Raw genomic sequence first — 112,895 nt, 5'->3', positions numbered from 1 at the left:
CTCCTCGCCTTCGGGTGAGGAGCCCGTCCGCTGCTCCTCGCGGTGCCACACGACCCGCTGGGGCAGCGGGATCTCGATGCCCTCGTGGTCGAACCGGGCCTTGATCCGCTGACGCAGCGCCCGGGCGACGCCCCACTGCTCCATCGGCGCCGTCTTGATCAGCACCCGCAGCGTGACCGATTCGGGGCCGAACACCTCGACGCCGGTGACCTCGGGCTCCTCGATGATCAGGTCGCTGAAGTCCTCGTCCTCCCACAGGTCGTGGGCGACCTCGCGCAGCACGCGCTGCGCCCGGACCAGGTCCTCGTGGTAGGCGACGTTGACGTCGACGACCGCGCGCGACCAGTTCTGGCTCATGTTGCCGACCCGCAGGATCGCGCCGTTCGGCACGTACCAGACGGTGCCGTTCAGGTCCCGCAGCCGGGTGACCCGGAGGCTGACGGCCTCGACGGTGCCGCTGGCCTCGCCGACGTCGACGACGTCGCCGACGCCGTACTGGTCCTCGAAGATCATGAAGACGCCGGACAGGAAGTCCTTGACCAGCGACTGCGCACCGAAGCCGAGGGCGATGCCGATGATGCCGGCGCTGGCGATGATCGGCGCGATGTCCACCCCCAGCTCGCTGAGGACCATCGTGCCGATCACCGCGACCAGCAGGCCGGTGATCACGCTCTTGAGCAGGTCGCCCATGGTCTTCGCGCGCTGGACCCGCCGGGTCTGCGTCGCGAGGTCGCGGGCCGTGGCCTGCTGAGCCGCCCGGCCGCGGATGCCGAACCGGCTCACCCGGTCCGGCAGCACGCCGTCCTCGGCGCGGGCCACCAGCCGGTCGACGAGCCGGTGCAGGATCCAGCGCACGATCAGGAGCAGGAGGAGCAGGGTGACGATCGTGAGCGGCCGGCCGATGAGGACGTCGGCGGCGTTCGCGAGCTTCTGGTTGTCGGTCGCCTCGAAGGTCCACCGACAGATGTCGTGGCCGGTGTCACAGGTGCTGTCGTCGAAGCGCAACATGGCCCCCATGTCTACCGCACCGGACAACCTCCCACGACCCTCCCGGCGGTGAGACGGAGCGTGATCCTCGATACGATCTGCACGTGACCACCAAGCTCGCGCACCTGGCCCGCCGTACGTCCGTCGTCCTGCTCGCAGGCGGCCTCGTCCTCGCGGCCGGGGGACCGGCCGGCGCCGACGTCCCCGAGGGCTGGGCCGAGCCGTACCACGTCGACCCGTGGCACGCCGTGCTCGTGCTCGTCGGCATCCCGCTGGCCCTGTTCCTCGTGATCACCGCGCTGGTCGTGATCCCGGGCATCGTCAAGGGCGAGCGGTTCACGCCGGGCGGCCAGGCGACCGCGGACCAGTGGTTCGGCGGGCCGCGGTCCGGCACCGCCGAGCTCCCCGCCCCGGACAACGATGAGTCGCAGGCGGGTGGCGCAAGTGGGCGTTGGTGAGTTCAACGCCGCCGAGCGGTTCCAGATCGACGAGGCGATCCGCAAGGCGGAGCTCGTCTCCCGCTTCGAGTTCAGCGTGTTCGTCGGCCGCGTGTCCGGCGAGCCCCGCGCGTTCGCGACCCAGCTGCACAACCGGCTGGTGGCCCCGCCGCGCAGCATCCTGATCATGCTCGACCCCGCCGCGCGGGCGCTCGAGATCGTCACCGGCGGCCTGGTCCGCCGCAACCTCACCGACCGCGAGGTCGAGCTGGTCGCCCTGCAGATGCAGAGCATGTTCGCGGAGGGCGACCTCGTCGGCGGCCTGCGCCGCGGCATCCAGGAGCTGGCCGACCACGCCCAGGCTCCCGAGACCCTGCACGCTGAGTCCTGACATACGACGAGTCGGCGCGGTCTCAGGCTGAGACTGCGCCGACTCGGCGTTTGATCAGCCCTGCGCGTCCTTCGCCTGCGCGGCGAGCGCGCGGGCGACGTCGGCGCGGCCCTCGCGGACGTACCGCTTCGCGGCCGGGTTGGCCGGGGAGGACTCGAGCCAGGCGTCGACCCGGTCGAGGAGCTCCTGGCTGGCCAGCTGCTTCGGGAACATGAACTCCAGCGCGGTCGAGGCGCGCTGCGTGCCCTTGTCCTCCCACAGCGTGTCCGCGGCGGCGAGGTACTTCTCGACGTACGGCGCGAGGACGTCGTCCTGGCCGTACTGCTGGAACGCGAGCACCACGCTGCGCTGGGTCTCGTTCGGGACGTCGTCGCGCACGATCGCGATCTCCCAGGCCTCGGCCTTGGCCTCGGCGGTCGGGCGCATCGCGCGCGCGGCGGCGGCGTGCTCCTGGCCGGAGATCGTGTTGTCGCGCTCCAGCTCCGCGGCGATCCGGTCCGCCTCGGCGCGGCCGTTGCGGGCCAGCGCGTTCAGCAGCGTCCAGCGCAGGTCGGTGTCGACCGCGAGCCCGTCGAACGACAGGGTGCCCTCGAGCAGCCGCTCCAGGTCGGTCAGCGCCGCGTCGCTGTGCGCGGCGCCGGCGTACGCCCGCGCGAACGTGAGCTGGTGGTCGCTGCCGGGCTCGGCGTTCTCGAGGAGCTTGCGCAGGCCCTGCTCCCAGGTGGCGCGCAGCGCGGCGCGGTTCGCCGGGGCGGAGTACTGCGTGACCGCGAGCGCCGCGTAGCCCGGGATCCGGGCGACGCCGAACGCGTCGGTCTCGCTGCCGATGCTGCTGAGCACCAGCGCCACGAAGTCGGTCGCGCTCATCTCGGCGTCGCGGGTCATGTCCCACGCCGCGCCCCAGCACAGCGCCCGGGCCAGCGAGTCGTCGAGCGTGGCGAGGCCACCCACGACGGTCGCGAGCGAACGCTCGTCGAGGCGGATCTTGGCGTAGGCCAGGTCGCCCTCGTTGAGCAGCAGCAGGTCCGGCTGCCGCTGGCCGACCAGCTCGGCGACATCCGTGAGCTCGCCACTGATGTCGGTCTCCAGGGAGGTACGCCGCACGAGCCGGCCGTCGACCTCGTCGTAGAGCCCGATGCCGAGCCGGTGCCGGCGCAGCGTCGGGTGGTCGGGGTGCGCGGTCTGCCGCACGCCGAAGGAGGCGTAGGTGCCGTCCTCGGCGAGCTCGAACTCCGGGGCGAGGGTGTTCACGCCCGCGGTCTGCAGCCACTCCTGCGCCCACGACTCGAGGTCGCGGCCCGATGACTTCTCCAGCGCGGCCAGCAGGTCCTTGAACTCGGTGTTGCCGAACTCGTGCTGCTGGAAGTAGGCGCGGACGCCGACCAGGAAGTTCTCGAGACCGACCCACGCCACCAGCTGCTTGAGCACCGAGGCGCCCTTGGCGTAGGTGATGCCGTCGAAGTTCACCTCGACCGCGCGCAGGTCGACGTTGTCGGCCGCGATCGGGTGGGTGCTGGGCAGCTGGTCCTGGCGGTACGCCCAGTTCTTGCGGGCGTTGGTGAAGCCGGTCCACGCCTCGGTGAACTCGGTGGCCTCGACCGCGGCGTGGTAGCACGCCCACTCGGCGAACGACTCGTTGAGCCAGAGGTCGTCCCACCACTTCATGGTCACCAGGTCGCCGAACCACATGTGCGCCATCTCGTGGAGGATGACCTCGGCGCGGAACTCGTAGAACGAGCGGTCCTGGCGGCTGCGCGGGAGGTACTCGTCGCGCAGCGTGACGGCGCCGGCGTTCTCCATCGCGCCCATGTTGTACTCCGGCACGTAGAGCTGGTCGTACTTGCCGAACGGGTAGGGGTACGCGAACGCCTCCTCGAAGAACTCGAAGCCCTGCCGGGTCAGCTTCACGAGCTCCTCGACGTCGAGGTGCTCGACCAGCGACTGCCGGCAGTAGTGGCCGAGCGGGATGTCGCCGTGCTTGCCGTGGTAGACGTCGAGCACCTCGTGGTACTCGCCCGCAACGATCGCGGTGACGTACGTCGACAGCGGCTTGGTCGGCGCGAAGGTCCACACCGCCGCGCCGCTCTGCCCATCGCTGGCAGTGGGCTCCGGGGTCGGCGTGGGGGAGTTCGAGACGACCTTCCAGCCCTCCGGCGCCGTCACCGTGAACTGGAACGGCGCCTTGAGGTCGGGCTGCTCGAAGGTGGTGAACACCCGGCGGGCGTCCGGCACCTCGAACTGCGAGTAGGTGTAGACGCGGTCGTCGGCGGGGTCGACGAACCGGTGCAGGCCCTCACCCGTGCGGGAGTAGGTGCAGTCCGCGCGCACGACGAGCTCGTTCTCGGCGGCCAGGCCGCTGAGCGCGATCCGGTTGTCGGCGTACGCCGTCGCCGGGTCGACCGGCTCGCCGTTCAGCGTGATCTCGTGGACCGTCGCGTCGACGAGGTCGGCGAACGTCTCGGCGCCGGGCTCGGTGCAGGTGAACCGGATCGTGGTGGTCGATCCGAAGGTCGTGCTCTGCGCGTCGGGAGCCGTCGTGAGGTCCAGGTCGATGGAGTACGACGTGACGTCCAGGAGCGCGGCGCGGGTGGCGGCCTCGTCCCGGGTGAGGTTGGTTCCAGGCATGCGAAGCATCCTGCCACTGGGCTCCACGCGCGCGAAAAGCGGAATACCCGCCATCATGTTCCGCGTGACCGACCCGGCCAGGCACGTCGTCCCGTTGCGCGAGGCGTTCCGGGCGTGGTTCCTGATCTCGTGGCAGACGTTCGGCGGCCCGGCCGGCCAGATCGCGGTGATGCACCGCGAACTCGTCGAGGAGCGTCGCTGGATCGGCGAACGCCGGTTCCTGCACGCGATGAGCTACTGCATGCTGCTGCCCGGCCCCGAGGCCCAGCAGCTCGCGGTGTACAGCGGCTGGCTGCTCAACGGCTGGCTCGGCGGCATCATCGCCGGGACCTTGTTCGTGCTCCCCGGCTTCATCACGATCCTCGCGCTCTCGTGGGTCTACGTAGCGCACGGTGACTCGACCCTGGTCACGGGCCTGCTGCTCGGGCTCGCCGCCGCGGTCATCCCGATCGTCGTGCAGGCCGTGCTCCGGGTGGGGTCGCGCGCGATCCGCAACCGGCTGCTGCTGGGTCTGGCGGTGGCCGCCTTCCTCGCGCTCGCCGTGCTCGCCGTCCCCTTCCCGCTCGTCGTGCTCGCCGCCGGCGGGGCGGGCTGGCTGATCGGTCGGCGCGCCCCGGAGCTGGTGCGGATCCCCGAGAAGCCGGCGGCCGCCGACGAGCTGCCGCCGCTGATCCCCGACGACGCCCTGCACGGGACGACCCGGTCGGGTCGCCGCTCGCTCGCGATCCTGGCCGTCGGGTTGGTGCTCTGGATGCTGCCGGTCGCGGCCGCGTACGCGCTCGCCGGCGGCCGGGCGACCGTCTTCACCGACCAGGGCCTCTTCTTCGGAGGCATGGCCCTGGTGACGTTCGGCGGCGCGTACGCCGTCCTCTCCTACGTCGCGCAGGCGGCCGTCGAGCACTACGGGTGGCTGACCGCGCAGGAGATGGTCCGCGGGCTCGCGCTCGCGGAGACCACGCCGGGGCCGCTGATCATGGTCGTGCAGTTCGTGGCGTTCCTCGGCGCGTTCCGCGACCCGGCCGGGCTCGACCCGTGGGCCGCGGCCGTGCTGGCCTCGCTCCTGGTCGTCTGGGTGACCTTCGTGCCCTGCTTCCTCTTCATCTTCCTCGGAGCGCCGTACGTCGAACGGCTGCGCGGCAACGAGGCGCTGTCCGCCGCGCTGACCGGCGTGACCGCCGCGGTCGTCGGCGTGATCGCCAACCTCGCGCTGTACTTCACCGTGCACACGCTGTTCGCCGACGCCGACCGGGCGGGGCAGGACCACCTCGGGCTGCTGGTGCCCGCGTGGTCCACGTTCCAGTGGCAGCCCGCGGTCCTTGCGCTGCTGGGCGCGCTGCTGATCTTCCGGCTGCGGTGGCCGGTGCTGCGCACGCTGGGCGTCTGCGGGCTGGCCGGCCTCGCGATCGCCGTACTCACCTGACGGGAATGCGGACCGCGGTCCGCATGGTTGTTCCTGGCATGACCAACGCTGACTTCTGGTTCGATCCCGCCTGCCCGTTCGCGTGGATCACCTCGCGCTGGATCCTCGAGGTCGAGAAGGTCCGCGACATCGAGGTCACCTGGCACATCATGAGCCTGGCCTACCTCAACCAGGACAAGGACATCTCGGAGGAGTACCGGGAGTTCCTCGCGACGGCGTGGCAGCCGGTCCGGGTGCTGATGGCCGCCGAGCAGAAGTACGGCAAGGAGGTGCTGCTCCCGCTGTACACGGCGATGGGCACGCGCATCCACCTCGAGAAGCAGGACAAGGACCGCGCCATGATCGAGGCGGCCCTCGAGGAGGCCGGCCTGGACACCGCGCTCGCGGACGCGATGGACGACCCGTCGTACGACGAGGCGATCGCGGCCTCCCACGAGCGCGGCATGAGCCAGGTCGGCAACGAGGTCGGCACGCCGACCATCGCGTTCGAGGGCCGGGCGTTCTTCGGTCCGGTCATCAGCAAGGCGCCGCGGGGCGACGAGGCCGGGAGGCTCTGGGACGCCTGCGTGACGCTCTCGGCCTACCCGCACTTCTACGAGCTCAAGCGCAGCCGCACCGAGCCGCTCGACTTCAGCTGACACCGCCCCGGCCGGTGGGGCCGTTGGTCCCTCGACGCCGCGCAGCGAGCCGCCTAGCGTGGTCGCATGACCCGAACGGAGTGGGGTGACGAGGTCCGGGTGCTCGCCCGGGCCGTCGACCAGACCGGAGACGTCCTCGACCACGTCCACCGCGACGCCCTCGAGCAGCCGACGCCGTGCGGCGAGTGGGACCTCGCGACGCTCGTCGACCACGTCGTCGACGGCCCGCGCCGCTTCCTCGCGATGATGCGGGGCGAGGAGGTCGACTGGTCGGCGCCGCCGCCGCACGTCGCGGAGGAGTGGGGGCCGGCGTTCCGCGTGGCCGGCGACGACCTCGTGCACGCGTGGCACGAGCAGTCCGGCGACGCCGCGGTGAGCGCCGACTGGCAGACCGCCGAGCTCGCCGTGCACACCTGGGACGTCGCCCGCACGATCGGGTATCCCCTCGACCGCCTGGACCCCGAGGTCGCCGAGCGCGGCCTCGCGTTCCTGCGGGAGAACCTCACGGAGGACCGCCGCGGTCCCGCTTTCGGTCCCGAGCGGGAGGCCCCCGAGGCAGCGGGTCCGTACGAGCGGATCGCGGCGTACTCCGGGCGCGCGATCGACTGAGCCCGGCCGCTGGAAACTCGGTGGCGGCCGCTCCCTAGGATTGGTCCATGAGCAAGGTCCCCCCGTCGAAGGTGCTCAGCGCCGTCGCCTGGCCGTACGCCAACGGCCCGCGCCACATCGGCCACGTGGCCGGTTTCGGCGTGCCCTCCGACGTCTTCAGCCGGTACATGCGGATGGCGGGCCACGACGTGCTCATGGTCTCGGGCTCCGACGAGCACGGGACGCCGATCCTGATCGCCGCCGACGAGGCCGGGATGACGCCCCAGGAGCTCGCGGACCAGAACCACCGGATCATCGCCGAGGACCTCGCGTCGCTCGGGCTGACCTACGACCTCTACACGCGGACCACCACGCGCAACCACCACGCGGTCGTGCAGGAGCTGTTCCTCGGGGTGTACGAGAACGGCTACTTCGTCGAGGAGACGACGTACGGCGCGATCTCGCCGTCCACCGGCCGCACCCTGCCGGACCGCTACATCGAGGGCACCTGCCCGATCTGCGGGTACGACGGCGCGCGGGGCGACCAGTGCGACAACTGCGGCAACCAGCTGGACCCGCACGATCTGATCAACCCGCGCTCGAAGATCAACGGCGAGACGCCGGAGTTCATCGAGACCCAGCACTTCTTCCTCGACCTGCCGGCGCTCGCCGACGCGCTCGCGGAGTGGCTGGACGAGCGTGAGGCCACCGGCCTGTGGCGGCCCAACGTGATCCGCTTCAGCCAGAACATCCTCAAGGAGATCCGGCCGCGGTCGATGACCCGCGACATCGACTGGGGCATCGCCGTGCCCCTCGAGGGCTGGCGCGACAACCCGACCAAGAAGCTCTACGTCTGGTTCGACGCCGTGATCGGCTACCTGTCGGCGTCCATCGAGTGGGCCCGCCGCTCTGCTGAATCCGGGGGAGGCGATCCGGACCGGTGGCGCGAGTGGTGGAACGACCCGGACGCCCTGTCCTACTACTTCATGGGCAAGGACAACATCACCTTCCACAGCCAGATCTGGCCGGCCGAGCTGCTGGCCTACTCGGGCAAGGGCGCGAAGGGCGGCACCCCGCGGCAGTACGGCGAGCTGAACCTGCCCACCGAGGTCGTGAGCAGCGAGTTCCTGACCATGGAGGGCCGCAAGTTCTCCTCGTCCAAGCGGGTGGTGATCTACGTCCGCGACCTGCTCAGCCGCTACCAGCCGGACGCGTTCCGCTACTTCGTCGCGGCGGCCGGCCCGGAGAACCAGGACTCCGACTTCACCTGGTCGGAGTTCGTGCGCCGCACCAACGACGAGCTGGTCGCCGGCTGGGGCAACCTGGTCAACCGCACGGCGAACCTGATCGCCAAGAACTTCGGCGAGATCCCCAAGGCCGGCGAGCTCACCCCCGAGGACGAGGCGCTGCTGGCCGGGGTCGAGACGACGTTCGACGTGGTGGGCGAGCTGATCGCCCGGCACCGCCAGAAGCAGGCCATCGGCGAGGCGATGCGCGCGGTCGCGGAGGTCAACAAGTACGTCTCCGACACCGAGCCCTGGAAGATCAAGGACGACCCCGACCGGCTCGGCACGATCCTGCACGTGGTCGCCCAGTGCGTCGCGGACCTCAACCTGATCCTGTCGCCGTTCCTGCCGTTCTCCGCCAACGAGGTCGACAAGGCCCTCGGCGGCGCCGGCGACGTGGCGCCGATGCCGCGGATCGAGGAGGTCGAGGACCTCGACGGCGGCGCGCCGTACCCGATCATCACCGGCGAGTACTCCGGCTTCCCCGCCTGGGAGCGCCGGCCGATCGTCCCGGGCACGCCCGTGGCCAAGCCGACGCCGATCTTCACCAAGCTCGACCCCGCGGTGGTCGACGAGGAGCTCGCGAGGCTCAGCCAGTGAGGACGCGTGGATGAGCGTCCGCTGGTCGCGCTGCTCGGCGAGGACCGCGGCCACCGCAGCCACCTCGAGCTCAACGCCCTCCGCCCCCGGCTCGACGTCGCCACGGAGTGGGTGCCGTCGGACTCCGGGTTCTCGATCGAGGAGTACGACGGTGTCTGGCTGGTCCCGGGCTCGCCGTACGCCGACGACGCGGCGGTGCTCCGCGCGCTGACCACGGTCCGCGAGCGGGGCATCCCGTTCCTCGGCTCGTGCGGCGGCCTGCAGTACGCCGTGCTGGAGTTCGTCCAGAGCGTTCTCGGGGCCGCGGCCACCCACGCGGAGTCGGACGGGGAGCGCGACGACAACGTCGTCGTACCCCTCGCCTGCAGCCTGTACGGCGAGGAGCGCCTGGTCACCCCCGTGGCCGGCACCCGGTTCGCCGGCTGGGTGCCAGAGCCGTTCGCCGGCATGCACTTCTGCAACTACGCGCCGTCCGCCGAGGTGGTCGCGCGGCTCGAGGCGGCCGGCGTGGTCGTCGGCGCGACGGCGGACGACGCCGGCGCCGAGGTCCTGGAGTTCCCCGACCACCCGTTCTACGTCGGCAGCATGTTCCAGCCGCACGTCGGCGCGCTCGCCGGGACGCCGGTCCACCCGCTGGTGCGTGCCTTCACCGATGCCGTGCGTGCGGGCCGGACGCCGTCCCCCGTCGACTGACACTCCCGAGTCGGCGCCAGTGCAGGCGACGGCACCGCCGAGTCGGCGCCAGTGCAGGCAGCGGCACCGCCGAGTCGGCGCCAGTGCAGGCAGCGGCACCGCCGAGTCGGCGCCAGTGCAGGCAGCGACACCGCCGAGTCGGCGCCAGTGCAGGCGCGGGACCTGCAGTAGCGCCGACTCGGCAGGCGTCGGACCTGCAGTAGCGCCGACTCGGCAGGCGTCGGACCTGCAGTAGCGCCGACTCGGCGGTCGTGGGACCTGCAGTAGCGCCGACTCGGCGGTCGTGGGACCTGCAGTAGCGCCGACTCGGCGGTCGCGGGACCTGCAGTAGCGCCGACTCGGCGGTCGCGGGACCTGCAGTAGCGCCGACTCGGCGGTCGCGGGACCTGCAGTAGCGCCGACTCGGCGGTTGCGGCAGGCTGCCGGACGTGCGTAAGGGAGAGCCCAGCCGGACCGCGTTCGGGGCCGCCGCGCTGCGCGCCGCCCACCAGGAGGCGGCGGAGCCGCGGATCTTCACCGACCCGCTGGCGCGGCGGATCCTCGGCGAGGCGGAGCTGCCGCACCAGACCTGGTCGCAGCCCCGGCTGCGGCTGTTCATCGCGGTGCGGCACCGGTTCGCCGAGGACTCGCTCGCGGCCGCGGTCGCGCGCGGCACCCGCCAGGTCGTGGTGCTCGGCGCCGGGCTGGACACCTTCGCCTACCGCAACCCCTTCGACGGCACCCACGTCTTCGAGGTCGACCACCCGGACACCGGCGCCTGGAAGCGCGAGCGGCTCGCCGAGGCCGGCATCGAGGTACCCGACAACGTCACGTACGTCGCCGTCGACTTCGAGCGCGACTCGCTCGCGGAGCGGCTGGCGGACGCCGGGTTCGACGCCGCGCAGCCGGCGTTCTTCCTGTGGCTGGGCGTCGTCCCCTACCTGACCGACGAGGCGGTCCGGGGCACGCTGGCCGTCATCGCGAGCGTGCCCGACGGCGAGGTCGTCCTCGACTACCTGAAGTCCGTCGAGCACGCCCCCGCGGAGGCGCACGCCGACCGGGCGACCCTCGAGGCGCACGTGGCCGAGGTCGGGGAGCCGCTGCAGCCCGGCCGCGACACCGCGACCGTGCACGCGATGCTGCGGGCGGCCGGCTTCGACGAGATCGAGGACATCGGGCGGCGGGAGATCCGCGAGCGCTACCTGGGTCTGCGGCCGGGCGAGGCCGACGGCGACGCGCACGTCGTGCGGGCCCGGGTCACCGGGGTCAGTCGTCCCTGACCCGGCCGCGCAGGGCCTTGGTCTCGCCGCGCTGGCGCTTCTCCTCCAGCCGCCGCCGCTGTGAGCCCCGCGTCGGCTTGGTCGGCCGGCGCGGCGGGGGAGGCGGGGCGAGCGCTTCCCGGACCCGGGCGGCCAGCCGCTCCCGCGCCGCGACCCGGTTGCGGTGCTGGGAGCGGTGCTCCGACGCGACGACCCGGACCGGCGAGCCGACCCGGCCGACCAGCCGCGCCCGCTGCTGCTCCGACAGCGCCGCCGAGGTCGCGACGTCGTACTCGAGCTCCACCCGGCTGTCGCTGGTGTTCACCGACTGCCCGCCCGGTCCGGGGGAGCGGGAGAACCGCTCCACCAGCTCGCTCGCGGGGATCACCAGGCCGTCGGGCAGCCCCGGCCCCGGCGGAACGCGCAGGTCGTCCACGAGCCGAGGATCTCACTCCAGGAAGCGGTCCGCGGTCACCGGGATCGACCGGACCCGCACGCCCGTGGCGTGGTACGTCGCGTTCGCGACCGCCGCCGCGGTGCCGACGATGCCGATCTCGCCGATGCCGCGGGACCCCATCGGGGTGAAGCGCTCGTCGGACTCGTCGAGCCACTCGGCCTGCACGTCGAGGGCGTCGGCGTGCGCCGCGACGTGGTACGTCGCCAGGTCCTGCGTGACCGGGTGGCCGAAGCGCGGGTCGCGCACGCCCTCCTCGAACAGCGCCGCGGACAGCCCCATCACCAGGCCGCCGACGAGCTGCGACCGCGCGGTCGCGGGGTTCACGATGCGGCCGACCGAGTAGACGCCGAGCAGCCGCGGCACCCGGATCTCGCCGGTCCACCGGTGCACCCGCGCCTCGGCGAAGACCGCGCCGAAGGAGTGGAAGGCGTACTTCTCCGCGTTCGGGTTCTCGGCCGCGGACGCGGTGGTCTCGGCGCCGGGGGAGGGTTCCGTCCCGTGGTCCGCGCGGAACCGCTGGGCGGCCGCGACGATCGCGCCGCCCCAGGAGCTGGTGCCCGACGAGCCACCGGCCACCGTGGCCGGGGGCAGGAGGCTGTCCGCGATCTCCAGGTCGATCGCGTCGGGGCCGGTGCCGAGGGCGTCGGCGGCGATCTGGGTCAGCACGGTCCGGGCGCCGGTGCCGATGTCGACGCTGCCGATCGCGACGGCGTACCGCCCCTCGCCGAGGAACCGCACCCGCGCCTGGTTGCCCGGCTGCACCATCGCGGGGTACGTCGCCGCCGCGACGCCGGTGCCGACCCACCACTCGCCGTCCTCCGTGGACCGCGGCGCCTCCGGCCGGTCCGCCCACCCGAACCGCTCCGCGCCGCGCCGCAGGCAGTCCACGAGCCGTCGGTCGTTGAACGGCTTGCCGGTCTCGGGGTCGGTCTCGGGCTCGTTGCGCACCCGCAGCTCGATCGGGTCGAGGCCGCAGGCGACCGCGAGCTCGTCCATCGCCACCTCGTGGGCGAACACCCCGGGCATCTCGCCGGGCGCGCGCATCCAGGACGGCACCGCGACGTCGAGCCGGGCCAGGCGGTGGCTGGTGCGCCGGTTCGGGGCGGCGTACAGCATCCGCGTCGGCGAGGCGGTCTGCTCCGCGAACTCGCGCACGGCCGATGTCTGCTCCTGGACCCGGTGCTCGATCGCGGTCAGCCGGCCGTCGGCGTCCGCGCCGAGCCGGAAGTGGGAGATCGTCGCCGTGCGGTAGCCGGTGAGCGTGAACATCTGCTGCCGGGTCACGGCGAGGCGCACCGGGCGCCCGTCGGTGACCTGGGCGGCCAGGGCCGCGGCCAGCACGTGGGCGTGGGCCTCGCCCTTGCTGCCGAACCCGCCGCCGACGTACGGCGCCCGCACCCGGATCTGGTCCTCCTCCACCCCGAGCATCGGCGCCAGCGTGGAGACGACGCCATGGACGCCCTGGGTCGAGTCGAACAGCGACAGCGCCGGCTCGCCGTCCTCGTCCCGCCACCACGCGGTGGTGGCGTGCGGCTCGAGCGGGTTGTTGTGCTCGTACGCGGTCCGGTAGGTCTGCTCGACGACCACCGCGGCGTCGGCCAGCGCCGCGTCGACGTCGCCCTCGTCGGTGTCGGTCTCGATCGCCGGGTTGACCTGGTCCGGCCGGTACGTCGCGTTGTCCTCGCGAAGCTCGGCCTCGAACGGCTCCTCGTCGTACCGGACCTCGACCAGCGCCGCGCCCTCGCGGGCGGCCTCGGAGGTCTCGGCGAGCACCAGCGCCACGACCTGCCCGTGGAAGTGGACGCGGTCGTCCTGGAGGATCGCCAGCTCGCCGTTGGACGTGTCGTCCAGGTGGGGGGCGTTGGTGTGGTCGAGGACCGACACGACGCCCGGGTGGGCGAGCGCCGGTCCGGCGTCGATCCCGGCGATCCGGCCCTTCGGCACCCGCGAGGTCACCAGCCAGGCGTGCAGCGGGTCGCCCACGTCGCCGACCTCGTGCTCGACGGCGTACGCCGCTCGACCGGTGACCTTCTCGACGCCGTCCACCCGCGGGTGCGGCGTCCCGATCGAGCGGATGTCGAGGGGAACGGTCTGCTGCTCGGTCATCGGGCCGCCTCCGCGAGGGTCGTGAGGGTGAGTGCGGTCAGGTTCCGCACCATCGGGACCTTGTACGCCGTCTGGTCGGTGGTCTGCGCCGCCTCGAGCTCGAGCTCGGCGGCGGCGCGGGCCGAGGCCTCGTCGAGCCGTTGGCCGACCAGCGCGGCCTCCGCCCGCCGGGCCCGCCAGGGCTTGTGGGCGACGCCGCCCCAGGCGATGCGCACGTCCTCGACCAGGCCGTCGCGCAGCTCCAGGGCCGCGGCGACCGACACCAGCGCGAAGGCGAACGACGCCCGGTCGCGGGCCTTGCGGTACGTCGAGTGCACGGCCACGGACTGCTCGGGCAGCTCGACCGCGGTGATCAGGTCGCCGTGCCGCAGCGTGGTGTCCCGCTCGGGCTGGTCGCCGGGCAGGCGGTGCAGCTCGTCGATCGCGATCCGGCGCTCGCCGTCCGGGCCGAGCACCACCACGGTGGCGTCGAGGGCGGTGAGCGCGACCGCGAGGTCGGACGGGTGGGTCGTCACGCAGGAGGGGCTTGCGCCGAGGATCGCGTTGTAGCGGCCGTACCCGTCGATCGCGGAGCAGCCGGTGCCCGGCTCACGCTTGTTGCACGGCGTGCTGAGGTCCTGGAAGTACACACACCGGGTCCGCTGGAGCAGGTTGCCACCGGTGGTGGCCTGGTTGCGGATCTGCCCCGACGCGCCGGCGAGGAGGGCCCGGGCCACGCCGGGGTAGCGGCTGCGCACGACGGGGTGGGCGGCCAGGTCGCTGTTGCGCACGTTGGCCCCGATCCGCAGGCCGCGGCCGTGCCCGTCGTCGTAGGGCTCGACGGCGTCCAGCGGCAGCCGCCGCACGTCGACGAGGACCTCCGGCGCGGCGATGCCGAGCTTCAGGTGGTCGACGAGGTTGGTGCCGCCGGCGAGGAACCGGGCGCCGGACCGGTCCGCCACGGCCGCGACGGCGTCCTCGGGGGTGGCGGGCCGGACGTACTCCGCGGCCCTCATCGGCCGGCCGCCTCGCGCACCGCGGCGAGGATGCCCGGGTACGCGCCGCACCGGCACAGGTTGCCGCTCATCCGCTCGCGGATCTCGTCGTCGTCGAGCTCGACCTCGGCCTCCAGGTCCTCGGTGACCAGGCTGGGGTGGCCCTGCTTCGCCTCGTCGAGCACGCCGACGCCCGAGCACACCTGGCCGGGCGTGCAGTAGCCGCACTGGAAGCCGTCGTGGTCGAGGAAGGCCTGCTGCACCGGGTGCAGCTCGGCGCTCGCCAGCCCGTCCGCGGTCACGACCTCGGCGCCGTCGTACGCGACGGCGAGCGCCAGGCAGGTCAGGTGGCGGCGGCCGTCGAGCAGCACGGTGCACGACCCGCACTGGCCGTGGTCGCAGCCCTTCTTCGGCGAGGTGACGCCGAGCCGCTCGCGCAGCGCGTCGAGCAGGGTCGTGCGGGTGTCGACCGTGACCGACCGTTCGGTCCCGTCGACGGTGAGGGTGATGTCGGCGTCCATGGCGCGGCAGTACCCAGCCGCGCGACGATCACCTCAACGATCACCTCAACGCTTGCGCCACTCGATCGCCGGGCAGGTGTCCATCACCATCGGGACCCCGGCGTCGACCGTCCTGCGGAACGCGTCCTCGTCGACCACGCCGAGCTGGAACCACACGCCGCGCGCGCCGGCCTCGACGGCCTGGTCGGCGAACTCGCCGGCCGACTCCGAGCGCCGGAAGACGTCGACGACGTCGACGGCGAACGGCACGTCCGCCAGGGTCGCGTACCCCTGCTCACCCAGCACCACCGGCGCGTCGGGGTGGATCGGCACGATCCGCTTCCCGCGTCGCTGCAGGAGCGACGCGATCTGGTACGCCGTACGCGTCGGGTCGCCGGAGAGCCCCACCACGGCCCAGGTCTCGCAGTCGTCGAGCATCATCTTGACCCACTCCGGGTCCTGCCAGTCGGCCATGGTCCGAGCCTAGGAGCCACCCTCAAGGCCCGATGCCTTCAGGTTTTCCGCAATCTTCCGGCGTTCGCCCACGGTCGTCCGGCGGACGGACTAGCGTTCGGAACGTATTGCTACCCCCTGGTAGCACCGTTCGAGTTGCTCGGGAGGGAGCACACTTCATGAAGCTTCGCAGCATCACCGCCCGCGCCGCCGGCGCAGGCGCCGTCACCGCCCTCATTGCCGGTGGGCTGGTGGCCGCCACCACCACCGCCGCGCACGCCGAGACCGGCACCTCGCAGTACAACTGCTCGGTCGCGGGCCAGACCCTTCCGGTCGTCGCCACCGTCACCTCGGACCTGCCCTCGAGCTCGTGGCAGACCCACGCCGCGGTGCCGGACCTCAGCCTCCCGATCAACGGCGCCTTCGTGGTCCCGCGGCCGGTGCTCGACGCGCTCGGCGCCCCTCCGTACAACGTGCACCAGATCGGCGTCGACTCGCCGGACTTCGGGCTGGAGATCGGCACCGCGAAGGTCCCGCTCGCGAACGTGTCGTCGCCGAAGGCCGACGTCCCCGCGACCGACAACATGACGCTGCCGTTCACGGCCGTGCTGCACGGGTTCAGCATGGACACCGACGCGGGCGACTACATGATCTCGATGCCGGGCTCGTTCACGGCGAACATCGCCACCGACTCGCTCGGCACCATCTCCAACGTCGTCTGCACGATCGCGGACCCGTCGACGGCCGGCATCGCGCCGTTCACCGTCACCCCGCAGAGCTCGAAGTTCAAGAGCGTCACGGGCCCGAAGTCGATCAAGAAGGGCCAGGTCGCGACGTACGTGGCGACCGTCGAGGGCTCCTCCCTCACCCCGACCGGCAAGGTCGTCGCCAAGGAGGGCTCGGCGAAGCTCGGCTCGGGCACCCTGAAGAACGGGAAGGCCACGATCGCGGTCAAGGGCCTCAAGCCCGGCAAGCACACGATCACCTTCAGCTACGCGGGTGACAAGAACACCGAGAAGCCGTTCCCGGCGACCGTCACCAAGACGCTGACCGTCAAGAAGTAGCGGCGCCGCTCAGCGGCACCGCAACATCGCCGACGCCCGGCCGGGTTTCTGCCCCGGCCGGGCGTTCGCGTTCCCCGGCGCGGGACCCGGGTTACCCGCAAGTAGAATCCGGGCATGAGCTCCGAGTACCCCCTCTTCGCCCTCTCCGAGGAGCACCAGGCCGTCCGCGAGGCCGTGCGCGCGGTCTGCGACGCCAAGGTCGCGCCGTTCGCCGCCGACGTCGACGAGCACGCCCGCTACCCCGAGGAGGCGGCCGCGGCGCTGCTGGCCGCGGACTTCCACGCCCCGCACGTGCCCGAGGAGTACGGCGGTGCCGGGGCGGACGCCCTGGCGACGGTGCTCGTCATCGAGGAGGTCGCCCGCGCGTGCGCCTCGTCGAGCCTGATCCCGGCGGTGAACAAGCTCGGCTCGCTGCCGGTGCAGATCGCCGGCTCCGAGGAGCTCAAGAAGCACTACCTCGGCAAGCTGGCCGCCGGCGAGGGCGGCTTCTCCTACTGCCTGTCCGAGCCGGACGCCGGGTCGGACGCGGTGGGCATGAAGACCCGTGCGGTCCGCGACGGCGACCACTGGGTGCTCAACGGCGTGAAGCGCTGGATCACCAACGCCGGGGTCTCGGAGTACTACACGGTGATGGCGGTGACCGACCCCGAGAAGCGGTCGCGCGGCATCTCGGCGTTCGTGGTGGAGAAGTCCGACGAGGGCGTGTCCTTCGGCGCCCCGGAGAAGAAGCTGGGCATCAAGGGCTCCCCGACGCGCGAGGTCTACCTGGACAACGTGCGCATCCCGGCCGACCGGATGATCGGCGCCGAGGGCACCGGCTTCGAGACCGCGATGAAGACCCTCGACCACACCCGGGTCACGATCGCCGCGCAGGCGGTCGGCATCGCCCAGGGCGCGCTGGACTACGCGCTGGGCTACGCCCAGGAGCGCAAGCAGTTCGGCAAGCCGATCGCGGACTTCCAGGGCCTGCAGTTCCTGCTCGCCGACATGGGCATGAAGATCGAGGCCGCCCGCCAGCTGACCTACGCCGCGGCCGGCAAGTCCGAGCGCGGCGACGCCGACCTCACGTTCTTCGGCGCCGCCGCGAAGTGCTTCGCCAGCGACGTGGCCATGGAGGTCACCACGAACGCGGTCCAGGTGCTCGGCGGCTACGGCTACACCCGCGACTACCCGGTCGAGCGGATGATGCGCGACGCCAAGATCACCCAGATCTACGAGGGCACCAACCAGGTCCAGCGCATCGTGATGGCCCGCCAGCTCCTCGCGGGCGTGCAGTCTCAGCTCTGAGGGGCTGACCGCCCGCTCCCGGAGCCTCGGACGGCCCTCACCTCAGCGCACCTGCTCGAGTTGGAAGGTCGAGACCTCGGCCCGCAGGCCGGCGGCCATCGACGCCAGCTCCCCGATGGCGGCCAGCGTCTGGTTGACGGCCTGGGTCGTGGTCTCGGCGGCCGCCGCGACCCCGGAGATGTTCGTGGCGATCTCGCCCGACCCGGTGGAGGCGTCGACGACGTTGCGGCTCATCTCGTTGGTGGTGGCGGTCTGCTCCTCGACCGCGGAGGCGATGGTGAGCTGGTAGTCGTTGATCGCGGTGATGATCGTGGCGATCTCGTTGATCGCCTCCACGGCGCCGCCGGTGTCGGCCTGGATCGCCTCGACCCGGCGGGCGATGTCGTCGGTGGCCCGCGCGGTCTCCTGGGCGAGCTCCTTGACCTCGTTGGCGACCACGGCGAAGCCCTTGCCGGCCTCGCCGGCGCGGGCGGCCTCGATCGTGGCGTTGAGCGCGAGCAGGTTGGTCTGCTCGGCGATCGAGGTGATCACCTTGACGACGTTGCCGATCTCGTTGCTGGAGAGGCCGAGCTTGGCGACGGTCTCGTTGGTGCTGTCCACCGTCGAGACGGCCTCGGAGGCGACCTTGGCCGCGTCGTTCGCGGACTGGGAGATCTCGCGGATGGAGGCGCCCATCTGCTCCGCGCCGGCCGCGACGGTCTGCACGTTGCGCGAGACCTCCTCGGCGGCACCGGACACCACCCCGGCCTGCACCGATGTCTCCTCGGCACCCGCCGCGATCTGCTGCGAGGCGGCCGAGAGCTCCTCCGAGGCGGCGGCGACCGCGTCCGCGGAGGCCGCGACCTTCGTGACGATGCCGGCCACCGACCGGCGAGCCTCGTCGTAGGTCCGGGCCATCTGGCCCACCTCGTCGTTGGAGGTGACCGGAGCGGTCGCGGTCAGGTCGCCGGCCGCGAAGGCGGTCAGGGCCCGCTGGACGGCCGCGATGCCGGCGACGATGCGGCGGGAGATGTACAGCGCGGCGGCGGCGACGGCCAGCGCGCCGAGGATGAGGACCACGATGACCAGGCGCTCGGCGGCTGCGGCGGACGCCTCCGCGCCGTCGGTGGCGCTCGCCGTGCGCTTCATCACGCTGTCGATCAGCTGGTTCGTCAGGTCGATGATCTTGAAGTAGATCCCGTAGCCCTGGTTGAGGATGAGCGCGTCACCCTGCTCGACCGAGGTCGGCGTGCCGACCAGGTACGCCTTGACCACCCGGGCGTCCACCTTGTCGAAGTCCTCCCACAGGCCCCGGATCTCCTCGAACGCGCGGGCCTCGCCGGCGGTCATCGCCTCCGTCGACATGCTGCCGAGCAGCTGCTTCAGCTTCTCGCAGTCGGCGAGGAAGCCGGCCCGGTTCGGGCTGTTCGGGTCCACCGCCTCGGCCGGGCTGAGCCGGCGCACGTCCCACGCGTAGGCGACCTGCCAGCCGCTGATGTCGGCGTTGTAGAAGTTGACCTCCTTGACGTCGGAGACCAGCTGCTGCAGGGCGTGCAGCTGCGTCGCCGTCGTCTTGGCCTCGCGGGCGTTGGACACGCCGATCACGCCGACGAGCAGCGCTGCGACGATGCCGACGGCGCCGACGATGAGGATCTTGCCGCGGACGCCGACGCGGGAACGAGCGGACGACGCAGGGGTGGGGGAGGGGGAGGCCATGCTCTGCGCATCGACCCGCGGCCCGCCGACCTGAGGGATCGCCGGAGCCGGCAGCCGGACCGGTGCTGACGCGTGTTGGTCACCGCCGGCGAGGAGCGTCTCGCGGCACGCTGGTCCCATGGGCCCCCTGCTCGTCCTCCTCTCGGCGACCTGCTTCGGCGCCATGGCCGTCTTAGGGAAGCTCGCGTACGAGGAGGGCGTCCCGCCCACGACGCTGGTCCTGCTTCGTTTCGTGATCGCCGCGCTGGTGCTGGGGGGCGCGGTGGCGGTCGCGGCCCGGATGGGTCGCCCGGCGCTGCCGGCCCGGCCGGGGGGCGAGCGGCGCCGGCTCGCGCTGACCGCGCTGGCCCTGGGCTGCGTCGGCTACGCCGCCCAGGCCAGCTTCTACTTCGCGGCGCTCGAGCGGATCGACGCGGCGCTCGTGGCGCTGGTGCTCTACACGTTCCCGGTCATGGTCACGGTGGCCTCGGTCCTGCTCGGCCGCGACCGGCTCACGCCGCCGCGCGTGGCGGCGCTCGTGGCTGCGACCTGCGGCACGGCGCTGGTGCTGGTCGGCGCCGGCGGGCTCGCCTTCCACGCCGCCGGCGTCGGCCTGGCGTTCGCCGCGGCGGTCACCTACACCGGTTACATCCTCGTCGGCGACAGCACCGTGCAGCGGGTGCCGCCGCTGACCCTGACCGCCCTGGTGATGACCGGCGCCGCGGTCACCCTCGCGGTCCGCGCGCTGCTCACCGGCGGCCTGGACGTGGACATCCGGCCGGTCGGCTGGCTGTGGATCGGCTGCATCGCCCTGGTGTCGACCGTGGTGGCGTCGACCGCGTTCTTCGCCGGGCTGCACCGCACCGGTCCGTCCACCGCCTCGATCCTGTCCACCTTCGAGCCGGTCGCGACCGTCGTCCTCGCGGCCGTGGTGCTCGGCGAGCGCCTCAGCCCCGTCCAGGCGGTCGGCGGCGCGCTCGTGCTCTCGTCGGTGCTCCTGGTCCAGCTGCGCCGACGGACGCCACTCCCGCCCGGCGACGCCCCGGGCGTGCCCACCGGCGCACGCCGCTGATCTCGCCGGTCGACGTGGTCAACTACCGTCGCGCCCATGGGAACGACCATCGAGATCCAGGCCCCGGACGGCACCGCGGAGGCGTACCTGACCGGCGAGGACGGCCGGCCCGGAGTGCTCTTCTACATCGACGCGATCGGGCTGCGCCCGCAGATCGAGCAGATGGCGGACCGGATCGCGTCGGTGGGGGTACGTCGTCCTCGCGCCGAACGTCTTCTACCGCGACGGCCGGGCCGCGGACCTGGCCCCGCAGGCGGACCTGCGCGAGCCCGGCGCCCGGGAGGCGTTCTTCGCCTCCGGCGTCCTTGACCGGGTCGCGGCGCTGACCCCGGACCGGTCCGGACCCGACGCCGAGGCGTGGGTCCGCGCCCTCGAGGAGCACGCGGGCGACGGCCCGATCGGCGTGACCGGCTACTGCATGGGCGCCCGGCTCGCCGTCCGCACCGGTGGCCAGCTCCCGGGCACGGTGGCCGCCGTCGGCGGCTTCCACGGCGGCGGCCTCGTCACCGACGCCGCCGACAGCCCGCACCTCGCGATCGCGGCGTCGACCGCGGAGTACGCCTTCGGGCACGCGGACCAGGACCGCTCCATGCCGCTCGAGCAGGTCGAGGCGCTCGAGCAGGCGCTCCAAGCGGCCGGCCGCCCGCACCTCAACGAGGTCTACGCGGGCGCCGCGCACGGCTACACGATGGCCGACACCTCGATGTACGACGAGGCCGCCGCCGAGCGGCACTTCGCCGTGCTCCAGGGGCTGCTCGCCCGCGCCCTGTGACCTCCGGCGACATGGGTCGCCCGGCTCCCGGGTACCGCCTCGGCATGCCTCAGAACCAGTGGAGCAAGAAGCGCGAACGGCAGTACGAGCACATCAAGGACGGCCTCGAGGACCGCGGTCGCAGCGAGGACGAGGCGGAGGAGATCGCCGCCCGCACCGTCAACAAGGAGCGGGCCCGCCACGGCGAGTCGAAGCAGAAGAGCCGCACCTCGACCGAGGACATCTCCTCGGGTCGCCGCGGCGGCCTCCGCTCGCACTCCGGATCCGGCGGGCGGACCCGCGACCAGCTCTACGAGGAGGCGAAGCGCAAGAACATCAAGGGGCGCTCCTCGATGACCAAGGCGGAGCTCGAGAAGGCCGTCGGTCGCTGACGATCCCCAGGGGGGCACCCCTTCGGGTGGTGCGGGTCCCGGGGCCCGCTGCGAGGGTCGAGGGTATGGAGGACCGGCGAGCGACCACCCTCCGCCTCTTCGAGGAGGCGGGCCGCGCCGCCGACGGCGAACGGCACGCCCTCGAGGACGAGATCATCCGGCTGAACATGGCCGTCGCCAGCGACTGCGCCCGGCGCTACCGGGGTCGCGGCATCGCCGCCGACGACCTCGAGCAGGTCGCCTACCTCGGGCTGGTGAAGGCCGTCCGGGGCTTCGACGCGGACCGCGGGCCCGACTTCCTCGCCTACGCCGTACCGACGATCCGCGGGGAGCTGCGCCGCCACTTCCGCGACCTCGGCTGGGCGCTGCGCCCGCCCCGGTCCATCCAGGAGCTCCAGACCCGGATCCTCGCGGTGGAGAGCGACCTGGCCCAGGAGCTGGGCCGCTCGCCGCGCCCCTCCGACCTGGCCCGCTACCTCGGGGTCGACCTCGAGCAGGTCCTCGACGCACTCGGCGCGAGCGGCTGCTTCACCCCCACCTCGCTGGACGCGCCGGCACCCGAGGGCGAGGACGCCCTCGGTGACCGGCTCGGCGCGCTCGACCCGGCGTTCGCGGACGCCGAGGCCCGGGTGACCCTGCACGCCGTCCTGCGCGGGCTCACCCCGCGCGAGCGCCGGATCCTCGAGTTGCGGTTCTTCGGCGGCTGCACCCAGGCCGAGATCGGCGCCGACATCGGCGTCACCCAGATGCAGGTCTCGCGGCTGCTGAACCGGATCCTCGGCCGCCTGCGCGAGCGGCTGCTGGACACGGGCTCTAGCCTGACGGCGTGACACCGGACTCACCGGAGGAGGTCGCCCGCGCGAGCGCCGCCGCCATGTGGGCGGGCGACCGCGCCAGCCGGGCCCTCGGCATGGCGCTCGACGCCGTCGGCCCGGGGACCGCGACCCTGCGGATGACCGTCCGCGACGACATGGTCAACGGCCACGACATCGGCCACGGCGGGCTGACGTTCGCGCTGGCGGACTCGGCCTTCGCGTTCGCCTGCAACTCCTACAACCGCCGCACGGTCGCCGCGGGCGCCGAGATCCGGTTCCGCCGGCCGACCCGGTGCGGCGACGTGCTGGTGGCGACCGCCGTCGAGCGGGAGCGCGACGGCCGGGACGGCACGTACGACGTGACCGTGACCGCCGGCGACGAGGTGGTCGCGACGTTCGTCGGCCGGTGCCGCGAGATCGGGGGCGCGTTCTGGTGAGCGACGTCCCGCCCCTGACCAGGCAGGAGCTCGAGAGGCTCCAGCTCGAGCGGCTGCGGACCACGCTGCGCGCGGCGTACGAGAACGTCCCGCACTACCGCCGGGCCTTCGACGAGGCCGGCGTGCGGCCCGACGACCTGACCGCGCTCACCGACCTCGCGCGGTTCCCGTTCACGACGAAGGCGGACCTGCGGGCGAACTACCCGTTCGGGATGTTCGCGGTGCCGCGTGAGCAGGTCGCGCGCCTGCACGCGAGCAGCGGGACCACCGGCAAGCCCACCGTCGTCGGCTACACGCAGCGCGACCTCGACACCTGGGCGGAGCTGATGGCCCGCTCGATCCGCGCCGCCGGCGGACGGCCCGGCGACGTCGTCCAGGTGTCCTACGGCTACGGCCTGTTCACCGGCGGTCTCGGGGCGCACTACGGCGCCGAGCGGCTCGGCTGCACGGTGGTCCCCGTCAGTGGCGGCATGACCGAGCGGCAGGTCCAGCTGATCGCGGACTTCGGCCCGCGGGTGATCATGGTGACCCCGTCGTACTTCCTCGCGATCCTCGACGAGATGGACCGCCAGGGGATCGACCCGCGGTCGACCGCCCTCGAGGTCGGCATCTTCGGCGCCGAGCCGTGGACCGACGAGCTGCGGCGAGCGGTGGAGGAGCGCTCCGGCGTCCGCGCGGTCGACATCTACGGCCTGTCCGAGGTGATGGGCCCCGGCGTCTCGCAGGAGTCCGGCGAGACCCAGGACGGGCTGCACGTGTGGGAGGACCACTTCCTCCCGGAGGTGGTCGACCCGGTGACGCTCGAGCCGGTGCCCGACGGCGAGCGCGGCGAGCTGGTGTTCACGTCGCTGACCAAGCAGGCGATGCCGGTGGTGCGCTACCGGACCCGCGACCTGACCCGACTGCTCCCCGGAACGGCGTACCCGGCGTTCCGGCGGATGGAGAAGGTCACCGGCCGCACCGACGACATGATGATCGTCCGCGGGGTCAACGTGTTCCCGAGCCAGGTCGAGGAGCAGATCCTCGCCGTCGAGGGGCTCGCGCCGCACTACCTGTGCGTGCTCACCCGGCCCGGCCACCTCGACGAGCTCACCGTGCAGGTGGAGGCCGTCGCCGAGCCCGACCCCGCCCTGGGCGCCCGCCTGGCCGAGCGCATCAAGCACCGGATCGGCGTCACGGCGCGGGTCGAGGTGCTGGCGCCGTACGCCCTGGAGCGCTCGCTGGGCAAGGCGAAGCGGATCAACGACCGCCGTCGGTGACCGGGCTGCGCACCGGGTGACGTTTGCGGGCCGGTGCGGTGGATACCGGTGGAGCACACCGTCGGCTCGTGCCCGCGAGCGCGGGGCTGCGGTGACCGGATGGGCTCGCTTCCTGGTGGTGCTCGATGTTGTCCTCGCGAAGGCACGGCCGCTACAGCCACGACGTCCTGGTCCACCACGACGACGCCACCCTGCTCCGGGCCACCCGGCTGTTCGTCGCGCGCGGTCTGAGCACCGGCGCGGACGTGCTGGTGCACGGCACGCGTGACCGGGTGGCGCTGGTGCGCGACCAGCTCGGCACGATCCCGGGGCTGAGGTACGGGTACGACGAGGAGATGTACCTGGCGCCGATGAGGACGCTGTTCGCCTACCAGGAGCTGCTCGCCGAGCGGTCCGGAGCGGCGGAGCTGTGGGTCACCGGCACGGTGCCGCTCGGCGAGACCCCGGCGGCTCGGGCGGCGTGGGCCCGCTACGAGTCGGTGGTGAACGAGGCGCTGAGCGGCTTCCCGTTCCGGGCGATGTGCACCTACGACGCCGGCGCCCTGCCCGCCGACGTGGTCGAGGCGGCCCGCGTCACCCATCCCACGATCGGGAACGGGCTCACCAGCGTGCCGAGCGAGGACCACCTGCCTCCGTTCGCCTTCCTCGCCGAGCCCGCCGCCCTGGCGCCGCAGCGACCGTCGACGCCCCCGGACCGGCTCACCGAGCTGGCCGGGATCGACGATCTCCGGGGGCTGCGCCGGGACCTGGCCGCGACCGGCCGGGCGGCGAGCGCCCTGCCCCTGGAGTCGGTGGACGAGCTGGTCCTGGCCGTGAGCGAGGTCGCTGCGAACGGCCTCGTGCACGGCGCGCCGCCGGTGGTGGTGGAGGTGTGGACCACCGTCGACGCGGTCGTCGTGCAGGTGACCGACTCCGGTCTCGGCGGGCTCGATCCGCTCACCGGGTACCGGTTCCCGGACCCGGCCGGGCCCGCCGGACTGTGGCAGGCCCGCCGGCTGGTCAGCGACCTGGTCATCGACACCGAGCCGGGTCTCGGCTGCCGGGTGCTGTTGGTCCAGTCCTGACTCGGCCGTCAGTAGACGTCGGGCAGCTCGGACGCGTGGCCGGTGAACTGCGGGTCGCGCTTCTCCCGGAACGCCGCCACGCCCTCCTTGCCGTCGCCGAGCGAGGTCCAGTACATCGCCAGCGAGTCGGACAGGTGCGCCTCGAGCGGCTCCGCGGCCGCGCTGTTGCGGTAGAGCAGCCGCTTGGCCAGCCCCAGCGCGACGGGGGAGCGGCCGGCCACGAACGACCGGGCCAGCTCCTGGGCCGCCGGGAGCAGCTCGTCCGGGTCGTGCACGCTGCGCACCAGCCGGCCGGCGAGCGCGGCGTCCGCGTCCAGGACGTCGGCGGAGTAGACCCACTCCAGCGCCTGCTGGATCCCCACGATGCGCGGCAGGAACCACGTGGACGCGGCCTCCGGCACGATGCCGAGGCGCCCGAAGACGAACCCGATCCGGGCCCTGGTCGACGCCAGCCGCAGGTCCATGGCGAGCGTCATCGTGGCGCCGATGCCGACCGCCGGCCCGTTGATCGCGGCGAGCACGGGCTTGGGCAGCGCGTGGATCGCCAGCGTGACCTTGCCGCCGGTGTCGCGGACGCCGTCGTCGTACGGCGCCTCGTCGTACGACGCCCGGAACTCCTCGACGCCCGGGCGCAGCGTCTCGTCGAGCCCGAAGACGTTGCCGTCGGCCGAGAGGTCCATGCCCGCGCAGAACGCCCGGCCCGCGCCGGTGACCACGACGGCCCGGACGTCGTCGTGCCGGGCGTCGGTGCGGAACACCTGCTCCAGCTCACGGGCCATGGTGAGGTCGAAGGCGTTGAGCTGGTCGGGGCGGTTCAGCGTGAGCGTCGCGACGCCGTGATCGTCGACCGCCCAGTCGAGGGTCTCGTAGGCCATCAGCGGGGTGTTCATCCGGTCACGCTCTTCGGCAGGCCGGTGGGGGTGCAGAGGCTCTTCGGGATGTCGCCGGTCTTGTCCTTCTCGATGTAGTCGAACATCTGCTTCGACCTGGCCTCGTCCCAGTGCACCGCGAGGTCGGAGATCGGCACCACGCAGCTGAGGCCGACGCTGGTCATCGCCATCGCCCACTTCGCGGCGGTGACCGGGCTCGCACCCTCGCCGAAGGCGAAGAAGTCGGGCATCGCCATGTTCAGGTTCCAGTAGCGGACCGGGTTGAGGAACGTCCACGGCGACATCACCTTGTCGCCGACGGCGGCGACCACCTCGCGCTGGTGCTTGACGCGGTCGATGTCGCCGATGTTGGAGGTGTGCCGCGACCGGGCGTAGCCGAGCGCCGTCGTGCCGTCGGCCTCCTGGCAGCCCTTCTGGATGTGCAGGCCGGCGAGCTTGTCGTCCATGGCCTGGGTCGGGCAGATGGTGATCCCGCCGACGGCGTCGACGACGCCGGCGAGGCCGCCGAGCCCGATCTCGACGTAGTCGTCGATCCGGATGCCGGTGTTCAGCTCGATGGTCTTGGTGAGCAGCTGGGCGCCGCCGTCGGCGCCCCCGCCGTTGGCGTACCCGTAGGCGTAGGCGGCGTTGATCTTGGTGGTGCCGTGGCCCGGGATCTCCACGAGCGAGTCGCGCGGGATCGACATCAGCAGGTTGGGGCCGTCGCCGGTGTGCAGCAGCATGATCGTGTCCGTGCGCTGACCCGAGGCGTCGCCCGTGTGGTACTGCTTGCGCTGCTCCTTGGTGAGGTCGCCGCGCGAGTCGCTGCCCACCATGAGGTACGTCGTCCCGGGCTGGTCGCCGGGGCGGTTGCCCGACGGCTCGAACGCGACCTTGTCCACCTTGGTCCAGGCGTAGACCGGCACGACCACCAGGAAGAGCACCCACGCCAGCAGCACCGCGAGCACGATGCGGACCCAGAACCTGGGGCCGCGCCGCGGGCGGCCTCCGGACGCGCCGGGGGTCGGTGCGACCGGCGGCGGGCTCGGCGGGGTCGGGCGCCGGCCCGGCTGGGCGGACCGCGACGGCGGCGGCGGTACGTCGGACGGGCGCGACATCGTGGGCATCACCCGGGTCTCGTCGGGCCGCGGCTCCTCGCCCGGGCGGGGGTTCTCGCCGTACAGCCAGTGGAAGTCAGGAGCCCCGTCCTCGGGTGCGCCATCCTGCCGAGGACGGTCGTTCATGTCGCTGACGCTACCGTGCAGTCATGACCGCCGAGGGGAACGGGGAGCTGCACGGGCTGCCGCCGTCGTACGCGCGGGTCTCGCTCGCCGTGGTCACCTCGGGGCGCGAGGCGAACCTGCTCGGGAACATCCACGGCGGCGAGATCATGAAGCTCGCCGACTCCACGGCGGGGGCCGTCGCGGCCCGGCACAGCGGCGGTCCGGCGGTCACCGCGGCCGTGGACGAGGTGGCGTTCCTGCAGCCGGTGCACGTGGGCGACATCGTCCGGACGTTCTCCCAGGTCAACTGGGCGGGCCGGTCGTCGATGGAGATCGGCGTGCGCGTCGAGGCGCAGCCGTGGAACGACCCGTCGACCACCTCGCTGCACGTCGCCTCGGCGTACTTCGTGTTCGTCGCGATCGACGGCGCGGGCCGGCCGCGCGCGATCCCCGGCGTGGTGCCCGAGTCGCCGGCCGAGGTCCGCCGACACCGCGAGGCGGAGATCCGGCGCGCGCACCGGCTGGCGCGGAAGGCCGAGATCGACTCCGCCCGGCGCACCGACTGAGATCTCCGGCGAGTCGCGCCCGCGTGTGACGGGTGTGACTGGTGATACTGGCGGTCCGAGCTTCACCGCGAGCCCGACCCCTTCCCCGTACCACCTGTCGCAGAGAGGCATCTCGATGCCACCCGTCTCTTCCCCCGGGTTGTCCGCGAGCGACCGCGCCGCGCGAGTGCGCTTCCGCAGGGCGATGGCCCTGATGCTGATGACGCTGGTGCTGCCCGGCTCGGCCCAGGTCGTGGCCGGCAACCGCCGGGTCGGCTGGATCGCGCTGCGCACCTGGTTCGCCGCGTGGATCGCGCTCCTCGGCACGGTGGTGGTGGTGTTCTTCTGGCACGGCGTCGGGATCCGGCTCGCGTTCGACACCGCCGCGCTCTTCTGGCTGCGGTGGGCGCTGATGCTGCTCGCCACCGGGTGGGCGCTGCTGTTCTTCGACGCCTGGCGCCTCGGCCAGCCGCTGACCCTCTCGCTGGGGCACCGCAGGGCGGCGGTCGGCGTGAACGGCGTCCTCGCCCTCTCGGTCGCGGCCGCGTTGCTGTTCGGCGCGCACCTGGCCGGCACCCAGCGCTCGCTCATCCTCGCGATGGCGGGCGACGGTGGCGACAGCGGCGCCCACGACGGCCGCTACAACGTGCTGCTGCTCGGCGGCGACTCGGGCGCGGGCCGCTGGGGCCTGCGCCCGGACTCGATGACGGTCGCCAGCATCGACGCCGAGACCGGCCGCACCGTGCTGATCTCGCTGCCGCGCAACATGCAGCACTTCCCGTTCGTCAAGGGCTCGGTCATGCACCAGCAGTTCCCGCACGGCTTCGACGCCGACTACCTCAACGGCGTCAGCACCTGGGCGGGCGACAACACCGAGCTGTTCCCGCACTCCGACAACCCGGGCGTGGACGCCACGATCATGGCGATCGAGGGCATCACCGGCCTGAAGATCAACTACTGGGCGATGGTGAACCTCGAGGGGTTCAAGGACCTCGTCGACGCCGTCGGCGGCGTGACCCTCAACGTCCGGCAGCCGATCCCGGTCGGGCTGCCCCAGGACCCGTTCTACCGGCACATCGACCCCGGCGTCCGCAAGCTCGACGGCTTCGAGACGCTCTGGTTCGCGCGCGCCCGCTACGACTCCGACGACTACTCGCGGATGGCGCGGCAGAAGTGCGTGATGAACGCGATGCTCCAGCAGATCAGCCCGCAGACCGCCGTGCGCAACTTCACGAGCATCGCGCAGGCCAGCTCGGCGATGGTCTCCACGAACATCCCGGCCGGCGAGTTCGCCCACTTCGCCGAGCTCGCGCTGAAGGCCCGCGGCCAGAAGGTCTCGACGCTGTCGCTGGTGCCGCCGATGATCAACACCGCCGACCCGGACATCAAGCTCGTCAAGCAGAAGGTCGCCGACGCGATCGCCAAGGCCGACGGCACCGCGCCGCCACCCGCCAAGGCGAAGAAGCACAAGAACGCGACCGTGACCGGCGGCTCGATCGGCTCGCTGAGCGACGGGTACGCCGCCAACGAGGCCGACGACCTCGACACCGCTTGCTAGCGAGGTCACCCCTAGGGTGGGCGCCGTGCGCGTCACGGCCGTGGTGGTCACCTTCAACCGGCTCGAGCTGCTCCAGCGGCTGCTCGAGCGGCTCGAGGGCGTGCCGGCGCTGACCGAGGTGCTCGTGGTCGACAACGCCTCGACCGACGGCACGGGGGAGTGGCTGGCCACGCTCGACGACCGCGACCCGGGCGCCGAGCACCCGACGGTCCGGGTCCTCGGCCGGACCCTGGTCGAGAACAGCGGGGGCGCGGGCGGCTTCCACGACGGGCTGGCGTGGGCGATGGAGCGCGGCGCCGACCTGGCCTGGCTGATGGACGACGACGGCCTGCCGGACCCGGACTGCCTCGACCTGCTGCTCGAGCAGACCGGGCTCGACTTCTGGGGGCCGCTCGTGGTCGACGAGGCGACCCCGGAGCGGCTGGTGTTCCCGATCCGGCTCCCCGGCAGCACCCGGACGGTCCACCGGATCGCCGACGTCGAGGCCGCCGCACGCGACGGGCGGATCGACGGCATCGTGATCCCGTTCAACGGGGTGCTGGTCACCCGGGAGCTGGTCGAGCGGATCGGGCTGCCGCGCGCCGAGTACTTCATCTGGGGCGACGACCACGAGTACCGGCTCCGCGCCGAGGCCGCCGGCGCCCGGATCGCCACCGTCGTCGGAGCGCAGGTCCGGCACCCGGCCGTGGGCGACCTGGGCACGCCGATGGCCTTCGGGCGCACGACGTACAACCACAGCCCCAGCGACCTCAAGCACTACTGCATGGCGCGCAACAACCTGTTGAACCTGCGCGAGTACAAGGGCTGGCCGCACGCCCTGGCCTTCGTCGCCAAGACGATGTGGTTCTACACGTTCACCAGGCCGTCACCCGCCCGGATCGCGCTGAGCCTCCGCGCCTGGTGGGCGGCCCTGCGCGGCGACTTCACCGGCCACCGGAGGTTCCTCGCGTGAGCCCCCTCGAGACGGTCGCGATCGTCGTCGTCACCTACAACCGGGCCGACCTCCTCGAGCGGATGCTGGCCGGCCTGGCCGCGCTTGAGCGGCTGCCCGAGGCGGTGATCGTCGTCGACAACGCGAGCACCGACCGGACCCCCGACGTGCTCGCGGCCGCGACCAACCCGGGCCTGCAGGTGCTGCGCGCCGAGGAGAACCTCGGGGGCGCCGGCGGGTTCCACCGCGGGGTGGGCGCGGCGTACGAGCAGGGCTTCGACCGGATCTGGCTGATGGACGACGACGTGGTCCCGGCGCCCGACTGCCTGACCGTGCTGCTGGCCCAGGACGAGCACTGCCTGATGGCGGTCCGCGAGGACTCCCGGGGCGCGCTGGTCGAGAAGTCCGCCGTCCGGTTCGACCTCGCCAACCCGCTCGCGATCCGGCCCAAGACCGCGATGGTGGAGACCGAGTACGGCCACCGGCACCTGATGCCGCACCGCGTGGAGCTGCACAACGTCGCGTTCGAGGGCTTCATGGTGCGCCGCTCGGTGATCGACGAGATCGGGCTGCCCGACCCGTCGTTCTTCATCTTCTACGACGACGTCGACTACGCCCTGCGCGCCCGCCGTGCCGGCCACCGGATCTGGGCGGTCCGGGACGCGGTGCTGGTGCGCCAGCTCGACTTCGACCAGCAGCACGACCTGAGCGGCTGGAAGGGCTACTACATGTACCGGAACCTGTTCGTCGTCCACCTCCGGTACGGCGAGAACCCGCTGGTCAGGGCCAAGCCGTGGCTGATCACCGCGGCGGTCGTGCTGCTCAGCCCGCTGCGCGGCGGCCGGGCCGAGGCGCGCAATGTGATCCGCGCCATGCGCGACGCGCGGGGAATGCGGGCCGTGCCCACCTGATCCGTAGACTGACGAATCGCGCCAACCCGAGGAGTGCCCGCTTGTCCACCCCTGACCTTGTCGTCGTCGGCTCCGGATTCTTCGGCCTCACCATCGCCGAGCGGTGTGCCACGGAGCTGGGACTGAACGTGCTCGTGCTCGAGCGTCGCCCGCACATCGGCGGCAACGCCTACAGCGAGTTCGACGAGGAGACCGGCATCGAGGTGCACGTCTACGGCACCCACCTGTTCCACACGTCGAACAAGAAGGTGTGGGACTACGTCAACCAGTTCACGGACTTCACCGGCTACCAGCACCGGGTCTTCGCGAAGTACCAGGGCCAGGTCTACTCCTTCCCGATGAACCTGGGCCTGATCAACCAGTTCTTCGGCCGCAGCCACACCCCCGACGAGGCGCGCGCGCTCATCGCCGAGCAGGCGAGCGAGATCGACACCCAGGACGCGAAGAACCTCGAGGAGAAGGCGATCAGCCTGATCGGCCGCCCGCTCTACGAGGCGTTCGTGAAGGGCTACACCGCCAAGCAGTGGCAGACCGACCCCAAGGAGCTGAGCCCGGACATCATCACCAGGCTCCCGGTCCGCTACAACTTCGACAACCGGTACTTCAACGACACCTACGAGGGCCTGCCGGTCGACGGCTACACCGCGTGGCTGGAGAAGATGGCGGCGCACCCCAACATCGAGGTGCGGCTGGACACCGACTTCTTCGACGTGGCGGACGAGTACAAGGGCACGGTCCCGATCGTCTACACCGGTCCGGTCGACGAGTACTTCGGCAACGCCGAGGGCCGCCTCTCGTGGCGGACGATCGACCTGGAGCGCGAGACGGTCGACGTCGACGACTACCAGGGCACCGGCGTCGTCAACGCCAACGACGAGGACGTCCCGTACACGCGTACGCTGGAGTTCAAGCACCTCCACCCGGAGCGGACCTACCTGCCCGGCAAGACGATCGTCGTGCACGAGTACTCCCGCTTCGCCGAGGAGGGCGACGAGCCCTACTACCCGATCAACACGGCCGAGGACCGCGAGAAGCTGCTGCGGTACCGCGAGCTCGCCAAGAAGGAGCCGATGGTGCTCTTCGGCGGCCGCCTCGGCACCTACAAGTACCTCGACATGCACATGGCGATCGGCTCCGCGCTCTCCATGTTCGAGAACAAGCTCCGGCCGCACTTCGCCGAGGGTGCGCCACTCACCAGCGGAGGTGTCGACGAATGAGCACCGCCACCCGCGTGCTCCAGCGCCAGATCTTCCCCACCGACCGGGACTTCGACGTCCTCCCTCTGTACGTCGACACCCAGCCCGCCGTGCTGGACGCCGACAAGTACGAGGTCGGCGCGAACCGCAACGCCCAGGAGATCAACAACGCCGCGATGCGGCAGGCGATCGGCGACGGTTCGACCATCCACCCCGACCAGATCGAGTCCCGCACCTCGCTGCGGGTCGCGTCGGGGGAGCGGCTGTCGTTCGGCACCTACTTCAACGCGTTCCCCGCCAGCTACTGGCGGCGCTGGACGATCGTCGACCAGGTCCGCCTCACCGTCACGCTGCGCGGCCGCGGCGCCACGGTCACCGTCTACAAGTCGATGGCCAACGGGCGTTCCCAGCGTGTCGACGCCGCGACCACCGAGTCGACGAACGACGAGACGTTCACCTTCGACCTGACGCTCAAGCCGTTCGTGGACGGCGGCTGGTACTGGTACAACGTCGTCGCCGGTGACGAGGACGTCGTCGTGGCGGCGGCCGAGTGGACCGCCGACGTGCCGGACGACCGCGTCGCCCCCGGCACCGTGGACATCGCGATCACGACGATGAACCGGCCCGACTTCTGCGCGAAGCTGCTCGGCCAGATCGGCGAGTACGCCGACCTCCAGCCCTACCTCGACACCGTCTACGTGATGGAGCAGGGCACCGACAAGGTCGTCGACTCGCCCGACTTCGCCAAGGCGCAGGGCGCCCTCGGTGACCGGCTGCGCGTCATCGAGCAGGGCAACCTCGGCGGCTCCGGCGGCTACGCCCGCGGCCAGCTGGAGTCGCTGCGCAAGGGCACCGCGACGTACACGATGATGATGGACGACGACGTCGTCTGCGAGCCCGAGGGCATCATCCGCTCGGTGACCTTCGCCGACCTCGCGCGCCGGCCGACGATCGTCGGTGGCCACATGTTCAGCCTGTTCGCCAAGTCCCGCCTGCACAGCTTCGGCGAGATCGTGCAGCCGTGGCGGTTCTGGTGGCAGTCGGCGCCCGGCGTGTTCAACGACTGGGACTTCGCGGCCCGCAACCTCCGGTCCTCGCGCTGGCTGCACCAGCGCGTCGACGTCGACTACACCGGCTGGTTCATGTGCCTGGTCCCGCGCGAGGTGATCGCGGAGATCGGCCTCTCCCTGCCGCTGTTCCTCAAGTGGGACGACTCCGAGTACGGGCTCCGGGCCAAGGCCGCCGGCTACCCGACCGTGACGCTGCCCGGTGCGGCCGTGTGGCACGTGCCGTGGACCGACAAGAACGACGGCGTCGACTGGCAGGCGTACTTCCACCAGCGCAACCGGTTCATCGCGGCGCTGCTGCACTCGCCCTACCCCAAGGGCGGCCGGATGATCCGGGAGAGCCGCAACCACCAGATCTCGCACCTGGTGTCCATGCAGTACTCCACGGCCGAGATCCGGCACCAGGCGCTGCTCGACGTGCTCGCCGGGCCGGACAAGCTGCACGAGATGCTCCCGACCCGGCTCGGCGAGATCAACGCGCTGCGCAAGCAGTACACCGACGCCCAGCTCGAGGTCGACCGGGACGCGTTCCCGCCGGTGCGGCGCAAGAAGCCGCCGCGCCGCGGCAAGGACGGCACCGAGGTGCCCGGGCGCCTCTCGCAGCTGCTCAGCGCGGGCCTCCAGCCGCTGCGCCAGCTCAAGCCGCCGCGCGAGCTCGCCCGCGAGCATCCCGAGGCGGAGATCCGCGCGATGGACGCCAAGTGGTACCGCCTCGCGTCGTACGACTCCGCGATCGTGTCGATGAACGACGGCACGTCCGCGGCGTTCTACCGGCGCGACCCGGAGAAGTTCCGCGAGCTGATGGCGAAGACCATCGAGATCCACGAGCGCCTCAAGCGCGAGTGGCCGCGGCTGGCCGAGGAGTACCGCGCCAGGCTCGGGCAGGTCACCTCGCCCGAGGCGTGGGACGAGACGTTCCGGCCGTGGACCGACCCGAACGCCGATGACTGACGTCGCCCACCCCACGGACCAGACGCCGGCGCGCCCGGTCCACCGCGTCGACGCCCCGCTCAGCCCGCCGTCGGCGTCGACCGGCCTCTTCGAGGTGTTCCGGCGGCGCTACCTGCTGCGGCTGCTGGTGCGCCGCGAGCTCAGCGCGCGGTACCAGGGGTCGGTGCTCGGCCTGCTCTGGTCCTACGTCAACCCGCTGACGCAGTTCTGCATCTACTACTTCGTCATGGGTGTGCTGTTCCAGCTGCACCAGGACGTGCCGAACTTCGCGATCCACATGTTCTGCGGGATCATCATCGTCCACTTCTTCAACGAGACCTTCAACGCCGGCACCCGCTCGATCATGCGGAACAAGGCGCTGGTCCAGAAGATGGCGCTGCCGCGCGAGATGTTCCCGGTCGCCTCGATGCTGGTCTCGGCGTACCACATGCTGCCGCAGTTCGTGATCCTCACCGTGATCTGCCTCTTCACCGGCTGGCGGCCCGAGCCGGTCAGCGTGGTGGCGCTGGTGCTCTCGCTGGCGATCATCATGACGCTCGGGACCGCGATGGCCCTGATGTTCAGCGCCGCCAACGTCTTCTTCCGCGACGTCTCCAACGTCGCGTCGATCATGACGAACTTCGTGCGGTTCGGCGTGCCGATGATCTACCCATACAGCCTGGTCGCCGAGCGCTTCCACGGGCACACCGAGTTCTACCTCGCCAACCCCATCGCCGAGGCCGTGCTGCTGATCCAGCGGGCGTTCTGGGTCGGCTCGACCGACGACCCGGCGGCGACGATCGCGGCGCACATGCCCGACCACCTCTTCACCCGCAGCGTCATCGCGCTGGGCCTCAGCCTCGTCGTGCTGGGCTTCGGCCAGCTGGTGTTCTCGCGGCTCGAGAACAAGATCCCGGAGCGCCTGTGATGGCCGGCCCCACCCCAGGCAGCGAGTCGATCGTCGTCGAGAACGCGACCAAGACCTTCACCCTGCGCTACCACCGCACGTTCAAGCAGATGACGGTGGCGGCCCTGCGCCGGCAGGCGATCAGCGACTCCTTCAAGGCCGTCGACGACGTGTCGTTCACCATCCAGCAGGGCGAGTCGATCGGCCTGATGGGCCTCAACGGCTCCGGCAAGAGCACGCTGCTCAAGCTGATCAACGGCATCATGCGGCCGGACAGCGGGCGGGTGCTCACCCGCGGCCGGATCTCCGGCCTGATCGCGACCGGCGCCGGGTTCCACCCGCAGCTCACCGGCCGCGAGAACGTCTACCTCAACGCCGCGGTGCTCGGCATGAGCGAGGCCGAGACCCGGCGCAAGTTCGACGACATCGTCGAGTTCGCGGATCTGGGCAAGTTCCTCGACTCCCCGGTCGGGCACTACTCCTCGGGCATGTTCGCCCGGCTCGGCTTCGCGGTGGCGATCCACGTCGACTCCGACATCTTCCTGGCCGACGAGGTGCTCGCGGTGGGGGACAAGCCGTTCAAGCAGAAGTGCCTGGAGAAGATGCAGGAGATCCGCGACGGCGGACGCACCCTCGTCTACGTCAGCCACGCCGCGGGCTCGGTGCGCAAGATGTGCGACCGGGTGATCGTCCTCGAGCAGGGCCGGCTGGCCTTCGACGGCGACGTCAACGAGGGCATCAAGTTCGTCAAGTACGACGACGACAACGAGAACGTCGAGGAGCTCAGCGCCGACGAGGAGCTCGGCGCGGACATCTGAGCTGCCCTGGACCGAGCTTGCTCGGGCCAGGAGGCTGCAGCCAGGTCGAGTAGGCGCGCGACCGAGGAACGAGGTCGCGACCGCCGTATCGAGACAGCGGTGACGTACGCGCGTCAATGACCGCCCTGGGACCGCACGCAAGGTCACCGGATCTCGATACGCGGGTCGCGAGCTCGTTCCTCGCTCGCGCCGCTACTCGATCTGGCGCCCGGTCATCTCCCGAGCAAGCTCGGGAGATGGGCGCGCAAATTACACGCATGAGATTTCTTGACAAATCTCGGATTCGTCGGCGTGTCGACTGGAAATTACACGTTTGTAGTTACTCAGTTTCCCTTCCGCACGCGTGGGGCGCGTGTGAAAGTTGGGCCTCGTGTGAACTTCCCCGCGCACATGAAGGACCCCCATGCCTCCCACCAAGAGCAGCTTCGTCACCGCGTGCCAGCAGGTCCTGGCGCTCGGTGTCGTCCTGGCCGCCCTGACCCCGGCGGCCAGCGTCGTGAGCCTCGACGTCGTCCGCGAGTCGCCCGACGGCAGCCCGTCCCCGGCGATCCAGGGCGACCTCGCGGCGTACACCCGCGCGGCCGAGAAGCCCGCCAAGGTCCCGACGCAGGTCGTGGACCCGACGGTCCAGGAGCACCAGCTGACGGCGCCGGCCGGCCAGCCCCGCGCGCGCCTCGACGTCGAGCGCGCCCCGCTGGCCCGCGGCAAGGCCGGCGCCCTGCCCGCCACCAGCGTCACCAGCCTCCCCGCCCCCGTGGTCGGGTACGGCGCGGTCGGCGTGACCTGGGCGCACGGCACCCGGGTGCCCGAGGGCGACATCGCCCTCCAGGTCCGCACCCGCACCGGCGACACCTGGTCGGACTGGATGGACCTGGCCTACGACGCCGAGCACGGCCCGGACCCCGGCACCGAGGAGGCACGGCACGCCCGCCCCGGCACCGACGCGCTGCTGGTCGGCGACGTCGACCAGGTCCAGGTCCAGGTGCAGACGAGCGAGAAGGCGCTGCCGGCCGACCTGCGGCTGGCGGTGGTCGACCCCGGCACGGCCGCGCACTCGGCGATGGAGAAGCCCGCCCTCGACACCACGTCCATGGACGGCACGCCGGGCGACGCCGTCCCGAACGCGACGACCAGCCTGGACACCGACCCGGGCGAGGGCACCGGCGGCTCGGACCGGATCGACCTGTCCGCCGCGGTCTTCACCCCGAAGCCGCAGATCTTCTCCCGCGCCCAGTGGGGCGCCGACGAGAGCATGCGCGACAAGAGCTCGCTGCACTACTTCGAGGTGCACGCCGGCTTCGTCCACCACACGGTGAACGCCAACGACTACACCCGCGCCGAGGTCCCCGCGATCCTGCGCAGCATCTACGCGTACCACACCCAGTCCCGCGGCTGGTCCGACATCGGCTACAACTTCCTCGTCGACCGGTTCGGGCGCATCTGGGAGGGGCGGTACGGCGGCATCGACCGCCCGGTGGTCGGCGCGCACACGCTGAACTACAACGACTACTCGTTCGCGATGTCCGCGATCGGCAACTACGACATCAAGCAGCCGTCGCAGGCGATGGTGGAGGCGTACGGCGCGCTGTTCGCGTGGAAGCTGTCGCTCCACGGCGTGGACGCCTCGTCGACCAAGCAGTGGGTCGGCTCCCGGTACTTCGAAGCCATCAACGGACACCGCGACGCCGCGTCCACGGCGTGCCCGGGCCGGTACCTCTACGCCAAGATCCCGAAGATCCGGAAGCTGGCGGCCGAGGCGCAGCGGGGCTGGTCCGGCCGTGAGCTCGAGTCCGACCTCGCGGGCTCGCCCCACCCCGACCTCATCGTCCGCCGCGCCAGCGACGGACAGGGCTTCATCATCCCGACCGGCGGTCTCACCGCGTTCGCGCCGGGCGTGCCCGCGGCGTCGGGCCTGTCGTCCGGCCAGCAGGTCGTGGCCACGCCGGACCTCACCGGCGACGGCATCGGCGACCTCGTGGTGGTGGCCGCCGACGGGACCGCCGAGGTGCGGCCGGGTGACGGCAAGGGCGCGTTCGGCGCCGCCGTCCGGACGACCAAGCAGCTGGCCGGGCACGACCTGGTCACCGCCGTCGGCGACCTCGACGGCGACGGCAACAACGACCTGGTCGCCCGCTGGCCCGACACCGGCCGGCTCGACGCCCTGTACGGCAGCGGCGACGGCCGGTTCCGGGTCAAGCACCTCGGCACGACGTGGGGCGGCTACGCCGCGCTGGTCGGTGCCGGCGACCTCACCGGCGACGGGCGCCCCGACGTCCTCGGGCGGAAGGCGGACGGCACCGTGTGGCTGCACCCCGGGGCGCGCAAGGGGTTCGGCAAGAAGACCCAGGTCGGCACCTGGGACCGCTGGTCGACGGTCACCGGCCTCGGCGACTTCGACGGCGACGGCGACCCCGACCTGTTCGCCCGCGACGCGAAGTCCAAGGCGGGATACGTGCTGCCCTCGAACGGCGACGGCACGTTCGGCCACCCCCTCGGCCCGATCGCACGGGTGACCGGCGTGGGCGCGCTCGTCGGCGCGGCGCAGCTGCTCGGGGACGGTACGCCGGACCTCGTGACGCGCTCCGGTGCCGGGCTGACGGTGTTCCCGAACAACGGCACCACGGAGGTCGGCGCGCCGATCGCGACCGGCATGGACCTGTCCAAGTCCAACCTGGTGCTCAACGCCGGCGACTGGGACCGCGACGGCTTCGGTGACGTGATCAACCGCAACGCCACGACCGGCGCGCTGTTCCTCCGCCGCGGGGACGGGACGGGCCACTTCGCCACGCCGGTGAAGATCGCCGCGAACTTCAAGGGCGTCGGCCTGCTCGCCGCCGTCGGCGACATGACCGGCGACGGCTACCCGGACCTGATGGGCCAGCCGGCGGGCGGCGCGATCCGGATCTATCCCGGCGCGGGCACCAAGGGACTGCTGCCCAGCTACGTCGCGCACGGCCGGATCGACGCGGGCCGTCAGGTCCCCGTGGGCCGGTGGAACGGCGACGGCGCGCCCGACTCCCTGTTCCGCAAGGGGGACAAGCTCACGCTCTACCCCGGCAACGGCCCCGGCGGGCTGACCACGGCCAAGCCGCTCGGCCTCAGCCTCGCGCCCTACGACTGGGTGATCGGGATCAGCGACGTCCAGCTGACCGGGCACGCCGACGTGGTCGTCCGCGAGAAGGCGACCGGCGACCTGTGGCTGCTCCAGGGCACCGCGAACGGCTTCACGACGCGCCGCTACCTCGCGGGCGGGATGGGGGTCTACGACCTGGCTGGTTGACCCGCGGTCAAGGGAAGCGGGCCGTGGCGCGCTCGGCGGCGTAGACCGCATCGAGACGCTCCGGTCCGGCGTGGGTGACCAGAACCAGCGAGCCGCTTCTGACGAGCGGCTCGGTGAAGGTGGCGAGTCCTGGTGGGGAAGCCGGGTTCGCCTCCGAGAGGAGACGGCCGCCGTCGGTGAGGAGGCTCCCGGCGGCGGCCGTTCTCCATGTCTCGCCCTGGCTGGCCCCGCCGTACGACGCTCCGGTGGCGGGGTCGTCGGCGGTCGGCGGGTCGAACGGGGTGAACGCGTCGGGCTGGGACCACACCTCCACGCCGACGTCGTGCACACCCGGGGGCAGCGGCTCCGCGAACCGGACGCCGAGCGGCAGCAGGGAGCAGGCCAGCACGGGCACCTCGTCGGCCAGGGGTGCCCAGTGCGCCAGGCCCGCCGGCCCGCAGACGACCGCGTCGGGGCGCTGCCCGTCGGGGGCGTCCTCGGGACCGGTGACGACCAGCCCGGCCGTCCAGGCCGCGCCGAGGAACACCGGCCCGAGCCAGTGCGGCGGCAGGTCGACCAACAGCTCCTGGCCGCGCTCGAGCTCGTGCTCCTCGACGAGCAGCGAGGCCGTCTTGGCGACCCAGTTGGCGTACGTCGTCACCGAGAGCTCGACCCGCTCTCCGGTGGCGTCGTCGTAGAAGGTGATCAGCGGACGCGAGGAGTCCCCGCGCAGCTGGCGCGCCAGCACGTCGGTGAAGGTGGTCACGGCCCTAGGCTCTCAGCATGTCCTCGATCGACCACTTCTGGGCTGTGGTCCCCGCCGGCGGCGCCGGGACCCGGCTGTGGCCGCTGTCCCGCCGGTCGGCGCCCAAGTTCCTGCACGACCTCACCGGCACCGGGCGCACGCTGCTGCAGGGGACCCTGGACCGGCTGGCGCCGCTGGCCGAGGACCGGTTCGTGGTCGTCACCGGGCGGGCACACCGTGACGCGGTGCTCAAGCAGCTGCCCGAGGTCGGGCCCGAGCGGGTGCTCGCCGAGCCGTCGCCCCGCGACTCGATGGCGGCGATCGGGCTGGCCGCCGCGGTCCTGGAGCGCGACGACCCGGACGCCGTGATGGGTTCGTTCCCGGCCGACCACGTCATCCGCGACCCCGACGTCTTCGCCGACTGCGTCCGGACCGCCGCCGAGGTGGCCCGCGACGACTGGCTGGTCACGCTCGGCATCGAGCCGGCGTTCCCGTCGTCCGCCTTCGGCTACGTCCACCTCGGCGACCCGCTCCCCGGGCACCCCGGGGCGCGCGCGGTGCTGGAGTTCGTCGAGAAGCCGTCGGTCCGGACGGCGACCGAGTACATCGCGACCGGCCGGTACCGCTGGAACGCCGGCATGTTCGTCGTCCGCCCGACCGTGCTGCTCGACCTGCTCGGCCGGTGGCACCCGGAGTTCGCCGCCGCGCTCCGCGCGATCGCGGCCGAGCCCGCTCGGCTCGACGAGCTGTGGACCGGCCTGCCCAAGATCGCGCTCGACCACGCGGTCGCCGAGCCCGCCGCCGACGCGGGCCGGGTCGTGAGCGTGCCGTCGGCGTTCCGCTGGGAGGACATCGGCGACTTCGACTCGCTGGCGGCGCTGCTCGCGGGCGACCCGCAGCCGACGGTCCTCGGTGACGAGGCGCTCGTCCAGGCCCTCGACGCCAGCGGCCTCGTCGTCCCCGCGTCGGGACGGGTGGTCGCGGTGGTCGGCCTCGAGGACGTCGTCGTCGTCGACACGCCCGACGCGCTGCTCGTGACGACCCGCGCCCGCGCGCAGGAGGTCAAGCAGGTGGTGGCGGAGCTGGCGGACCGAGGGCGCTCGGACCTGGTGTAGTCGCTTACCCGACTGGATTTCGAGACGCGTCGCACGTCCCGCTGACGCGGTCCGTGCCGACGCTCCTCAACCTGGCGCCTGGTCCTCTCCTCGAGCAAGCTCGAGGAGCGGGGCGCTCAAACCTGGCCCTGGGCCATCTCCCCGAGCAGGCTCGAGGAGATGAGGGCTCACATAGCGCCGGGCTCGGGGGAGTCGAAGTAGGGGTACTTCTTCATGAAGTCCTCGAGCGCCGCGCCGCTCGGGGCCGAGCAGTACTGGAACGCGCCGACCTGCTTGGTCGGGTCCGTCTCGCCGGTGCCGCCGGCGGACCAGTGCGTGAACGCGACGTGCTGGCCGTCGGGGAACTTCGCGCCGTTCTCGTCGGTCGACTCCCACGGCGCGGCGATGAACTTGTCGCGCATGTTGTCCGAGGATCCCGAGAACTTGTCGGCGATGGCCTGGATCTCGTCCATCGAGGTCTTGTCGCCGGCGATCGTGGAGTCGTACCAGAGGATCGTGTAGCCGTGCTCGAGGTTGTGCACCAGCGCCTCGAGGGCGGGACGCTCGGCCGCGGTGTAGAACTTCTTCGCGAACGGCGCGGGCGCGACGCCGGCCTCGTTCCAGTGGGCGCCGAAGGCGGGCGGGGCGTCCTTGTAGTCGACCGGGGTGTTGACCGGCACGTGGTTCTGGTTGCCGTCGGCCTTCTTGGTGGTGATGTCCTGGCAGGCCGAGGCGGGGGCGCCGATGTCCGCGAGCGCCTTGCTGCTGTACTTCCGGGCGTCGAGCTTGTCCTTGACGATCGGGACGATCGCGGCCGCGAGGATGCCGACCGCGATCACGACGCAGACGCCGACGATCGCATAGTTGCGCCGGCGGTCGACGCTCTTCTGCTTCTTGCGCATCTGCTCGATGACCGCCTGGCGGTCGGTCTTGGCGGACTTGGTGGTCTTGGCCACGGCTGCATTCCCTCTGGCTGTACAACGACGGGGTCGGACGACGACCCCGAAGTCTACGGGCGCACTGGTCGCAACCGGACATCGCTCGGCGAATCCGTGGCGACGTCCTCCCAGCCGTGGGCGAAGGCCAGGGCCTGCAGCGGCCGGACCAGGCCCCGCGGGACGGTGACCACGAGGCTGCCGCCGTCCCGGGCCGAGCGCGAGGCGACCAGGCCGAGGACGTCGCGGACGGCCGCCGCCAGCTCGGCCTCCTCGGCCGGCGCGCCGAAGGGCGCGCGGTCCGCGGGATCGCCCCGCAGGGCGCGGACGACCGCCTCGCGGGCGCCGTACCCGAAGAGGTCGCCGCCCTCGCTGCGGACCAGCGCCGCGGCGCCCGGACCGTCCTGGCCGGGCGGCAGCACCAGGTCGGCGCGGCCACGGACGACGGCGAACGGCCGGCCGGCGAGCTTGCCCTGCGCCAGGTCGGCCGCGCCGGCGATCTCGTCCGCGACCGCCGGCAGGGTGACCGCCAGCTCGTTGCCGTGCGCGTCGGTGCGGCCGGCGTACTCCTGCGCGACGACCAGGCCCGCGGCGCCGATCGCGATGTCGGTCTGGCCCTCCCGCCAGGCCCGGCCCGCCGTGTCGGTGACGACCACGGCGACGTTGCGGCCGGTGCGCGCGCGGACGCCGGCGCGGATCCCGCGCGCGGAGGCGTCGGGATCGAGCGGCAGCAGGGCGACCGAGCCGGCGGGGACGTTCGAGTTGTCGATGCCCGCGGCGGCCATGGTCAGGCCGAGCCGGTTGCGGACGATCGTGGTGCCTCCGCGGCGCGCCACCACGCGCACGGTCTCGCCCGGCAGCGCCTCGTCCCGGGTGCCGCCGACGACGCGACCCTCGGCCTTGCTGACGACCTTGCTGGTGACGACGAGGACGTCACCGTCGACCAGCTCGACGAGCGGCAGCACCAGGTCGACCAGGTCGGCGCCCGGCCGCACCTCGGGGACGCCCTCGGGCGCGAGGACCTCGATCCGGTTCACCGGGTGACCAGCTCGACGGCCGCCGCGGCCATCGCCGCGGTCGCGTCCACGTCGGTCATCATCAGCGGTACGGCGCGGCAGGGCAGCCCGGCGGCGACCACGCGGTCGACCTGGTCGACGTCGACCTCGTCGACCAGCCAGCCGTCGAGGACGCCGCCGCTCGACCGGCTCCCGTAGTGGAGACCGACGCCGGCGGCGCTGACCTCGACGTCGATCGCGTTCAGCATCTGCTCGGCCATGCCGCGCACGTGCGTGCCGCCGACGATGGGGGAGAGGCCGACGACCGGGGCCCTGGTCGCCGCCAGCGCCTCCCGGACCCGCGGCACCCCGAGGATGGTGCCGACCGACACGACCGGGTTCGACGGCGGCAGCACGACCAGGTCCGCGTCGGTGATGGCGTCGATGACCCCGGGCGCGGGGGCGGCGTCGTCGAGCCCGACGAACACGACGGCCTCGGCGGGGACCGCGGCCCGGAGGCGGACCCAGTACTCCTGGAAGTGCACGACGCGGCGACCGCTCGGCGTGGCGGGGTCCGCGACCGCGACGTGGGTCTCCACGCGGTCGTCGGTCATCGGCAGCAGCCGGACGCCGGGGCGCCACCGGGCGCAGAGGGCCTCGGTCACCTCGGACAGCCGGTAGCCGGCGTCGAGCATCTGCGTGCGCACCAGGTGGGTGGCGATGTCCCGGTCGCCCAGCCCGAACCAGGTCGGCTCCACGCCGTAGGCCGCGAGCTCCTCCTTGACGCTCCACGTCTCGTCGCGCCGGCCCCACCCGCGCTCGAGGTCGATCCCGTCGCCGAGCGTGTACATCACGGTGTCCAGGTCCGGGCAGACCTTGAGGCCGTGGATCCACAGGTCGTCGGCCGTGTTGGCGACGACGGTGACCGTCGCGTCGGGAGCGACGCCGGGCAGCAGGCCTCGCTCGATGCCGTGGAGGAGGCCCTGGAGGAACCGCGCTCCGCCCATCCCACCGGAGAGCACCGTGAGGTTCTGCATGCGGATACCTTGCCGCACGCGATTCCGCAGCGTTTTGCCGGTCTTCCGCCCTAGCACATGCGGGGTTGACTTTCGGGGTACGACAGGCATGTAATTCCCACAGTGTCGTTCACGATTCCCACGCGGTGATCCGGGCCCGTCATTCGGGGCCGCGCGGGGACCGGGGATGTGGGAGCAGTACCGGGTCGAAAGGGCAAAGCCGTGAGAGAACTATTTCTCCTCGACGGGGACGCCGAGGATGCAGGTTGGCAGGACCGTGCGCTGTGCGCACAGACCGACCCCGAGGCGTTCTTCCCCGAAAAGGGAGGGTCGACGCGGGAGGCCAAGAAGGTCTGCCTGACGTGCGAGGTGCGTGACGAGTGCCTCGAGTCCGCGCTGATGAACGACGAGCGCTTCGGCATCTGGGGTGGTCTCTCCGAGAGGGAGCGCCGCAAGCTGAAGAAGCGCGCCGTCTGACGGTCCTCGGACACGTCATCACGGTGGGGGTGCCCCGGGGGAGGGGCACCCCGCCGAGACCTCCCCACGACGTCCCCCCGCGACTCCCTCAGTCTCCGCTCAGGCCCCGGCGGTTAGGGTCTGGCCCGTGGTTTCCTCGGTCGCGGCGCTCCTCGTCTCCCATGACGGCGCCCGCTGGCTCCCGGCGGTCATCGAGGGCCTGACCTCCCAGTCCACGCCGGTCGACACGGTCGTCGCGATCGACACCGGCAGCCTGGACGACAGCGCCCAGCTCCTCGAGCGCGCGTTCGGCGACGTGGTCCGCACGCCGGTCTCCACCTCCTTCCCGGCGGCCGTCGCCCTCGGGCTCGAGCGGCTGCGCGAGCAGGGCGCCACCAGCGAATGGCTGTGGATCCTGCACGACGACGCGAACCCGGACCCCGGGGCGCTCGCGGCCCTGCTGGCCGCGGCCGCCGACGATCCCGCCGCCGACGTCCTCGGCCCGAAGCTGCGGGAGTGGCCGTCCCTGAAGCGCCTCCTCGAGCTCGGCGTCACGATCTCCGGCACCGGCCGGCGCGAGACGGGCCTGGAACGCGGCGAGTACGACCAGGGCCAGCACGACGAGGTGCGCGAGGTGCTCGCGGTCAACACCGCCGGCATGCTGGTGCGCCGCTCGGTGCTCGAGGAGCTCGGTGGGTTCGACGCCCAGCTGCCCATGTTCGGCAACGACATCGACTTCGGGTGGCGGGCCGCGGCCGCGGGACACCGGACGCTCGTCGTGCCGCAGGCCGTCGTGTTCCACGCCGAGGCCGCCCACCGGGGGGTGCGCCGCACCCCGCTGACCGGGCGGCACACGCACTACCAGGAACGGCGCGCCGCCCTGTTCACGCTGCTGGCCAACGCGAGCCGGCGGCGGCTGCCGTGGCTCGTGGTGCGGCTGTTCTTCGGCACGCTGCTGCGGATGCTCGGCTTCCTCGTCGTCCGCTCGGTCGGCGAGGCGCTGGACGACCTGGCGGCGCTGCTCAACATCTACGCGCACCCCGGGGAGATCCGGGCCGCGCGCCGGTCGCGCGCCCGGACGGCCGACGAGCACGTCCGGTCGCTGCTGGCCCCGTGGTGGCTGCCGTACCGGCACGGGCTGGACTTCCTCGGCGATCTCCTGACCGCGGCGACCAACCAGGCGCAGGACGTGGCCGAGCGGCGCCGGATCGCCGCGGCCGAGCACGCCCCGGCGAGCGCGGTCGTCCGGCCCCGCTCGGAGGAGGACGAGCTGCTCGAGGACTCCGGCTGGGTGGTCCGGTTCCTCACGAACCCCATCGCGCTCCTGATCACGCTGTTCGTCGTGGCGGCTCTGGTCGGTGCGCGCGGCGTCCTGGACTCCGTCGCCGGCGGTGGGCTCTCGCCGGCGCCCGTCGCCGTCTCCGACTGGTGGCACCTGTACGGCGAGACCTGGCACCCGCTCGGCACCGGTACGGCGGTGCCCGCGCCGGCGTACCTGCTGCCGCTGGCGCTGCTCGCCACCGTGCTGGGCGGCAGCCCCGGTGCGGCGATCTCCACCGTGCTGCTGTTCGCCGTCCCCTTCGGCCTGTGGGGTGCCTGGCGGTTCCTCCGGGTGGTCGGCCGCCTCGCGACGCCCACCGGTGCGCCGCGCTGGGTGCTGCTCTGGGGCGCGACGACGTGGGCGCTGGTGCCGGTCGCCTGCGGCGCCTGGGGCGACGGTCGCCTGGGCGTCGTCGTGGTGGCCGCGCTGCTGCCGTGGCTCGCGCACGCCGCCCTCGGCTTCGCCGACCCGGACGCCGACCGGCGGTGGCGCGCGGCCTGGCGGGCCGGGCTGCTGCTGGCCCTGGCCTCGGCGTTCGCGCCCGTGCTGTTCCTCTTCGCCCTGCTGCTCGGCCTGGTCGTGGTCGCGGCGGCGTTCCTCATCGTCCGCGGCGCGGGCCGGGACCGGTCGGTGTGGGGACCGCCCGCCGTCGCCGTGGGGCTGGTGCCGGTACTGCTCGCGCCGTGGTGGATCCCGGCGATCCAGCGGCACGCGGCCGAGGGTCTGCTGCTGGACATCGGGCGCCTCCCGGGGCCGGTCGTCGACGGTCTCGACCTGGCCAGCGGCCGGCTCGGCGATCTCGGTGCGCCGTGGTGGCTGGGTGCCGTGCTCGCCGTGCTGGCCCTGCTCGCGCTGCTGCCGCGGGCGACCCGGATCCCGGCGCTGGTCTGCTGGATCGTCGCGCTGGTCGCGGCGCTCCTCGGTGCGGTGCTGGCCCTGTTCTCGTTCGACCTCGCCGCCGCGAGCGTCCCGACCGGGCTCGGCGCCCTGGTCGTCGTCCTGCAGGGGGCGCTCCTCGTGGCCGCCGTGCTCGGCGCGGCCGGCGCGGCCCGGGAGCTGGCGTCGTGGCGGCGGGCGGTCGCGGCGGTCGTCGCCGTGGTCGCGGCCGCGGTGCCGCTCGCGGCGCTGGGCTGGTGGCTGGTCGGCTCCCACGACGCGATCGACGACGGCATCGACACCGACATCCCCGTGTACATGGTCCAGAGCTCGGAGCAGGGCCCGGAGCACGGCATCCTCGTGGTCCGCGGCAGCGTCGACGACGGCCTGACCTACACGGTCCGCCGCGGCGACGGGATGACGGTCGGTGAGGACGAGGTCCTCGCCCTCAGCGCCGAGGACCGCGACTTCTCCACCACGGTGCGCGAGCTGGTCTCGCGACCGACTCCCGCCGTGGTCGACGACCTCGGCGGCAACGGCATCGAGTACGTCGTCCTGCCGTCGCCCGCCGACGGCGACGTCGCCGCCACGCTGGACGCGGCGGCCGGTCTCGTCCAGGCCAGTGCCGCGGACCGGTCGACCCGCGCCTGGCAGGTGGACCGTCCGCTCGACGCGTCCGGTCTCGACGGCCCGACCTCGTGGCTCCGCGTCGTGCTGATCGTGGTCCAGGGCATCGCGATCCTGGTCGTCGTCGTCCTCTGCCTGCCGACCACGAACCGGAGGCGCACCGCATGAGCCACAGCGCACCCGGCGGCCGCCGGGCCACCTCGCGGCTGAACGTCACGACGATCCTCGCTCTCGTGCTGCCCGTGGCCTGCGCGGTCGCCCTGCTGCTCGTCCGGCCGGCGGACGGGCCGGCCGCGACGGCGGCGCCGACGCTGACCGCGCTGACCCGGTCCACGGTGGTGTGCCCGTCCGGGACGGGCGGAGCCCGGGTGGTGGGCGTGACCAGCGCGGCCGACCGCGTCGACGGATCGGTCCGAGTCGGGCTCGGCAAGGACCGGAAGGAGGTCCGGATCGCGTCGGGCGAGACGACCTCGGTCGACGCCGGCCCGGACCCGGTCGCCGTGTACGGCGAGGACGAGACCGCGCCCGGACTGGTCGCAACGCGGTTCGGCGCCGACGGCAAGGCCGCGGCCGCGTCCTGCCTGCCGCCGGCGCCGCACGCGTGGTTCACCGGGGTCGGCGCGGGCGCCGGCCACACCTCGGTCCTCGAGCTGACCAACCCCGACTCCGGCACCGCGGTCGCCGACGTGGTCGTCTACGGGCGCCGCGGCGTCGTCGACGCCCCGCGCCTGCGCGGCATCTCGGTCACCGGCGGCAGCAGCGTGCAGCTCGACCTCTCCTCGATCGTGCCGCGCCGCGACGAGCTGTCGCTGGAGGTCGTGTCGGCACGCGGCCGGATCGGTGCCACGGTGCTCGACCGCTACGACCCGCTCGGGCGTGGCGCACCGACGTCCGACTGGCTCCCGGCGCAGTCCGAGCCCGCGACCACGAACCTGCTGATGGGCCTGCCGTCCGGCGCGGACGCCCGCCGGGTGCTCGCGGTCGCCAACAGTGGTCCCGACGAGGTGCGCGCGACGGTCCAGGTCGTCTCGGAGCAGTCGGTGTTCACGCCGAAGGGCGTGCCCGACCTGCGCGTGCCGCCGCAGAGCACCGCGAAGCTCAACCTCAGCGGCCCGCTGGCGAAGATCGTCGCGAAGGGCGGTGTCACCGGGCTGCTGGTCACCGCGAACCAGCCGGTCACCGCGTCGCTGCGGTCGTACGCCGGCGGCGACCTCGCGCGCACCGTGCCCGGGCCGGCGCTCGACGGTGCCGCCACCGTGCTGCTGCCGCCGGGCGCGAAGGGCGCCGACCGCACCCTCCTGCTGGCCGGAGCGGCCGGAGCCGGCACCGTCGCGGTCGTCGCGCGGACCGCGGCCGGCGAGGAGCTGGCCAGCGAGAAGGTGGACGTCAGCGCGGACCGCGGCTTCACCGTCGACCTGCCCGCGAGGACGGAGCTGGTGACCGTGACGCCCACCGGCACGACCGTCCAGGGCGCCGTGCTGCTCGCCGACGAGGGCGCGACGATCCTGCCGCTGACGATGCCGGCGATGAACGGCCTGGTGCCGTCGGTGCGACCGGGCCTTCCCTAGGGCCTGGTCCGCCCGCTGACCGGGCCGCGGGTGAGCAGGTTGCCGACCTCGCGCGGGACCGTGCGCCGCCGGAGGACCGCCGTGTCTCCCGAGTCCGCGTGGACGAGCCCGTCGACGACCTCCTCGAGCACCTGGCGCGCCGTGCGCCGGGGCGCCCACTCCAGCTCTCGCGTCGCCCGGGAGACGTCCAGCGGCGGGGCGTTGCGGGCGAGGTCCACCCAGCCGGGGTCGACCTGTTGGAGTCGCAGCCGCCAGGAGGCCGCGGCCGCCGCACGCACCACGGGGAACGGGAGGGACACCCGTCGGGCGCCGAGCACCTCGGCGATCTCGTCCGCGTCCAGCGACCCGGCGGCGAGGTTGAACGCGCCCGCCGCGCGGCGGTCGACGGCGCGGGCGATCGCGTCCGCGACGTCCGCCGCGTGCACCATCGGGACCTGGACGACGTCCGGGAGCGGCAGCACCGGGGCCCAGCGCACCGCCCGTCCCGGCACGAGCAGCGGGACGCCGTACCGCAGCAGGCCGCTGGCCGCGCGGCGCTGGCCGATGATCCCGGGGCGCATCCGGGTGATCGTCAGCCGGTCCTCGAAGCGGTCCAGGATCCGCTCGGCCGCGACCTTGTGCCGGCTGTACGGCGACGACGGGACGCCCTCGGTCGGGTGGTCCTCGGTCACCGGCTGCCGGTCCGCGCGCGGGGAGTAGGCGCCCACCGACGACTGGTGCACGAGGTGCGGTACGCCGGCGCGCAGCGCCGCCCCCACCACCCGGCGGGTCCCGCCCACGCCGAGGGCGGCGAGGTAGCCGATCCGGTGCGACGGCTGGAACCCCCACGCGAGGTGGACCACGGCGTCGGCGCCCTGCACCGCCCGTTCCAGCTCCGGCAGCTGCGCGGGTTCGCTGAGGTCGACGCGGCGCCACTCGAGGCGGTCGTCCTCCGGCGGCCGCCGGACGATCCCCACCAGCTCGTGCCCGTCCTCGAGCAGCCGGTCGACCACCGCCGACCCGACGTTGCCGCTTGCTCCCGTGATCGCGATCCGCATGGGTGTCCCGGTGCCCGGGGCTCGCCCGCCGCATGCCGACATCTGGCGACACGTCGCGACGCGTCGCTTTCGGGTCGTGTGCCTCACGCCGCGCTATAGCGCGTTCTCAGGCACACGACCCGAAACCCGCGGCCAGGGAGCCGGGAAGCAGCCGCAACCACCCACCCACCGTCCCCGTTCGCTGCCATGTCGGTCGCAACCCCCAGCAACCCGCAGCCCACCGGCAGTCACGCGGCTTCCGGGGTCTCGACGAGCTCGACCAACGGCGCGGGAGCCGGGCCCGACCAGCCTTAGTCCGAGTCGTACCTCGGGTCCACCTGCTCGGCGTCGATGCCCAGCAGCTCGGCGACCTGCTCGACGACCACGGTGAGCACCATCGCCTCGAGGTCCTCGCGGGTCTCGCAGCGATGCTCGATCGGGCGTCGGAAGAGCACCAGTCGGGTCGGGGTCGTGCCGGACCCGCGCACCAGCGACGACAGCGGGACCGTGCCGGAGGACCAGTCGTCGGGGATCTGGGGGGTGTCCTCGACGGCGTACTCGACCAGGCCGAGCCGGTCCTGCCAGCGCGCGTCGATGTCGGTGACGATGCCGAGCGCGAGGTCGTCGAACCGCTCCCGGGCGGTGCGCAGCTCCGGCCGACCGGGGGTCCGGGGGAGGACGGCGGGCCCCCTCATGCCCCGGCCCCGCCGGTCTCGAGAACGCCGCTTCCCATCCACGCCGCGAGCCTAATCCGGACGGGCTCGAACGGGAGGTACCGTCTGCCGCGTGAGTCCTGCCCGCCGCTGTTCGCGCACCGCCTGCGGCCGCGTCGCGGTCTGCACGCTGACCTACGTCTACGCCGACCAGACGGCGGTCCTCGGGCCGCTCGCGACCTACGCCGAGCCGCACGCCTACGACCTCTGCGACGTGCACAGCGAACGGCTCAGCGCCCCGCGCGGCTGGGAGGTGCTGCGGCTGGCCGCGGACCCGGCCGCCCAGGGACCCTCCAGCGACGACCTGCTCGCGCTCGCCGACGCGGTCCGCGAGGCCGGCCGGCCGGCCCCGCCCCCGCGGGTGGCGCCCGCCGACGAGACCGGCCGGGAGACCACCCGCCGCGGCCACCTCCGGGTCCTCTCCACCGACTGACCGCACCCCACGGTCTCGACACGTCGCTCGCGGCTTCGTTCCTCAGCCGCGCGACTCGCTCGACCACCATCAGTGGGTCCACTCGCGCGTCCCCACTAGGCTCGCGGCCATGGCCGACACCCTCGACCCGGCGAACGTGCACGCGGTCTTCAAGGCGTACGACGTGCGCGGCCTCGTGCCCGACCAGGTCGACGAGGCGCTCGCGCGCGCCACCGGCACCGCGTTCGTCCGGGTGACGGGCGCCGCGACCGTCGTCGTCGGCCACGACATGCGCCCGAGCTCGCCGGGCATGGCGGGGGCGTTCGCGGAGGGGGCGAGCACCGCGGGCGCCGACGTCGTCATGATCGGCCTCGCGTCCACCGACCAGCTGTACTTCGCGTCCGGCCACTTCGGCCACCCGGGTGCGATGTTCACCGCGAGCCACAACCCGGCGCAGTACAACGGCATCAAGATGTGCCGCAGCCACGCGCAGCCGATCGGCATGGAGACCGGGCTCGCCGACATCCGCGACCTCGTGCTCGACCTCCCGAAGCCCACCGCGGTCCCCGGCGACATCTCCGAGCACGACGTCCTCGAGGCGTACGCCGCCCACCTGCTGGAGCTCGCGCCCGTCACGGGCCGCCGGCTGAGGGTCGTGGTCGACGCCGGCAACGGCATGGCCGGCCACACCGCGCCCGCGGTGTTCGAGCGGCTCGGCGACAGCGTCGAGCTGGTCCCGATGTACTTCGAGCTGGACGGCACGTTCCCGAACCACGAGGCGAACCCGATCGAGCCGGAGAACCTCCGCGACCTCCAGGCCCGCGTCGTCGCGGAGCGCGCCGACATCGGCCTGGCGTTCGACGGCGACGCCGACCGCTGCTTCCTCGTCGACGAGCGCGGCCGGCTGGTCTCACCCTCGACGCTCACCGCGCTCATCGCGACCCGCGAGCTCGCCAAGGAGCCCGGGGCGACCGTGATCCACAACCTGATCACCAGCCGCGCCGTGCCCGAGATCGTCACCGAGCTGGGCGGGACCCCGGTCCGCACCCGCGTCGGCCACTCCTACATCAAGGCGACGATGGCCGAGACCGGCGCGATCTTCGGCGGCGAGCACAGCGGCCACTTCTACTTCCGCGACTTCTGGCGCGCGGACTCCGGCATGCTCGCCGCGTTGCACGCCCTGGCCGCGCTCGCCGAGACCGACCGGCCGCTCTCCGCGCTGCTCGCCGAGTTCGAGCGCTACGTGCTCTCCGGCGAGATCAACAGCGAGGTCGCCGACCAGGCCGCGGTCATGGACGCCCTCGAGGCGTCGTACGCCGGCCGCGACGGCATCGCCACCGACTGGCTGGACGGCCTCACGGTCAGCCACGCCGACTGGAGCTTCAACGTCCGCCCGTCCAACACCGAGCCGCTGCTCCGCCTCAATGCCGAGGGCCGCGACGAGGAGACCATGGCCCGCGTCCGCGACGACGTGCTCGCCCAGATCAGGAGTGACCGATGAACCTCGACCCCGCGCTGCTGGAGATCATCGTCTGCCCGGCCTGCCGGTCCGACCTCGCGATCGAGGGGGAGGAGCTCGTGTGCACCGGGTGCGGGCTGGCCTACCCGGTCCGCGACGACATCCCCGTCCTGCTCGTCGACGAGGCCCGCAAGCCCGGCTGACCGGGGATCGCCATGGCCACCTGGTTCGACGAGTCCCGCCTCGACGACGACGCGGTGCTCCAGATCGGCGACGGGCCGCTGCGCCGGCTCGCCGAGACCGGCGCGCGGGTACGCCGTGACGCCGGCGACGCCCGCGAGGCCACCCTCGAGGCGGTACGCCGGGCCGAGGAGCTGGCCCGCCCGCGCGCGGTCGTCGCAGCCGGGCCGGACTCCCGGCTGCTCCGCGCCGTGCTCGAGCCCTGGTGCCCGGTGCCGTTCGTGGCGTGGCCCGGACCGGCCCTGCCCGGCTGGGCCGGCAGCCTGGACCTGGTCGTGGTGCTCGCGCCCGACGGCAGCGACACCGGCACCGCCTCGGCCGTCGCCGAGGCCGTGCGCCGCGGCTGCCAGGTCGTCGTCGCCTGCCCGCCGGGCTCGCTGGTCGCCGACCACGCCGCCGGGCGCTGGAGCACGATCCTGCCGACCACCACGCGCGACCCGCTGGCGACCGCGGTGATCGTGCTCGACTACCTGCACCGCGTGTCGCTCGGGCCCGAGGCCGACGCCGAGCAGGTCGCCGACGCCCTGGACCAGGTGGCGATCGAGTGCTCGCCGCACCGGGACCTCGCGGTGAACCCGGCCAAGATGACGGCGATCGCCCTCGCCGACGCCAACCCCCTGGTGTGGGGCGGCTCGGTGCTCGCCGCCCGCGCCGCGCGCCGGGTCGCGGAGTCGATCCGCCGCGCCAGCGGCCGCACGGCCCTGGCCGGCGACGCCGAGCACCTGCTGCCGGTCCTCGAGGCGACCCGCCCGCGCGACGTCTTCGACGACCCGTTCGCCGACCCCGGCGGCGACCTGCGCCCGATGCTGCTCGTGCTCGACGACGGTGCCCAGGACCCCGTCGTCCGCGAGCAGCGCGGCCGGCTCCAGGCGGCGGCCGCCGCCCGCGGCGTGCGCGTCGAGACGGTGACCACCGACGCCCCCAGCGAGGTGGCGAGATACGCGTCACTGCTGCTCAGCGGGACCTACGCCGCGGAGTACCTCCGGATCGGCCTGGTCGAGGACTGAACTCACCGGCGACCGGGTAGACCCGAAGGCGTGTCCGCCGCCCGAGACCCCTGGTTCGACAACGCCAAGATGGCGTTGGTGACCCTCGTCGTCGTCGGCCACTCCTGGGTGCTGCTCCCCGACAACGCGGTCACCGAGCACTTCTACGACTTCCTCTACGCCTGGCACGTGCCGGCGTTCGTGTTCGTCACCGGCTACCTGTCGCAGCGGTTCGCCTGGACCCGGCTGCGGATGTGGCAGCTGTTCCGCACGGTCGTCGTGCCGTACCTGCTGTTCGAGTCGGCGATCGCGCTGTTCCGGATCTACGTCGGCGGGGAGGAGCTCGCCGACCTGTTCCAGGACCCGCACTGGCCGATGTGGTACCTCTCGGCGCTCTTCTTCTGGCGGCTGCTCACGCCGCTCTTCAGGCCGATGCCCGCGGGGCTCGTGGTCGCCGTCGCGGTCAGCCTGATCGCCGGCATGTACGCCGGTGACACCCTCGACATCGCGCGCGTCCTCGGCCTGCTGCCGTTCTTCGTGATGGGGCTCAAGGCGACCCCGGAGCGGCTCGAGCTGCTGCGGAAGCGCCCCGCCCAGGTCGCCGCGGTCGCCGTGCTGGTCGGCATCTGGATCGCGACGACGTGGACCGACGGCTGGGCCAGCACCGAGTGGCTCTACTACCGGTCGCGGTACGACGAGATGGGGTACGCCGACGACCTCCACGCGCTGCTCACCCGGAGCCTGGTGCTCGCGGTCGGCTGCCTGGGCGCCTGGGCGTTCTTCGCGCTGGTGCCGCGGGTGCACGGCTGGTTCACCCGGATGGGCGCGTACACGCTGGTCGTGTACCTGTTCCACGGGTTCTTCGTGAAGGGCGCCGACTACGCCGGCTTCGACGACTGGGCCGACGGCCACGCCGTGCTGTCCTTCGGCATCACCACGGTCGCCGCGGTCGCGCTCGCACTGCTCCTCGCGTGGACCCCGCTCGCCGGGCGGCTCACCGAGCTGGTCGACCCGCTCGGCTACGCCGAGCGCCACGTCAAGCGCGCCGTGGACCTCGCCGCGGCCAAGGACCAGGTCCAGCCCGAGGTGCAGGCCGAGCTCGACCTGGCCACCGACCGGGAGTCCGCTTCCGCCCGATAGGGTCCGTCCCATGGCTGGTGGGCTCTTCGCGCTGCTCGACGACGTCGCGGCGCTGGCGCGGATGGCGGCCGCCTCGGTCGACGACGTGGGCGCGGCGGCGGGTCGCGCCGCCACCAAGGCGGCCGGTGTCGTCGTCGACGACACCGCGGTGACGCCGCAGTACGTCCATGGCGTCACCGCCGACCGCGAGCTGCCGATGATCCGCAAGATCACCGTCGGCTCGCTGCGCAACAAGCTGCTGATCATCCTCCCGGTGGCGCTGCTGCTCAGCCAGTTCCTGCCGGGCCTGCTCACGCCGATCCTGATGGTCGGCGGCTCCTACCTGTGCTTCGAGGGCGCTGAGAAGGTCTGGGGGCGGCTGCGCGGGCACGACCACCACGACCGGCCGGTCGCGGAGGACGGCGCCGACGCCGAGCGCGCCCTGGTGTCCGGCGCGATCCGCACCGACCTGATCCTCTCGGCGGAGATCATGGTGATCGCCCTCAACGAGGTCGCCGACGAGGCGTTCCTCAGCCGGCTCGTCATCCTGGTCGTGGTCGCCATCGCCATCACGGTCGCCGTGTACGGCGTGGTCGCGATCATCGTCAAGCTCGACGACATCGGCCTCGCCCTGACGCAGCGGACCTCGACGTTCGCCCGGACGGTCGGGCACGGCCTGGTCGTCGGCACCCCGCGGCTGCTCACGGTGATCTCGGTCGTCGGCGTGGCCGCGATGCTCTGGGTCGGCGGCCACATCGTGCTCAACGGCCTGCACGAGCTCGGCTGGGACCCGCTTTACGACCTGGTGCACCACGCCGAGGAGGCCGTGCACCACGGCGTCCAGGGCTGGCTGGTGAACACCGCGCTGTCGCTGCTGTTCGGGCTGCTGATCGGCCTGGTCCTGATCGCGCTCGTCGGCCTCGTCTCCAAGATGTTCCGCAGGAGTTCCGCGCACTGACGCCGACTCGGCGCTACTGCTGGCCGCTGAGGGGTCGAGTCGGCGCTACTGCTGGCCGCAGAGGGGTCGAGTCGGCGCTACTGCAGGCCGCCCGCCGGCATTGACGCCCACTCGGCGGTGGACGCGCTGGCATTGGCGCCGACTCGGCGGTGGACCCGTCTGCATTGGCGCCGACTCGGCGGTGGACCCGTCTGCATTGGCGCCGACTCGGCGGTGGACCCGCCTGTATTGGCGCCGACTCGGCGGTGGACCCGCCTGTATTGGCGCCGACTCGGCGGTGGACCCGCCTGCATTGGCGCCGACTCGGCGGTGGACCCGCCTGCATTGGCGCCGACTCGGCGGTGGACCCGTCTGCATTGGCGCCGACTCGGCGGTGGAGCGGCGACGATTCTGCGGATGGTCAGGCACCGTTCTACGCTCGGTGCCAGGCAGCTTCCGCCCCCTGGACCAGGAGCACGACATGGACTTCAAGGTCGCCGACCTCACCCTGGCCGACTTCGGCCGCACCGAGATCCAGCTCGCCGAGCACGAGATGCCCGGCCTGATGGCGATGCGGGAGCGCTACGGCGCCGAGAAGCCGCTCGCCGGGGCCCGGATCGCCGGCTCGCTGCACATGACGATCCAGACCGCCGTGCTCATCGAGACACTGGTCGAGCTGGGCGCCGAGGTCCGCTGGGCCTCCTGCAACATCTTCTCCACCCAGGACCACGCCGCCGCGGCCGTCGCCGTCGGCCCGAACGGCACCGTCGAGGACCCGCAGGGCGTCCCGGTGTTCGCGTGGAAGGGCGAGACCCTGGAGGAGTACTGGTGGTGCACCCGCCAGATCCTCGACTGGGGCGACGACCAGCCCAACATGATCCTCGACGACGGTGGCGACGCGACCCTGCTCGTCCACCTCGGCGTCCAGGCCGAGAAGACCGGCCAGGCGCCCGACCCGGCCAGCGCGACGAGCCACGAGCAGAAGGTCGTCTTCGACGTGCTCAACGAGCAGCTCGCCGCCAACGCGTCGTACTGGACCCCGAAGGCCAACGCCATCAAGGGGGTCACCGAGGAGACGACGACCGGCGTCCACCGGCTCTACGAGATGATGCGGGAGGGCTCGCTGCTCTTCCCGGCCATCAACGTCAACGACTCGGTCACCAAGTCGAAGTTCGACAACAAGTACGGCTGCCGGCACTCGCTCGTCGACGGCATCAACCGCGCCACCGACGTCCTCATCGGCGGCAAGGTCGCGGTCGTCTGCGGCTACGGCGACGTCGGCAAGGGCTGCGCGGAGTCGCTGCGCGGCCAGGGCGCCCGCGTCATCGTCACCGAGATCGACCCGATCTGCGCGCTGCAGGCCGCGATGGACGGCTACCAGGTCTCCACGCTGGACGACGTGCTCGACGTCGCCGACATCATCATCACCGCCACCGGCAACCGCGACGTCGTCACGGTCGAGCAGATGGCGAAGATGAAGCACCAGGCGATCGTGGGCAACATCGGCCACTTCGACAACGAGATCGACATGGCCGGCCTGGAGGGCTACCCGGGCATCGAGCGGAAGAACGTCAAGCCGCAGGTGGACAAGTGGACCTTCCCCGACGGCAAGGCGATCATCGTGCTGTCCGAGGGCCGGCTGATGAACCTGGGCAACGCCACCGGGCACCCGTCGTTCGTGATGTCGAACTCCTTCACCAACCAGGTCCTCGCGCAGGTGGAGCTCTTCACCAAGCCCGAGGAGTACCCGGTCGGCGTGTACGTGCTCCCCAAGCACCTCGACGAGGAGGTCGCCCGGCTGCACCTCGGCGCGCTCGGCGTGAAGCTGACGACGCTCACCGACTCGCAGGCGTCGTACCTCGGCATCGACCCGGCGGGCCCGTACAAGCCGGACCAGTACCGCTACTGAGGTCGACGCGCACCCGGCGCCGGCTTTCGGCTCACCGGGTCTCGAGACGCCGGTCGCGACCTCCTTCGTCGGTCGCGCGGCTCCTCGACCCTGCGCGTGTCTCCACGCCTTCGCAGGCTCAGGCGTGGCGCGCTAAGGCACTATGGACGACATGAGCGAGTCCGTCGGCGCCCCGTCCGGCCCTCCCGCCGATCCGGAGACCAAGGGCCGGATCCTGGTCGTCGACGACGACGCCTCCCTGGCGGAGATGCTCACGATCGTGCTGCGCCAGGAGGGCTTCGAGAGCCGGATGGTGACGCGCGGCGACAACGCGATCGAGGAGTTCCGCGACTACCGCCCGGACCTGGTCCTGCTCGACCTGATGCTGCCCGGCAAGGACGGCATCGACGTCTGCAAGGAGATCCGGGCGGAGTCCGGCGTGCCGATCGTGATGCTGACCGCCAAGGGCGACACCGTCGACGTGGTGGTCGGCCTGGAGTCGGGTGCCGACGACTACGTCGTCAAGCCGTTCAAGCCCAAGGAGCTGGTGGCGCGGATCCGTGCCCGGATCCGCCGGTTCGACGCCCCGACGCCCGAGACGCTCACGATCGGCGACCTCTCCATCGACGTCGCCGGGCACGCCGTGGCCCGCAACGGCTCGCCGATCAGCCTGACGCCGCTGGAGTTCGACCTGCTGGTGTGCCTGGCCCGCAAGCCCTGGCAGGTGTTCACCCGCGAGGTGCTGCTGGAGCAGGTGTGGGGCTACCGGCACGCCGCCGACACCCGGCTGGTCAACGTGCACGTGCAGCGCCTGCGCTCGAAGGTCGAGCACGACCCGGAGAGCCCCGAGATCGTGGTGACGGTCCGCGGCGTGGGGTACAAGGCCGGAACGTCGTAGGCCGGGCCTCGCCATGCTGCACGTGCGCTCCCCGGTCGGCTCCCATCGGCTCCCGGAGTCCCTCCGGCGGGGGCTGACCTTCTGGCGCCGGTCGATCCAGGCGCGCGTGGTGGCCAGCACCCTCGTCCTCGCCGCCGCCGTGATCAGCGTGGTCGGGTGGTTCCTGCTCCAGCAGACCCGGGAGGGGCTCCTGGACCACCGCGTCGAGGCGGTCGTCGCGGAGGCGAAGGACGAGACCACCGGCGCCCGCGAGCTCCTCGAGGCGTCCCGGCAGACCGGGAACGACGCGGTCCAGCAGCAGCAGGACCTGGCCGGCGTCCTCATCCCGCGCGGCCTGACCCGCGGCTTCTCGGTCGTGCTGGTCGGCCCGGCCGCGCCCGGCACCCGGATCGCCGACGGCGGCCTGAACAAGACCTCCGGCCTCGACACCTCCAGCGTCCCGCTCACGCTCGAGGAGCACTTCGACGACGAGTCGAGCACCGCCTGGACCTACACCACGATCCGGAGCTCCCACGAGGGCGTCACCACCGAGACCCCCGGGATCGTCGTCGGGTCGCAGGTCCGGCTGCCGGCCGACTCCGAGACGTACACGCTCTACTACCTCTTCCCGCTCGACGAGCAGGAGGAGACGCTGGCGCTGGTCACCCGGGCGTCGCTCGCCGCGGCCACGCTGCTGCTGGTCCTGGTCGCCGGGATGACCTGGCTGGTGACCCGCCAGGTCGTCACCCCGATCCGGATGGCCCGCCAGGTCGCCGAGCGGCTGGCGGCCGGCCAGCTCCAGGAGCGCCTCAAGGTCTCCGGCGAGGACGACCTCGCGCGCCTGGCCACGTCGTTCAACCAGATGGCCAGCAACCTGCAGCGCCAGATCCGCCAGCTCGAGGAGCTGAGCCGGGTGCAGCGCCGCTTCGTCTCCGACGTCTCCCACGAGCTCCGCACGCCGCTCACCACGGTCCGGATGGCCAGCGACGTGCTGCACGACGCGCGCGACGGGTTCGACCCCGCGACGGCCCGCGCGGCCGAGCTGCTGCAGACCGAGCTCGACCGGTTCGAGACGCTGCTCGCCGACCTGCTCGAGATCAGCCGCTTCGACGCCGGGGCGGCCGTGCTCGAGCTCGACGACGTGAACCTCGTCGACGTGGCGCGCCGCATCGTCGACGCGACCCGGCCGCTGGCCCAGCAGCGCGGCGTCCAGGTGGTCGTCGACGCCCCGGACCAGCCCTGCCTGGCCCAGGCCGACGTGCGTCGGGTCGAGCGGATCGTCCGCAACCTGGTGACGAACGCGATCGACCACGCCGCCGCCGACGGCCCCGACGGCATCGTCGTCCGCGTCGCCGGCGACGACCACGCGGCGGCGGTCGCCGTTCGCGACTACGGCGTCGGCCTCGCGCCGGGCGAGGCGTCGATGGTGTTCAACCGCTTCTGGCGGGCCGACCCGGCGCGGGCCCGCACCAGCGGCGGCACCGGCCTGGGACTCTCGATCGCCCTCGAGGACACGCACCTGCACGGCGGCTGGCTGCAAGCGTGGGGCCGCCCGGGGGAGGGCGCGCAGTTTCGGCTCACGCTGCCGCGCCGCGCCGGAGGCGTGCTGCGGCACAGCCCGCTGCCCCTGGTGCCGACCGACGTCTCGGAGCCGGTCTCGTGAGGCGCGCCGCCTCCCTGCTGGTCGTCCCGCTGCTGGCCGGGTTGCTGGCCGGGTTGCTGGCCGGCTGCGCGGGCATGCCCACCGACGGTCCCGTCGTGACGACCCGTGACCGGGGCAACTCGACCTCCCAGCAGGGTCCGTTCGACATCGAGCCGCTGCCGCCGCAGCCCGGCCAGTCCCGCACCGAGGTGGTCCGCGGATTCATCAACGCGATGCAGGCCTGGCCCTCGGACCTCGCCACCGCGAAGCAGTTCCTGACGACCGACGCGGCCGCGGCGTGGAACCCGCAGCAGGAGATGATCACCTACGACTCGCCCCCGACGCCCCGCGAGGTCGGCACCGACGTCGCGGTCACGTTGTCGGCAGCCAATCGCCTCGACGCGCGGGGCGCCTGGCAGGGCGCGGTGCCCCGCGGCCAGCGCACCCTGGAGCTGCCGATGACGCAGCTCGAGGACGGCGAGTGGCGGATCACCGCGGCGCCGGACGCGCTGGTCGTCCCACAGGAGTGGTTCAGCAGCCGGTACCGCCAGGTGTCGGTCTACTTCTTCGACCCGACCGCCTCGATCCTGGAGCCGGAGCCGGTGTTCGTCCCGGTGGGGGAGCAGCTCGCGACGACGTTGACCGAGGCGCTCCTCCAGGGCCCGGGGGCCGGCCTCCAGCGGGTCGCCCAGACCTTCATCCCGACCGGGCTCGACGTCGCGGTCGGGGTCGCCGTGTCCAACGACGGCGTCGCCGACGTGCTGCTCACCGGCGACCCGGGCCAGCTCTCGGCCGACACCATCGAGCTGATGATGGCCCAGTTCGCCTGGACCCTCCGGCAGGAGTCGAAGGTGCAGAGCGTCCGGGTCACGATCGGCGGCCAGCCCGTGCCACTGCCCGGCGGGGTGAGCTCCTACCGCGTGGACGGCGGCGCCGAGTACGACCCGGCCGGCTTCCAGTCGAGCCCGCTGCTCTACGGGATCAGCGACGGCCGGCTGGTGTCGGGCACGGCGGCCGCGCTCGGCCGCGTGGACGGCCCGTTCGGCGACCGGTCCTACGACCTCCGCTCGGCGGGCGTCGACCTCGCTGCGGACCGCGCGGCCGGCGTGACCGCCGACGGCACGACGGTGCTCGCGGCGCCGCTCGCCGACGCCGGGCCCGGCCAGGTGCGCACCGTCGCGACCGGGACCGACTTCCTGCGGCCCGCGTGGGACTTCTCCGACCGGATGTGGCTGGTCGACCGCAACGGCGACGCGGCGCGGGTCTTCCAGGTGGATCCGCACGGCGGCCGGGCGGCGCCGGTGCGCGTGCCCGGCCTGACCGGGGAGCGGGTCCGGATGTTCCTCGTCTCCCGCGACAGCACCCGGCTGGTCGCCGTGGTCCGGCGGGGCGGCGAGGACCTGCTGGTGGTGAGCCGGATCGAGCACAACGCCTCGGGCGACGTCGTCGGGGCGCTGCCGGCCCAGCGGATCGCCGTCGGCGACGCGGACCTGCCGATCCGCGCCGTCTCCTGGCGCACGCCCGCCAGCCTCGCCGTCCTGAACCCGCTGACACCGACGTTCGCCCAGGTCGCGCCGGCCTCGGTGGACGGCGCCCCGATCAACCCCGGCTTCCCGGCGACGGTCGACGGCCGGGTGCTCGCGCTGGCGGGATCGCCGGTGCCCGACGAGTCCATCTACGGCGTCACCCGCCGGGGCCTGATCGACGTGGGCGCCACCGACCACCCCACGGTCCCGTTCCAACAGCCCACCACGGCCGTCGTCTACGCCGGCTGATCCACAGCCCGCCGCCGCCCGGTTGAGCCGGAGGCGTCGCGGTGCTGCCATCGCTGCGTGCTCCTCGACGCCGCGCTCGACCTGCTGCTCGGCGGGTGCTGCGTCGGCTGCGAGCGACCCGGGCGGGCGCTGTGTGCCGCCTGCTCCGCCCAGCTGCCGCCCGTGGGCCGGCCGGCCTGGCCGACCCCGGCGCCGCCCGGCCTCGTGCCGCCCTGGGCGGCGGACGAGTACGCCGGCACCGTCCGGGCGATGGTGCTCGCCCACAAGGAGCGCGCGGTGCTCTCGCTGGGCGGGCCGCTGGCCCGGCTGCTCGCGTCGGCGGTGGTCGCGGCGGAGGTGCCCGGCCCGCTGGTGCTGGTGCCCGTGCCGTCGCGGCCGTCGACCGTGCGCGCCCGGGGGCACGACCCGACCCGCGCGATGACGGCCCGGGCCGCGCGGCTGGTCGGCGCGACCGCCGTACCCCTGCTGCGCACGCGGCCCGGGCTCGCCGACCAGGCGGGGCTGGACGCCGCCCAGCGGGCCGCGAACCTCGCGGGCTCCCTCCACTGCCCGTCGGCCGGCCTGCGGCGGCTCGCCCGGCGGCACCCCACCGCCCGGGTCGTCGTCTGCGACGACGTCCTCACCACCGGCGCCACGGCCCGGGAGGCCCAGCGGGCGCTCGAGTCCGTCGGCCTCCGGGTGGCCGCGGTGGCCGCGGTCGCCGTGACCCGGCGGAACTGGCCGAGGGCCGCCCTTTCGTCGTCACCGGGGACCGTCTAACGTCTGTGTATGGAGTCCGTCCGGGTCCGTGGTTGCGTCGTCGAAGCGCCCCGGCAAGCCCGGGCGCCACGTCGGCAAGCCGATGCCAGTCGCAGGCGAAACGGTCCACGTAAGGCGCGCTCCGGCGCGCCGATCACGGTGCGGCTTAGTGGTAAGTCCTGCCTCGTCCCGCCGTCACATGCGGCGGAGCGCGGGAGAAGGCCAGTAGTGGCAGAGAAGCTGCGGAAGCCTCAGCAGGCGGTTGTGGGGTCGAAGACCAGGTCGGCCGGACGGACTCCTCTGCGCGCCCTCGAGGGCGGCTGAACGCGAAACCAACTGTGCAACGGGAGGTTCACATGGAAGTTGTGGTCACCGGACGTCACTGCGAGCTCTCGGACAGGTTCCGCGAGCACGTGGAGGACAAGCTGACGAGGTTGGAGAAGCATGACCATCGCATCATCCGTGTGAACGTGGAGGTGGAGTGCGAGAAGAACCCGCGTCAGGCCGACCGAGCCGTCCGGCTCGAGCTGACCGCGCTTTCCAAGGGCCCGGTGATCCGCGCGGAGGCCTGCGCCGCCGACAAGATGGGTGCCCTCGACCTCGCGGTGGACAAGATGGCCGAGCAGATGCGCCGCGCCGCCGACCGGCGCCGCGTGCACCGCGGCCGCCGGACGCCCGTCTCGGTCGGCCAGGCCCTCGCCCCCACGGCCGACGAGGTCCTCGGTGACGTCGAGCCGGTGACCACCACCACCGAGCGCGAGGTCGGCCCGATCGACGTGACCGGCGACGGCCCGCTGGTCGTGCGCGAGAAGACCCACCCCGCGTCGCCGATGACGCTCGACCAGGCGCTGTACGAGATGGAGCTCGTCGGCCACGACTTCTACCTGTTCGTCGACAAGGAGAGCGAGCGCCCGTCGGTCGTCTACCGGCGCCGCGGCTACGACTACGGCGTGATCTCGCTGGACCTCGGCGGGAGCGACTGAGGTCGGTCCGGACCCGGTTCCGCAGGAGGGGTGGCCCGTTCGGGCCACCCCTCCTGCGCGTTTCACCACCCGCGTGGGAGCCGTAGGGCGCCTGATCGTGCCATGATTCCTCTCATGGCCGAGGAGACCGACGCTGAGCGGGAGCCCATCCGGGTGCTCGTGGTCGACGACCAGGAGCTGTTCCGGCGCGGTCTGACCATGCTGCTGGCGGTCGAGACCGGCATCGAGGTCGTCGGCGAGGCGGGCGACGGCGTGGAGGGCACCTCGCTGGCCGCCACCGCCGCCCCGGACGTCGTGCTCCTCGACATCCGGATGCCGAAGCGGTCCGGCATCGAGGCGTGCCTGGCGATCAAGGACGCCGTCCCGACCACGAAGATCATCATGCTCACCGTCTCCGACGAGGAGGCCGACCTCTACGAGGCGGTCAAGAGCGGCGCCTCCGGCTACCTGCTGAAGGACTCCTCGATCGAGGAGGTGGCCCAGGCGGTGCGCGTGGTCGCCGACGGGCAGTCGCTGATCAGCCCGTCGATGGCGGTCAAGCTGATCGACGAGTTCAAGCAGATGTCGCGGCCCGAGCGCGACCACGTCCCCGGCCTGCGGCTCACCGAGCGCGAGCTCGAGGTGCTGCGGCTCGTCGCCACGGGCATGAACAACCGCGAGATCGCCAAGGAGCTCTACATCTCCGAGAACACGGTCAAGAACCACGTGCGCAACATCCTCGAGAAGCTCCAGCTGCACTCGCGCATGGAAGCCGTGATGTATGCGGTGAAAGAGAAGTTGTTGGAGCTTCCGTAGTCGGCGGCGTCCTCTAGGGTCTCGCCCGTGCCCGAACGCCTCACGCTCGCCCAGGCCCGGCGCGTCGCGCTCGCCGCACAGGGGTTCCTGGACAAGCCGCACAGCACGCCCACGATGCGCACCCTCCAGCGCACCCTGGAGCGCACCGGGGTGCTGCAGGTCGACTCCGTCAACGTGCTCCAGCGCGCCCACTACATGCCGCTCTACTCGCGGATGGGCCCCTACGACGTCGAGCTGCTGCGCCGCGCCGCCGAGCGGCGGCCGCGCCGGCTGGTCGAGTACTGGGCGCACGTCCAGGCGCTGATGCCGGTCGAGCTGTGGCCGGTGATGCAGCACCGGATGGCGACGTACCGCGCCAAGCGCGGCAAGTGGGGGTTCGTGGCCGACGACCGCGAGCTCGAGCGCAACCTGCTCGCCGAGATCCGCGAGCGCGGCGCCTCGACCGCGCGGGACCTCGATGACGGCCTGCCGCGTGCGAAGGACAACTGGGGCTGGAACTGGTCCGAGACTCGCAAGACCCTCGACTACCTCTACCTGACCGGCGAGGTCGCGATCGCGGGCCGCAACGGCCGGTTCGAGATCCGCTACGACCTGCCCGAGCGGGTCCTCCCCGCCGACGTGCTCGACCGGCCGACACCGAGCCTCCCGGACGCGAACCGCGAGCTGGTACGCCGGGCGGCCCGCTCCCACGGCGTCGCCACCGTGCAGGACCTGCGCGACTACTACCGGATGCCGGTCGCCGACACCGCGACCGCCGTGGCCGAGCTGGTCGAGGCGGGCGAGCTGGTCCCGGTCACCGTGGCCGGGCGGCAGTGGTACCTCCACGCGGAGGCCCGGATCCCGCGCCGGGTCGGCGCCCGCGCGCTGCTCAGCCCGTTCGACCCGGTGGTGTGGGAGCGCGCCCGCACCGAGGCGCTGTTCGACTTCCGCTACCGGATCGAGATCTACGTGCCCGCCGACCAGCGGGTGCACGGCTACTACGTGCTGCCGTTCCTGCTGCGCGACCGGATCGTGGCCCGCGTCGACCTGAAGGCCGACCGCCAGTTCGACGCCGGCGCCGGCCGGCTCGTCGTCCGGGCGGCGTACGCCGAGCCCGGCGCCCCGGAGGACACCGCGGACGAGCTGGCGGCCGAGCTGCGGCGGCTCGCGGGCTGGCTCGGGCTCGCCTCGGTCACGATCGAGCCCCGTGGCGACCTGGCTCCGCGGTTAGGGCGGGCTTCTGCCGCTGGGTAGAGTGGCGCCGCCAACGATTTCAGGGAGTCCGACTCACGTGCCTGCCATTCTCGACAAGATCCTCCGCATCGGCGAAGGCAAGATCCTGCGCCAGCTCGAGGCCATCTCGCAGGCGGTCAACGCCATCGAGGACGACTTCGTCGCCATGAGCGACGCCGAGCTCCAGGGCATGACCGCCGAGTTCCGCGAGCGCCTGGCCAACGGCGAGACCCTCGACGACATCATGCCCGAGGCGTTCGCGACCGTCCGCGAGGCCGCCAAGCGGGTCATCGGCCAGCGGCACTTCGACGTCCAGGTGATGGGCGGCGCGGCGCTGCACCTCGGCAACATCGCCGAGATGAAGACCGGTGAGGGCAAGACCCTGGTGTCCACGCTGCCGGCGTACCTCAACGCCCTCGAGGGCAAGGGCGTCCACGTCGTCACCGTCAACGACTACCTGGCCAAGTTCCAGTCCGAGATGATGGGCCGCATCCACCACTTCCTCGGCCTGTCGGTCGGCGTGATCCTGCCGGACATGCGCCCCGACGAGCGCCGGGTGGCCTACGGCTGCGACATCACGTACGGCACCAACAACGAGCTCGGCTTCGACTACCTGCGCGACAACATGGCGGGCTCGATCGAGGAGTGCGTCCAGCGTGGGCACAACTACGCGATCGTGGACGAGGTCGACTCGATCCTCATCGACGAGGCGCGGACCCCGCTGATCATCAGCGGCCCGACGCAGGACGAGGTCAAGTGGTACGACGAGTTCGCGAAGATCGCCCGCAGCCTGGTCCGTGACGAGGACTACGAGGTCGACGAGAAGAAGCGCACGATCTCGATGCTCGAGCCCGGCATCACCAAGGTCGAGGACCACCTCGGGATCGACAACCTGTACGACTCGGTGAACACGCCGCTGATCTCGTTCATGCACAACTCCGTCAAGGCCAAGGAGCTGTTCCACAACGACAAGGAGTACGTCGTCATGGACGGCGAGGTGCTCATCGTCGACGAGCACACCGGCCGGATGCTGGCCGGGCGTCGCTACAACGACGGCCTGCACCAGGCGATCGAGGCCAAGGAGGGCGTGGAGGTCCGCGAGGAGTACCAGACCCTCGCGACGATCACGCTGCAGAACTACTTCCGCATGTACGACAAGCTGTCGGGCATGACCGGCACGGCCATGACCGAGGCCTCCGAGTTCGACAAGATCTACAGCCTCGGCGTCGTCCCGATCCCGACCAACAAGCCGATGGCCCGCATCGACCAGCCCGACCTCGTCTACCGGACCGAGGAGGCCAAGTACGACGCGGTGGTCCAGGACATCGCCGAGCGGCACGAGAAGGGTCAGCCGGTGCTGGTCGGCACCGTGTCGGTCGAGAAGTCCGAGCACCTGTCCACCAAGCTCCGGAAGCGCGGCATCCCGCACTCGGTGCTGAACGCGAAGGTGCACGCCGACGAGGCGAAGATCGTCGCGCTGGCCGGGCACAAGGGCGCGGTCACCGTCGCCACGAACATGGCCGGCCGAGGCACCGACATCATGCTCGGTGGCTCCGTGGAGTTCCTCGCCGACCTCGAGCTGCGCAAGAAGGGCCTCGAGCCCGCCGGCGAGACCCTGGCGGAGTACGAGGCCGAGTGGCCGGCCGCGCTCGAGCGGATCCGCGGCCAGGTCGCCAGCGAGCACGACGAGGTCCGCGAGCTCGGCGGCCTCTACGTCGTCGGCACCGAGCGGCACGAGTCGCGGCGCATCGACAACCAGCTGCGCGGTCGTTCCGGCCGTCAGGGCGACCCGGGCGAGTCCCGGTTCTACCTGTCGCTCCAGGACGAGCTGATGCGGCTGTTCAAGTCCGACTGGGTCGACCGCGTGCTCCAGGTGCTGAAGATCCCGGACGACGTCCCGATCGAGAACAAGCGCGTCACGAACGCGATCGCGAACGCGCAGGGCCAGGTCGAGTCGCAGAACTTCGAGTCCCGCAAGAACGTCCTCAAGTACGACGACGTGATGGACCGGCAGCGCAAGGTGATCTACGCGGAGCGCCGCGAGGTCCTCGAGGGCAAGGACCTGCGCGACCAGATCGACGGCTTCATCGCCGACACGATCGAGTCGTACGTCAGCGCCGCCACCGAGGACTTCCCGGAGCAGTGGGACCTCGACGCGCTGTGGACGGCGCTGCGGCAGATCTACCCGGTCGGCCACGAGTGGCGGACCCTCGAGCAGGAGGCCGGTGGCCGGGAGGGGCTCGACCGCGCCGACCTGATCGCGACGCTCCAGCAGGACGCGCGCGAGGCGTACGCCCGTCGCGAGGCCGAGATCGGCGAGCCCGTGATGCGCGAGCTCGAGCGGCGCGTCGTGCTGTCCGTGCTCGACCGGAAGTGGCGCGAGCACCTCTACGAGATGGACTACCTGCGCGAGGGCATCTACCTGCGGGCGTACTCGCAGCGCGACCCGCTGGTCGAGTACCAGCGCGAGGGCTTCGACATGTTCGCCTCGATGATGGAGGGCATCAAGGAGGAGTCGGTCGGCTTCCTGTTCAACCTCGAGGTCCAGGTCGAGGTCGAGGAGGAGATCGAGGAGGAGGAGGCGTTCGAGCCGATGCGGCAGACGCTGCCGTCGGCGGAGCAGCCGCAGATCCGGGCCAAGGGCCTCGACCGTCCCGGCCAGCCGCAGAACCTCTCCTACTCGGCCCCGACCGAGGCCGGCGACGCCGAGGTGCGCGGCGCGCCCGCGGCTGCGGCGGAGGACGAGTTCGCGGGCGTCGGCCGCAACGACAGGTGCCCCTGCGGCTCGGGCAAGAAGTTCAAGCAGTGCCACGGCCGCCCCGGCGGCCCGACGGGGCTCACCGCCCGCGTCAGCTGACGTCGTCGGTGGTTGAGGTGCGAAGGCGCTCTGGCGCCTGAGCCTCGAAACCACCACCGTCGAGTTCGGCGGCGACCCACCAGGGTCGCCGCCGAATCTCGTCTCACCGGGTTTCGACGCGCGGTCGCGGCCTCGCAGGCTCGGCCGCGCGCTTGCTCAACCTGCATGAACCCACGCGCCGCGTTCGCTGCGCTCACGCGCCGCTGCTCAGGCAAATTCCAGCGCGGTGCAGCGCCACTTGCCGTCGGTGGTCAGCACGAACCGGGCCGCGACCGCGCGGGAGCGGTCGCCGTACCGGACGTGCGCGCTGACCTCGACCCGGCTGCGGGTCAGGAAGCACGTGTGCACGCCGACGACCCGGGGCCGCACCGGCTGCACCCGGCCCTGACCGGCCTGGTGCCGGCCGGCGCGGGCGACCAGCTGGGCGCGGCGGTCGAGGTCTTCGAAGACCTCCCGCGAGCTCCAGCGCAGCAGCTGGCTGACCGGGCGGTCGCCGCCGACGATCTCGACGGCCGCCTGGACGTAGCGCCCGGCCCACTGCTCGAGCCCGCGCCGCAGCGGCGCCTCGATCGGCGTCACGTCGGCGACCGGGTGGTGCCCGTACGCCGCCTGCTCCGGCGGGTCGAACCGCGGCTGCAGGTCGAGTGCCAGCGTGCCCTGCACGCTGGCGACCGGGGCGGGTCCGGGGAGGGTGACGACGTCGGCCGAGTTCTCGCTCATCGGTTCTCCTGGGTGGTGACGGGCAGGCGGAGGCGCTGGGCCGGCCGGATCAGGTCGGGGTCGGCGCCGACGACGCTGCGGTTGAGTGCGTAGATCTCGGGCCAGCGGTCGCCGGCGCCGAGGTGCTCGTCGGCGATCGACCACAGCGACTCGCCGTCGTGGACCGTGACGACCGGGTGGCGCCGCGGGTGCGCCGGCCCGTGCGGCCGGTCGGGAAGCGGGAGCCCCGCGATCGCCGCGGCCACCACGGACGCCGCGGTCTGGGGCGGGTCCTGCCGTCCGGTCGTGGCTCCGGCCGGCGCGGCGAGCCCGGCGACGACGGCGACGCCACAGGCGGCCAGCAGCGCTCGGCGGACCGGCGCGGGCACGCCGCGGGCCCGCCGGTCGCCGCCGGCCAGGGCCTCGACGAGGACGACCGCGGTGACCAGCCACAGCCACGCCGCCGCGATCGCGCCCACGGCCGCGCACAGCCGCACCAGGGCGCCGTCCGGGCCGGGGGCCGGAGCCAGCGCGACCGGGGCGAGCCAGCCCACCAGGCCGGCCGCGGTCGTCGTGGCCGCGACCGCGATCGCCAGACAGCGGTGAACCGGAGCGTGCATCCCGAGAGCCAATCTATGCGTTTGCGTCCGTTTGCATCAGGCTGCGCTTCTTTACCTACGGAGTCAAGAGTTTCTCCACAGCCGTCGTAACCGCCCTCCTCGCCGGGCGTTGGCACGGCATGAGACGCGTCCTGGTCGCCGCCGTCGGGCTGGCGCTGCTGCCGTTCACCGTCGCCGCCCGGCCCGCGCAGGCGGCCGACCCGTGCGCCGCCTGGATGGACCCGCACGACTCCGCCGACCACCGCGCGGACGCGCTGGTCGCGGCGATGACCCAGGACCAGAAGCTCGGGATGCTGACGTTCAGCGACCCCCCGTGGTTCGCGTTCTACGGGACCGCCGGGCACGTGGACGGCATCCCCGAGCTCTGCGTGCCGGACCTGGTGCTCAGCGACGCCGGGTCCGGCGTGGCCGGCCTGCAGGTCGCCACGACGGTGTTCCCCTCCGGCGTCGCCCAGGCGTCGACGTGGGACCCGGCGCTCCAGCGGCGGCTCGGTCGCGCGATCGGCGAGGAGGCGTACGCCAAGGGCATCAACGTGCTGCTCGGGCCCGGGATGAACATCGCGCGGACGCCGTACAACGGCCGGAACTTCGAGTACTTCGGCGAGGACCCGCACCTCGCGGCCAGCACCGCGACCGCGTTCATCCGCGGCATCCAGGACAACCCGGTGCTCGCCAGCGCCAAGCACTACGCGTTCAACAACCAGGAGACCGACCGGATGACCGTCGACGTCCGGGTCGACGAGCGCACCCGCCGGGAGATCTACCTGCCGGCGTTCGAGGCTGCGGTGACGAAGGCGCACGTGGGTTCGGTGATGTGCTCGTACAACCGCGTCGGGGGCACGTACGCCTGCGAGAACCCGCGGCTGCTGACCGGGTACCTGCGCGACGACTGGGGCTTCGACGGCTTCGTCGAGTCCGACTGGGGTGCCACCCACTCGACCGGACCGGCCGCGATGGCCGGCCTGGACCTCGAGATGCACGCCTCCCCGCTGCCCCAGCGGTACTTCTCCGCCGACAACCTCCGGGCCGCGCTCGCCGACGGGTCGCTCACCCGGGCCCGGGTCGACGACATGGTCCGGAACGTGGTGCGCCCGATGTTCGCGCACGGGCTCTTCGACCACCCGGTCCAGCCCGGACCGGAGCCGTACCTCAGCGACGTCTCGACCCCCCACACCCGGCTCGCCCGCACCGTGGCGGCCGAGGGCACCGTGCTGCTGAAGAACCGCGACGGCCTGCTGCCGTTCCGCCGCGAGGGTGGCCGCACCATCGCGGTGATCGGCTGGGCCGCGAACCCCGTGGGCGCCACGAGCTCGACCTCGGGCGGCGGCTCCTCGCACGGGTCCGGCGTCGCCCGGCAGGTCTCCCCGCTCGAGGGCATCACGACGGCGGCGCGCGCCCACGGTGACCGCGTCGTGTACGTGGAGGGCTCGAACGCCGCCGACGCGCAGGCCGCCGCGGCGGCCGCCGACGAGGTGGTCGTGGTCGCGACCGACGGCTCCAGCGAGGGCAGCGACCGCCCGGACCTCGGCTTCCGGCCGGCGATGTGCGTGTCGGTGGGCTGCTCGAGTATCCCCCTGGACCAGGAGGGCATGATCGCGGCCGCGGCCGCCGCCAACCCGCACACGGTCGTCGTCCTCGACGTGGGCGGCCCGGTGCGGATGCCGTGGCTGGCCGACGCCGGCGCGGTGCTGGTGCCCTGGTACGGCGGCCTGCAGCACGGCAACGCGCTGGCCGACGTCCTGTACGGCGCCGCCGAGCCGGGCGGGCGGCTGCCGCAGACGTTCCCGCGGTCCGAGGCGCAGGCGTCGTTCGCCCCGAAGGCCTATCCCGGGGTCGACGGCCGGGAGACCTACGAGGAGGGCCTGCTCGTCGGCTACCGCGGCTACGACGCCCGCGGCGAGCGACCGCTGTTCCCCTTCGGCTTCGGGCTCGGCTACACGACCTTCGCGTTCCGCGACCTCGACGTCCGCCGGGACGGCGCCGGCGCCGAGGTGACGTTCACCGTGCGCAACACCGGCGACCGGGCGGGCGCGGCGGTGCCGCAGGTTTACGTGTCGTTCCCGCGGTCCGCGGGCGAGCCGCCGAAGCGGCTCGAGGGCTTCGACAAGCTCACGCTCGCGCCCGGGAAGAGCCGGCGCGTGACGATCCACCTGGACCGGCGGGCGTTCGCGTACTGGGATCGCGGCTGGACCGTCGACCCCGGGCGGTACCGCATCTCGGTCGGCTCGTCGTCGCGCGACCTGCCGCTCCGGACGCCGTTGACGCTGGGTTGACCGGCGGCTGGGCGGGGCAGGCTCCCGGCATGTCCTGGGAGGAGGACGTCTTCGCGCTCCTCGACGACCTCGAGCAGCAGGCGGAGGCCGCCTACGCCGCGGAGCGGGACGCGGAGCTGGCCGACCGCAGCCGGGCGGCGTACCGCGAGGTCACGCTGGCGTCCCGGCTGATGGCGTCCGCCGGCGAGGAGGTGCTCCTGGACGTCACCGGTGTCGGGCCGGTGGGCGGCGTGCTGGAGCGGGTCGGGGACGGCTGGTGCCTGGTCGCCGGCCCGGCCCAGGACTGGGTCGTGCACCTGGCCGCCGTCGGGAGCGTCGCGGGCGCGGTCGAGCGCTCGGTGCCCGAGGTCGCCTGGTCGCCGGTCGCCCGCCTCGGTCTGGGCTCGGCGCTGCGCCGGATCGCCGACGCGGGGGAGCGGTGCGTGCTCCACCTGGTCGACGGGTCGACGTACGACGGGACGCCACGGCGGATCGGCGCCGACTTCGTCGAGGTCGCGGTCGGCGAGGGTCGGCTCGTGCTCGTGACGTTCGCGTCGCTGGCGGCCGTGCAGTCGCGCGAGTAGTCCGCCGAGTCGGCGCCAGTGCAGACCGCTGAGGGGTCGAGTCGGCGCTACTGCAGACGGCGGGCCTGCATTCGCGCCGAGTCGACGGTCTGCGGGCCTGCATTCGCGCCGAGTCGACGGTCTGCGGGCCTGCATTCGCGCCGAGTCGGCGTCAGGTCGCGTCGGCGTCGTACGGCGGGACCTCGCCGTCGTTCAGCGGACGCAGGCCACGCCGCGCGGGGCGCACGGGCTCGTCGTCCTCGTCGTCCTCGAGCGCCTCGGCGATGTGCCGCTTGACGATCTCGCGCGGGTCGAGGTCGCGCAGCTCGAGGTCGGCGTACTCCGGACCGAGCTCGGCGCGCAGCTCGTCGCGCGCGTTGTTCGCCATCCGGCGGACCTGCTTGACGATCTGGGCCGCCTGGCGGGCCAGGTCGGGGAGGCGTTCGGGGCCGAAGACCAGGATGGCGACAAAGGCGATGACGGCCATCTCCGTCAGCCCGACTCCGAACACGGAGGAAACCTACAGCCTAGAACTTGCTGGTCGGCGTCAGTCCCAGCTGCATGCCGGCGAGGCCGCGGCCGCGGCCGGCGAGCTTCTCCGCGATCGCGGTCAGCACCCGGGCGCCCGGTGCGGTCGGGTCGGACTCGACGATCGGCTTGCCGGCGTCGCCACCCTCGCGCAGCGACGGGTCGATCGGCACCTGGCCGAGGACGGGTACGTCGTACCCGAAGCGGGCCGACAGGGTGCCGGCGACCCGCTCGCCGCCGCCGGAGCCGAAGATCTCGAGGCGGTGCTCGTCGGCCCCGCAGTGGGGGCACGGGAGGAAGCTCATGTTCTCGACGACGCCCACGACGCGCTGGTGCATCATCGACGCCATCGTGCCGGCGCGCTCGGCGACCTCGGCGGCCGCCTCCTGCGGCGTGGTCACGACGACCACCTCGGCCCCCGGCAGGTGCTGGCCGAGCGAGATCGCGACGTCGCCGGTGCCCGGCGGCAGGTCGAGCAGCAGCACGTCCAGCGAGCCCCAGTAGACGTCGGAGAGCATCTGCACGAGCGCCCGGTCGAGCATCGGGCCACGCCACGCCACGACCTGGTCACGGCGGGGCTTCAGCATGCCGATCGAGATCACCGAGACGCCGGACGGCGTGGGGACCGGCATGATCAGGTCCTCGACCTGGGTGGGCCGCTGGTCGGCGACGCCGAGCATGGCCGGGACCGAGTGCCCGTAGATGTCCGCGTCGACGACGCCGACCTTGAGGCCCTGCTTCGCCATGGCGAGGGCGAGGTTGACGGTCACCGAGGACTTGCCGACGCCGCCCTTGCCGCTGGCGATCGCGAACACCTTGGTCAGCGAGCCGGGCTGCGCGAACGGGATCTCCCGCTGCGCCTGCCCGCCGCGCAGCACCTCCTGCAGTCCGGCGCGCTGCTCGGCCGTCATCACGCCCAGGCTGAGGTCGACGCCGGTGATGCCGTCGACCGCGCCGACCGCGGCCGAGACGTCGCGGTTGATGGTGTCCTTCATCGGGCAGCCGGCCACGGTCAGCAGCACCGTCAGGTGCGCGACGCCGGCGTCGTCGATCTCGACGGACTCGACCATGCCGAGGTCGGTGATCGGACGCTTGATCTCGGGGTCGTTGACGGTCGCCAGTGCGGCGTTGACCCGCTCGAGAAGGGGGCTGCTCATGATCCCCGAGTCTACGGTGCGGCGTTCTCGGGTTCGTCGTCGGCCGGGTGACCCTGGACACGCTCCTCGGAGCGCTCGTCCAGCTCGGCCAGCAGGCTGCGGAGCTCGGACCGCAGGAAGTCGCGGGTCGCGACCTCGCCCACCGCCATCCGCAGCGACGCGACCTCGCGGGCGAGGAACTCCATGTCGGCGTGCGCGCGGGCGTCGGCCTGCCGGTCCTGCTCGGCCACCACCCGGTCGCGCGCCTCCTGCCGGTTCTGCGCGAGCAGGATCAGCGGGGCGGCGTACGACGCCTGGAGGCTGAGCATCAGGGTCAGGAAGATGAACGGGTAGTCGTCGAAGCGCAGGTGCGGGGGCGCGGCGAAGTTCCAGACCACCCAGAACACCACGAACAGCGTCATGTAGATGAGGAACTGCGCGGTCCCCATGAACCGGGCGAACTGCTCGGCGAAGACCCCGAAGGTGTCCGCGTTGTACGACGGCCGCCGGACCAGGGGCGGCCGGCGGAGGTCCTTCGGGGTGTCCAGCCGGGGGGTCCGGTCGCTCATCGGTCGACCTCCCGCCGGATCGCGCGGTCCCGCCAGCCCTCGGGCAGCATGTGGTCGAGCAGGTCGTCGACGGTCACCGCGCCGAGCAGGTGCCCGTTCTCGTCCACGACCGGGGCGGCCACCAGGTTGTACGTCGCCAGGTGGGCGGCGACCTCGTCGATCGTGGCCTCCGGGCGCAGCGACTCCATCGAGTCGTCGAGGGCGCCCGCGACCAGCGTCGAGGGGGGCTCGCGCAGCAGCCGCTGGATGTGCGCGACGCCCAGGAACCTGCCGGTGGGCGGCTCGAGCGGCTGCCGGCAGACGTAGACCAGCGCCGCCAGCGCCGGGGTCAGCTCCGGGTTGCGGACGTGCGCGAGCGCGTCGGCGATGGTGGCGTCCGGGCCCAGGATGACCGGCTCCGGCGTCATCATGCCGCCGGCGGTCTCCTCGGCGTACGACATCAGCCGCCGGACGTCCTCGGCCTCCTCGGGCTCCATCAGCTCCAGCAGCGCCTCCGCGGTCTCCGGCGGGAGGTCGGCGATCAGGTCCGCGGCGTCGTCCGGCGACATCTCCTCGAGGATGTCGGCCGCCCGCTCGTTGTCGAGGTGCTCGAGGATGTCGACCTGGTCCTCCTCGGGCAGCTCCTCGAGGACGTCGGCGAGCCGCTCGTCGTCGAGCGCGGCGACCACGGCCGACCGGCGCTCGAGCGGGAGGTCGTGGATCATGTTCGCGGCGTCGGCGGGCCGCATCTCGTTGAGCGCGGCGATCAGGTGGGTGGCGCCCTGGGACTCCTCGCGCGCGGTGAGTCCCTCGACGTCGCGCCACTCGACCACGTGCGTCTGCCCGCGCCGGCGCAGGCCCTTCGCGGGCTCCTGGATCGCGACCCGGCTCAGCACCCAGTCGCGGTTGCGGGCCTGCTCCATCGCCACGTCGTAGACGGTGCCGGTCACGCCGGTCATCGGCACCCGCACGGTGCGGTCCAGCATCTGGCCCATCACCAGCGTCTCGGTCGGGCGCTGCTCGAACCGGCGCATGTTGAGCAGGCCCGTGGTGTAGACGTGGCCGCTGTCGATGTTGGTCACCCGGGTCATCGGCACGAAGATCCGCCGGCGCCCGAAGACCTCGGCGACCAGCCCGAGCACGCGCGGCTGGTGGGTCTCCGACCGGACCGCCGCGACGAGGTCCCGCACCTTGCCGACCTGGTCGCCCTGGGGGTCGAAGATCGGCAGCCCGACGAGGCGGGCGACGTAGACGCGCGCGGGGCTGGTGCTCACGTCTCGTAACGCTACCGGCCGGGGCGGGTGGCACGATGTCACCGTGCCGCGCATCGTCCTCCATGTCGGACTGCCGAAGACCGGCACGACGTACCTGCAGGCGCTGCTGGCCGGGAACCGCGACCGGCTGCGCGAGAACGGCGTCCTGTACCCGTTCGTGCGGCCGGGCGCGATGTTCCACGGTGCGGTCGAGGTGCGCGGCAGCGCCGCGAAGTTCGGCCTCGCCGACGAGCAGGTCGCCGGCGCCTGGTCGGCGGTGTGCGAGCGGGCGCTGTCGTACGACGGCGTCGCGGTGATCAGCCACGAGGTGCTGGCCGGCGCGACCCCCGACCAGGTGCGCGCGGCGCTGGCACCGCTGGCCGGCGCCGAGGTGCACGTGCTCGTCACCGCCCGCGACCTCGGCCGGCAGGCGACCGCGCACTGGCAGGAGGAGGTCAAGCTCGGCGCGACCTGGCCGTTCGCCGAGTTCGAGCGGACGGAGCTGCGCGCCGACACCGGGCCCGACGCCGGCCCGGACGCCGGGGGCGTGCGGCCGCACTTCTGGCACGCCCAGGACTTCGCCGACTGCCTGCGCCGGTGGTCGGCCGGCGTCCCGCCCGAGCGGGTCCACCTGGTCGTCGGCCCGCCGCCGGGGGCCGGCCCCGAGGTGCTGTGGCAGCGCTTCGCCGAGGCCTGCGGCGTCGACCCGGGGATCCTCGACGCGTCGGCCGCCCCCGCCAACCCGTCCCTCGGCGCCGCCGAGGTCGCCCTGCTCCGCGCCGTCAACGCGGAGCTCGACGGCCGGATGGACCGCGCGACGTACCTGCGCGTCGTCAAGCGCGGGTACGCCGAGGGCGAGCTCGCCGCGCGTCCGGGCCCCCGCCCGCGCACGCCGTACCGGCTGGAGGAGCTGTTGCGCGCGGCGACCGACCGCTGGCTCGACGACGTCCGCGCCGCGGGTCTCAAGATCCACGGTGATCCTGCCGATCTCCTTCCTGTGGTCGCCGGCCCGGGGGAGCCCGGACCCGACGACGCGGAGCCGGCGGAGGATCCGGCCGCGGTGGCCCGGACCCTCCTGACGTTGGATTGAGCCCGGTGCGCCTCGGGTAGGCTCGACGCACCTGCGCACCACTCGTGAGGATCGGGAGAGGCATGACCAAGCACGTCGGTCCCCCCGACCCCGCCGAGACGACCGGCGCCGCGGTCGCGACCATCGCGGTCGTGGGCGTGCTGGGCGTCGTCATCGCCGTGCTCGCGATCTTCCGTCCGGGCGGCGCCCCCGACCCCGAGCCGAACCGGACTGCCGCGGACGTCGCGATCGTGACCCCGTCGTCCCCGAGCGAGCCGGCGCAGTCGGTCCGGGCGGGCCGGCGGGTGACGGCGGCGCCGACCGTGGAGCCGCAGGAGGTCGGCACGGTCGGCAAGGAGCTGCGCAAGAAGACCCAGAAGGTCGTCGCCCAGGAGCCCACGACCTTCCGCGTCGCCACCTTCAACGTGCTCGGCGCCTCGCACACCAAGCCGGGGGGCAACAAGAAGGGCTGGGCGCCGGCCGGCACCCGGATGGCGTGGGCGACGTCGATCGTGACGTCGTACGACGCCGACGTGATCGGGTTCCAGGAGTTCGAGAGCTCCCAGGTCAGCACGTTCCTCGCCCGCACCGGGGGCCGGTGGTCGGTCTACCCGGGCAACGCGGGCGATCCGCGCAACTCCATCGCCTGGCGCACCGACACGTGGGAGCTGGTCCAGGGCGCCACCGTGCCGATCCCGTACTTCCGCGGCCGGACCGTCGACATGCCCTACGTCCGCCTCCACAACCTGGCGTCGGGCCAGGACGTGTACTTCATCAACGTCCACAACCCGGCCAGCACCGGCCGCTGGGGCGACAACGAGCGCTGGCGGGACGCGGCGACCGCCCGCGAGATCGAGCTGATCAACCAGCTGCACGCGGAGAACTTCCCGGTCGTGCTCACCGGCGACTTCAACGAGCGCGACGAGATCTTCTGCAAGGTCACCGGATCGGGCGCGATGGTGTCGGCCAGCGGCGGGGTCGCCTCGGGCGGCACCTGCCTCCCGCCGCCGGGCATGGGCGTGGACTGGATCTTCGGCTCCAGCGTGATCCGCTTCAGCGACTACCTCAGCCAGCGCACCGGCCTGGTGCAGCGCGCCACCGACCACCCGTTCGTGGTGTCGACCGCCACCATCCCGCCGCTCGGCGCTCGCTGAGCGGGTCGTCCGCTTCTCGCGCGTGTATACGCCGCCCTCAGGCGGACGACCCGGGAACACACCCTGCCCGAACGGACAGGTTGTGACTGGCGGGACAGATGTGACAATGGGTGATCGTGAGCGCTCTCGGACCCCGTCTCGCCCTCCTGCTGGCCCTCCTCGCCGGCCTCCTCGCGCTGCCCGTGACGGCGGACGCCGGGAGCGCCGCCCCGCGGATCGGCAGCTACGTGCCACCCGCGGGACCGAACTTCAACAACCCGATCGGGACGCCGACCCAGCAGCGCAAGCTGCTCCAGCAGGTGATCCGCACCGTCAACAGCACGCCGCCCGGGGCGACGATCCGGATGGCGGTCTTCTCGTTCGGTGACGGGCCCACCGCGGACGCGCTGATCGCGGCCCACGACCGCGGGGTGGACGTGAAGATGGTGTTCGCGGGCGAGAACGTCTACCCGGCCATGGCGCGGCTGCGCGCCGCCCTGGGCACCGACACCGGCGCCGGGTCGTTCGTGCGGATCTGCGACAACAGCTGCCGCGGCGACCGGGGCCAGATGCACGCCAAGTACTTCTCCTTCAGCAAGGCCGGCGGGGCGAGGTGGATCACCATGGTCGGCTCGGTCAACCTCACCCAGCACAACGCGCAGGACCAGTGGAACGACCTCTACACCCGGGTCGAGGACCGGCCGTACTTCCGCGCCTACGGCCGCTGGTTCGGCCAGCTCAAGGCCGACCAGCCGGTGGCCAAGCAGTACCTCCACAAGTCGGTGGACGGCGCGGACATCCGGATGACGCCGGTCGACCTGACCGCGGAGACCGACCCCGTCCTGCTGGCGCTCGACAACGTGCAGTGCCGGGTGACGGTCGGCGACGAGGAGGTCCGCACCGGCGTCTACATCAGCACCCACGCCTGGAACGAGGAGCGCGGCAAGGCCATCGCCTGGAAGGTCGCGGCGCTGAGCGGCGACGGCTGCCACGTGCGGGTGTTCTTCGGCACCGGCATGGGCGCCGCGGTGAAGTCGATCCTGGAGAACCACGGCGTGCAGATGCGCAAGGGCCAGCACCAGGGCATCCGCACCCACCAGAAGGTGATGATCGTGTCCGGCGGGTACGACGGCGAGCCGTCGACCGTGCGCGCCTGGACGGGCTCGCAGAACTGGAGCACCCGGGCCACCCACCGCGACGACCTGATCGTCCGCGTCGACGACCAGACCGAGGCCGCGGCGTACGAGAAGCGCTTCCTCTGGATGTGGGACCACGGATAGCGGCTCCGCGGCGGGACACCGTTACGATCTCGCCCCATGACCAGACCGCCCCGCCGCGCCCGCGTGTCGTCGGTCTCGGTCACCGCGGAGGGCATCGCCGCCCGCTCGCGCCGTGAGGTCGTGCTCGACGTCGCGTTCGACGGCCGCCGGATCTACTCGTTCTGGCTGCACCGCGACGGCGCCCGCCAGCCCTCCGGCACCTGGCTGGTGCCGTGGCCGCAGGCGATCCGGCGGTTCCTGGACGGCACCACCCGGCTCACCCTGACCGTCCACGAGACCGGCCAGGTCGTGCACGACGCCGACGTGACGCTCGGCCGGGGGCAGGGCCGGATCGCGGTCGAGAACAAGGCCGGTCAGCCGCTCAGCCTCGACAAGTCGCTGCGGCTCGTGCAGACCTTCGACAACCGCAGCGAGGAGAACGTCCGCCCGCTGCTCGACGCGATCGACCACGTGCTGGCGGGCCTGAAGGACGCCGGCATCGACGCCTTCCTCGCCTACGGCACGCTGCTCGGGGCGGTGCGCAACGGCCGGCTGATCGGTCACGACAGCGACGCCGACCTCGGCTACGTCAGCAGGTACGAGCACCCCGTCGACGCGATCGGCGAGTCGTTCCGGGTGCAGCGCGCGCTGGTCGCCGCGGGGTACCGGATCACCCGCTACTCCGGGCTGGCGTTCAAGGTCGACGTGGTCGAGAGCGACGGCCACGTGCGCGGCCTGGACGTGTTCGGCGGGTTCATGCGCGACGGGTACCTGCACCTGATGGGCGAGATCCGGACGCCGTTCCGGCGCGAGTGGGTGACCCCGCTGGGCCGGGCCACGCTCGAGGGCCGCGAGTTCCCGGTGCCGGCCGACACGGACCGGTTCCTCACCGCGACGTACGGCAAGAACTGGCGGGTGCCCGACCCGGCGTTCCACTTCCCGACACCCGCGTCGACGCACCGGCGGTTCGACGGCTGGTTCCGCGGCATCCGCACCGGTCGGCCGCAGTGGGACCGCCACTACTCCAAGCGCCGGGTCCCGGGCGACGAGCCCTCGGAGCTGGCCCGGTTCGCGGCAGGGCGCGAGGACCCGGCGACCCCGGTCGTCGACCTCGCCTGCGGCACCGGCACCGACGTCCTCTGGTTCGCGCGGCAGGGCACGCCCGCGACCGGCGTCGACTTCGTGCGCCGCGGCTTCGAGGCGGCCGAGGAGCTCGCGGAGTCCGAGGGGCTGGCCGCCGGCTTCCTGACCTGCAACTTCCTCGAGCTCCGGTCCGTGGTCGCCACCGGCGGCCTGGTCGGGGTCGACCCCGGCCCCCGGGTCGTGCTCGCGCGCCACCTCGCCGACAACGTGGACCGCCGGGCCCGCAGGAACGCCTGGCGGGCCGCCCGGATGATGCTGCAGGACGGGGGCCGGCTGTACGTCGAGTTCCTCGCCCAGCGCGGCGACGGCGGGCTCGCCCGCCGGGAGCGGGCCCGGATCCGCAAGCCCGCGATGGTGGCCCGCGAGCTCCGCGCGGCGGGTGCCAGAATCGTCGAGCGGGAGACAGTGAAGATTCCGAGGGCCGGCCGCGGCGGCGGTTCGCCCACCAAGATCTGCCGGATGGTGGCGACATGGGAATGAAGGACCTGCGCGGACGGCTCACGGCGCGCGCGACCCACGACCTGCGCAAGCGGGTCACGGCCCTCGAGGCCGAGGTGCAGGAGTGCCGGCAGCTGAACCTGCGGCTGGCCGAGCTCACCGACCTGGTCACCGACCTGCTCGTCCCGCTCGCTCGCGGCGACGAGGCCGGCACGCGCGAGGCGCTGGCCAGGTACCAAGAGAGCATCTGACCTTCGTGGCCGAGCGGGTCTACCTCCACATCGGGCTGCCCAAGACCGGGACGACCTACCTGCAGGGCATCCTGTGGGAGAACCGGGACCAGGTGCTCCGCGACGGCGTGCTGCTCCCCGGGGAGGGGCACCGCGACCACCTCTGGGCCGCGCTCGACCTCCAGGGCCGCAAGAAGCTCGCGCGCCGCAGCCCGCGCGCCAAGGGGTCGTGGGGCCGGCTGCGCGACGAGCTGGCGGCGTACGACGGCACGGGGCTGATCACGCACGAGTTCTTCTGCGGCGCGTCGGCCGCGCAGGCGGCCCGGGCGGTGGCCGAGCTGGCGCCGGCCGAGGTGCACCTGGTGGTCACGGCCCGGCACACCGCGGGCATGCTGGCCGCCGGCTGGCAGGAGATGGTCAAGAACGGCGGCACCGAGGCGCTCGAGGAGATCCCGCACACGAAGGGCCCCGGCTCGGAGTTCAGCTGGCGGACCTGGGACCTGCACGGCGTCCTCAAGCGCTGGGCCGCCACCGTGCCCCCCGAGCGGGTGCACGTGCTGCCGATGCCCGGCAAGGGGGAGCCGCCGGACCGGCACTGGCGCAACTTCGCCGGCGTGGTCGGGCTGACCTCGGAGTACCGGCTGCCCGACCGTCCCGCGAACCAGTCGCTCGGGGCCGTGCAGGTCGAGCTGCTCCGCCGGGTCAACGCGCACCTGGCGGCGTTCCGCAGCCCGGGCGACCGGGGCCGGTGGATCCGCGGCTACCTCGCCGAGAAGCACCTGGTCGCGCAGGGCGGCGAGCGCTTCGGCCTCCCCGACGAGCTGGTCGAGGAGTGCCGGCGCCGCAGCGAGCGAGCGGTCCGGATGATCCGGCGCAAGGGCTTCGACGTGGTGGGCGACGTCGACTCCCTGCTCGTGCCCGACGACCTGCCGCCCCAGCGGGCGGTCTCGTCGGTGTCCGACGCCGAGCTCGTCGATGCCGCGGGCGACCTGGTCGCTGTTATGCTCGCCGACGTTCGTGAGTTGTCTGGGGGCACGACCCGACGTCGTGCGCGTCGTTCGGCAAGGACATCACCCACCGCCTGAGCGGCGCCGTCCGGGTGTGCCGGCGCGACGTCGCCCCCGACGCAGGAGAAGGGTTGCGGGTGTGGGTGTGAGGTCGAGGCTCCTCGTCGTCGCGGGGGCGATCGCGCTGGTCGCGCCGCTGGTGGCGGTCCCGGCCGCGACTGCCGGGGACGGCGGTGCGGCGAGCAGTGGCGCCAGCGGTACGTCGACGTCGCAGTCGGACGGCAAGAAGCCGTGGCTGCCGGCGACCGGCGGCTGGTTCAACGACCCGTGGGGCTCGCAGGAGGCGAAGTTCCGCATCGAGCGCCAGATCGTCGACGCGATCCGGCACGCGCGCAAGGGCTCCAAGATCCGGATCGCGGTGTACTCCTTCGACCGCACGAACGTCGCCAAGGCGCTGATCAACGCGCACGACCGTGGCGTGAGCGTGCAGGTCCTGCACAACGACCACCAGTACACGACCGCGATGAAGATGCTGAAGCACGCGCTCGGCACCAACCGCGCCAAGAGCAGCTGGGACTACACCTGCAAGACCGGCTGCCGCAGCGAGCAGGGCGTGCTGCACGACAAGATCTACCTCTTCGAGCACACCGGCGGCGCGAAGAACGTCGTGATGACCGGCTCGGCGAACCTCACCGGCAACGCCGCGATCCACCAGTTCAACGACCTGCTCGTCAAGTCCGAGGTGCCGAACCTCTACGACACCCTGCTGGGCCTCTTCTGGGAGCTGAAGAAGGACAAGACGGCCAAGCCGCTCTACGAGCACAAGGTGCTGCGCGACTACCAGCTCTGGGTGATGCCGCACCCGCGCACGACCGAGAAGAACGACCCGGTCATGCAGATCCTGCGCCCGGTGCAGTGCCAGGGCGCCGCCGGCGGGACGGGCACGGCCGGCCGCACCAAGATCCGGGTGTCGATGCACGCGTGGAACGGCAGCCGGGGCACCTACATCGCGCGCCGGCTGCGCAACCTGTACGCCCAGGGCTGCGACGTCAAGGTGCTGTGGGCGCTCGGTGGCACCACCATGAAGAACACGATCGGCATGAGCACGCCGCGCGGCACGGTGCCGCGGCACTCGGACAGCTACAACACCGACTGCGACGAGCTGCAGGAGGTCGACATGTACAGCCACCAGAAGTACCTGACGATCTCCGGGCACTACGGCGACGACCGCTCCGCGTCGTACGTCTTCACCGGCTCGAGCAACTGGACGCACTCCGGCATCAGCGGGGACGAGATGATCCTGCGCGCCAAGGGCCCCCACCTGGTCACGCAGTGGAACCGCAACTTCGACTTCATCTGGGACCACCGGTCCCGGCCCGTGGGCGACAGCCCGGGCCCGAGCTTCGACCCGCCGCCGCCGGTCTGCGACACCACCCCGACCGCCCGGGCGGCGCGCCCCACGACGACCCAGGACCTGGCGTTCTCGGGCCGCTACTGGGAGGGCGACTGACGCGTGGCCGAGCGCGTGGTCCTGCACGTCGGGACGATGAAGTCCGGCACGACGTTCCTGCAGAACGTCGTGTCGAACAACCGCGACGTGCTGCGCGAGCAGGGAATCTCCTTCGTCGGCCGCAAGTGGCGTGACCAGATCCGGGCCGCGCAGGACGTCATCGAGCACGGCGGCAAGGACCAGGACCCGATCGCGCCGGACGGCCCGTGGGGGCGCATCGTCCGCGAGATCGAGGAGTGGCCGGGCACGGCGCTGTTCTCCGTGGAGTTCCTCGGCGCCCGCAAGGTGCCGAAGATCGAGCAGATCGTGGCGTCGTTCGGTGACACCCCGCTCACTGTCGTGATCACCGCCCGGGACCTGGCCCGCCAGATCCCGAGCATGTGGCAGGAGTCCATCCAGAACGGCGGCCGGCTGACCTGGCCGGAGTTCCTCCAGGGGGTCCGCGAGGAGCGCCGGGGCAACCCGTTCTGGCGCCAGCAGGGCGTCGCGACGTGGGCGAAGCGCTGGTCGGGCGTGGTCGGCACCGAGAACGTCGTGGTCGTCACCGCGCCCCCGAAGGGTGCGCCCGGGACCCTGCTCTGGGAGCGGTACGCCGGCGTGGTGGGCATCGATCCCTCCTCGTGCTCGCTCGAGGTCGCCGCGAACCCGTCGCTCGGCCTGGCCTCGACCCTCGTGCTGCGCCAGCTGAACGAGGAGCTCGCGGACGACCCGCTGAAGCGCAGTGCCTACCACTCGCGGGTGAAGCGGGTCCTGGCCAAGCAGGGGATGGCCCGGCACCGGCGCGACGAGCCCACCCTGGGCCTCGACGAGCCCTGGGTCTACGCCCGGTCGGAGAAGGAGATCGCGGCGCTGCGCAAGATCGGCTGCCCCGTGGTCGGCGACCTGGCCGAGCTGACGTCGCACCCGGTCCCCGGCGTCCAGCCCTCCGACGTCCCCGTGGAGGAGCAGCTGCGCGCCGCCGTACGTGGCCTGTCTCACGCGGTGCGGGATCTCACATGGGACCGGGGCGGGAAGAAGAAGTAGGTTACCGATCGGTTACCTGTACCCCCCGAACGGAAGGACGCCGCCATGGGCCGCCTGTGCGAGACCGACGGACTGACCGAGGACCAGACCGAGATCCTCAAGGCGGTGCGCACCTTCGTGGAGGAGAAGATCCTCCCGGTCGCGACCGAGCTCGAGCACGCCGACGAGTACCCGCAGGAGATCGTCGACGGGCTCAAGGAGCTGGGCATCTTCGGGTTGATGATCCCCGAGGAGTACGACGGGCTGGGCGAGTCGCTGCTGACCTACGCGCTGTGCGTGGAGGAGATCGCGCGGGGCTGGATGAGCGTCTCGGGGGTGATCAACACGCACTTCATCGTGGCGTACATGATCATGCAGCACGGCACCGAGGAGCAGAAGAAGAAGTACCTGCCGGCGATGGCGGCCGGCGAGGTGCGGGGCGCGTTCTCGATGTCGGAGCCGGGCCTGGGCTCGGACGTCGCGGCGATCAAGACCAAGGCGGTCAAGGACGGGGACGACTACGTCATCGACGGCCAGAAGATGTGGCTGACCAACGGCGGGTCGTCGAACCTGATCGCGCTGCTGGTGCGCACCGACGAGGGCGCGGACTCGGTCTACAAGAACATGACGACGTTCCTGGTCGAGAAGGAGACCGGGTTCGGCGAGGTCGCGCCGGGGCTGACCATCCCGGGCAAGATCGACAAGATGGGCTACAAGGGCGTCGACACCACCGAGGCGGTCTTCGAGGGGCACCGGGTCTCGGCCGAGCAGGTCCTGGGCGGGGAGACCGGCAAGGGCTTCTACCAGATGATGGACGGGGTCGAGGTGGGCCGGGTGAACGTCGCCGCCCGCGCCTGCGGCATCGGCCTGCGGGCCTTCGAGCTGGCGATCGCCTACGCCCAGCAGCGCGAGACGTTCGGCAAGCCGATCGCCGACCACCAGGCGATCATGTTCCGGCTCGCGGAGATGGCGACCAAGGTCGAGGCCGCGCACGCGATGATGGTCCGGGCCGCCCGCCTCAAGGACAAGGGCGAGCGCAACGACGTCGAGGCCGGGATGGCCAAGATGCTGGCCGCGGAGTACTGCAACGAGGTCGTCCAGGACTCCTTCCGGATCCACGGCGGCTACGGGTACTCCAAGGAGTACGAGATCGAGCGGCTCTACCGCGAGGCGGCGTTCATGCTGATCGGCGAGGGCACCAGCGACATCCAGAAGATGATCATCGGCCGCAGCCTGCTCAAGGACTACAAGCTGAAGGGCTGACACCCGGCGTCGCGGATGGGGTCCGTGTGACGGAAGGGACGTTAGAGTACTCCTGACACCCAGGAGGACTCATGTTGTCGGACGCTCGCTCGCGCCAGCGCCTCGCCGTCGTCGCCGCCCTGCTGCTCGGGATGGTGCTCGGCGCCGGCGCCCTGCGCCTGTCCGGGATGGGCGGCTCCGGTGGCGCCGCCCAGCTGGCGGGGGAGGACTCCCTCCCCACCCAGTTCACGATCAGCTCGCTCAACGCGCTCGGCGCCGACCACACGGCGCCCGGCGGCAACAAGCACGGGTGGGCGCCCGGGGCGCAGCGGATGAAGTGGCTGACCCAGGTGATCAAGGCCGAGGGTGTCGAGGTGATCGGCCTCCAGGAGTTCCAGTACCCGCAGTACCAGGTCTGGGAGCAGGAGATGGGCACCACCTGGGACAGCTACCCGGCGCTCGCGTGGGGCAAGAAGGGGATGCGCAACTCGGTCGCCTGGCGGTCCGACCAGTTCTCCCTCGTCACGGGCAGCTGGATGAAGATCCCGTACTTCCACGGGACGATCCTGCGGATGCCGCTGGTCCTGCTCCAGAACCTGGCCACGGGCCAGCAGCTGTACGTCGCCTCGGTGCACAACCCGGCCAACGCGCGGGGCCCGGCCGCGAAGTGGCGCAAGCAGGCCACCGAGGTCGAGATGGCGACGGTCAACCGGCTGCGGGCCGACACGGGCCTGCCGGTCTACCTCACCGGCGACATGAACGAGCGCGACATCTACTACTGCCGGATGACCGCGGGCACCGACATGGTCGCCGCGAACGGCGGGGTCAACACCGGCAACGGCGGCCTGGGCGGCTGCGCGCCGACCCGGCCGACGTTCATCGACTGGATCTTCGGCTCGCCGGAGACGACGTTCACGAACTACCACGCCAACCGCGGGCCGAAGGTGCGCAGGTCGACCGACCACCCGATGATCGTCGCGGAGGCCGAGCTCCCGCCGGTCGCGACGCCGCCGTGCCCGACCGAGTCGCCGACGCCGACGACCACCGGGACGCCCACGCCCACGCCGACCACGTCCTCCCCGAGGCCGACCGGGTCACCGACGCCGAACGTGCCGTCGCCCTCGCCGTAGGACCGTGGCGCCCGGGCGCGGTCGCGTGCGATGGTGAGGCATGACCGACTCGCACTCGAACGACGACCTGAAGGCCAAGATGCGCGAGGCGCTGGATCGGAAGAACCAGAAGGAGAAGGGCGTCCACCAGGACGGTCCGGTGCGTGAGAAGGCGCACGGCTCCGAGGTGTCCGGCGGAGCCTCGCCGAAGGTGCACCGCCGGAAGGCAGGGGGAGGCGGTAGCTGACCGAGGGACGAGGTCAGTTCTGCCTCTGCCGCCTTGATGGTGGTCGAGCGAGCCGCGCGACCGAGCTCGCGAGGTCGCGACCGGCGTGTCGAGACCAGGCGGGCGGCGGCGGCTCGTGACTGTGGGGTAACCCACGGTGCGACCGCGCGTCCGGGCGGGCAGAGTGTGCCCATGCAGTTCGGACGCAGCTACGAGGAGTTCGAGGTCGGCGCGACCTACAAGCACTGGCCCGGCAAGACGGTGACGGAGTACGACGACCACCTGTTCTGCCTGCTCACCATGAACCACCACCCGCTGCACCTCGACGTGCACTACGCCGAGGAGACCACCCAGTTCGGCAAGAACGTCGTGGTCGGCAACTACGTCTACTCGATCCTCCTCGGCATGAGCGTCCCGGACATCTCCGGCAAGGCGATCGCCAACCTGGAGATCGAGTCGCTGCGCCACGTCGCCCCGACCTTCCACGGTGACACCCTCTACGGCGAGACCACCGTGCTCGACAAGTGGGAGAGCACCTCGAAGGACGACCGCGGCGTGGTCCACGTCGAGACGATCGGCTACAACCAGGACGGCAAGGTGGTCTGCATCTTCCGCCGCAAGGTCATGGTGCCGAAGCAGAACTACCTCGAGGCCCGCGGCGGCGAGCAGCCCGGCCGCCCGGTCCCGCAGCCGGACAAGAACTGGAGCGGCCCTGCCCCGAGCTAGCTTGTAACGCGGTGTTGCGACGTCTATGAACCCGTTGCAACGGGTTCATAGACGCTCTAACACCGCGTTACAAGCTGGCGAGCGTCCGGATGGGGGCGCAGAAGTCCGCTCCGCCGTTTGCCCGGATGACCGCCCGGGCAACGTTCCCGGGTGACCTCCACCGGCACGGCGGCCCCCGACACCGCACCCGACCGCGGCTTCTTCGGCCATCCCCGGCCCCTCGCCAACCTGTTCGGCGTGGAGATGTGGGAGCGCTTCAGCTTCTACGGCATGCAGGGGATCCTGCTGATCTACCTGTACTACTCCGCGGCCGAGGGCGGTCTCGGCATCTCCGAGGCCACCGCGACCCAGATCGTCGGAGCGTACGGCGGGGGCGTCTACCTCGCGACGATCGTCGGCGCCTGGCTCGCCGACCGGGTCCTGGGCCCGGAGCGCACCCTGTTCTACGCCGCGGTCGTGGTGATGCTCGGCCACGTCGCGCTGTCGACCCTCCCGGGCACCACCGGCGTCGCGGTCGGACTGGTCCTGGTCGCGCTGGGCAGCGGCGGCGTGAAGGCCAACGCCAGCTCGCTCGTCGGCTCGCTCTACGCCGAGGACGACGAGCGCCGCGACGGCGGGTTCTCGCTCTTCTACATGGGCATCAACCTCGGCGCGTTCGTCGGGCCGCTCCTCACCGGCCTGCTCCAGGAGAGCTGGGGCTTCCACTACGGCTTCGCGCTCGCCGCGGTCGGCATGGCCGCCGGCCTGGTGCAGTACTCGATCGGCCGGCGCCGGCTCCCAGAGGAGACCCGGGTCCCGCCGCACCCGCTCGAGCCCCGGGAGCGGGTCCGGTACGCCGCCGCTGCGGTCGCGGTCGTCGCCCTCGTCGCCGTACTGTGGCTGGCCGGCGTCATCACCGCGGACAACCTGTCCGACGTGGTCATCTGGGCCACCGCCGTCGCCGCGGTGGCCTACTTCGCCCTGCTGCTCGCCAGCCGTCAGGTCAGCGGCGTGGAGCGCAGCCGGGTGTGGTCGTTCGTGCCGCTCTTCGTCGCCAACGTGGTGTTCTGGTCGCTGTACCAGCAGCAGTTCACCGTGGTCACGATCTACTCCGACAAGCGGCTGGACCGGAGCCTCTTCGGCTGGGAGATGCCGGTGTCGTGGGTGCAGTCGATCAACCCGGTGTTCATCATCCTGCTCGCTCCGGTCTTCGCCGCGGCCTGGACCCGGCTCGGTCCGCGCCAGCCGTCCACGCCGGTCAAGTTCGCGATCGGCACGGTCCTCATGGGGCTGGCCTTCCTCATGTTCCTGCCGGTGCCGCCCGGCGAGCACGCCGCGCCGCTGATCGCGCTGGCCGTGATCCTGCTGGTGTTCACGCTCGCCGAGCTCTTCATCTCACCGGTGGGCCTGTCCCTGTCGACCAAGCTCGCACCGCAGCGGTTCACCACGCAGATGGTGGCGCTGTACTTCCTGTCCATCGCGCTCGGCACGGCGCTGTCCGGCAAGCTCGCCGGCTACTACGACTGGCACGACGAGCGGTCGTACTTCCTCGTGCTCGGGCTCGTCGCGATCGGCGTCGGCCTGCTGCTGCTGGCGGTCAGGAACCCGATCCGGAGGCTGATGGCCGCGGTGCACTGACCCGCGTCGGCAGGATGCGCGGCGCGAACGCGGGGGCGAGCGGCAGGATGCCGAGGACGAGCACCATCGGCACGGCGAAGCCGATGCGCAGCGAGTCCTTGCCGACCAGGCCCGTCAGCACCGAGCCGAGGAGCGCCCCGAGGTAGTTGAACTGGTTGAACCGGGCGATCACCGCGTCCACCCGCGCCTGGCGGACGGCGGGGGCGAAGCCCTCGCCGCCGGCGATCCGCGCGGCCGCGGAGAAGCTCAACGGAGCGACCACGGCGACGCCGGCGCCGAGGATCGAGAAGCCCAGCACCGCGACCTGCCAGGTGGGGGAGAAGACGACGATCGCCAGGGCACCCGCCCCGACGACCGCGCCGGCGCGCAGCACCGGCACCGGGCCGAACCGGGCCACGACCGCGTCGCCGGCCAGCCGCACCGTGCCGCTGGCCAGCAGGTAGCAGAGCGCCGGCAGCGCGACGTACCGCTCCGGCGTGGTGAACGTGTGGTCGACGAACAGCGGCCCCCACGTCTGCACGGCGGTGTCGACCATGTAGAAGAGCACCATCGCGGTGCCGACCAGCAGGATCGGGCGCCAGGGAACCGCGACGCGGGTGGCCAGCTCCGTGGGCCCGTGGTCGCGGGGGAGGAACGGCGCGCACGCGACGAGCAGCGGGATCACGCCGAGCGCCGCGCCGGCCTCGAGCGGGAGGTCGGACGTCACGAGCGTCACCGCCGCGCCGATCACGCCGCCCAGCGTCCAGGCGCCGTGGAAGGACGGCAGGATCGGCCGGCCGTACCGGTGCTCGATCGCGACCGCCTGCATGTTGGTGGACGCGTCGACCATCCCGAGGCCGAAGCCGTAGACCGCGAGCCCCAGCACGAAGACCGCCGCCGCCGGAGCCGTGCAGAGCACCGGAACCCCGACGGCGACCGTCACCAGGCCCACCCGCAGCAGCAGCGCGCTGTCCGTGCGCCTGGCGAGCCCCTCGGCGCTCACCGAGCCCACGCCCGCGAGCAGGATCATCATCAGCAGCAGCAGCGAGAGGGTGACGTCCGAGAGCCCCCAGCGGTCCTGGAAGTCCGGCAGCCGGGTCGTCAGGCTGAGCAGGATCACCCCCTGCGACAGGAAGCCCGCCGCCGTGGCGACGCGGGCCCGGGAGATGTCCATGCGCCGCATCGTGGCACGCGGTGGCACGGGTTCGGGCAAAACCGGTGTCGGATCCCCGGCCGTACGCCACGATTCCCGGAGCGCGTCAACCGGAGAGGTTAGAGATGGCGAGGACCGGCCAGCAGCTACGGCAGCGGACGGCGAAGGCGATGGCCCAGTCGCGGGCGACGCCCGCGGCTGCGCGGCCCGCGCGGGCACCGAGGTCGAGCCTCGGCGACCGGCTCCACTACCGCTTCGACAACAGCATGTCGCGCGGTACGCCGGCGCTGATCGCCTGGCTCACGCTCGTCACCCTGCTGCTGATCCTGCTCTTCTCGGTCGTCGTCACGGTGTTCGGGCTGTCCGACCAGCAGGGCGACTTCGGCGAGTCCATGTTCGGGAACCTGTTGCACGCGCTCGACCCGGGCACGATCGGCGGCGACACCGGCACCTGGCGCTTCAAGCTCACGATGCTTGCGCTCACCATCGCCGGCCTGTTCATCGTCAGCGCCCTGATCGGCGTGATCGCGGCCGGCATCGACACCAAGCTCGCGGACCTGCGCCGCGGCCGCTCCATCGTGCTGGAGAAGGACCACACGGTGATCCTCGGCTGGTCGGACTCGATCTTCACGATCGTCCGGGAGCTCACGATCGCGAACGAGAGCCGCCGCAAGCCGGTCATCGTGATCCTCGCCGACCGGGACAAGGTCGAGATGGAGGAGGACCTGCGGGCCAAGGTCGACGACTTCCGCGGCACCCGGGTCGTGTGCCGCAGCGGCTCGCCGATGGACATCGACGACCTCGAGCTGAGCAGCCACACCACCGCCCGGTCGGTGATCCTGCTGGCGCCCGAGGACTCCGACGACCCGGACAGCGAGGTCATCAAGACGCTGCTCGCGCTGACCCACTCGGGGCCGGACGGGCCACGGATCGTCGCCGAGATCCGCAATCCCACGAACCTCGAGGCCGCGCGCCTGGTAGGCGCCGACCGCACGGTGCTGCTCGACATCCGGGAGACCGTGGCCAAGCTCGTCGTGCAGACGTCGCGGCAGTCGGGGGCGGCGGCCGTCTACACCGAGCTGTTCGACTACGGCGGCGACGAGATCTACTTCCTCGAGGAGCACAGCCTCGCCGGCCGGACCTACGCCGAGGCCCAGCTGGCCTTCGAGAAGGCCACGCTCATCGGCGTGATCGACGACGGCGTACCGACGCTGAACCCGGCGCCGGACACCGTGATCGGCCGGCACACGCTGATCGTGGTGGCCGAGGACGACTCGGTGCTGAGCGGCGAGCCCGACTCGACGGTGCTGCCGGACCCGAGCCGGCTGGGCACCGGCACCGGTACCGGCGACCACCCGACGCGGGCGCTGCTGATCGGCTGGAACGAGCGGGCGCCGATCGTGCTGCGGGAGATGGACCACTACGCCCCGCCCGGATCCTCGCTCACGGTGCTGACGTCGTTCGACGTCCACGACGTGCCGCACCTGGTCAACCTCGAGGTCACGGTCGTGCCCGGGCTGACGACCGACCGGAGCACGCTCGAGGAGCACGTCGGGCCGGACCTCGACCAGGTCCTGGTGCTCTGCTACTCCGACGACCTGGCGCCGCAGGCGGCCGACGCACGGACGCTGGTCACGCTGCTGCACGTCCGCGACATCCTGTCCCGGTTCGACGCGGCGACGCCGGTGGTCAGCGAGATGCTCGACGACCGCAACCGGGTGCTCGCCCAGGTCGCGCACGTCGACGATGTCGTCGTCAGCGGCGAGATCGTCAGCCTGCTGGTCACCCAGCTCTCCGAGGACCACCGGCTCGAGGCGGTCTTCGACCAGCTGCTCGGCGACGAGGGCAGCGAGATCTACCTGCGCCCGGCGGAGTGGTACGTCGAGCCGGGCGCCGAGGTCAGCTACGCCACGATCATCGCGGGCGCCTCGCGCCGCAACGAGACCGCGATCGGCTACAAGTCCGAGGCGCTCGCCGAGGGGGAGGCGTCGTTCGGGGTCCGGGTGAACCCGGCCAAGTCCGAGACGTTCCACGTGCTGCCCGGCGACCGGGTCGTCGTGCTCGCCGACGACTGACCTGTTCCAATGGAGGCGTGAACGAGCTCTGGGTGGTCCGGCACGGCAAGACCGAGTGGAGCGCGAACGGTCGGCACACGTCGACGACCGACCTCCCGCTGCTCCCCGAGGGTGAGGAGGTCGCCCGCTCGCTCGCACCGCGACTGTCCGGGACGGACTTCGCGCTGGTGCTGACCAGCCCGATGCTGCGCGCCCGGCGGACCGCGGAGCTCGCCGGCTTCCCCGGGGCCGAGGTGGACGACGACCTCGTCGAGTGGGACTACGGCGACTACGAGGGCGTCACCACCCAGGAGATCCGCACGCGGGTGCCCGGGTGGACGATCTGGAACCAGCCGGTCCCCGGTGGTGAGACCGAGGCGCACGTCTGCGCCCGGCTCGACCGCGTGGTGGCCCGCGCCCAGGCCGCCGACGGCGACACCCTCGTGTTCGGGCACGGCCACGCCCTGCGCGCGCTCGCCGCTCGCTGGCTGCGGCGGCCGGTCCCCTTCGGTCAGCACCTGCGCCTCGACACCGCCACCCTCTCTGTCCTCGGCTGGGAGCACGAGGCGCCGGTGGTGCTGCGCTGGAACACGTGAGCGACCGCCTGATCACGGCACCTTCCGGTTCGTCGGGGCGCCGTTGGTCGAGCTCGTCGACATCCCGTCAGCCGGGTGACTGCCTGCGGGCTGCGGGTGGCCTGGGGTTGCGACCGACGGGCAACGAAGCGGGGACGGCGGCGGGTGCTTGCGGCTGCTTGCCGGCTCGTGGCTTCCGGTCCGCCGCTGTCGGGTCGTGTGCCTGAGAACGCGCCATAGCGCGGTCTGGGGCACACGACCCGGCCGCCAGCACGCGTGACCGCGACCGTCCGCGGCCCTGACTACGGTGTGCGCATGTACCTCGAGAACCTCGTCATCGACGCCCTCTACCCGCAGCGCCTGGGCCGGTTCTGGGAGGAGGCGCTCGGCACCGAGCGGCTGACCGACGTGCCGGAGGGCTTCGAGACGCGGCTCGACCTCGACGGTGGGTGGTACCTCGACCTGTGCTTCCAGCGCGTCCCCGAGCCGGCGTCGGAGCCGCCGCGGCTGCACGTGGACCTGCTCGGCGGCCCGGCGCAGGCCGACGTGGTCGAACGGCTGCTGGCGCTCGGCGCCCGGCACCTCGACATCGGCCAGGGCGACGCGCCCTGGGTGGTGCTCGCTGACCCGGAGGGCAACCCCTGCTGCGTCATGGAGCACCGCGAGGAGTACGCCGGCACCGGCCCGATCGCGGCCCTGCCCCTGGACTCGGCCGACCCGGACCGGGACGCGGAGTTCTGGGCGTGGCTGACCGGCTGGACCGACGTACCGGCCACCGCGCCGCGGGCGCTGCGCCACCCGTCGCGGACCGGGCCGCTCCTCGAGCTGTGCCCCGAGGCGCGGCCCAAGGGCGCGGCGAAGATCCGCTGGCACCTCGACGTCCGCCTCGAGGCGGGGGAGGACGCCGACGCCGTGGAGGCCGACGTCCTCGCCCGCGGCGGTCGCAGGGTCGACACCTCCGCCTGGGGCGACCTGCCGTGGCGCACCTACCTGGACCCGTCCGGCAACGAGTTCTGCGTGCTGTCGGTGCCGGGCGCGGAGCAGGCGTAGTGCGCGCCGCCGGCTGCTACCCCTGCGACCAGCAGGCGCGGACCGACCTGCCGCCGCGCGAGGACGTCGTGCACACCGAGCACTGGCGGGTGGCACACGCGTTCGACAGCAGCCTGCCCGGCTGGCTGGTGCTGCTCCCGACCCGGCACGTCCGGTCGTTCACCGACCTGGCTCCCGCGGCGGCCGACGAGCTCGGCGGGCTGGTCCGCCGGCTGAGCGTGGCCCTGGAGTCCGTGACCGGCTGCGTGAAGACCTACCTCATGCAGTTCTCGGAGGCGGAGGGGTTCTCGCACCTCCACCTGCACCTCGTCCCCCGGATGGCGGACCAGCCGGAGAGCGCGCGCGGACCGCGGGTGTTCGCCTACCTCGGGGCCGACGAGCAGCAGCGGGTGGCGGAGGCCGAGCGCGACGCCATCGCGCTCCGGCTCCGCGCTGCCTTACCGTAAGCCGCATGCTGCAGGCCAGCTGTGTCCGGTGCTCGGGCCCGGTGCCGTGCCCGGACCACGAGGGCTCCGCGCCGCTCTGGCGGCCGGAGGAGGCGACGTACGAGGCGTTCGCCGAGCACCTCGCGGCGACCCGCCAGTTCCCGACCTACCTGCCCTGGCCGATGGGGCCCGGCTGGAGCGTGACCGACTTCGCGGCGGTGGGGGACGGCGCGGAGCGGGCCCGGGCGACGCTGACCTGCGTGTCGGGCACCACCGAGCTCGACGGGCCGGTCGACGTGCTCGTCGTGGCCGAGGAGGCCGGGACCGGCCTGGGCGGGCGCTGCGCGGCGACCCGGTACGACGACCCGGGGGCGGAGATCGCCCTCCGGGTCCCGACCGCCCGGGTGCGGATCGGGAGCCAGCAGGTGAGCCTCTGGGACGTGTCGACGAGCACGGCGGACGGCGAGTTCGACCGCTCCGTCGTGGCCGGGGAGGCGGGCGGCCGCTGGCTGTGGATCGTGCTGCGCCCGGCGTCCGCGCTGCTGATGCTCCGCGACGACTGGATCCTGCGCGACGTGTCGCGCGTCGGCCCCGAGCTGGTCGAGGTGCCGTTCGGGGGGCCGCGGCCCGCCTGGTGACGGTCACTAGGGTGGACGGGTGCGCATCGACCTCCACACGCACTCGCGCGCCAGCGACGGCACCGACACGCCCGCGGGCCTGGTCCGCGCGGCCGTCGACGCCGGACTCGACGTCCTCGCGATCACCGACCACGACACGGCCGACGGGTGGGCCGAGGCGCGGCGGGCGGCGGAGGAGACCGGCCTGACCCTGGTGCCCGGCATGGAGATCAGCAGCCGCCACCGCGGCCGGGGCGTGCACCTGCTGGCCTACTGGCCCGACCCCGCCCACGCCCCGCTGACCGCAGAGCTGGACCGGGTCCTGGCCGGCCGGCAGGGCCGCGTGCCCGTCATGGTGGACCGGCTGCGGGCGCTCGGCATCGAGATCACCGAGGACGACGTGCGGCGCGCGGCCCAGGGCGCGGTCGCCTCGGGCCGGCCACACGTCGCCGACGCGCTGGTCACCCTCGGGGTGGTGCCCGACCGGACCGCCGCGTTCGACCGCTACCTCGGCTGGGGGAGGCCCGCCCACGTGGACCGGTACGCCGTCCCGCTGGAGCGGGCGCTCGCGCTGGTGCAGGAGGCGGGCGGGGTGTCCGTGGTCGCGCATCCCTGGGGTCGCGGCGGGCTCGGACACCCCGACGAGGCGACGTTCGCGGAGCTGAAGGACCTGGGCCTCACCGGCGTCGAGGTGGACCACCAGGACCACGACGCGGCCGCACGGGACCGGCTACGCGCGATCGCGCGGAACCTCGACCTGGTCGCCACCGGCTCCAGTGACTACCACGGCGACGGCAAGGCCGACCACGACCTGGGCTGCAACACCACGGCGCCGGACGAGTACGAGCGGCTCACTTCCGCCCGAGCGACTGGAACCGCTGGAGCACGCCGCCCGGGATGAGCCGGGCGGCGGTCGAGATCGCCTTGTACTGCGGGCTCGGGATCGAGAACACCTTGCCCTTGGCGTGGTCCCTGAGCGCGGTGCGCACCAGCTCGTCGGCATCGAGCCACATGAAGTCCGGCGCGGAGCCGCGGCCGACCTGCATCCGCTCGTGGAACTCGGTCTTCGTGAAGCCCGGGCACAGGCAGGTCACGGTGACGCCCTTCGCGGCGTACTCGCGGGCTGCCCACTCGGAGAAGCTGTTCACGTAGGCCTTGGCCGCCGAGTACGTCCCGCGCGGCAGGAACGCCGCCACGCTCGACACGTTGATGATCCCGCCGTGGCCCCGCTCGGACATCGGGCCCAGCGCGGCGTGGCTGAGCCGCATCACCGCGGTGACGAGGACGTCGAGCATCGCCTGCTCCTCGTCGACGGTGTTGTCCAGGAACCGCTTCTTCAGGCCGAAGCCCGCGTTGTTCACGAGCAGGTCGACCGGGCGCGCGGGGTCGGCCAGCCGGGCCTCGACGGTGGCCAGCTCCGCACGGTCGACGAGGTCGGCGGGCAGCACCTCCACGGCGACGCCGTACGCCGAGCGCAGCTCCTCGGCCTCGGCCTCGAGCCGGGCGCGGTCGCGGGCCACCAGGACCAGGTCGTAGCCCTGCTCGGCGAGCTGGTGGGCGAAGGAGCGGCCGATGCCCGCGGTGGGGCCGGTGACGAGCGCGACAGACATGTGCGCAGTCAAACAGGTCGGTGCACGATCTCCGCAAGCCGGTCGGGCATGATGGGCCCCGATGACCACCACGCTCGCGATCGCGAACCAGAAGGGCGGGGTCGCCAAGACGACCACCGTCGCCTCGCTGGGTGCCGCGCTCGCGGAGCTCGGCCACTCGGTGCTGCTGGTCGACCTCGACCCGCAGGCGTGCCTGACGTTCTCGCTCGGCATCGACCCCGAGGACCTGGAGCTCTCGGTCCACCACGTGCTCACCAAGGGCCTGGACCCGACCGAGGTGCTGATCGAGACCGACGACGGCGTCGACCTGGTGCCCGCGACGATCGAGCTGGCCCGCGCGGAGGCCGAGCTGCTGACCCGCACCGGCCGCGAGCACGTCCTGAGGTCGATGATCGAGGCGCTCGAGGAGGCCGAGGTCGACTACGACTGGATCCTGCTCGACTGCCCGCCGTCGCTCGGCGTGCTGACCGTCGCCGCGCTGACCGCCGCCGACGGCGTGCTGGTCCCGCTCCAGTGCGAGACGCTCTCGCACCGCGGGGTCGGCCAGCTGCTCGACACCGTGCACGACGTCCGCCGGTTCACCAACCGCGGCCTCGAGGTCTGGGGCGTCCTGCCGACCCTGTACGACGGGCGCACCAACCACGCCCGCACGGTGCTCGAGACGATCTCGGAGACCTACGACCTCGAGGTCGTCGAGCCGCCGATCCCCAAGACGATCAAGTTCGCCGAGGCGCCGGCCGCGGGCCGGTCGATCCTCGCGACCAGCCGCAGCAGCAAGGGCGCGCAGGCCTACCGGGAGGTGGCCGGGAACCTCGTCGCGCGCTCCCAGCGGCCGAAGGTCAAGAAGGGCAAGCGGTGAGCAGGCACCGGGGCACCCCGGTCCGGCCGCGCTACGGCCGGATGGCCGCCCTCGGCTCGTCGCTGGCGGTCACCACGATCGCGGTGCTCGGTGGCACCGGCGTGCTGCCGTCGTCCGGCGACGGCCCGCCCGCGGTCGCGGCCTCGGTCGCCGACAGCAGCCCGGACCCGACGCCGACGAGCGACCCCACGCCGACGGCGAGCGGGTCCCGGGTCAGCGCGGAGACCGACGACGCCCCGGCGCGGGAGGCCGCCCTCCCGACCGGCACGGGCACGGGGAAGCGGATCGTGTTCGACCAGAGCGAGCAGCGCGTCTGGCTGGTCGGCAGGGGCCGGCACGTCGACCGCACCTACCTGGTCTCGGGCAGCGTCACCGACAACCTCGACCCCGGCACCTACTCGGTCTACTCGCGCTCCGAGCAGGCCTGGGGGATCGACGACTCCGGCACCATGAAGTGGTTCGTGCGGTTCACGCAGGGCGACACCGGCGCCGCGATCGGCTTCCACGACATCCCGGTCGACAACGGCGCGCCGGTCCAGACCAAGGCCCAGCTCGGTACGCCGCAGTCGCACGGCTGCATCCGCCAGAAAGAGAGCGACGCGAAGGCCCTGTGGGCCTTCGCGCCGATCGGCACGACCGTCGTCGTGGTCGCGTAGTCCTCCCCGGAGCTCCTACTCGCTCGCCGGAGCCGGCTTGCTGCCGCCCGACGACCGGCGGCGACGCCGACGGTTGCGGCTGCCGCTGGAGCCCTCGGTCTCCGGAGCCGGGCTCTCGCCGCCCTCGCCGCCGGCGAGAGTCTCGCCGCTGCGGGTCCGGGTGCGCGTCCGGTTGCGGTTCCGGTCGCGGGGCGCGCGCTCCTCGCGCGCCTCGGCGGGCGCGGCGTCGACGATCCGGCCCTTGGTGCCCGGCGCGATGCCCTGCTCGTGGAACAGGTGCTCGGAGGTGGAGTAGGTCTCGACCGGCTCGTCGAACGGCAGGTCGAGGGTCTTGTTGATCATCTTCCAGCGGTGCAGGTCCGCCCAGTCGACGAACGTGATCGCGGTGCCCGTCGCGCCGGCGCGGCCGGTGCGGCCGATCCGGTGGACGTAGGTCTTGTCGTCCTCGGGACAACTGTAGTTGATCACGTGCGAGACGCCGGCCACGTCGATGCCACGGGCGGCCACGTCGGTGGCGACCAGCACGCGGAGCTTGTCCTCGCGGAACCTCGTCAGCGCCTTCTCGCGGGCCACCTGGGCCATGTCGCCGTGCAGCGCGCTGGCCTTGAAGCCACGCTCGGCCAGGTCGTCGGCGACCCGCTGCGCCTGGCGCTTGGTGCGCGTGAACACGATGAACTTGTCGGCGTCCTCGGCCTGGAGCAGCCGGCCGATGATCTCGGGCTTGTCCAGGTCGTGCACCTGGTAGATGAACTGCGCGGTGGCGGGCACGGTGGCGTTCTCGTACGACGACTCCGCGCGGATGTTCATCGGGTGCCGCATGTGCATCCGGGCCAGCGCGACGATCGCCGACGGCATCGTGGCCGAGAACAGCATCGTCTGGCGGGTCTCGGGGGTCATCCGCAGCAGCTTCTCGACGTCGGGCAGGAAGCCCAGGTCGAGCATCTCGTCGGCCTCGTCCAGCACGAGCGCGTGCACGTGGGACAGGTCGAGGGCGCGACGGTTGGACAGGTCGATGAGGCGGCCCGGGGTGCCGACGACGATGTCGACGCCCGCCTTCAGCGCGTCGAGCTGCGGCTCGTAGCCGACCCCGCCGTAGACGGTGAGGACGCGCAGGCCGCGGTCGGCGCTGGCCAGCGCGAGGTCGTTGGAGACCTGGAGCGCGAGCTCGCGGGTCGGGGCGACGATCAGCGCCTGCGGCTTGCCCTGGGGCAGCTCGGCATAGTCGGGGTCCTTGGGGGCGACGCTGCGCTGGAGGACCGGGATGCCGAACGCCAGCGTCTTGCCGGTGCCGGTGCGGGCCTGGCCGATCAGGTCGGTGCCGAGGAGGGCGACCGAGAGGGTCATCTCCTGGATCGCGAAGGGGGTGGTGATGCCGGCGCGCTCGAGCGCGTCACAAATCTCGGGGAGCACCCCGAGCTCTCGGAACGTGGTCAGGGTTCTGTCTCTTTCGTGAGTCAACTACCGTCGGTTTGCGGCGGACTCATCCACGAGATCTGGGAGCGGTCTGCCGCGCACATACGCGGGTGCGCCCGGAGGTGGGCGCGACCTCTAACGCCTGCAGTCTATCGGTAGGGTGCGCACGTGACCGCATCCACGCCCGTCGCCTTCGAGGATCCGCAGTACCGCGAGGCGATCGTGGATCTGCTGGGCGCCATCGCGTACGGCGAGATCTCCGCCTTCGAGCGGCTCGCCGAGGACGCCAAGCTGGCGCCCACGCTCGAGGACAAGGTGGCGATCGCGTCGATGGCGACCGCGGAGTTCGCGCACGTCGCCCGGCTCCGGGAGCGGCTCACCGAGCTCGGTGCGGACCCGTTCGCGGCGATGGCGCCGTTCCAGGAGCCGATCGACCGGTTCCACGAGTACACCGCCCCCGGCGACTGGTTCGAGGGGCTGATCAAGGCGTACGTCGGCGACGGGCTCGCCAACGACTTCTACCGCGAGATCGCGGCGTACCTCGACGCGGACACCCGCGAGCTCGTGCTCGCCTCGCTGGAGGACTCCGGCCACGCGGCCTTCGCGGTCGACCGGGTGCGGTCGGCGATCGCCGCGGACCCGCGGCTCGGCGGCCGGCTCGCGCTGTGGGGCCGCCGGCTGATGGGGGAGGCGCTCACCCAGGCGCAGCGGGTGATCGTCGACCGCGAGCCGCTCTCCGCGCTGCTCGCGGGCGGCGTCGACCGGCCCGGGATCGACCTGGCCGCGATCGGCCGGATGTTCACCCGGATCACCGAGCGGCACACCGAGCGGATGGCCGAGCTCGGGCTGGACAGCTAGTCACCGTCGGCGGGCACGTCACCGGGTCTCGACACGCCGGTCGCGGCTTCGTTCCTCAGCCGCGCGGCTCGCTCGACCACCATCAGCGGATCCGCTGGCGCGTCTCCGCTAGGACCGGAAGCCGACCTGGCCCAGCGTCCCGTGGCCGATCTCGACGTAGGCGAGCTTGTCGACCGGGACCACGACCTTACGGCCCCTGTTGTCGGCCAGCGACAGCACACCGCCGGCCGCAAGGGCCTCGGCGACCTGCTTCTCGATCGCGTCCGACGTCTCGTCGGTGTCGATGTGCAGTTCGCGCGCGGCGTTCTGGACGCCGATCTTGACCTCCACGAGGTCCTCCTTCTTGCGTTGGTCTGTCAGTGCTCGTCGGTGCGGGGGTACCCGCGGATGCCGCGCCACGCGAGGCCGGCCACCAGGCCGGCGGCGTCGGACTTGCTGATCGCGCCGGGGTCCGACAGCCAGAACCGGGCGCTCACCTGGGCCATTCCCACCAGCGACACCGCGAGCAGGCGGGAGGCGTCGTCGGGCAGGCCGGTGTCGTCGTGGATGACGTGGGCGATGGTCGCGGCGCACTCGGTCGTGACCCGGTCGACCTGCTCGCGCACCGCGGGCTCGTTGGTCAGGTCGGACTCGAACACCAGCCGGAACGCGCCGGAGTCGCCGGCGACGTACTCGTAGAAGACGTCCATGGTCGCCGCGACCCGGTGCTTGTTGTCCTGGGTGGACTCCAGCGCCGCGCGGGTGTTCTCGATGATCGTGTCGCACGACTGCTCGAGCAGCGCGAGGTAGAGGTCCAGCTTGCCCGGGAAGTGCTGGTACAGCACCGGCTTGGACACGCCCGCGCGCTCGGCGATGTCGTCCATGGCCGCCGCGTGGTAGCCCTGGGCCACGAACACCTCGAGCGCGGACTCCATCAGCTGCGCACGACGCTCGCGCCGCGGCATGCGGGCGCCGCGCGGTCGCGCCGCGGGTACGTCGTACTGCTCTGCCGTCACGCGCCGAACACTACCCGGGACGCGCAGCGGACCGGGTGACGGTGGTCGAGCGAGCCGCGCGACCGAGGAACGAGGTCGCGAGCGGCGTGTCGAGACGGGCGAGCGGTCACACCCGTCCGGATGACGGGACGCGGCGATCCGCGCCCGGAGGCGCGGGGAACATGGCGGGAACGAAGCTTGTTGGGAGGAGCGAACCCCCCAACGTGATCGAGGAGTACGCCGTGTCCTTTCCCGCGCTCGTGGAGCCCGCGGACGAGCTGACCATCGACGAGGTCCGCCGCTACAGCCGGCACCTGATCATCCCGGACGTCGGGATGACGGGTCAGAAGCGCCTGAAGAACGCCAAGGTGCTGGTCATCGGCGCCGGCGGTCTCGGCAGCCCGGCGCTGCTCTACCTGGCCGCGGCCGGCGTGCACACGCTGGGCATCGCGGAGTTCGACGAGGTCGACGAGTCGAACCTCCAGCGCCAGATCATCCACGGCCAGTCCGACATCGGTAAGTCGAAGGCGCAGTCGGCGAAGGAGTCGATCGCGGAGACGAACCCGTACGTCGACGTGATCGTCCACGAGACGCGCCTCGACAACGACAACGTCATGGAGATCTTCCGTGGCTACGACCTGATCGTCGACGGCACCGACAACTTCGCCACGCGCTACATGGTCAACGACGCGGCGTACTTCCTGGGCATCCCGTACGTCTGGGGCTCGATCTACCGCTTCGACGGCCAGGCGTCCGTGTTCGCGCCCACGATGGCCGACGACGCGCCCTGCTACCGCTGCCTGTACCCGGAGCCCCCGCCGCCGGGCATGGTCCCCAGCTGCGCCGAGGGCGGCGTGCTGGGCGTGCTCTGCGCGTCGATCGGCTCCATCCAGGTCAACGAGGCCATCAAGCTGCTCACCGGCATCGGCGAGCCGCTGATCGGCAAGCTGATGATCTACGACGCCCTCGAGATGGAGTACCGCAAGCTGCGCGTCCGCAAGGACCCGAACTGCGCGTTGTGCGGGGAGAACCCGACGGTCACCGGCCTCATCGACTACGAGACGTTCTGCGGCGCGATCTCCGACGACGCCGCCGAGGCCGCCGCCGGCTCGACGATCTCGGTCACCCAGCTCGAGCACATGCTCAAGGAGCGCTCTGAGGGCACCCGCGACTTCGTGCTCGTCGACGTGCGCGAGCCCAACGAGTTCGAGATCAACCGGATCCCCGGCTCGGTGCTCATCCCCAAGGGCGACTTCCTCAACGGCTCCGCGCTGGAGAAGCTGCCGAGCGACAAGCAGATCGTCATGCACTGCAAGAGCGGTGTCCGGTCGGCGGAGACGCTCGCGATCGTGAAGGGCGCCGGGTACGCCGACGCCGTGCACGTCGGCGGTGGCGTGGTCGCCTGGGTCAACCAGATCGACCCCTCGCAGCCGTCGTACTGAGCCGCATCTCTGCGCAATTGCGCGCTCAGCCTGCCTTACCCGCCGGTAACGCAAGGCTGGGCGCGCAATTGCGCTGGACGCCTCACCCCGGGCCGGTCCAGTCCACCCTTTCGGGTGGGCACGGTGACTGCTCGTCCGTAACTCCAGCGGGTCGAGGCTCGTTGGCCCCCCGTCAGAGTTGACGGTTGCCGGGACCTGCCCGGCACCCCTATCGGGAGGGTCCACCACCTCATGCGCTTCTCCGCCAAGCACGCCGCGGCCGCGGCCGCGGTGCTCAGCAGCGGCGTCCTCGCCGCCGCCTTCTCCACCGCCGCCCCCGCGTCCGCCGCCCCGACCTGGGCGCCGGCCGACACGGCCCAGATCCACCCCGGCACGATGATGTACACCGACGGCGCCCAGTGCACCGCGAACTTCGTGTACACCGACAGCGCCGGCGTCGTGTACGTCGGGTACGCCGCGCACTGCGCCGGCACCGGCGCGGCGACCGACACCAACGGCTGCAACACCCAGTCGCTGCCGCTCGGCACCAAGGTCACCTTCAACGAGGGCGGCAGCCTGGTCAGCGACGGCACCCAGGTCGGCACGGGCACCTTGGCGTACTCCTCCTGGGACGCGATGAAGAAGGCCGGCGAGACCGACCCGAACACCTGCGCCTACAACGACCTGGCGCTGGTCAAGGTCGACGCCGCCGACGTGGCCAAGGTGAACCCGAGCGTCCCGTTCTGGGGCGGCCCGACCGGCATCGACACCGACGGCACCGCCGCGGGCGACCGCGTCTACACCTACGGCAACTCCAGCCTGCGCGCCGGCCTCGAGCCGCTGTCGCCGCACACCGGGGTCAGCCTGGGTGACGACCCGGCGGACGGCGGCTGGTCGCACCCGCTGTACACGGTCACCCCGGGCATCCCCGGTGACTCCGGCTCCGGCTTCCTGAGCGCGGACGGCTCGGCGATCGGCGTCCTGTCGACCCTCGGCCTCCTGCCGCTGCCCGCGTCGAACAACATCGGCGACCTCGCCAAGGAGCTCGCGTACGCGAACTCGCACGGCATGTCCGGCGTCACCCTGGTGAACGGCACCGAGCCGTTCTCGCCCATCCTCTGAAACAGCCTCTGAGCCTGCCTCCGAGGGAGCTCCCCGACGGCCCCGTCCCGCTGGGACGGGGCCGCCGGCCATTTCAAGTAGTTTGCGGTGCATGAGCGGGCGGCGGGCAGGCGCAACGGCGGTCGCGGCCGTCGTCGCGACGGCCCTGCTGGTCGTCGTGCTCGCCGCGTGGGCCGCCTCCATCGGTCCCAGCGACGTGTTGACCGGGCCGGGCCCCTCCCCGGCCGGCACGCCGAGCACCGACCGGCTCGAGTCCCGGGACGCCGGCGAGCTGACGCCGAGCGCCGAGGGGGAGCGCCAGGACCCGCCGGGCTGGGTGCGGACCGCCGCGTTCCTGGTCGACGTCGCGCTCGCGGCGCTGGCGGTCTACCTGCTCCTCCGGTACGTCGGCAGACCGCTGCTGTCCTGGCGCGTCCGCCGGCGGCGGCGCGGCGACCGGGGCGGGCGCGGTGAGGGCGGCGACGACCCCGACTTCGAGGTGCTCCAGCCCGCGGACGCCGTCGCGCAGGAGATGCTGAGGGACGCCGGGGCCCAGCGCGACGAGCTCGCCACGGCCGGCACCCCGCGCAACGCCGTGGTGGCGTGCTGGCACCGGTTCGAGACCCAAGCGGCCGCGGCCGGGGTGGCCCGGCACCCGTGGGAGACCTCCTCGGAGTACACGATGCGGGTGCTCGACCTGGTCGACGCACACCAGCCTGCGGTGTCCCGGCTGGGCCGGCTCTACCGCGAGGCGCGGTTCTCCGACCACGAGCTGACCGAGGCGCACCGCCAGGAGGCGCTGGACGCCCTGGACGCCATCCACCGCACGATCGGCATCCCGGCATGATGCCCTCGCCCCCGAGCCGCCGCTGGTGGCGCCGCGCCGGCGCCGGCGTGCTCACGTTCGCGGTGCTCGAGGTGGTCCTCGTGCTCGCGGACACCGGCCCCGACGCCGTCCGCCTCGCGCTGCTCGTCGCCACCTGCGTCGGCGTGCTCGGGCTGGTGCTGGACACCCTGTCCGAGGGCGGCCCGAGCTGGACCGTCGAGGTCGAGCGGCCGTCCGTGCGGGAGGGCGGCGACCCGCGGCTGGCCCGCTACGTGAACCTGATCGAGGCCCACCTCGCGGCGCGCAGCGCCGACGGCGCCCTGCGGGACCGGCTCGCGACGCTGACCGACCAGGTGCTCCGGCAGCGGTACGGCGTGCACCGCGCCGACCCGCGCGGCGAGGCGCTGGTCGGCCCCGACCTCGCCGCGGTGCTCGACGGACCCGTGCGCCGGCTCTCGCCGGCCGACATCGACCGCTGCCTGACCAGGATCGAGGAGCTGTGACCGACCAGATGTCCCCCCAGCTGTCCACCCAGGAGGCCGCCGCGCTCGCCGGTCGCGTGATCGACGAGGTCGAGAAGGCCGTCGTCGGCAAGCGCGACGCGCTCCTGCAGGTGCTCGCCGCGGTGCTCGCCAAGGGGCACGTGCTGCTCGAGGACTTCCCGGGCCTCGGCAAGACGCTGGCCGCGCGGTCCTTCGCCCGGGCGCTCGGCATCGAGTTCACCCGCGCGCAGTTCACCCCCGACCTGCTGCCGGCCGACCTCACCGGCTCGTTCGTCTACGACCAGCGCCGCGGCGAGTTCGAGTTCCGGCGCGGCCCGCTGTTCACCGGCCTGCTGCTGGCCGACGAGGTCAACCGGACCCCGCCCAAGACCCAGGCCGCGCTGCTCGAGGCGATGCAGGAGCGCCAGGTCACCGTCGAGGGGGAGACCTTCGCCCTGGCCGCGCCGTTCCACGTCCTCGCGACCGCGAACCCGATCGAGTACGAGGGCACCTTCCCGCTGCCCGAGGCGCAGCTCGACCGGTTCCTCCTGCGGGTCAGCTTCGGCTACCCGTCGGCCCGCGAGGAGTACGACGTGCTCGCCCGCCGGATGACGCGGCGCCGGGAGGAGGTCGAGCTGGACGCGGTGACCGACGGCGCCGGGCTGCTGGCGATGCAGGAGGCGGTCGAGACCGTCACCGTCGACGAGAGCGTCGGCCGGTACTGCGTGGACCTCGCGGTTGCCACCCGCAACCACCCCGACGTGCTCACGGGTGCGTCCCCGCGCGGCTCGCTCGGGCTGGTGCTCGCCGCACGGGCGTTCGCGCTGCTGCGCGGCCGCGACTACGTCGTGCCGGAGGACGTGAAGGCGATCGCCCGCTCGGTGCTGGCGCACCGGATCACGGTGAAGCCCGACCTCTGGATGACCGACGTCAGCGGTCGGTCGGTGGTCGACGCCGTCCTCCAGCAGGTCCCGACCCCCTCGACGCTCGCCCGGCCATGACCGGCTGGCGCCCCACCTCCGCGCTCGGCCGGGCGCTGGTGCTCGGTGCCGTCGGCGTCGCGCTGGCGCTGGTGGCCGGCGACCCCGCCGTGGTCGTCCTCGCCGCGCCGTTCGTGGTGCTCGCCGCGGTGATGCTCGTGCACCGGCCGACCCGGGAGCCGCGGATCGACGCGCGCCTCGACCACGTGGCGCTCCAGGAGGGGCTCGGCACCACGTCCCGCCTCACGCTCGACGGAGCGGAGGACGCCGAGTACGTCACCCGCGCGGCCGGCCGGCCGCCGTACGTCGCCCAGCGCCCGCACGACGGCCGGGTGGGCGGCCTGGTCGCGCACGGCGTCCCGGCGATCGAGATCAGCCCGCGGCGCTGGGGCCGTCGGATGCTGGGGGAGGAGAACGTCGCGCTCTACACGCGGTGGGCGGGCTTCCGGTTCGGCCCGGTCGTCCGCGGCGGCCAGCCGGTCCGGGTGCTGCCGACGACCGCGCCGTACGACTCGCGCGCGGAGGTGCCGCAGCCGCTCGGCCTGGTCGGCCGGAACCGCTCCCGGCGCACCGGCAGCGGCACCGAGCTGGCCGGCATCCGGCCGTTCCTCGCCGGCGACCGGCTGCGCCGGATCAACTGGCGGGTCTCGCTGCGCACCGGCAACCTGCACGTCGTCACCACCCGCGCCGAGGAGGACACCGGGGTGCTGCTGGTCGTCGACGCGCTCGCCGACCACGGCGTCTCCGGCGGGGTCGGCGGCGCCGCGAGCAGCATGGACCTCACGGTCCGCGCCGCCGCCGCGATCGCCGAGCACCACGTCCGCGCCGGCGACCGGGTCGCGCTCCGTGTCGTGGGCCGTGGCCGTGAGCAGGTCGGGTACGGCGCGGGCGCCCGGCACCTGCGCCGCATCCAGGACCGGCTCGCCGCCGTGCGGGTCGGCGAGGCCGGGGAGGGCACGCTGCACCTCGGCGTGACCGGCGGCGCGGTGGTGGTCGTGCTGTCGCCGATGCTCGCGGAGTCGATCGGCACCGTCGCCGCGAGCCTCACCAAGCGCGGCGTCGCGGTGCTCGTCGTCGACACGCTGCCGCCGGACGCGGAGCCGGCGGTCGCCGAGGGCGCCGACCCGGCGCTCGCGGCGCTGGCCTGGCGGATGCGCCGGGTCGAGCGCTCCGTGGTGCTGGACCGGCTCGCCGCGCTCGGCTGCCCGGTGGTCGCCTGGCGCGGGCCCGGCACCCTCGACGACGTCATGCACCGGCTGGCGCGGCGCGCCCAGGTGCCCCGGGTGGTGACCAGATGAACCACCCCACGAAGTTCTTCTCCTCCGCTTCGCTCCCCCGAACAACTCCGCGGGGACCCCGATGATCCTGCGCGCGACGGTGTTCGTGGGCCTGCTGGTCGCCCTGCTGATGACCGGGCCGGCCGGGCACTGGCCGCCCTGGTGGCTGGTGCTCGCGTTCGCCGGCCTGGCCGCGGTCGCCGCGGCCGTGCCGGACTCGCCGGTCGTGGCCGGCGCCGGGCTGCTGGTGCTGGTGTGGTGGTCCGTCTCGCTCGGCGACGGCGTCCCGGCCTCGGTGCTGGTCGCCGCGGTCGCCCTGGTCGCCGCCCACGTGGCGGCGCTGCTGGCGTCGTACGGCCCGCGGGAGATGCCGGTCGACCGCGCGACCGTGCTGCTGTGGGCGCGCCGGGCCGGGCTGGTGCTGCTCACCGTCCCGGGCGCCTGGCTCGCCGCCCGGGCGCTGCGCGGCGAGCCGGAGCAGCCCGGCATCTGGGTGCTCGGCGTCGCCGTCGCGTGCGTCGCGACGATCGCCGGCACCGCCGCCATCGAGGTCCGGAGGACGGAGTGAGTCTCGACCACGAGGAGTACGTCGAGCGGGTGCTGCAGTGCGTCGAGTCGATCCCGCGCGGCCGGGTGTCGACGTACGGCGCGATCGCCGAGGTCGTCGGTGCGCTGCTCGGCGGAGGTGGGCCGCGGCTGGTCGGCTCGACCATGGCGCAGCACGGCGGCGGGGTCACCTGGTGGCGGGTCGTCCGCGCCGACGGGTCGCTGCCGCCGAGCCACCTCGAGGAGGCCCGGTGGCACTACCTCGAGGAGGGCACCCCGCTGCGGCCGAACGGCAGCGTCGACATCAGGAAGGCGTTCTGGCGGCCGCCAGCGCTGCGAGCCGACTGAGCGCCTGCGGGAAGATCTCCGCCGGCGGCGTGACCAGCCCGGCGCCGACCTGGCCGACGCCCGCGACCTTGCCGGCCATGCCGGTGTTGATCTGCGGCAGGATCCCGGTCCGGCACACCTTGCTCACGTCGATGCCGGTCGGGGTGCCCTGGAACTCCAGGACCGGGACCGACCAGCGCGGGTTCTCGCCGAGGGTGATCTCATGCATCCGGCGGGTGGTCGCCAGCGCGTCCGGCACCGAGCCGCCGACGAACCGCACGATGGCCGGGGCGGTCGCCATCGCGAAGCCGCCGATGCCGGCGGTCTCGGTGATCGCGCTGTCGCCGATGTCGGGGTTGGCGTCGTCCGGCCCGTAGTCGCCGAGGAACAGCCCGTCCGCGAGCTGGGCGGGCCCGGTGAACCACTCGTCGCCGGTGCCGGCCACCTGGATCCCGAAGTCGGTGCCGTTGCGGGCCATGGCCACGACCATCGTCGAGCCCTCGATGCCGCGCGCGGCGTCCAGCGCCAGCTTGCAGGCGGGCATCGCGAGGTTGAGGAAGAAGTGGTCGTTGCCGCCGATGAACCGCAGCGCCTCGGCCACGTCGGCGCCGTCGAACCCGGCCTCCTCACTGCAGAGGACCATCGCGGGGGACAGGTCGCGGAGCAGCATCAGCGTGCCCGCGCGGTTGCGGTTGTGCGCCTCGTCGCCCATCTGCAGCATCTGGGTGAGGATGCCGGTCACGTCGACCGGCCCGGCTCCACCATCGATGCGGGACCGCACGGCGGCCCGCAGCAGCGGGCCGAGCACGTCGCCCATCCAGCGCAGGCGGGTGAGCACCTCGGGGGCGTACGCGCCGTACCGGAGCACCTTGCCGAGGCCCTCGTTGAGCGAGCAGTAGGTGCGCCGTCCGGTTGCCTGGTCCTCGAGCACGAACATCCACATGCTCGGCGTGACCACGCCGGCCATCGGGCCGACGGCGGAGCGGTGGTGGCACGGCTCGAGGCTGACGCCCGTGCCGGACTCGAACAGCGGTACGGCGGCCTCGGGGTCGTCGACCAGTCCCTCGAGGGCCGCGCCACCCATGAGCGCGCCGCGCAGCGGGCCGGAGGTGCGCTCCCACGCGATCGGCGGGCCGGCGTGCAGGAACTCGCCGCGCTGGAGGCCGAGCACCTCGGACGCCGGCGCCACGTCGACCAGCGTCGCGGTGACGTCGAGCATCGCCGCGAGAGCGCGCTCGTTCGCCGTCCGGCGGAGCGGGTCGGCCGCGACCGCGGCGAGGTCGGCCTCGGTGCCCTCCATCGGCGGGCGCCAGTCGACCCGGGTGACCGGGACCGCCTGGTCCTCGACGGCCTCGGCGAACAGGTCGGCCCCGACGTTGACGACAGCAGCAGGGGTGCTCATGCGCGTCCTCCGCTCAGCTCGATCGCGCGGCGGGTGGCGCCGGCGTTGGACAGGTGCACCTCGGCGCCCGCGTCGGCCAGGGCCCGCACCTGGCGGGCCAGCCCCTGCGGGTCGGCGTCGGTGCCGACGACGGCCACGACGACCGGCTTCCCGATCCCGGCGAGCGCCGGGGCCAGGGAGGCGGCGGGGTCGGGCTCGGCACCGTGCCCCAGGACGACGTCCAGCAGCAGCACCCCGGTCGCCGGGTCGGCCGCGGCCCGGGCGAGGTGCTCGAGGCGGATGGACGGGTCGATCATCGGGTGGGCGCGGCCGGCGGTGTACTCGTCGTCGCCGAAGTCGACGAAGGTGTGGCCGCCGCCGGTGCCCGCGAGCAGCTCCGTGATCAGCCGGGCCTCGCTCGCGAGGGTGCCGCCCGCGAACGGGCCCCGGATGGCCCCGGCGTTCGGCGCGGCCGACCCGGTGACCGGCCACGCCGGCACCTCCCGGCCGAGCCGGCGCAGCACCGCCTCGGTGGCCGCGGTGAGGTCGGGCTGCCCGGGCCCGAGCAGCGCGTACTCCACGGGAGTGGCCAGCGTGCCGGCGTACTCGCGGATCTCGGCGGCGACGTCGTCGGCCGGGGGCTTGGAGATCAGCACGATCAGCTCGACCGCGGGGTCCTCGTCGAGGCGGCGCATCGCCTCCCGGGTCGCGAGCCCGCGGACCTCGGCGGACAGGTCGCGCCCGCCGACCCCGAGCGCCGAGGAGACGCCGACGCCGGCGTGGTCGAGCAGCGCGAGGACCTGCTGGCAGCCGGTGCCGGACGCGGCGACGATGCCGACCGGGCCGGGGGAGACGACGTTCGCGAAGCCCAGCCCGAGGCCGCCGACGACCGCGGTGCCGCAGTCCGGGCCCATGACCAGCAGCCGCTGCTCGGCGGCCGCCCGCTTGAGCGCGACCTCCTGGTCCAGCGGCACGTTGTCGCTGAACACCATGACGTCGTGGCCCGCCTCGAGCGCGTCCATCGCCTCGACGAACGCGCTCGGGCCGGGGACCGACACGAGCGCGATGGCGTCGGAGGTACGCCGGAACGCGCTGCCGGTCGTGCGCGGCGGCGCCTGCTCCGACGGCCCGGTCTCGCGGCGGTTCGCGTCGCGCAGCGCCTGGTCCACGCCGGCGAGCGCCGTCGCCAGCGCGCCGGCGTCCTCGAGCCGGAGCGCGACCACCAGGTCGTTCGGCGTGGCCTCGGCGGGGACGTCGAAGCCCATGCCGGTCAGCACCTCGATGTTCAGGGGCGTCGCCATCGCGACCTGGGCGGCGACGACGCCGTCGAGCCCCTGCACGGTCCGGGAGACCTGCAGCAGCGTGACGGAGTCGGCGTAGGCGCCGGGCCGGAGCTCGACGTGGGTGGTCATGCGGCACTCCTCAGGTGGTCGAGCGCGAAGCGGCCGCCCTGGAGGAGGCCGCGTCCGGAGCTGTGGCCGACGGCCGCCAGGGCGGCGGTCCGGGTGGGGTCGGCGGGCGCGGCCAGCCACGTGGTGAACTCGGGGATCGCCTCGCCGTGCATGGCGCAGTCCAGCAGCGTCGCGGACAGCAGCGTGGTCCGGTCCAGCCGGGCGCGGACCGCGGCGTCCACGTCGGGGGTGGCGACACCGAGCGCGCGGTGGGCGGCGAACCAGCCGCACAGCACGTCGTCGTCGTACGGCGTGAGCCCGTCGCCGTGCCCGACCATCCGGTCGACGTCGCCGGGCGGGGGAGCGGGCGCGGTCGCGCCGGTCGCCCGGCGCGGGACGGACACGTCGACCACCCGGCCGATGCGCAGCGGCTCGCCGTCGAGGTGGAGCTCGCCGCCCCGCAGGGCGGCGCTGGTGACGTCGAACGCCTCGACGTCGGCGCGGAGCGCGCACGGCACCGCGACCGCCCGGCGGCCCACGACCCCGACGACCCGGCCCGCCACCTCGACGTACACGGCGTCCCGGCCGCGGTGCACGACCGGCACCGGCCCGTCCGGGGCGCCGCGCAGGTGCGCCCGCACGCGGGGCGGCGCACTCACGGGGATCACCACGCCGACGCTAGCGGGGCGGGTTACCGTTTGCCGATGTGAGGTTGTGCCAACGGGCCGGGCAGGGGAGTGCAGAAGTTGATAACGGGTGACCGCGAGGAGCTGGCGAGCGCGGCGCTGGCGCGCGTCGACGCGCTGCACACCGCGCTGACGCGGATCGTGCTCGAGGGCGGGAACCTCGACGGCATCGCGGCCGAGGTCGCGAGCGTGCTCGACGCGGGCGTGGCCTTCACCTCGACCGACGGCCGCGAGCGGGCC

At 72.7% G+C, this 112,895-nt stretch carries 109 protein-coding genes (1 of these 109 cut by a window edge); 79 read left to right on the top strand and 30 right to left on the bottom strand.

What is annotated here, in order from left to right:
* A protein-coding gene (locus ABD086_RS05190; RefSeq protein WP_343906277.1) for a mechanosensitive ion channel family protein crosses the window boundary here: on the bottom strand, positions 1–1,008 show its 5' portion. The gene continues 15 nt to the left of window position 1, outside the view; only the first 1,008 of its 1,023 coding nucleotides appear in the window; the start codon lies at positions 1,006–1,008; its stop codon lies off the left edge, out of view.
* Between the two features lie 83 nt (positions 1,009–1,091).
* Here ABD086_RS05190 and ABD086_RS05185 point away from each other — a divergent pair, with 83 nt between their 5' ends.
* Positions 1,092–1,445, top strand: coding sequence for a hypothetical protein (locus tag ABD086_RS05185; protein ID WP_343906275.1), 354 nt, complete (start codon positions 1,092–1,094; stop codon positions 1,443–1,445).
* On the top strand, positions 1,432–1,815 hold the full coding sequence (locus tag ABD086_RS05180) for a DUF5130 family protein (protein WP_343906273.1): 384 nt from the start codon (positions 1,432–1,434) through the stop codon (positions 1,813–1,815). Before ABD086_RS05185 ends, ABD086_RS05180 begins: the two co-directional genes overlap by 14 nt.
* Before the next feature lie 54 nt (positions 1,816–1,869).
* Here the strand turns inward: ABD086_RS05180 and pepN are convergent, their stop codons facing one another.
* Positions 1,870–4,440: an aminopeptidase N gene (gene pepN / locus ABD086_RS05175; RefSeq protein ID WP_343906271.1), complete on the bottom strand. Its 2,571-nt coding sequence runs from the start codon at positions 4,438–4,440 to the stop codon at positions 1,870–1,872.
* Between the two features lie 64 nt (positions 4,441–4,504).
* Here pepN and chrA point away from each other — a divergent pair, with 64 nt between their 5' ends.
* From chrA to ABD086_RS05145, 6 genes are all read left to right on the top strand, one after another.
* A complete protein-coding gene (chrA, locus tag ABD086_RS05170) occupies positions 4,505–5,860 on the top strand; it encodes a chromate efflux transporter (RefSeq protein ID WP_343906269.1) in 1,356 nt (451 codons plus the stop codon).
* A 38-nt stretch (positions 5,861–5,898) separates the two neighbouring features.
* Positions 5,899–6,498 carry a mycothiol-dependent nitroreductase Rv2466c family protein gene (locus ABD086_RS05165; protein ID WP_343906268.1) on the top strand — a complete coding sequence of 200 codons (600 nt, stop codon included), beginning with the start codon at positions 5,899–5,901 and terminating at the stop codon, positions 6,496–6,498.
* 66 nt (positions 6,499–6,564) lie between these two features.
* Positions 6,565–7,107: a TIGR03086 family metal-binding protein gene (locus ABD086_RS05160; RefSeq protein ID WP_343906266.1), complete on the top strand. Its 543-nt coding sequence runs from the start codon at positions 6,565–6,567 to the stop codon at positions 7,105–7,107.
* Between the two features lie 47 nt (positions 7,108–7,154).
* Entirely contained in the window at positions 7,155–8,972 is a 1,818-nt protein-coding gene (metG, locus tag ABD086_RS05155) for a methionine--tRNA ligase (RefSeq protein ID WP_343906264.1), read from the top strand.
* Between the two features lie 6 nt (positions 8,973–8,978).
* Positions 8,979–9,665, top strand: a complete 687-nt coding sequence (locus tag ABD086_RS05150; protein WP_343906263.1) for a glutamine amidotransferase-related protein — start codon at positions 8,979–8,981, stop codon at positions 9,663–9,665.
* Between the two features lie 428 nt (positions 9,666–10,093).
* Complete coding sequence (locus ABD086_RS05145; protein ID WP_343906261.1) at positions 10,094–10,924, top strand: class I SAM-dependent methyltransferase; 831 nt, start codon at positions 10,094–10,096, stop codon at positions 10,922–10,924.
* On the opposite strand, the gene arfB is transcribed toward ABD086_RS05145, so the two are convergent.
* Genes arfB through ABD086_RS05120 form a run of 5 tightly spaced genes read right to left on the bottom strand, consistent with a single transcriptional unit; the run spans position 10,911 to position 15,414 of the window.
* A complete protein-coding gene (gene arfB / locus ABD086_RS05140; protein ID WP_343906259.1) occupies positions 10,911–11,339 on the bottom strand; it encodes an alternative ribosome rescue aminoacyl-tRNA hydrolase ArfB in 429 nt (142 codons plus the stop codon). The two genes, ABD086_RS05145 and arfB, sit on opposite strands and share 14 nt — an antisense overlap.
* 12 nt (positions 11,340–11,351) lie before the next feature.
* The gene (locus ABD086_RS05135) at positions 11,352–13,466 is read right to left on the bottom strand and encodes a xanthine dehydrogenase family protein molybdopterin-binding subunit (RefSeq protein WP_343906258.1); all 2,115 of its coding nucleotides are present in this window, start codon (positions 13,464–13,466) and stop codon (positions 11,352–11,354) included.
* Positions 13,463–14,461, bottom strand: a complete 999-nt coding sequence (locus ABD086_RS05130; RefSeq protein WP_343906256.1) for an FAD binding domain-containing protein — start codon at positions 14,459–14,461, stop codon at positions 13,463–13,465. The genes ABD086_RS05135 and ABD086_RS05130 overlap by 4 nt, the downstream gene beginning before the upstream one ends.
* Positions 14,458–14,961 (bottom strand): 2Fe-2S iron-sulfur cluster-binding protein, encoded by a 504-nt coding sequence (locus ABD086_RS05125; protein ID WP_343906254.1) that lies wholly within the window; start codon positions 14,959–14,961, stop codon positions 14,458–14,460. Before ABD086_RS05125 ends, ABD086_RS05130 begins: the two co-directional genes overlap by 4 nt.
* 45 nt (positions 14,962–15,006) lie before the next feature.
* Positions 15,007–15,414 (bottom strand): CoA-binding protein, encoded by a 408-nt coding sequence (locus tag ABD086_RS05120; protein WP_343906253.1) that lies wholly within the window; start codon positions 15,412–15,414, stop codon positions 15,007–15,009.
* A gap of 158 nt (positions 15,415–15,572) precedes the next feature.
* On the opposite strand from ABD086_RS05120, the gene ABD086_RS05115 reads away from it, so the two are divergent.
* The gene (locus tag ABD086_RS05115) at positions 15,573–16,457 is read left to right on the top strand and encodes an Ig-like domain-containing protein (RefSeq protein ID WP_343906252.1); all 885 of its coding nucleotides are present in this window, start codon (positions 15,573–15,575) and stop codon (positions 16,455–16,457) included.
* Between the two features lie 114 nt (positions 16,458–16,571).
* A complete protein-coding gene (locus ABD086_RS05110; protein ID WP_343906251.1) occupies positions 16,572–17,744 on the top strand; it encodes an acyl-CoA dehydrogenase family protein in 1,173 nt (390 codons plus the stop codon).
* Between the two features lie 42 nt (positions 17,745–17,786).
* Here the strand turns inward: ABD086_RS05110 and ABD086_RS05105 are convergent, their stop codons facing one another.
* Positions 17,787–19,439 (bottom strand): methyl-accepting chemotaxis protein, encoded by a 1,653-nt coding sequence (locus ABD086_RS05105; protein WP_343906250.1) that lies wholly within the window; start codon positions 19,437–19,439, stop codon positions 17,787–17,789.
* 118 nt (positions 19,440–19,557) lie between these two features.
* On the opposite strand from ABD086_RS05105, the gene ABD086_RS05100 reads away from it, so the two are divergent.
* From ABD086_RS05100 to ABD086_RS05065, 8 genes are all read left to right on the top strand, one after another.
* A complete protein-coding gene (locus ABD086_RS05100) occupies positions 19,558–20,490 on the top strand; it encodes a DMT family transporter (protein ID WP_343906248.1) in 933 nt (310 codons plus the stop codon).
* 36 nt (positions 20,491–20,526) lie between these two features.
* Positions 20,527–20,799 carry a dienelactone hydrolase family protein gene (locus ABD086_RS05095; protein ID WP_343906247.1) on the top strand — a complete coding sequence of 91 codons (273 nt, stop codon included), beginning with the start codon at positions 20,527–20,529 and terminating at the stop codon, positions 20,797–20,799.
* The gene (locus ABD086_RS05090) at positions 20,732–21,262 is read left to right on the top strand and encodes a dienelactone hydrolase family protein (RefSeq protein ID WP_343906452.1); all 531 of its coding nucleotides are present in this window, start codon (positions 20,732–20,734) and stop codon (positions 21,260–21,262) included. Before ABD086_RS05095 ends, ABD086_RS05090 begins: the two co-directional genes overlap by 68 nt.
* 44 nt (positions 21,263–21,306) lie before the next feature.
* Positions 21,307–21,633: a plasmid stabilization protein gene (locus ABD086_RS05085; RefSeq protein ID WP_343906246.1), complete on the top strand. Its 327-nt coding sequence runs from the start codon at positions 21,307–21,309 to the stop codon at positions 21,631–21,633.
* A 65-nt stretch (positions 21,634–21,698) separates the two neighbouring features.
* A complete protein-coding gene (locus tag ABD086_RS05080) occupies positions 21,699–22,463 on the top strand; it encodes a sigma-70 family RNA polymerase sigma factor (protein ID WP_343906245.1) in 765 nt (254 codons plus the stop codon).
* Entirely contained in the window at positions 22,460–22,885 is a 426-nt protein-coding gene (gene paaI, locus ABD086_RS05075) for a hydroxyphenylacetyl-CoA thioesterase PaaI (RefSeq protein ID WP_343906244.1), read from the top strand. Before ABD086_RS05080 ends, paaI begins: the two co-directional genes overlap by 4 nt.
* Positions 22,882–24,144, top strand: coding sequence for a phenylacetate--CoA ligase PaaK (gene paaK / locus ABD086_RS05070; protein ID WP_343906243.1), 1,263 nt, complete (start codon positions 22,882–22,884; stop codon positions 24,142–24,144). Before paaI ends, paaK begins: the two co-directional genes overlap by 4 nt.
* Positions 24,145–24,269: 125 nt before the next feature.
* Positions 24,270–25,208, top strand: a complete 939-nt coding sequence (locus ABD086_RS05065) for an MEDS domain-containing protein (protein WP_343906241.1) — start codon at positions 24,270–24,272, stop codon at positions 25,206–25,208.
* 8 nt (positions 25,209–25,216) lie between these two features.
* Here the strand turns inward: ABD086_RS05065 and ABD086_RS05060 are convergent, their stop codons facing one another.
* On the bottom strand, positions 25,217–26,098 hold the full coding sequence (locus tag ABD086_RS05060) for a crotonase/enoyl-CoA hydratase family protein (RefSeq protein WP_343906239.1): 882 nt from the start codon (positions 26,096–26,098) through the stop codon (positions 25,217–25,219).
* A complete protein-coding gene (locus ABD086_RS05055) occupies positions 26,095–27,321 on the bottom strand; it encodes an LCP family glycopolymer transferase (RefSeq protein WP_343906237.1) in 1,227 nt (408 codons plus the stop codon). Before ABD086_RS05055 ends, ABD086_RS05060 begins: the two co-directional genes overlap by 4 nt.
* Before the next feature lie 23 nt (positions 27,322–27,344).
* Between ABD086_RS05055 and ABD086_RS05050 the strand changes: the two genes are divergently transcribed.
* The 9 genes from ABD086_RS05050 to ABD086_RS05010 all read left to right on the top strand — a co-directional run bounded on the left by ABD086_RS05050 (position 27,345) and on the right by ABD086_RS05010 (position 39,443).
* Positions 27,345–27,866: an acyl-CoA thioesterase gene (locus tag ABD086_RS05050; protein ID WP_343906235.1), complete on the top strand. Its 522-nt coding sequence runs from the start codon at positions 27,345–27,347 to the stop codon at positions 27,864–27,866.
* 184 nt (positions 27,867–28,050) lie between these two features.
* Positions 28,051–29,403, top strand: a complete 1,353-nt coding sequence (locus ABD086_RS05045) for an LCP family protein (RefSeq protein ID WP_343906233.1) — start codon at positions 28,051–28,053, stop codon at positions 29,401–29,403.
* 25 nt (positions 29,404–29,428) lie between these two features.
* The gene (locus ABD086_RS05040) at positions 29,429–30,355 is read left to right on the top strand and encodes a glycosyltransferase (RefSeq protein WP_343906231.1); all 927 of its coding nucleotides are present in this window, start codon (positions 29,429–29,431) and stop codon (positions 30,353–30,355) included.
* Complete coding sequence (locus ABD086_RS05035) at positions 30,352–31,245, top strand: glycosyltransferase family 2 protein (RefSeq protein WP_343906229.1); 894 nt, start codon at positions 30,352–30,354, stop codon at positions 31,243–31,245. Before ABD086_RS05040 ends, ABD086_RS05035 begins: the two co-directional genes overlap by 4 nt.
* A 41-nt stretch (positions 31,246–31,286) precedes the next feature.
* A complete protein-coding gene (gene glf / locus ABD086_RS05030; protein ID WP_343906227.1) occupies positions 31,287–32,462 on the top strand; it encodes a UDP-galactopyranose mutase in 1,176 nt (391 codons plus the stop codon).
* Positions 32,459–34,459 carry a glycosyltransferase gene (locus tag ABD086_RS05025; RefSeq protein WP_343906226.1) on the top strand — a complete coding sequence of 667 codons (2,001 nt, stop codon included), beginning with the start codon at positions 32,459–32,461 and terminating at the stop codon, positions 34,457–34,459. Before glf ends, ABD086_RS05025 begins: the two co-directional genes overlap by 4 nt.
* Complete coding sequence (locus ABD086_RS05020; RefSeq protein ID WP_343906224.1) at positions 34,452–35,366, top strand: ABC transporter permease; 915 nt, start codon at positions 34,452–34,454, stop codon at positions 35,364–35,366. Before ABD086_RS05025 ends, ABD086_RS05020 begins: the two co-directional genes overlap by 8 nt.
* Entirely contained in the window at positions 35,366–36,163 is a 798-nt protein-coding gene (locus ABD086_RS05015; protein WP_343906222.1) for an ABC transporter ATP-binding protein, read from the top strand. Before ABD086_RS05020 ends, ABD086_RS05015 begins: the two co-directional genes overlap by 1 nt.
* Before the next feature lie 403 nt (positions 36,164–36,566).
* Complete coding sequence (locus tag ABD086_RS05010) at positions 36,567–39,443, top strand: FG-GAP-like repeat-containing protein (protein WP_343906220.1); 2,877 nt, start codon at positions 36,567–36,569, stop codon at positions 39,441–39,443.
* Positions 39,444–39,450: 7 nt separating this feature from the next.
* On the opposite strand, the gene ABD086_RS05005 is transcribed toward ABD086_RS05010, so the two are convergent.
* Complete coding sequence (locus tag ABD086_RS05005; protein ID WP_343906218.1) at positions 39,451–40,188, bottom strand: TIGR03089 family protein; 738 nt, start codon at positions 40,186–40,188, stop codon at positions 39,451–39,453.
* A gap of 17 nt (positions 40,189–40,205) precedes the next feature.
* Between ABD086_RS05005 and ABD086_RS05000 the strand changes: the two genes are divergently transcribed.
* The gene (locus tag ABD086_RS05000; protein WP_343906216.1) at positions 40,206–41,282 is read left to right on the top strand and encodes a mannose-1-phosphate guanylyltransferase; all 1,077 of its coding nucleotides are present in this window, start codon (positions 40,206–40,208) and stop codon (positions 41,280–41,282) included.
* Between the two features lie 167 nt (positions 41,283–41,449).
* On the opposite strand, the gene ABD086_RS04995 is transcribed toward ABD086_RS05000, so the two are convergent.
* From ABD086_RS04995 to cofD, 3 genes are read right to left on the bottom strand one after another with little or no spacing between them, the layout of a single operon-like run.
* Positions 41,450–42,217: a DUF3105 domain-containing protein gene (locus tag ABD086_RS04995; RefSeq protein ID WP_343906214.1), complete on the bottom strand. Its 768-nt coding sequence runs from the start codon at positions 42,215–42,217 to the stop codon at positions 41,450–41,452.
* 53 nt (positions 42,218–42,270) lie between these two features.
* Positions 42,271–43,233, bottom strand: a complete 963-nt coding sequence (locus ABD086_RS04990; protein ID WP_343906212.1) for a coenzyme F420-0:L-glutamate ligase — start codon at positions 43,231–43,233, stop codon at positions 42,271–42,273.
* On the bottom strand, positions 43,230–44,228 hold the full coding sequence (gene cofD / locus ABD086_RS04985; RefSeq protein WP_343906210.1) for a 2-phospho-L-lactate transferase: 999 nt from the start codon (positions 44,226–44,228) through the stop codon (positions 43,230–43,232). The genes ABD086_RS04990 and cofD overlap by 4 nt, the downstream gene beginning before the upstream one ends.
* Before the next feature lie 201 nt (positions 44,229–44,429).
* On the opposite strand from cofD, the gene ABD086_RS04980 reads away from it, so the two are divergent.
* The 3 genes from ABD086_RS04980 to ABD086_RS04970 all read left to right on the top strand — a co-directional run bounded on the left by ABD086_RS04980 (position 44,430) and on the right by ABD086_RS04970 (position 49,055).
* Positions 44,430–44,684: a WhiB family transcriptional regulator gene (locus ABD086_RS04980; protein WP_343906208.1), complete on the top strand. Its 255-nt coding sequence runs from the start codon at positions 44,430–44,432 to the stop codon at positions 44,682–44,684.
* Positions 44,685–44,811: 127 nt separating this feature from the next.
* Positions 44,812–47,655 (top strand): glycosyltransferase, encoded by a 2,844-nt coding sequence (locus ABD086_RS04975; protein WP_343906206.1) that lies wholly within the window; start codon positions 44,812–44,814, stop codon positions 47,653–47,655.
* On the top strand, positions 47,652–49,055 hold the full coding sequence (locus ABD086_RS04970; RefSeq protein ID WP_343906204.1) for a DUF5719 family protein: 1,404 nt from the start codon (positions 47,652–47,654) through the stop codon (positions 49,053–49,055). The genes ABD086_RS04975 and ABD086_RS04970 overlap by 4 nt, the downstream gene beginning before the upstream one ends.
* On the opposite strand, the gene ABD086_RS04965 is transcribed toward ABD086_RS04970, so the two are convergent.
* Together ABD086_RS04965 and ABD086_RS04960 are read right to left on the bottom strand one after the other, a co-directional pair.
* A complete protein-coding gene (locus ABD086_RS04965; protein ID WP_343906202.1) occupies positions 49,052–50,092 on the bottom strand; it encodes an NAD-dependent epimerase/dehydratase family protein in 1,041 nt (346 codons plus the stop codon). The two genes, ABD086_RS04970 and ABD086_RS04965, sit on opposite strands and share 4 nt — an antisense overlap.
* Positions 50,093–50,382: 290 nt before the next feature.
* On the bottom strand, positions 50,383–50,766 hold the full coding sequence (locus ABD086_RS04960; RefSeq protein WP_343906201.1) for a metallopeptidase family protein: 384 nt from the start codon (positions 50,764–50,766) through the stop codon (positions 50,383–50,385).
* A 91-nt stretch (positions 50,767–50,857) separates the two neighbouring features.
* On the opposite strand from ABD086_RS04960, the gene ABD086_RS04955 reads away from it, so the two are divergent.
* From ABD086_RS04955 to secA, 15 genes are all read left to right on the top strand, one after another.
* A complete protein-coding gene (locus ABD086_RS04955) occupies positions 50,858–51,217 on the top strand; it encodes a DUF3499 domain-containing protein (RefSeq protein WP_343906199.1) in 360 nt (119 codons plus the stop codon).
* Between the two features lie 109 nt (positions 51,218–51,326).
* The gene (locus tag ABD086_RS04950; RefSeq protein ID WP_343906197.1) at positions 51,327–52,697 is read left to right on the top strand and encodes a phosphomannomutase/phosphoglucomutase; all 1,371 of its coding nucleotides are present in this window, start codon (positions 51,327–51,329) and stop codon (positions 52,695–52,697) included.
* Positions 52,694–52,858: a Trm112 family protein gene (locus ABD086_RS04945; RefSeq protein WP_343906196.1), complete on the top strand. Its 165-nt coding sequence runs from the start codon at positions 52,694–52,696 to the stop codon at positions 52,856–52,858. Before ABD086_RS04950 ends, ABD086_RS04945 begins: the two co-directional genes overlap by 4 nt.
* A 12-nt stretch (positions 52,859–52,870) precedes the next feature.
* Positions 52,871–53,902 carry an SIS domain-containing protein gene (locus ABD086_RS04940; protein WP_343906194.1) on the top strand — a complete coding sequence of 344 codons (1,032 nt, stop codon included), beginning with the start codon at positions 52,871–52,873 and terminating at the stop codon, positions 53,900–53,902.
* A 30-nt stretch (positions 53,903–53,932) separates the two neighbouring features.
* Positions 53,933–55,021, top strand: a complete 1,089-nt coding sequence (locus ABD086_RS04935) for an acyltransferase family protein (RefSeq protein ID WP_343906192.1) — start codon at positions 53,933–53,935, stop codon at positions 55,019–55,021.
* Between the two features lie 10 nt (positions 55,022–55,031).
* On the top strand, positions 55,032–55,958 hold the full coding sequence (locus ABD086_RS04930) for a DUF808 domain-containing protein (RefSeq protein WP_343906190.1): 927 nt from the start codon (positions 55,032–55,034) through the stop codon (positions 55,956–55,958).
* Between the two features lie 460 nt (positions 55,959–56,418).
* Entirely contained in the window at positions 56,419–57,846 is a 1,428-nt protein-coding gene (gene ahcY / locus ABD086_RS04925) for an adenosylhomocysteinase (RefSeq protein ID WP_343906188.1), read from the top strand.
* Positions 57,847–57,988: 142 nt separating this feature from the next.
* Entirely contained in the window at positions 57,989–58,723 is a 735-nt protein-coding gene (mtrA, locus tag ABD086_RS04920; protein WP_425571536.1) for an MtrAB system response regulator MtrA, read from the top strand.
* A gap of 13 nt (positions 58,724–58,736) precedes the next feature.
* Entirely contained in the window at positions 58,737–60,365 is a 1,629-nt protein-coding gene (mtrB, locus tag ABD086_RS04915; protein ID WP_425571535.1) for an MtrAB system histidine kinase MtrB, read from the top strand.
* Entirely contained in the window at positions 60,362–62,119 is a 1,758-nt protein-coding gene (locus ABD086_RS04910) for an LpqB family beta-propeller domain-containing protein (protein WP_343906182.1), read from the top strand. The genes mtrB and ABD086_RS04910 overlap by 4 nt, the downstream gene beginning before the upstream one ends.
* 57 nt (positions 62,120–62,176) lie before the next feature.
* Positions 62,177–62,878 (top strand): ComF family protein, encoded by a 702-nt coding sequence (locus tag ABD086_RS04905; protein ID WP_343906180.1) that lies wholly within the window; start codon positions 62,177–62,179, stop codon positions 62,876–62,878.
* 335 nt (positions 62,879–63,213) lie between these two features.
* Entirely contained in the window at positions 63,214–63,840 is a 627-nt protein-coding gene (hpf, locus tag ABD086_RS04900) for a ribosome hibernation-promoting factor, HPF/YfiA family (protein ID WP_343906178.1), read from the top strand.
* 114 nt (positions 63,841–63,954) lie between these two features.
* A complete protein-coding gene (locus ABD086_RS04895) occupies positions 63,955–64,635 on the top strand; it encodes a response regulator (RefSeq protein ID WP_343906176.1) in 681 nt (226 codons plus the stop codon).
* Positions 64,636–64,662: 27 nt separating this feature from the next.
* Entirely contained in the window at positions 64,663–65,868 is a 1,206-nt protein-coding gene (locus tag ABD086_RS04890) for a winged helix-turn-helix domain-containing protein (RefSeq protein WP_343906174.1), read from the top strand.
* 37 nt (positions 65,869–65,905) lie between these two features.
* Positions 65,906–68,704, top strand: a complete 2,799-nt coding sequence (gene secA / locus ABD086_RS04885) for a preprotein translocase subunit SecA (protein ID WP_343906172.1) — start codon at positions 65,906–65,908, stop codon at positions 68,702–68,704.
* 207 nt (positions 68,705–68,911) lie between these two features.
* Here secA and ABD086_RS04880 read toward each other — a convergent pair whose 3' ends face one another.
* Both ABD086_RS04880 and ABD086_RS04875 read right to left on the bottom strand, forming a co-directional pair.
* On the bottom strand, positions 68,912–69,424 hold the full coding sequence (locus ABD086_RS04880) for an Rv3235 family protein (RefSeq protein WP_343906170.1): 513 nt from the start codon (positions 69,422–69,424) through the stop codon (positions 68,912–68,914).
* Positions 69,421–70,023, bottom strand: a complete 603-nt coding sequence (locus ABD086_RS04875) for a LysM peptidoglycan-binding domain-containing protein (protein WP_343906168.1) — start codon at positions 70,021–70,023, stop codon at positions 69,421–69,423. The genes ABD086_RS04880 and ABD086_RS04875 overlap by 4 nt, the downstream gene beginning before the upstream one ends.
* Positions 70,024–70,142: 119 nt before the next feature.
* Between ABD086_RS04875 and ABD086_RS04870 the strand changes: the two genes are divergently transcribed.
* Complete coding sequence (locus tag ABD086_RS04870; protein WP_343906166.1) at positions 70,143–72,296, top strand: glycoside hydrolase family 3 C-terminal domain-containing protein; 2,154 nt, start codon at positions 70,143–70,145, stop codon at positions 72,294–72,296.
* A gap of 29 nt (positions 72,297–72,325) precedes the next feature.
* Positions 72,326–72,859: a hypothetical protein gene (locus ABD086_RS04865; protein WP_343906164.1), complete on the top strand. Its 534-nt coding sequence runs from the start codon at positions 72,326–72,328 to the stop codon at positions 72,857–72,859.
* 151 nt (positions 72,860–73,010) lie between these two features.
* Here ABD086_RS04865 and ABD086_RS04860 read toward each other — a convergent pair whose 3' ends face one another.
* The 4 genes from ABD086_RS04860 to ABD086_RS04845 are packed head-to-tail and all read right to left on the bottom strand — an operon-like array spanning position 73,011 to position 76,324.
* Positions 73,011–73,349, bottom strand: coding sequence for a sec-independent translocase (locus ABD086_RS04860; RefSeq protein ID WP_343906162.1), 339 nt, complete (start codon positions 73,347–73,349; stop codon positions 73,011–73,013).
* A gap of 16 nt (positions 73,350–73,365) precedes the next feature.
* On the bottom strand, positions 73,366–74,523 hold the full coding sequence (locus tag ABD086_RS04855; protein ID WP_343906160.1) for an Mrp/NBP35 family ATP-binding protein: 1,158 nt from the start codon (positions 74,521–74,523) through the stop codon (positions 73,366–73,368).
* Between the two features lie 11 nt (positions 74,524–74,534).
* A complete protein-coding gene (locus ABD086_RS04850) occupies positions 74,535–75,071 on the bottom strand; it encodes a DUF1003 domain-containing protein (RefSeq protein ID WP_343906158.1) in 537 nt (178 codons plus the stop codon).
* Positions 75,068–76,324: a magnesium transporter MgtE N-terminal domain-containing protein gene (locus ABD086_RS04845; RefSeq protein WP_343906156.1), complete on the bottom strand. Its 1,257-nt coding sequence runs from the start codon at positions 76,322–76,324 to the stop codon at positions 75,068–75,070. Before ABD086_RS04845 ends, ABD086_RS04850 begins: the two co-directional genes overlap by 4 nt.
* 43 nt (positions 76,325–76,367) lie before the next feature.
* Here ABD086_RS04845 and ABD086_RS04840 point away from each other — a divergent pair, with 43 nt between their 5' ends.
* The 13 genes from ABD086_RS04840 to ABD086_RS04780 all read left to right on the top strand — a co-directional run bounded on the left by ABD086_RS04840 (position 76,368) and on the right by ABD086_RS04780 (position 90,014).
* Positions 76,368–77,393 (top strand): hypothetical protein, encoded by a 1,026-nt coding sequence (locus tag ABD086_RS04840; protein ID WP_343906154.1) that lies wholly within the window; start codon positions 76,368–76,370, stop codon positions 77,391–77,393.
* 62 nt (positions 77,394–77,455) lie between these two features.
* Entirely contained in the window at positions 77,456–78,526 is a 1,071-nt protein-coding gene (locus ABD086_RS04835; protein WP_343906152.1) for an endonuclease/exonuclease/phosphatase family protein, read from the top strand.
* Between the two features lie 116 nt (positions 78,527–78,642).
* Complete coding sequence (locus tag ABD086_RS04830) at positions 78,643–79,785, top strand: phospholipase D-like domain-containing protein (protein ID WP_343906150.1); 1,143 nt, start codon at positions 78,643–78,645, stop codon at positions 79,783–79,785.
* Positions 79,786–79,821: 36 nt separating this feature from the next.
* Positions 79,822–81,387 carry a LicD family protein gene (locus ABD086_RS04825; protein WP_343906149.1) on the top strand — a complete coding sequence of 522 codons (1,566 nt, stop codon included), beginning with the start codon at positions 79,822–79,824 and terminating at the stop codon, positions 81,385–81,387.
* The gene (locus tag ABD086_RS04820; protein WP_343906147.1) at positions 81,378–81,596 is read left to right on the top strand and encodes a DUF6752 domain-containing protein; all 219 of its coding nucleotides are present in this window, start codon (positions 81,378–81,380) and stop codon (positions 81,594–81,596) included. Before ABD086_RS04825 ends, ABD086_RS04820 begins: the two co-directional genes overlap by 10 nt.
* A gap of 5 nt (positions 81,597–81,601) precedes the next feature.
* Positions 81,602–82,660 carry a hypothetical protein gene (locus ABD086_RS04815; RefSeq protein WP_343906145.1) on the top strand — a complete coding sequence of 353 codons (1,059 nt, stop codon included), beginning with the start codon at positions 81,602–81,604 and terminating at the stop codon, positions 82,658–82,660.
* 67 nt (positions 82,661–82,727) lie between these two features.
* Entirely contained in the window at positions 82,728–84,092 is a 1,365-nt protein-coding gene (locus ABD086_RS04810; RefSeq protein ID WP_343906143.1) for a phospholipase D-like domain-containing protein, read from the top strand.
* A 3-nt stretch (positions 84,093–84,095) separates the two neighbouring features.
* Positions 84,096–85,115 (top strand): hypothetical protein, encoded by a 1,020-nt coding sequence (locus ABD086_RS04805; protein WP_343906141.1) that lies wholly within the window; start codon positions 84,096–84,098, stop codon positions 85,113–85,115.
* A 45-nt stretch (positions 85,116–85,160) separates the two neighbouring features.
* A complete protein-coding gene (locus ABD086_RS04800; RefSeq protein ID WP_343906139.1) occupies positions 85,161–86,357 on the top strand; it encodes an acyl-CoA dehydrogenase family protein in 1,197 nt (398 codons plus the stop codon).
* 71 nt (positions 86,358–86,428) lie between these two features.
* Entirely contained in the window at positions 86,429–87,466 is a 1,038-nt protein-coding gene (locus tag ABD086_RS04795) for an endonuclease/exonuclease/phosphatase family protein (protein WP_343906137.1), read from the top strand.
* A 40-nt stretch (positions 87,467–87,506) separates the two neighbouring features.
* The gene (locus tag ABD086_RS04790) at positions 87,507–87,692 is read left to right on the top strand and encodes a DUF5302 domain-containing protein (RefSeq protein ID WP_343906135.1); all 186 of its coding nucleotides are present in this window, start codon (positions 87,507–87,509) and stop codon (positions 87,690–87,692) included.
* Between the two features lie 171 nt (positions 87,693–87,863).
* The gene (locus ABD086_RS04785; protein WP_343906133.1) at positions 87,864–88,397 is read left to right on the top strand and encodes a MaoC family dehydratase; all 534 of its coding nucleotides are present in this window, start codon (positions 87,864–87,866) and stop codon (positions 88,395–88,397) included.
* A gap of 150 nt (positions 88,398–88,547) precedes the next feature.
* The gene (locus ABD086_RS04780) at positions 88,548–90,014 is read left to right on the top strand and encodes a peptide MFS transporter (RefSeq protein WP_343906132.1); all 1,467 of its coding nucleotides are present in this window, start codon (positions 88,548–88,550) and stop codon (positions 90,012–90,014) included.
* On the opposite strand, the gene ABD086_RS04775 is transcribed toward ABD086_RS04780, so the two are convergent.
* On the bottom strand, positions 89,974–91,167 hold the full coding sequence (locus ABD086_RS04775; RefSeq protein WP_343906131.1) for an MFS transporter: 1,194 nt from the start codon (positions 91,165–91,167) through the stop codon (positions 89,974–89,976). The genes ABD086_RS04780 and ABD086_RS04775 overlap by 41 nt on opposite strands.
* Positions 91,168–91,271: 104 nt before the next feature.
* On the opposite strand from ABD086_RS04775, the gene ABD086_RS04770 reads away from it, so the two are divergent.
* The 6 genes from ABD086_RS04770 to ABD086_RS04745 all read left to right on the top strand — a co-directional run bounded on the left by ABD086_RS04770 (position 91,272) and on the right by ABD086_RS04745 (position 96,768).
* Positions 91,272–93,221 carry a CASTOR/POLLUX-related putative ion channel gene (locus ABD086_RS04770; RefSeq protein WP_343906130.1) on the top strand — a complete coding sequence of 650 codons (1,950 nt, stop codon included), beginning with the start codon at positions 91,272–91,274 and terminating at the stop codon, positions 93,219–93,221.
* A 17-nt stretch (positions 93,222–93,238) separates the two neighbouring features.
* Positions 93,239–93,796 (top strand): histidine phosphatase family protein, encoded by a 558-nt coding sequence (locus tag ABD086_RS04765; protein ID WP_343906129.1) that lies wholly within the window; start codon positions 93,239–93,241, stop codon positions 93,794–93,796.
* Positions 93,797–94,090: 294 nt separating this feature from the next.
* Positions 94,091–94,825, top strand: coding sequence for a VOC family protein (locus ABD086_RS04760; RefSeq protein WP_343906128.1), 735 nt, complete (start codon positions 94,091–94,093; stop codon positions 94,823–94,825).
* Positions 94,825–95,271 (top strand): HIT family protein, encoded by a 447-nt coding sequence (locus ABD086_RS04755; RefSeq protein WP_343906127.1) that lies wholly within the window; start codon positions 94,825–94,827, stop codon positions 95,269–95,271. The genes ABD086_RS04760 and ABD086_RS04755 overlap by 1 nt, the downstream gene beginning before the upstream one ends.
* 5 nt (positions 95,272–95,276) lie before the next feature.
* Positions 95,277–95,888, top strand: a complete 612-nt coding sequence (locus ABD086_RS04750; RefSeq protein WP_343906126.1) for a DUF6758 family protein — start codon at positions 95,277–95,279, stop codon at positions 95,886–95,888.
* 19 nt (positions 95,889–95,907) lie between these two features.
* Complete coding sequence (locus ABD086_RS04745) at positions 95,908–96,768, top strand: PHP domain-containing protein (RefSeq protein ID WP_343906125.1); 861 nt, start codon at positions 95,908–95,910, stop codon at positions 96,766–96,768.
* Here ABD086_RS04745 and ABD086_RS04740 read toward each other — a convergent pair.
* On the bottom strand, positions 96,719–97,477 hold the full coding sequence (locus ABD086_RS04740) for an SDR family NAD(P)-dependent oxidoreductase (RefSeq protein WP_343906124.1): 759 nt from the start codon (positions 97,475–97,477) through the stop codon (positions 96,719–96,721). The genes ABD086_RS04745 and ABD086_RS04740 overlap by 50 nt on opposite strands.
* A gap of 61 nt (positions 97,478–97,538) precedes the next feature.
* Between ABD086_RS04740 and ABD086_RS04735 the strand changes: the two genes are divergently transcribed.
* Positions 97,539–98,336 (top strand): ParA family protein, encoded by a 798-nt coding sequence (locus ABD086_RS04735; protein WP_343906122.1) that lies wholly within the window; start codon positions 97,539–97,541, stop codon positions 98,334–98,336.
* A complete protein-coding gene (locus ABD086_RS04730; RefSeq protein WP_343906121.1) occupies positions 98,333–98,992 on the top strand; it encodes a L,D-transpeptidase in 660 nt (219 codons plus the stop codon). Before ABD086_RS04735 ends, ABD086_RS04730 begins: the two co-directional genes overlap by 4 nt.
* A 15-nt stretch (positions 98,993–99,007) precedes the next feature.
* On the opposite strand, the gene ABD086_RS04725 is transcribed toward ABD086_RS04730, so the two are convergent.
* Entirely contained in the window at positions 99,008–100,402 is a 1,395-nt protein-coding gene (locus ABD086_RS04725; RefSeq protein WP_425571534.1) for a DEAD/DEAH box helicase, read from the bottom strand.
* Positions 100,403–100,573: 171 nt separating this feature from the next.
* Here ABD086_RS04725 and ABD086_RS04720 point away from each other — a divergent pair, with 171 nt between their 5' ends.
* A complete protein-coding gene (locus ABD086_RS04720; protein ID WP_343906117.1) occupies positions 100,574–101,263 on the top strand; it encodes a ferritin-like fold-containing protein in 690 nt (229 codons plus the stop codon).
* A 108-nt stretch (positions 101,264–101,371) separates the two neighbouring features.
* On the opposite strand, the gene ABD086_RS04715 is transcribed toward ABD086_RS04720, so the two are convergent.
* Together ABD086_RS04715 and ABD086_RS04710 are read right to left on the bottom strand one after the other, a co-directional pair.
* Positions 101,372–101,593 carry a DUF3107 domain-containing protein gene (locus ABD086_RS04715; protein WP_343906115.1) on the bottom strand — a complete coding sequence of 74 codons (222 nt, stop codon included), beginning with the start codon at positions 101,591–101,593 and terminating at the stop codon, positions 101,372–101,374.
* Between the two features lie 26 nt (positions 101,594–101,619).
* On the bottom strand, positions 101,620–102,207 hold the full coding sequence (locus ABD086_RS04710) for a TetR/AcrR family transcriptional regulator (protein WP_343906450.1): 588 nt from the start codon (positions 102,205–102,207) through the stop codon (positions 101,620–101,622).
* 272 nt (positions 102,208–102,479) lie between these two features.
* Here ABD086_RS04710 and moeZ point away from each other — a divergent pair, with 272 nt between their 5' ends.
* The 8 genes from moeZ to ABD086_RS04670 all read left to right on the top strand — a co-directional run bounded on the left by moeZ (position 102,480) and on the right by ABD086_RS04670 (position 109,218).
* A complete protein-coding gene (moeZ, locus tag ABD086_RS04705; RefSeq protein WP_343906113.1) occupies positions 102,480–103,679 on the top strand; it encodes an adenylyltransferase/sulfurtransferase MoeZ in 1,200 nt (399 codons plus the stop codon).
* A 231-nt stretch (positions 103,680–103,910) separates the two neighbouring features.
* Positions 103,911–104,780: a hypothetical protein gene (locus ABD086_RS04700; RefSeq protein WP_343906111.1), complete on the top strand. Its 870-nt coding sequence runs from the start codon at positions 103,911–103,913 to the stop codon at positions 104,778–104,780.
* Between the two features lie 91 nt (positions 104,781–104,871).
* Positions 104,872–105,606: a DUF4129 domain-containing protein gene (locus ABD086_RS04695; protein ID WP_343906110.1), complete on the top strand. Its 735-nt coding sequence runs from the start codon at positions 104,872–104,874 to the stop codon at positions 105,604–105,606.
* A complete protein-coding gene (locus ABD086_RS04690) occupies positions 105,606–106,088 on the top strand; it encodes a hypothetical protein (RefSeq protein WP_343906108.1) in 483 nt (160 codons plus the stop codon). Before ABD086_RS04695 ends, ABD086_RS04690 begins: the two co-directional genes overlap by 1 nt.
* Positions 106,089–106,096: 8 nt before the next feature.
* Positions 106,097–107,068: an AAA family ATPase gene (locus tag ABD086_RS04685; RefSeq protein ID WP_425571550.1), complete on the top strand. Its 972-nt coding sequence runs from the start codon at positions 106,097–106,099 to the stop codon at positions 107,066–107,068.
* The gene (locus tag ABD086_RS04680) at positions 107,065–108,345 is read left to right on the top strand and encodes a DUF58 domain-containing protein (protein WP_343906104.1); all 1,281 of its coding nucleotides are present in this window, start codon (positions 107,065–107,067) and stop codon (positions 108,343–108,345) included. Before ABD086_RS04685 ends, ABD086_RS04680 begins: the two co-directional genes overlap by 4 nt.
* 61 nt (positions 108,346–108,406) lie before the next feature.
* Entirely contained in the window at positions 108,407–108,892 is a 486-nt protein-coding gene (locus tag ABD086_RS04675) for a hypothetical protein (protein WP_343906102.1), read from the top strand.
* Positions 108,889–109,218 (top strand): MGMT family protein, encoded by a 330-nt coding sequence (locus ABD086_RS04670; RefSeq protein ID WP_343906101.1) that lies wholly within the window; start codon positions 108,889–108,891, stop codon positions 109,216–109,218. Before ABD086_RS04675 ends, ABD086_RS04670 begins: the two co-directional genes overlap by 4 nt.
* Here the strand turns inward: ABD086_RS04670 and ABD086_RS04665 are convergent.
* Genes ABD086_RS04665 through ABD086_RS04655 form a run of 3 tightly spaced genes read right to left on the bottom strand, consistent with a single transcriptional unit; the run spans position 109,175 to position 112,637 of the window.
* Positions 109,175–110,599 (bottom strand): YlbE family protein, encoded by a 1,425-nt coding sequence (locus ABD086_RS04665; RefSeq protein ID WP_343906099.1) that lies wholly within the window; start codon positions 110,597–110,599, stop codon positions 109,175–109,177. The two genes, ABD086_RS04670 and ABD086_RS04665, sit on opposite strands and share 44 nt — an antisense overlap.
* Positions 110,596–111,990 (bottom strand): AllF/FdrA family protein, encoded by a 1,395-nt coding sequence (locus ABD086_RS04660; RefSeq protein WP_343906097.1) that lies wholly within the window; start codon positions 111,988–111,990, stop codon positions 110,596–110,598. Before ABD086_RS04660 ends, ABD086_RS04665 begins: the two co-directional genes overlap by 4 nt.
* Positions 111,987–112,637, bottom strand: a complete 651-nt coding sequence (locus ABD086_RS04655) for an oxamate carbamoyltransferase subunit AllH family protein (protein WP_343906095.1) — start codon at positions 112,635–112,637, stop codon at positions 111,987–111,989. The genes ABD086_RS04660 and ABD086_RS04655 overlap by 4 nt, the downstream gene beginning before the upstream one ends.
* A 69-nt stretch (positions 112,638–112,706) precedes the next feature.
* Here ABD086_RS04655 and ABD086_RS04650 point away from each other — a divergent pair.
* Positions 112,707–112,895, top strand: a 189-nt coding sequence (locus ABD086_RS04650; protein ID WP_343906093.1) for a hypothetical protein, incomplete at its 3' end; no start/stop codon positions are given.

This window comes from Nocardioides aquiterrae, from assembly GCF_039526625.1.
GTDB lineage: Bacteria > Actinomycetota > Actinomycetes > Propionibacteriales > Nocardioidaceae > Nocardioides > Nocardioides aquiterrae.
Note: the sequence above shows the minus strand (reverse complement) of the source record. Positions and strands in the feature narration are given on the sequence as shown.

Excerpts from the sequence above, each read along its gene's own strand:
- pepN (WP_343906271.1), bottom strand. The coding sequence starts at position 4,440 with ATGCCTGGAACCAACCTCACCCGGGACGAGGCCGCCACCCGCGCCGCG.
- ABD086_RS05165 (WP_343906268.1), top strand. The coding sequence starts at position 5,899 with ATGACCAACGCTGACTTCTGGTTCGATCCCGCCTGCCCGTTCGCGTGG.
- ABD086_RS05160 (WP_343906266.1), top strand. The coding sequence starts at position 6,565 with ATGACCCGAACGGAGTGGGGTGACGAGGTCCGGGTGCTCGCCCGGGCC.
- metG (WP_343906264.1), top strand. The coding sequence starts at position 7,155 with ATGAGCAAGGTCCCCCCGTCGAAGGTGCTCAGCGCCGTCGCCTGGCCG.
- ABD086_RS05135 (WP_343906258.1), bottom strand. The coding sequence starts at position 13,466 with ATGACCGAGCAGCAGACCGTTCCCCTCGACATCCGCTCGATCGGGACG.
- ABD086_RS05130 (WP_343906256.1), bottom strand. The coding sequence starts at position 14,461 with ATGAGGGCCGCGGAGTACGTCCGGCCCGCCACCCCCGAGGACGCCGTC.
- ABD086_RS05125 (WP_343906254.1), bottom strand. The coding sequence starts at position 14,961 with ATGGACGCCGACATCACCCTCACCGTCGACGGGACCGAACGGTCGGTC.
- ABD086_RS05120 (WP_343906253.1), bottom strand. The coding sequence starts at position 15,414 with ATGGCCGACTGGCAGGACCCGGAGTGGGTCAAGATGATGCTCGACGAC.
- ABD086_RS05115 (WP_343906252.1), top strand. The coding sequence starts at position 15,573 with ATGAAGCTTCGCAGCATCACCGCCCGCGCCGCCGGCGCAGGCGCCGTC.
- ABD086_RS05110 (WP_343906251.1), top strand. The coding sequence starts at position 16,572 with ATGAGCTCCGAGTACCCCCTCTTCGCCCTCTCCGAGGAGCACCAGGCC.
- ABD086_RS05105 (WP_343906250.1), bottom strand. The coding sequence starts at position 19,439 with ATGGCCTCCCCCTCCCCCACCCCTGCGTCGTCCGCTCGTTCCCGCGTC.
- ABD086_RS05100 (WP_343906248.1), top strand. The coding sequence starts at position 19,558 with ATGGGCCCCCTGCTCGTCCTCCTCTCGGCGACCTGCTTCGGCGCCATG.
- ABD086_RS05095 (WP_343906247.1), top strand. The coding sequence starts at position 20,527 with ATGGGAACGACCATCGAGATCCAGGCCCCGGACGGCACCGCGGAGGCG.
- ABD086_RS05085 (WP_343906246.1), top strand. The coding sequence starts at position 21,307 with ATGCCTCAGAACCAGTGGAGCAAGAAGCGCGAACGGCAGTACGAGCAC.
- ABD086_RS05080 (WP_343906245.1), top strand. The coding sequence starts at position 21,699 with ATGGAGGACCGGCGAGCGACCACCCTCCGCCTCTTCGAGGAGGCGGGC.
- ABD086_RS05065 (WP_343906241.1), top strand. The coding sequence starts at position 24,270 with ATGTTGTCCTCGCGAAGGCACGGCCGCTACAGCCACGACGTCCTGGTC.
- ABD086_RS05060 (WP_343906239.1), bottom strand. The coding sequence starts at position 26,098 with ATGAACACCCCGCTGATGGCCTACGAGACCCTCGACTGGGCGGTCGAC.
- ABD086_RS05055 (WP_343906237.1), bottom strand. The coding sequence starts at position 27,321 with ATGAACGACCGTCCTCGGCAGGATGGCGCACCCGAGGACGGGGCTCCT.
- ABD086_RS05050 (WP_343906235.1), top strand. The coding sequence starts at position 27,345 with ATGACCGCCGAGGGGAACGGGGAGCTGCACGGGCTGCCGCCGTCGTAC.
- ABD086_RS05045 (WP_343906233.1), top strand. The coding sequence starts at position 28,051 with ATGGCCCTGATGCTGATGACGCTGGTGCTGCCCGGCTCGGCCCAGGTC.
- ABD086_RS05025 (WP_343906226.1), top strand. The coding sequence starts at position 32,459 with ATGAGCACCGCCACCCGCGTGCTCCAGCGCCAGATCTTCCCCACCGAC.
- ABD086_RS05020 (WP_343906224.1), top strand. The coding sequence starts at position 34,452 with ATGACTGACGTCGCCCACCCCACGGACCAGACGCCGGCGCGCCCGGTC.
- ABD086_RS05015 (WP_343906222.1), top strand. The coding sequence starts at position 35,366 with ATGGCCGGCCCCACCCCAGGCAGCGAGTCGATCGTCGTCGAGAACGCG.
- ABD086_RS05010 (WP_343906220.1), top strand. The coding sequence starts at position 36,567 with ATGCCTCCCACCAAGAGCAGCTTCGTCACCGCGTGCCAGCAGGTCCTG.
- ABD086_RS05000 (WP_343906216.1), top strand. The coding sequence starts at position 40,206 with ATGTCCTCGATCGACCACTTCTGGGCTGTGGTCCCCGCCGGCGGCGCC.
- cofD (WP_343906210.1), bottom strand. The coding sequence starts at position 44,228 with ATGCAGAACCTCACGGTGCTCTCCGGTGGGATGGGCGGAGCGCGGTTC.
- ABD086_RS04970 (WP_343906204.1), top strand. The coding sequence starts at position 47,652 with ATGAGCCACAGCGCACCCGGCGGCCGCCGGGCCACCTCGCGGCTGAAC.
- ABD086_RS04965 (WP_343906202.1), bottom strand. The coding sequence starts at position 50,092 with ATGCGGATCGCGATCACGGGAGCAAGCGGCAACGTCGGGTCGGCGGTG.
- ABD086_RS04960 (WP_343906201.1), bottom strand. The coding sequence starts at position 50,766 with ATGAGGGGGCCCGCCGTCCTCCCCCGGACCCCCGGTCGGCCGGAGCTG.
- ABD086_RS04950 (WP_343906197.1), top strand. The coding sequence starts at position 51,327 with ATGGCCGACACCCTCGACCCGGCGAACGTGCACGCGGTCTTCAAGGCG.
- ABD086_RS04945 (WP_343906196.1), top strand. The coding sequence starts at position 52,694 with ATGAACCTCGACCCCGCGCTGCTGGAGATCATCGTCTGCCCGGCCTGC.
- ABD086_RS04940 (WP_343906194.1), top strand. The coding sequence starts at position 52,871 with ATGGCCACCTGGTTCGACGAGTCCCGCCTCGACGACGACGCGGTGCTC.
- ABD086_RS04930 (WP_343906190.1), top strand. The coding sequence starts at position 55,032 with ATGGCTGGTGGGCTCTTCGCGCTGCTCGACGACGTCGCGGCGCTGGCG.
- ahcY (WP_343906188.1), top strand. The coding sequence starts at position 56,419 with ATGGACTTCAAGGTCGCCGACCTCACCCTGGCCGACTTCGGCCGCACC.
- mtrA (WP_425571536.1), top strand. The coding sequence starts at position 57,989 with ATGGACGACATGAGCGAGTCCGTCGGCGCCCCGTCCGGCCCTCCCGCC.
- mtrB (WP_425571535.1), top strand. The coding sequence starts at position 58,737 with ATGCTGCACGTGCGCTCCCCGGTCGGCTCCCATCGGCTCCCGGAGTCC.
- hpf (WP_343906178.1), top strand. The coding sequence starts at position 63,214 with ATGGAAGTTGTGGTCACCGGACGTCACTGCGAGCTCTCGGACAGGTTC.
- ABD086_RS04895 (WP_343906176.1), top strand. The coding sequence starts at position 63,955 with ATGGCCGAGGAGACCGACGCTGAGCGGGAGCCCATCCGGGTGCTCGTG.
- ABD086_RS04880 (WP_343906170.1), bottom strand. The coding sequence starts at position 69,424 with ATGAGCGAGAACTCGGCCGACGTCGTCACCCTCCCCGGACCCGCCCCG.
- ABD086_RS04875 (WP_343906168.1), bottom strand. The coding sequence starts at position 70,023 with ATGCACGCTCCGGTTCACCGCTGTCTGGCGATCGCGGTCGCGGCCACG.
- ABD086_RS04870 (WP_343906166.1), top strand. The coding sequence starts at position 70,143 with ATGAGACGCGTCCTGGTCGCCGCCGTCGGGCTGGCGCTGCTGCCGTTC.
- ABD086_RS04865 (WP_343906164.1), top strand. The coding sequence starts at position 72,326 with ATGTCCTGGGAGGAGGACGTCTTCGCGCTCCTCGACGACCTCGAGCAG.
- ABD086_RS04855 (WP_343906160.1), bottom strand. The coding sequence starts at position 74,523 with ATGAGCAGCCCCCTTCTCGAGCGGGTCAACGCCGCACTGGCGACCGTC.
- ABD086_RS04850 (WP_343906158.1), bottom strand. The coding sequence starts at position 75,071 with ATGAGCGACCGGACCCCCCGGCTGGACACCCCGAAGGACCTCCGCCGG.
- ABD086_RS04835 (WP_343906152.1), top strand. The coding sequence starts at position 77,456 with ATGACCAAGCACGTCGGTCCCCCCGACCCCGCCGAGACGACCGGCGCC.
- ABD086_RS04825 (WP_343906149.1), top strand. The coding sequence starts at position 79,822 with ATGACCAGACCGCCCCGCCGCGCCCGCGTGTCGTCGGTCTCGGTCACC.
- ABD086_RS04820 (WP_343906147.1), top strand. The coding sequence starts at position 81,378 with ATGGGAATGAAGGACCTGCGCGGACGGCTCACGGCGCGCGCGACCCAC.
- ABD086_RS04800 (WP_343906139.1), top strand. The coding sequence starts at position 85,161 with ATGGGCCGCCTGTGCGAGACCGACGGACTGACCGAGGACCAGACCGAG.
- ABD086_RS04795 (WP_343906137.1), top strand. The coding sequence starts at position 86,429 with ATGTTGTCGGACGCTCGCTCGCGCCAGCGCCTCGCCGTCGTCGCCGCC.
- ABD086_RS04790 (WP_343906135.1), top strand. The coding sequence starts at position 87,507 with ATGACCGACTCGCACTCGAACGACGACCTGAAGGCCAAGATGCGCGAG.
- ABD086_RS04785 (WP_343906133.1), top strand. The coding sequence starts at position 87,864 with ATGCAGTTCGGACGCAGCTACGAGGAGTTCGAGGTCGGCGCGACCTAC.
- ABD086_RS04775 (WP_343906131.1), bottom strand. The coding sequence starts at position 91,167 with ATGGACATCTCCCGGGCCCGCGTCGCCACGGCGGCGGGCTTCCTGTCG.
- ABD086_RS04770 (WP_343906130.1), top strand. The coding sequence starts at position 91,272 with ATGGCGAGGACCGGCCAGCAGCTACGGCAGCGGACGGCGAAGGCGATG.
- ABD086_RS04760 (WP_343906128.1), top strand. The coding sequence starts at position 94,091 with ATGTACCTCGAGAACCTCGTCATCGACGCCCTCTACCCGCAGCGCCTG.
- ABD086_RS04750 (WP_343906126.1), top strand. The coding sequence starts at position 95,277 with ATGCTGCAGGCCAGCTGTGTCCGGTGCTCGGGCCCGGTGCCGTGCCCG.
- ABD086_RS04740 (WP_343906124.1), bottom strand. The coding sequence starts at position 97,477 with ATGTCTGTCGCGCTCGTCACCGGCCCCACCGCGGGCATCGGCCGCTCC.
- ABD086_RS04735 (WP_343906122.1), top strand. The coding sequence starts at position 97,539 with ATGACCACCACGCTCGCGATCGCGAACCAGAAGGGCGGGGTCGCCAAG.
- ABD086_RS04710 (WP_343906450.1), bottom strand. The coding sequence starts at position 102,207 with ATGCCGCGGCGCGAGCGTCGTGCGCAGCTGATGGAGTCCGCGCTCGAG.
- ABD086_RS04700 (WP_343906111.1), top strand. The coding sequence starts at position 103,911 with ATGCGCTTCTCCGCCAAGCACGCCGCGGCCGCGGCCGCGGTGCTCAGC.
- ABD086_RS04695 (WP_343906110.1), top strand. The coding sequence starts at position 104,872 with ATGAGCGGGCGGCGGGCAGGCGCAACGGCGGTCGCGGCCGTCGTCGCG.
- ABD086_RS04690 (WP_343906108.1), top strand. The coding sequence starts at position 105,606 with ATGCCCTCGCCCCCGAGCCGCCGCTGGTGGCGCCGCGCCGGCGCCGGC.
- ABD086_RS04685 (WP_425571550.1), top strand. The coding sequence starts at position 106,097 with ATGTCCCCCCAGCTGTCCACCCAGGAGGCCGCCGCGCTCGCCGGTCGC.
- ABD086_RS04680 (WP_343906104.1), top strand. The coding sequence starts at position 107,065 with ATGACCGGCTGGCGCCCCACCTCCGCGCTCGGCCGGGCGCTGGTGCTC.
- ABD086_RS04675 (WP_343906102.1), top strand. The coding sequence starts at position 108,407 with ATGATCCTGCGCGCGACGGTGTTCGTGGGCCTGCTGGTCGCCCTGCTG.
- ABD086_RS04665 (WP_343906099.1), bottom strand. The coding sequence starts at position 110,599 with ATGAGCACCCCTGCTGCTGTCGTCAACGTCGGGGCCGACCTGTTCGCC.
- ABD086_RS04660 (WP_343906097.1), bottom strand. The coding sequence starts at position 111,990 with ATGACCACCCACGTCGAGCTCCGGCCCGGCGCCTACGCCGACTCCGTC.